This window comes from Lactobacillus laiwuensis (genome assembly GCF_019972835.1).
In the GTDB taxonomy this organism is placed as follows: Bacteria; Bacillota; Bacilli; order Lactobacillales; family Lactobacillaceae; genus Lactobacillus; species Lactobacillus laiwuensis.
The window spans coordinates 1-115,343 of record NZ_BPPB01000001.1 but is presented as its reverse complement, the minus strand read 5'-3'; the positions used below and the strand labels follow the sequence as shown (position 1 = coordinate 115,343).

Here is a 115,343-nt window from a genome sequence, read left to right as displayed (position 1 = left end):
GCTGCTTGTGTTACATCGCTTCCGGCCATCATTTCTGCAATCGCAGTCACTGTTTCCTCTTGAGTTAATGGACCTATTTGGGTGTATGTAGCACCATCTTCAACTTTTTTTGCTACTAAATATTTTTGATCACTAGCAGCAGCAACTTGTGGTGAGTGCGTTATGGCGATTACTTGCTTATTTTCACCGATTGAATGTAATTTTTGACCTATTGCTGCTGAGACACGGCCAGAAACCCCAGTATCAATTTCATCAAAAATCATTGTACCTACAGGTTCAACTTTACTGAAAATTGCTTTTAATGCCAGTATCAGCCGTGATTGCTCACCACCAGATACAATTTTGACTAATGGCATTAATTCCTCACCCGGATTTGGTGCAATTAAAAATACAATATTATCCGTACCTTTGTTGGTGAAAGTTTTTGTTGTCGAAAAATCAATCCTAAAACGAGCTTTTGCCATGTATAAATCTGATAGTTCCTGCTTGATTTTACTTTCAAGTGTTGCAGCTACTTTTTTTCTTGTCTCATGGAGATTTTGTGCTTCAGTTTTGAGTTTTTCTTCCAGAACTTTAAGCTGCTTTTGCAACTTTTCTTCATCGAGTCCACCTGTCTCGTATTGACTCAATTCTTTTTGAATTTTGGCATAAAAGGCAAAAACATCTTCTAACGAAGGACCATATTTTTTCTTCAATGAATTAAGCAAATCTAACCTGTTTGAAACGTATTGAAATCTTTCCTCATCAAAATCCATTTCATCAAGTACATTTGATAATTCACTCCGGGCATCACTTAAAGCAAAAACTCCATCGTCAATAGTTTTGGCAATATCTTTGAATTTAGCGCCATATTCCGTTAACTCGCTGGCTGCTCCTTGAGCATTACCCAACAGAGTTTCAATGCCATGGTCTTCATCGTCATATAATTGCATTAAATAGTTGGCAGTATCGACAATTTTTTGGTAGTTATTTAGTTCGTTATATTCTTCTTCAAGCTGATCATCTTCATGAGGATCTTTCAGGTCTGCTTTGGACAATTCATCATTTTGAAAGGATAATATATCTTGTTTTTGGGCTAATTCCTGGGCATCTTTATGCAAATGATTAATTTGAGAAGTTAATTTTTGCCATTTTTGAAAATTATCCTGATAAAGATTAAGTTCCTCTTTAAATTCTACTGGAGCATAATTATCGACCAGATCGATTTGTCGATCTTGATCCATCAATATTTGTTGATCATTTTGACCATGAATATCAACCAGAAAATTACCTAATTCTTTCAATACATTAATTGTAGTTAATTGTCCATTTATCCGAACAATATTTCTTCCCTTAGCAGCTATTTCCCGGCTGATAATTAATTGCTTATCTGCATCAGGTATACCGTACTTTTCGCAAATTGCAGCAATTTTTTTAGATTCATGATCAACGTCAAATAAGCCTGTAATGACAGCCTTTTTTTCACCGCTACGGATCATTTCTTTTTGACTGCGACTTCCCATTAATAATGAAACTGCATCGATAATAATTGATTTACCTGCCCCAGTTTCACCTATTAGCACGGTCATATTTTCTTGAAAGCGAACCTTCAATGCTTTAATAATTGCAAAATTTTTAATATCCAGTTCAACTAACATTTTTTTCTCCTAAAGATTGGCAACAGCCTGAGCAACTATATCTTCTGGGTTCCCAGACCATATTAATTTACCACCATCTTTTTCGTCTTTTTGTAGATGTATCAAAAACTCAATATTGCCTTTACCACCTTTTATTGGTGAATAATCAAGGCTGAGCACGTTAAAGCCATTAGCCCTTGCCTGATCAATGGTATGTCTGATAACGGCACAATGGACATCATGATCATGTACTATGCCATGTTTACCGACATGTTCTGGACCAGCTTCAAATTGAGGCTTTATCAGACAAACTGCTTCACATTTATCTTTTAGAATCTGAAACATTGGCGGCATAATTAAATCTAAAGAAATAAAGGAAACATCAGTCATTGCAAAATCAGGTTGACCATGAGTAAAATCTTCAGGCTTACTGTAACGAAAATTTTGCTTCTCCATTACTATAACGCGCGGATCATCACGCAATTGCCAAGCAAGTTGATTGTAGCCTACATCGAGGGCATAAACCATCTTAGCCTTATTTTGTAAAGCGACATCAGTAAATCCCCCAGTAGAAGCACCGATGTCTAAGCAAATTTTATTGGTCAAATCAATTTGAAAGGATTTTAAGGCCTTGGCCAGTTTAAAACCACCCCTTGATACGTACTTCTTATCCGATTTTTTTACAAAAAACTTTTCATCAACCGGTAAGTTAGTACCACTTTTATCAATTCTCTGATGATTATGATCTGATACTAACCCTGCCATGATCGCCCGTTGAGCCTGAGTTCGAGAATGAAACATGCCTTGTCTGACTAATAATACATCCGCTCTTTCTTTGACCATTTACAATACCTTTTTATATAAATCAAGAAATCCAGCTAAAACATTCGCATCAACAGATTTTAAGCACTTTTGAGCATCAATCATTAAATCAGTCAGCTCTTTACGACTTCTTGAAATACCAAGCAAAGTCAAGGTATTATTTTTGCCGCTTTCTAAATCTTTATGAGTTTTTTTACCCGCCTCTGCAGAAGTTTCAACCACATCTACTAAATCATCATAAATTTGATATGATCTTCCAAAATCTTCAGCAAACTGAATTAGCGTCTTTTTTTGAGAAGAATTAGCATCACCATATTCAACTGCCATTGCGACACACGCTTTAATTAAGCAACCTGTTTTTAACCACTCCATTTTATTAATAAATGCAGAATTGTTTGCGACACTATCATTATTGGTAGAATCAATGTCTAAATATTGTCCACCAACCATGCCGTTAGGACCAACAGCTTGGGTAATTATTTTAACTAATTTAGCTGAATTACTGCCCTCAGAAATCCATTCAATACCCATTGGTAATAAAGCATCTCCAGCAAGGATGGCTTCAGCTTCCCCCCATTTTTTGTGACTCGTTAATTTTCCTCTGCGATAATCGTCATTATCCATAGCCGGCAAGTCATCATGAATTAACGAATAAGTGTGAATCAGCTCAATTCCACTTGCAATCCTGACTTCTTCGTCATTTATTTTTACTTTAAGTGCGTCAAGCGTTGCTAAAAAAAGCAGGGGACGCAACCTTTTGCCTCCAGCCATTACTGAATAAGACATAATCTGACTTATTTTCTTGTCAGAAACTTCACTTGTCAAATGCTCTTTTAAGTAACTATCTACTATCGGAGTCCACTTTTCTTTAAATTCTTTAAAATTCATGTCAAATCTTCTCTATTTTTCAGGGGCAGCAGCATCATTAGGATCAAGCTTATGCTCTGTTCCATCACTATCAATTAATTTAGCTACTGTTTCTTCGGCTTCAGTTAATTTTTTATTTAAATCATTACTTAATTTTTTTCCAGCTTTGAACTGCTCAAGTGCATCCTCCAAAGGAATATCGCCTTTTTCTAAGTTATTAACAATTGTTTGTAATTCAGTCAATTCCTCTTCAAAATTATTTTTCTTGGTTGCCATTTTTTTCTCTCCTTATTGAACTGATAACTGCTGTTGCTAAACCATCTTTAAATTTGATGCTGATTTCATCTTTAACCGCAATTTGACTTACGGAATTGACAGTTTTATTCTTTTGGTCTTTAACATATGCATATCCTCTTCGTAAAATTCTGTCGGGATCATAATCGTTAAGTTGTTGTTCTGATTGGCCTAAAACATTACGTTTTCCCTGTAAAAAATGTTCTGTATTAACAACTAATCTCTGATAATAAAAATCTGTTTGCTGCAAAAAAGACTTGATTTTTTTAATGGGGCTGACTGTAACCAGGCTTTGTTTTGCCAACTGGTAATTTTGCCTTTTGCGTTCCAATTGCCGCACCATATCATTATGAAGTCTGTCTCGTAAAAGGTCTAAGGTTTGTGCCTGCTCATCATATAGTCTTACAGGTTCTCTCATGATAACAGAATTATTAATGCGACTTAAGGCATCACGACGTACCCTAATTATGTTTTGTATACTGGAAACAAGGCTGTTTTGCATTTGGCGAATATTTATCAATTCATCTGGTAAATTAGGAGTGGCGTATTCGGCTGCAGCAGTTGGAGTTGCTGCTCTTACATCAGCAACTAAATCACATAGTGTAGTGTCAGTTTCGTGACCAACAGAAGAAATGACCGGCATTTTCATATCAAATACTTGTCGTACTACGCTTTCCTCATTAAAGGGCCATAGATCTTCAAGCGACCCTCCACCTCTACCAATGATCATAACGTCATATTTATCTTTAAACTGAGCTATTTGCTTCATTGACGCTATTAATGAGTCAGCAGCAGAATCTCCCTGAACTTGAGCTGGAAACAAATCCACTTCTGCATGAGGAAATCTCCTATTAACAGTTACTAGGATATCATGGATTACTGCACCAGAAGCACTCGTTACAACAGCAATGTAATCTGGATAATGAGGAAGTGGTTTTTTAAATCTCTGATCGAAAAGCCCCTCACTAGCCAGCTTTTTTTGCAATTGCTGTAATTGTTCATATAATGCCCCTAATCCTGCAGGCTCCATAGATTCGGCATAAAATTGGTAAGAGCCCTGTGGCCCATATACGCTAACATAGCCAGTTACATATACTTTCATGCCTTCTTCAGGCTTAAATTTCACTTTATCAAAATATGAACGAAACATGACCACATTTATCTTCGATTTTTCATCTTTTAGTGAAAAATACTGATGTGAATTACGCCGATAACGAAAATTAGACAATTCACCTTGAAGAAAAACTTTGTGTAAATAAGGATCGTTTTTAAATTTTTGAGTTATATAGTAATTTAAGTCCGTAACTGTTAAGTACTTACTGCTTTCCATTATTTCTCCTCGTCAACTGAACAACTTGTTCCATAAGAGACTCAACCGTAAGAGGACCAATTCCACCTGGAACCGGAGTTATGAAACTCGCAATTGGAGCAACTTGCTCAAAATCAACGTCTCCAACTGTTTTGCCATTAAATCGACTTATCCCTACATCTATAATAACTGCATTTTTCTTAATCATATCAGCAGTTACTAAATTATGTTCTCCTGTTGCTGAAACCAAGATATCTGCTTTTTTGGTATACTCGGTCAAATTTTTTGTTTTTAAATGCAATATAGAAACAGTTGCATCCCTTTCAAGCATCAATGCAGCTAAAGGTTTACCCACAATGCTGCTTCTACCTATAATCACTGCATTTTTTCCTTTTAAACTAATATGATAGTGATCTAATAAAGCTAAAATACCATGTGCAGTTGCAGGTTCAACAAAATGATCTCCTTGCCATAAACGACCTACATTTGCTGGAGTAAGACAGTCAACGTCCTTATTTGGATCAATAGCAGCTAGTGCCTCATTTAAAATGATTTGTTTTGGTACTGGCAGCTGAATCATAATACCATTGACAGACTTTTCATTATTTAGGCGATCAATTAACTCTAACAAATTTTTTTGTGTCACAGTAGACGGTAATTGAAACAATTTTTGCTTAATACCAATTTGATCTGCTCTTCTTTTTTTAGTTTTTAAGTAGATTTTGCTACTGGGATCATTACCAATATTAATTACGCAAAATTGAGGTTGTATTCCTGCCTTCTTCAAAGTTAAAACTTGTTTTTGAAGAACTTCAGCGCGAATATTAGCTAACTGCTTGCCGTCTAAAAGTTGACCCATTTTTTATTTCCTTTTCTAAAAAAATAGTCGGCATAAAGCCGACTATAAGTTATTTTTAGATAAAATTTGCCAACATACCATTAATAAATGGCTTATCTTTAGGATCAGCAAACTCATCACATAAGTTCAAAGCTTCATTTACCGCAGCTTTTGGCTCAATTTCCTTACTGTATTTAATTTCATACAAAGCAACTTCCAAAATGGCCAACGAAATTTGATTAATACGGTTAATACGCCAGTTCTTTTTTAAATAGCTGGCGAGTTCACCCTTTAATTCATCCCGTTTTTCTATTACGCCTTCAATTAATTCTTTTGAATAGGCAGAAAGTACTTTTAAATCAAGCATTGCGACAGTTTTAGCTTCAACTTCATTAGCCGTATATTTTAAGTCTTGATTAGACAAATAAACAGCTTGCATTGCGACTCTACGACTCTCGTGTTGATTCATTTTTACCCTTTTCATCTATGTCGGAAAATAGCTGAGAGGTGCCGCTGCCATCTTCATTATCATCATCTGGAAATTCAAGTCCTGTAACATGCACATTAATTTCACTAAGAGTTAAATCGGTCATCTGTAAAACCTGTTGCTTTAAAGTCTTTTGCAAATTCATTGCTATTTCAGGCACATTTTTACCGGCTTCAATACTGACATAAACATCGGCAATCAAGTTATGCTCATCATCAATATTAACAGATACACCTCTGCCACGATCTTCTCTTCCTAATACGCGGTTAATTCCGGACTTGACGTCACCGTGCATTTCGGCAACTCCATCTACTTTTTCGGCAGCAATGCCCATAATAACTTCAAGAACACTAGGATCAATTTCAATTTCTTCGCCGTTATTTTGATCATCTAAGACAATTTTTGAACTATCTGCCATTTTTTTACCTCGAAAATTTATTTATTTGCGCGAGATACGTATGTACCATCGACAGTATTAATTACTAAAACGTCTCCCTCATTAATAAAGAAAGGTACGTTTACTACAAGGCCCGTTTCCATAGTTGCAGGCTTTCCACCACCTGATGAAGTATCACCCTTAATATTAGGCTCCGTTTTGGCAACCGTCAATTCAACAGTATTCGGTAATTGAATTCCTAAGGTTTTACCATCATGCATAATGACACTTACATTCATATTTTCCTTCAAGAACTTGGCTTCATCTTTTACTTGTTCGTTAGGAATTGCCAACTGGTCATAAGTGTTAGTATCCATAAAAACGTAACTGGCACCATCATTATATAGGTACTGCATAGATTTTGTTTCTATTTCTGCAGTTTCAACTTTTGCAGTAGAGCGGAAAGTATATTCCTGTACAGCACCTGTGTTCAAACTCTTTAGCTTTGAGCGAACAAATGCACTGCCCTTACCAGGTTTAACATGTTGAAATTCAACTATACGCCATAAGTCATTATTATACTTAATAGTCAAACCATTTTTAAATTCATTTACTGAAATCATTGTCATATTGAGTACCTCATCTCCATAATATTATCTTACCAATTAGTAAGCGATTTTACTATAATTATTATTTATCTTTTATAAAGAAATTAAGTTGTCTTTAGGTAAAGTAGATAGTGTCTCAGGGGTTTGATTATGAATTAAAATGTCGTCTTCAATTCTGACACCGCCTTTATTTGGCAAATAAATTCCCGGTTCAACAGTATGAACCATGTTATTAACAAGTTCTTGTTTACCAAAAGGCAAGGCAGGTTGACATAATTCATGTATTTCTAATCCGATGCCATGGCCAATGCCATGACCAAAATACTGTCCATATCCTTGCTCTGTAATGTAACTTCTGGCTGCTCGATCAACATCACTACCATGATTACCTGCAATAGCAGCTTCAATACCACGCCTCTGTGCTTCATGAACAATTTCATAAATTTTGTGCATTTCCTGGTCAACTTTGCCAACAGCAATAGTTCTGGTAATATCAGCAGCATAGCCATGGTAAAACGCACCAAAATCAATTACAACCATATCGCCATCTTCAATCATTTTATCGCTAGCAACACCATGAGCCCATGCAGAACGCACTCCTGAGGCAATAATAGTATCGAAACTAGGGCCATCACCGCCATTAATTTTAAAGTAGTAATCTAATTTTGCTCCGATTTTTCGTTCAACAGCACCTGGCTTAATCAAAGGCAATATTTCATTAAAGCTATCCATTGAAATGTTAATCGCTGTACGCAATGTTTCTAATTCAAGTGCGTCTTTAACATTACGTACTTGTTCGACTAGTTCCTCGCATATTTCGAAATCGATACTAGGATTTAATCTTTGCAAGTTTGCAAACTCAACTGCAGAAACGAATTCACCTTCAATTAAAACTTTTTTTAAATTTGCCTCTTTTAATTGTTTAGAAATTTCAAGGTCTTGACCTTCTTTTTTCATTACCACCCTAATTTCACCAGGGGCTTCGGCTTTAATCTGATCGTCAAACCGTGAGTCAGAAAGTAAAATTCGATCTCCTTTTGAAGTTAAAATCAATTGAGCTTCTTCACCAGTAAAATTAGTCAGGTAACGATAATTTGCTTGGTTAAAAATTAACAGTCCATCGGCATTACGTTTTTTAATTAGTTCGGTAACCTTATTTATTCGCCTGTTAAGCAGCGTTATTAGTTCTTCCTTTTCAGTCATACCCATAATCTCCTGTATATCAATCTTTACCTTAATTTTAACCCTAAAAAGAGATACATTACTAACTTATCTTTACAAATTAAAACAGAAAAAAGACGAGAAGCATATGCTTTTCGTCTTCTTGCTTAAGAACTAAATTACTTAGCTTCTTCTTCAACCGGAATAACAGAAACTTGTTTTCTGTATTTATCTTTCCGCTCAAATTTTACTACTCCATTTACTAAGGCAAATAAAGTATCGTCTCCACCTTGACCAACATTCTTACCAGGGTGAATCTTTGTACCACGTTGACGATAAATAATTGAACCAGCATGAATGGTTTGACCATCTGCAGCTTTAGCGCCTAAACGACGTCCAGCTGAATTACGACCATTGGCAGTAGAACCTCCACCCTTGTGGTGGGCTAATAATTTAAGATTTAAAATATTCATCATTACTTCACCTCTAGTTTAATTCAATTTTTTCAACTGTAACCTTAGTATAAGGTTGACGGTGACCATATTTTGAATGTGAGTGCTTCTTAGGCTTGTACTTGAAAGTAACTACCTTCTTTTCCTTACCTTGCTTTTCAACTTTAGCAACAACTTTAGCACCTTTAACTAACGGTGTACCAACTTTAACATCTTTGCCATCAGAAGTAAGAACTACTTCATCAAAAGTAACTTCTTTGCCTTCTGCAGCATCAAGCTTTTCAACAAAAACACTATCGCCTTCAGCAACTTTATATTGCTTGCCACCGGTTTTAATAATTGCGTACATTTACTACCCTCCAAAATTTACTTAGACTCGCCAATCGAGGTGCTCCGTAAAAGACTTATTACCCCGAAATGTGCGGTTGCAGATGTGGAGGAACCCACAAATACAACTACTACATAATACTACTCTTAAGTCTAGTTGGCAATAAAAAATACCCTTTTTATTGGGTAAATTGGCATTAAATCTGCCACTTACCACCGTGTACTTTAGCAATATTTTCGGTAACAATAAATGCTTCACTGTCAATTTCGCGGGCTTTGGCAACTAATTGACCATATTCATTAGTATCAACAATTATAACTAATTGTTGCTTATCTTGGTCACTGTATCCACCCACAACGTTATAAACAGTCAGGCCATCGTAATCCTGCTGGAGCATTTGCCTAATTTTATCTAATTTAGTGTTACTCATTATGCGCACTTGATATTTTTTATCAAAACCAGTTTCAGTATATCGCATAGTAATAGTAGTAATGACCTGAGAAAAAGCTGCCAGTAAAAATGCTTCAGTTCCATCAACAAAAATGTTCAGTACAATGACCGACATATCAATGACCATGAGCGATATAGCAGGGTCAACATAAAAATATTTTTTTATAATTAGTGGGGGAATTGTGGTTCCGCCAGATGAAGCATTAATCCGGTAGAGCATTGTAACACCAATGCCCATTAAAACCCCACCATAAATTACCGCCAGCATATTATTTGAAGTTAGTTTAAAGCTAGGGGTAATTGCCATTAAGACAGGTACTAAAAGACTGCCCAATGCAACTTTTTTTAAAGTTTGTTTGCCCAAAAAGACGGCAGCTAAAATTAGCATTAAGCCATTAACCACAAATACCGAAATTGAGCGGTTAATTCCCCAAACAGCATCAATCAATATTGAGATCCCGGTCGAGCCTCCAGCAGCAACATTTATTGGAGCATAAAAGAAGTTAATTGATATTGTTATTATTTCCAGACCAGCCAAGAAAAAGAGCCAGTATTGCCACGTATGGGTTTGCTTTTGTGAATCCATCTCATCTTCCTTCCATAAAATTGTTATTTTACATTTTACAGGAAAGTAGCTAAATTATGCAAGGAATATGGGTTTTGGTTATTCTTGATCATTCTTAAAATCGCTTAAACTATAACTCTGAGGAATTTTTCTTAAATTATTAAGAAATTATAAATATTACTGTTCAGCAAGTTCGTATCTAATAGTCTGATTGCCTTCGTATGCTGGTAGACCTTTTTCAGCCCGATATAATGCTCGCTCAAACGCTTGATAGCCTTTACTTGAACTAACGGCAAACTTGATATGGTATTTACTTGCAAATTCTCTGATATTCCAAGTACTGTCATGAGCTGCAAAAGCCGTAACCAAAATCACGATATCTAGATCTTTAATTTGGTTTTCAATAACTTTTTTTCTGCCCTGAAAAGCATCAATAGGAATTGGAATGCCGCCATAACGATTAACTATTCCTTCAAGCATAGCTTCATTTTGATTATTACCAATGGCAATTCCAACTCTTTGATAATGTAGGTCCATCGCTAGTTTAGGCAAATCAACTTTCTTTGATTCAGCAGTACTTTTTTTCTTTTTTGTGCCAATAGATTTCTGGGACTGTTCAATTTGATAAACCCAGCGAATTTGAATTGCCTCAGCCGGATTTTTTTTCAGACGCACGTCCCCATCATACCAAGCTAAGTCTACTATTGAACCATCAACTAACTTAATATTTTCATCCCAATATTTGCTCGAATCAACTGGTAAAAGAATTGCTTTACCATGAACCCGCAATTTCTTACCATGAGCGTTACGTGAAATAGCCAGATGTCCGGTTCGTCCTTGAACTACTGCATACTTAAAGGTTGAAATAGAATCAACTTCCATACTGGGCAAATCACGATAGCCAACAATCCTTAAAATAGTCGCTTCATAATGAGAACTTTTTTCTTCTGGTACAGCTTCAACGATATCTCCACTTTTCAAATTCAGGGAATGGATCTGTGATTCTTTTAACGTATAAACGGTCCTATTGCTATCATTAATCAAATCACAGCCTGACAATAAACGAACCACTGTATACCGCTTTCCTTTACGGTAATCCCTTGGAGGTTTTTTAGGTGTAGCAACTGCTTGCTCAAATACTTTTTTATTGATTAAATCTTTTGAAGTCCCAAGTGACTTTATTGCTTCTTTTAAATCAACTAAATTTTGACGGTATTCTTTATTGATACCTTGGGCAAGCGTTAATTTCTGCGTAGCCGAAAGCACTGTATTTTTAGCTGAAATGTTTGTCGGATTAGTAATTAGTCGCGTTAGACTTGTTAATAATAAATTAAGCTGCTGTAAATCAACTTCTACAGTATCTTTATCTTTTACGGTTGAATTGGTTTTTTCATCCCTATCGGTCATACCTAAGATCAGTTTTATTGCAGCCAAGCCATTCTTAAGGCTCTTCTCATCTCCGGCAGTCTGATTAAGAATCCTTATTAAATTATTGCGATAATCGAACATATTTTTACCTGTCTTTATATTATTTACTTAAGTATAGCAAAAGCAAAAAAGTCCAGCGTTATGCTAGACTTAAAATCAAAACTTATACTAGAAAGCTCCACCACCGGAACCTCCACCAAAGCCACCGGATGAACCACTGGAAAAGCTGCTTGAACCAGTAGATATACTGTCGTTAAAGCAAGAATCAAAGTTGGCAGAAAAGCTATCTTTGCCGGTATTAGAGGCAAAACCATAGTAAAAGTAATCACTCTTTGCCAATTCTTCTTGACTAAATTCGATTTTGAGCTGTTTCATTACTTTATTAGCTAAACCAAAAGCAACAGCATAAGGCATGATGTCTTCCCATAAAATGATGTCACCCACATCCTTCATCTTAAACTTACCGATATCTTTCAACATTTTCTTGAAACCACGTATCTTTTCGGTTTCAATTTTTCCTTTTTCAGAATATATACCGGTACGTTTGATATTAAAAATTAGAGCCAGTAAACTCAAAATCAGAATCAAAGCTTCGCCAAAAACTATTACTAAGATAAATTTAAGTGAGCTTATAAGAGCTACTACCGAAGCAGCGAAACTGATGACCATCATTAAAATTATGATAGCAATATTTTTATTTTTTCGATTTATCAATGAATCAGGCAAATAAATTTGCTTTTCTTTACTATCAAAATAATCTCCTGCCCAAAAATCAAAGTCGCGGCCTAGTTTTTTTCCATGATATTTTTTTAGGGCTTGTGTTGTAAAACTAGTTCCATCCCCAATCTTGTTAAAGAGTGTTTTCATTAATCGGCTTTCATCAACAATACTTTCGTCTATCGCGGTTATCCGATAATAAGTTTTAAGATGGGCTTTATAATCTTCAATCCTAATTTTTTTCTGCGCTGCCAGTTCCATCAAATAAGCGGTAAACGCGCGATTATCCGGTTGCTTTGCAGTATCCAAAATTTGCGCTAATATGGGATCCACATCAGGTATTTCATAGTTATGGGCTAATTCACGAATTTTGCGGGGCTTAAAACCAATCTTTTTGGCCCTAAAACCCTTAATGATACCTAAAAGTCCTGCTATTATACTCACAGCAATTAGCCAGAGACTTCTTCTTACCCCTCTTTTTTGCTTTAATTCCGTATTTCGCGCTAACTCTTTTTCTTGCTTTATCACTGCCTGCCTGTGATTCTTATTTTTGACATTTTGATTGTTGGCAGTAATTTTAGGAGGGAAAATAGTATGAACTTCAATACCCATGTCACCAGCAAGATTTTCAGCTGTCATGACAATTTTTCCTTTTTGAGGATTAACTTGCAGATGGCCATCAAGTGGTCCGTGGGCCCATGCTTTTAGACCTTTAACAGATCCTGGAAAAATCACGCTTGCTTTAACATAGTCTAAGCTGGTGTCCCAACCGTCGCCAATAATTTTAAAATTAAGTTCGGCTACATCACGGTAATTGGTAATGGCATTAGTGATACGGTAAAAATAAGTAACAGTAAAGCGACTATTACTCTTTATATTATGAAATACTTTAAAACGGTAGCCCTTTTTATTTCTTTTAAGATCATAATCATCAGTTTTGTGACCCTTGTCGTTGCCATCTGCCACTTTTACTGACGCATCATCGATTTTCTGATTCGATTGTAGATTTTGGCGATAAAAAACTCCATGTGCAGAGCTGTTGAATTTATACGTAATTGCCCTTTTCATCGTCAACGAGCCGTCTGAGTTAACTTTAGCTGTAGTGATGTTTTTAGCAATATCATAATCAACATCGGCTTTTACTTCTTGTCCAGAAACAAAACAAAATAATAGAACTCCCAGTAGAGATATCAATTTTATAATTTTATGTTTCATGTATTTTCCTGTCTTTCGTTCTTCGCTTTTCTTTATTATACAGATTATGAAATACAATTAACAAATCAATTTGTACTTCTTTATTATCTATTTGACTTTAAAAATAAGTTGGATAAAAAAGAAATTTCCGGTTGCAATTACAAAAACTTTTCTCTATAATAGTTAATGTTCTTGCGCGGGAATACGCAAAACTATCGGTCTGGTAGCTCAGCTGGATAGAGCAACGGTCTTCTAAACCGTGGGTCGTGGGTTCGAATCTCACCCGGATCATTTTTCAAAAAAAAGAGCTATAACAAAGCGTGTTATAGTTCTTTTTTTGATCGCTAATTCTTCTTGATTTTTGATATCAACACCCTTTGCCGTTTAGGATTTAACCGGTAATAACCTGAGAAAATTCCCAAAAAAGTTAAAACAACTGTTCCGATAACCAGCAATAAAATGCTGTCTTCATGAAGTTCTCCGATAAATTCATATAGAGAAGATACCATCTTCAACCAACCACCAAGTGAAACAAAGTACCAGGCAGTAGCCTTATCAATAAAACTCATAGCTGTACGCAAATCAGATTCATTTTTGATAATACTACCTAGAATTTTGACTGCACGCCGTTTTTCAAGATAAATTTTTACAATAGGTATAATCCAGTACAAAGGAGAAATTTTTGGTTGTGCTTTACTTGATTGGTTAAATTCCTTCAAAAACCATTCATAATCATAAAGCTCCATTAATCCTTGATAAAGAGGAAAGGCAAACAACAACCAATCTCCTAAAAAACTGATGCAATTAATAAACAGTGAGATAATAAACACTTCTTTCTATATTTTTTATTACAAAACTGAATTATTATTTTTACTTGTCATTATTTTAGTCGTTACCAACCAGTTATTCAAAAAAGTTATTCAAATTTTTGCAAGCTATTTTGCTAATTGAAAAAGAAAAAATATTTTTTTAATAATTAACTAACTTTTTCTTTCCCAACAAAAAGACTATTAGATGCTTAAAGCTTGATATACCAAAGAATTTTTTTCTTTAAAAATTCTCTTGCTTTTTTTATACTATTAAGTTATGATATTGCTTAAATATTTATGAGAGGTAAAGATTATGACGGCAATTAAAAAAATTAATCAACCGCAAGTTAAATATTATTTCTGGTACTTCAGCTATTTGATCTGAGTGCCTAGTTTGTCATTGTCTTAGACACACAGTTCAATCTTCATGACAATTGTGTGTTTTAAAGATTTAAGTACTTTCTTCTCTGAAGACTCACACAGTTGTCGTCATCTGTGTGAGTTTTTTTATTGGGAGAGTAAAATGAATACTTTAAAAAAGATTACGTTAGATACACTAAATGGCTTATCAACAGGTATTGTTGTTGCTTTAATTCCTGGAGCATTAATTAACCAACTGGTAAAAGCATTGCTGCCAAGCATGCCCCAATTAAGCTTTATTTTAGCTTTAACCACCTTTGCTTCGGCATTGTTGCCAGCAATCAGTGCTGTTTGTGTAGGTATGACTGGTAAATTAACACCAATCCAAACTTCATCTATTGCTTTAGCGGCAACAGCTGGAGCTGGCAACTTTGTGATGAACAAAGGCAAAGTCGCGGTTATGGGCAGTGGTGATGTTATTAATACTGCCATCACTATTATGATAGCTTACGGCTTAGTTTTGTTTTTTGGTAAGAAATTGAAAGCATACACAATTCTATTAGTTCCATTACTTGTTCTGCTAATAGCTGGAGGAATTGGCTGTCTTACCCGTATCCCTGTTGGCCAATTAACTAGTTTGATCGGTGTCGGAGTTGAAAAATTGACGGCATTGCAGCCAATTATTATGGGAATGCTAATGGGAATAGTTTTTGGGTTACTTATAGTTTCCCCTATTTCTTCAGTCGGTATTGCCACCGCGATAAGCATTTCTGGCATAGCTTCCGGTTCTGCCAATTTAGGTATCACAGCCGTTGCTTTCTCTTTAGCTGTTTTCGGTTGGAAATCAAATAGTTTTGGTACATCAATTGCCCACTTCTTAGGTTCTCCTAAAATGCAAATGGCTAATCTAATGACTAATCCCAAATTACTTATCCCGCTTTTAATTAATGCCGGTATAATGGGTGCCTTAGGTGCAGTATTTCAAATTCAGGGTACACCAATGAGTGCAGGATTTGGCTTTTCAGGTTTAATTGGCCCTATTGCCGCCATGGCAAATCGCCCAGCGAATTTTGTTAATATTATATTAATTGCTGTTCTTTTCTTCGTGTTACCAATTGCATTAGGCATCGCAATGAATTACCTTTTTAATAACAAAGTTCATCTTTTTACTAGTAAAGACTTTGAACTGGATTTTAGTTAGTTTAAAATACTCTACTCTTCTGGTTTATCAGTCTTATTGCTATAATTGAAGTAAAGGAGAGTATGAATATGATAAAATTCTATGGTTACAAGCGTTGCTCTACTTCAAGGGCTGCTCAAAAATGGCTGACAGAGCACAATGTTGAGTTCGATTTTCAAGATTTGGTCGAAGAACCGCCAAAAAAAGAAGATCTAGTAAAATGGCTGAGCCAGCATCAAGATCGTGGCTTAAAATATTTTTTCAACACTCACGGTCAAGACTATCGCAAATTACACCTTAAAGATCAAATTGCAGGTATGTCAATTGCAGATGCCGCTGACATGATGTCCAAAAATGGAAAACTAATAAAAAGGCCTCTGGTTGTTGAAGGTAAAAAACTGACTTGCGGTTTTAATGAAAAAATTTACGAAAAAGTTTGGTTATAAATTTAATATTTAAAAAGGAGGTATTGAAAACAGTACCTTCTTTTTTATTAATCAGCTTTCTAATATCATTGTTAACAGGTAAAATAATACAAAAAGGAGAATTTTATGAAGTATAACCAATACGCTTATGTGGAAACTGATTACAAAACAGAAGTTAAAGAATTATTGCAAATTAAATTTTTACCAATAGATTATGAAAAACGTTCTTTTTCCAATCTTTTAGGAGAGCTGATCGCAAATGCAGTGGCGGTGATTAGCCCTTGCGACGAAAGTGCTCGCAAAGCAAAATTAGCTGAGTTTGCAGTTTCAAGTGTCCAGCCTCTTAATGCTTTTTTAGATACCAATCCCGAGGAAATTGCTTCTAACCAATTTTATAATGTTGCATTGCAGCTTCTTGGCTATCATGTTGGCTACGATTATCAGCTAAATAACCCTTTGGCTTTTATGAAAAAGCAGGCATTACCTTACATTGAGAAAATTAACGACAAGAAATCTCTTATTCAAGCTTTTTATCGTTTGCTTAATACTCGTGCCAAAAATGGACAACTGCTAATAGATGTCATGGCTGGTCAAGGTTATTTTTACAATAGAAAAACGGAATTTGCGCAGAATAAGTTTCTCTTTTTTAATGGTAAAAGCATGCCTGTTTTTGATACCAGCAAAGTGATCCGAGAAGTCGTTTATGTTGAAAGTGATTTGGATACAGACGGTGACGGGAAGAGTGACCTTTTGCAAACGACAATTTTTCGTCCAATTGAAAGTGAAACTTTACCGGTTCCTGCTCTTTACACTGCTAGTCCCTATTTTGGCGGTATCATTGATAATGAAAAGCGCAACCACAACGTAGATGAAAATTTGACTGATGCAACTGAGTGGACTAATCCACAATATCAGGCTTCTGCAATAGTTAAAGCCAAAAAGCCACTGGATAGTGAAAACTCATCTAGGCCGGTAGAACAAGCTGTCGGCAAATCTTCCTACGGTCTGAATGAATATATGCTGGCTCGTGGCTTTGCCAGCGTGTTTGCTGGCGCTATCGGAACGCGAGGCAGCGACGGTCTCAGAATTACTGGTGCTCCGGAAGAAACCGAAAGCGCCAAAGAAATACTTGAATGGTTGCATGGAGATCGCATTGCTTATAAAGATAGAACGAGGCAGCACGAAACCAAAGCAACTTGGTGTAACAAAAAAATTGGGATGACAGGTCGTTCATATTTAGGCACTTTGCAAATAGCCATTGCTACTACGGGTGTACCTGGCCTAAAAACAGTTATTTCTGAGGCTGCCATTTCTTCTTGGTATGATTATTACCGCGAACATGGCTTGGTGATTGCACCAGAAGATTGCCAAGGTGAAGATCTGGATATGCTTGCAGAAACTTGTCAATCGAACTTGTGGGATGCTGGAGATTATTTAAAAATTAAACCTAAGTTTGACGAAATGCAGAAGATTTTATTAGAAAAGGCCGATCGCAAGACTGGTCAGTATTCTGATTTCTGGGAAAAGCGCAATTATCGCCACCATACTGATAATATTAAATGTTCCTGGATTAGCGTCCATGGTTTAAATGACTGGAATGTCAAGCCTAAGAACGTCTATAAAGTTTGGCAAAAGGTCAAAGACCTTCCTATTGCACATCACCTTTTCTTGCATCAGGGACCCCATTATAATATGAATAATTTGGTTTCAATTGATTTTACTGACCTAATGAACTTATGGCTGGTTCATGAACTCTTGGGAGTAGAAAATAACGCCTATAATCAGTGGCCAACTGTGCTTATTCAGGATAATCTAAAAGCAGATCAGTGGCACAAAGAAAAGGATTGGAGTAATGACATTGGCAGCGAAACTGTTTATTTCCCTAATTCCGATAATGAGTTAACCAAAGATACTAGCAGCAATCAAAAACTTTCCTTTACTGATACAGGCGGAACTGAATTTAAGAAGGCAAAAATTTCTGAGAATGACTGGCAATACCAATTTATTTGTGGTGAAGCAAAGTGGGCAAAAGCCAGCTTGCGTTTTACCAGCGACGAATTTATTCATCCAGTAACAATTGTGGGACGTCCAGCAATCCGGCTACGTGTTTCATCCAGTCTTAACAAAGGACAGATTTCTGTTGCTTTAGTAGAAATTGCTGATCGCAAGCGTTTGACTCCTACCCCTAAAATTTTAATGCCTGGTGGACAAGAACTGGGCTTCCATTTTCAACTTGACTCTTTACAAGAATTTATGCCTGACAAACTAACTCACGCCAAATTAATTACCAAGGCGCACATGAATCTGCAGAATTATGCAGATATGAAAAAGCCAAGTAGTATTAAAGCCGGTGAGTTTTATGACTTGCAATTTAAATTACAACCAACTTATTACACAATGCCGGCAGGCAGCAAACTTTGCTTAATTATTTATTCAACTGACCAGGGAATGACGAAAAGGCCTCTTGAAAATACAGACTACACAATTGATCTGGCTGAAACCGCCATTAAATTTAGTACTAAATAAATTAAATTTTATTTATGCCAGTACCTTTCAAAGTTAAACATAAAAAGCAGCTGTGTTAAAAACGCAGCTGCTTTTTAAATTTCAAAATTCTATTTTATGTTTATTGTAGCAAACGACCTGTTTTCTAAAGCAGTTAGCAATGCACGTGCAGTATCCAGGCTTGTAATTAACGGAATGTTTTGCTGAATAGCAGTCTGACGAATGACAAAGCCGTCAGATGTTTTAGCAAGATCATGGCCCATAGTATTAATTACCAAATCGATTTTGCCATTTTTCAATTCATTTAGGATATTTGTGTCAGTGTCTTCATGAATTTTATCTACCAAAGCAACATGTAAATGATTTTGTTTTAAAAATGTTGCTGTACCACTGGTAGCAAAAATACGGTAACCGATTTGGGCAAATCTTTTGGCAATAGGCAAAATTTTTTGTTTATCACGATCTTCGATTGTTAATAAAATATTGCCACTGTCCGGAATATGCATGTTTGCACCTGAGAAGGCTTTGTAAAGTGCCTTAGGAAAACTAAAATCACTACCCATGACCTCACCAGTTGACTTCATTTCCGGTCCTAAGTAGCTGTCAACATCAGAAAGCTTGCTAAATGAGAACACTGGGGCTTTAACACTAATCATTTTGGTTTCTGGTGCCAGGCCATCATCATAACCTTGCTCCTGTAAGCTTTCACCCATAATTACTCTTGTTGCCACCTGCGCCATTTCAATAGAAGTAATCTTACTTAAAAAAGGTACAGTACGACTAGCACGAGGATTGACCTCAATAATATAAATTTCACCATTGCGCTCAATTAACTGCAAATTCATTATTCCGCGACAATTAAGCTTTAACGCTAACTTCTTAGTAATGTCCGCTATTTTTTGTTTAATTGCGGGAGAAAATGTTTGAGCGGGATAAACAGCCATGGAATCTCCGGAGTGAACTCCAGCATGTTCAATATGTTCCATTATTCCGGGAATAAGGACCCTTTCGCCATCGCAAATTGCATCGACATCACACTCGCGCCCATCAAGATAATCATCAACTAAGATTGGATGACTGCTTGCAATATCCACATGATTTTGCAAATAGTCTTCAAGTTCTGGCTGATTATAAACAATTTCCATTGCTTTTCCACCCAAAACATAACTTGGTCTGACTAAAACCGGATACCCCAACTTGTCTGCTGCTTTGATAACACCATCATGTGTAGTAGTCGTAATTCCTTGCGGTTGCTTTAAGCCCAATTCTTTTACTACTTGATCAAATAATTCGCGATCTTCAGCTCTGTTCAAGTCTTCCACACTGGTACCCAAGATTTTAACACCATGCTTTTCTAGCCCAGCTGCCAAATTAATTGAAGTTTGACCACCAAACTGGATAATTACACCTTCAGGCTGCTCAAGATCACAGACATTTAAGACATCTTCTAAAGTGAGTGGCTCAAAATATAATTTATCAGAAACAGAAAAGTCGGTTGAAACGGTTTCTGGATTTGAATTAATTACAATGGCTTCATAACCCATTTTTTGTAATGCTTTGACACAATGAACAGTGGCATAGTCAAATTCTACACCCTGACCAATCCTGATAGGTCCTGAACCAACAACTAAAACTGATTTTTTACTATTCTTCCGACTCTCATTTTCCGTATCATAAGTAGAGTAAAAGTATGGTGTTTCTGAGACGAATTCCCCAGCACATGTATCAACCATTTTGTAAACGGGTAAAAGATGATTTCTCTTGCGTAAATTACGCACTTGGTCTTCATCCTCATTCCATAAATTGGCGATAGTATGGTCACTAAAGCCGTATTTCTTAGCATTTTTGAGCACAGCCAGATCATCTGGATTAGCCGCAATAGTTTTTTCTAAATCAACAATATGCTTAACAATATCTAGAAAATAGAAATTAATTTTGGTTAATTCATGTAAGTCTGACATTGCATAGTCTCTGCGAAAAGCCTCCGCTAAATAAAAGAGACGATCATCTTGAGCTTTAACAAGTTTATTTTCCAGTTCTTCATCACTTGCATCATGAGCTTCAGTTGAATAAAAATCTTTTTGGTCAATTTCTAAAGAGCGCACAGCTTTTTGAAACGCTTCTTCAGCTGTCCTGCCAATCGCCATGACTTCTCCAGTTGCTTTCATTTGGGTTCCCAGTTCACGATTTGCTTTGGCAAACTTATCAAAGGGCCAACGAGGGATCTTGCAGACCACATAGTCCAGTGCTGGTTCAAATTCAGCAAATGTAGTGCCTGTTACCGGATTTTTAATTTCATCTAAAGTCAGACCCACAGCGATTTTAGCAGCCATCTTGGCAATGGGATAGCCAGTAGCCTTTGACGCTAATGCAGAAGAACGCGAAACCCGGGGATTAACCTCAATGACATCATAATTAAAACTGTTTGGATCAAGGGCTAATTGAACATTGCAACCACCTTCAATTTTTAGTGCCCGAATAAGTTTTAAAGAACAGTCACGCAACATCTGATATTCTTTGTCAGATAATGTCTGAGACGGTGAAAAAACAATTGAGTCACCCGTATGGATACCAACAGGATCGAAGTTTTCCATACAACAAACAATCATGGCATTATCGTCATGATCTCTCATGACTTCAAATTCAATTTCTTTATATCCTGCAATTGAACGCTCAATTAAGCATTCGGTAACTGGTGACAATTCCAAACCGTTTTTAGCAATTTTAGCTAGTTCATCCCTGTCATTGCAAATACCGCCACCAGTTCCACCCATAGTGAATGCCGGGCGAACAATAATGGGGTAACCAATCTTGTCTCCAAAATCTAATGCTTCTTGCACTGTCTTGACACTAGTTGAAGGTGGCACTGGCTCTCCTAATTCTTGACACAATTCTTTAAATTTTTCTCTGTCTTCGGCTTGTTCAATTGAATTGAGCTTTGTTCCCAATAATTCAATGTTTAGTTCATCTAAAATACCACTTTTAGCTAATGATAAAGCCATATTTAAACCAACTTGACCACCTAAAGTCGGTAAAATAGCATCAGGAAATTCTTTGCGGATAATACGTGATACTGATTCTAAAGTTAATGGTTCTATATAAACTTTATCGGCTATTGTGGTATCAGTCATAATTGTGGCCGGATTAGAATTAACCAGAACCACTTCATAACCTTCTTCACGCAAAGCAAGGCATGCTTGAGTACCGGAATAATCAAATTCTGCAGCCTGACCAATAATAATTGGTCCTGAACCAATTACCATTATTTTTTTTATATCAGTTCTTTTAGGCATGATTTTTAACATCCTTTCTTTGGTCAATCATTTGCATAAAGTAATCAAAGATGCCTTCTTCATCGTGAGGGCCAGGCGTACTATCAGGGTGAAATTGGACGGAAAAAGCAGGATATTTCTTGTGCCGCAAACCTTCGATAGTACCGTCATTAACTTCAACATGAGTAACCATTAAAATATCAGGATCAATTGAATCTCGGCTAACAGCATAGCCATGATTCTGTGAGGTAAAGCCAATATTTCCAGTAGCTATTTCCCGTACAGGATGATTAAATCCCCGATGACCAAATTTCATTTTATAAGTTTTTGCACCATTAGCCAGAGCAAAAACCTGGTGACCCATGCAGATTCCCATTAATGGTACCTGCTTTTCTACTTCTTGAACCATTTTGACGGCACCCCGCATTTCTAAAGGATCTCCAGGTCCATTAGACAGCAAAACGCCATCCGGATGAAGAGATAATATTTTTTCAGCTGAAGTAATATAAGGCAAAACTATACAGTTGCAATCTCGTTTGCTTAATTCACGCAAAATACTATTTTTTAGTCCAAAATCTACTACAACAATATTGCGCTTTGAGCCTGGCACAGGATAAGCTTTTGTAGTCGCAACTCTTTTAACTACGTCCTTTGAAAGTTGACTTGCTTTTAATTGCTCTGCAATCGCAGCAGCATTCTCCTTAGAATCACAAATTTGACCCTTCATTGTACCGTAGGCACGTAATTTTTTAACCAATTTTCTGGTATCTATTCCTTGAATACCAGGTACATCTAGACTCTTTAAAAAATCTGGTAAAGTAGTTTGCATGCGCCAATTATCAGGGTGTCGTGCCACTTCATGGCAAATCACTCCTTTTATGCCCGGCTCAAGTGATTCATAATCTGCCAGCGTGATCCCATAATTGCCAATTAACGGATTAGTAAAAACTAAAATTTGATCAGCATACGATTGATCGGTAATTGCCTCTTGATAACCTGTCATTCCGGTTGTAAACACGACTTCACCTTTAGTCGCTTGACTTCCACCAAAGCCTTCGCCTGCAAATATACTGCCATCTTCTAAAATTAAATATCTCATTTACTTTCCTCACTTTGAAAAACAATCTGGCCGTCGACCATTGTTAAAACAGTTTGGCCATAAACTGCATCACTATTAAAAGGAGTATTCCTTCCCTTAGACTTAAAATTAGCTGCATTAATAGCTTCTTTTTTGTGAAGATCGAAAATTGCAATATCTGCCGGTTGACCTAAAGCTATTTTTCCAGCTTTTTCCAAACCAAAAGTTTTAGCGGGAGCCAAAGTGAGCCAATTTAATAACTGCTCCAGAGTAAAAATACCAGTTTTAACAAATTTAGTGTAGAGCTCACTAAAAGCCGTTTCACTGCCAACAATACCAAATGCAGCCGTGGCAAAACCATTTTGCTTATCACTTGCAGTATGAGGAGCATGATCAGTAGCTATCATGTCAATTGTGCCATCAAGTAATCCAGCTATAAGTGCTTCTTGATCTCCTTTGGTTCTCAAAGGCGGATTCATTTTAAAATTAGCATTATCACTGATAATATCTTCTTCTCCTAATAGAAGATGATGAGGAGCAACTTCGCTGGTAACATTAATACCTTTACTTTTAGCAATTCTGATCAATTCAACGCCTTTCTTAGTAGAAACATGGCAAACATGGTAATGAACGCCAGTCTTTTGAGCCAATAATAAATCTCGGGCAATTTGAGTAGTTTCAGCTAATTCAGTAATCGGAGCTAAATTAAATTCACTTGCTTTTCTACCTTCATTTATAACGCCATGATTGAACAATGAATCATCTTGAGCATGTTCGGCAATAATTAAATTATTAGCCTGAGCTTTTTGCATTGCTAAATACATAGTGCGAGCATTTTGCACACCTTTGCCATCATTGCTTAGTGCAATACAGCCGGCTTTTTTTAGAGCTGCATAATCAGGAATTTCGTTAGTATCTTCATTAACAGTAATTGGTGCATATTGCAAAACATGAATTACACCATTTTCACAGTTGTTTTTCACCATTTTACCCATCAGCTCTGGTGTATTGGGTACCGGTACTACATTCGGCATTGCAGAAACAGTAGTGAAACCACCATGTGCTGCTGCCAGCGAACCGGTTCTGACATTTTCTTTATCAGTTTGTCCAGGATCTCTGTAATGAACATGTACATCAACAAGTCCTGGGCTTACTAATTGCTTTTTGGCATCAATTATATTTTCTGCTTTTAAACCAATACCAATTGCAGAAATTAGGCCATTTTTAATTAAAAGGTCACCATGTACTATTTCTCCATCAGTATAAATATAGCCATTTTTAATCACAGTTGTCATCAAGACAAACCCCCTAATTTGCGACCACGCATAACTGCTTCAATCATTGCCATTCTCATAAAAACGCCATTTTCCATTTGCCTTACAAACCGACACTTTGGAGCTTCAACTAAGTCACCGCTAAGTTCAACATCATGGTTAATCGGACCCGGGTGCATGATAATAGCATCATCTTTCATTTGCTCATACCTTTTTTGATTAATACCAAATTTTTCATGGTAGCTTTTGGCGTCAAATTTTGCTTCGTTAGGATCTCCTGCGTGTCTTTCGTGTTGCACACGTAATAGCATCATCACATCCATTTGATTAATTAAATCATCAATTGGCATATATTCACCATACTTATCGTATTGTGTGTCATACCAATAATCAGGACCAGAGAAATAAACCTTGGCTCCCAGCCTGGTCAAAAGTTCCATATTACTTTTAGCAACTCGAGAATTAGTAATATCTCCTACGATAGCTACTTTAAGACCCTTAAAATGGCCAAAATGCTCATGAATTGTCATCATGTCAAGCATACATTGTGATGGGTGCTGACCGCTTCCATCTCCGGCATTTATCACGCCTATATCAAGGTGTTGGTTTTGTTTGGGATGTATCAGTTGGTTATAGTATTCATTTTCAGTATGCCTGATAACTTCAAGATCAATCCCAAGAGCTGCCATAATAAGCGAAGTATCATAAAGCGTTTCCCCTTTTTTGGTTGAACTGTGTGCAGGATCAAATGGTATTACACTTAAACCCAATTTTCTTTCTGCCATTTCAAAACTCGTGTGAGTTCTGCTAGAATTTTCAAAAAACATGTTTGTGACAAAAACTGGGTTTGTTAGGTGTGGACGGGCACCACCTTTTTTAAAGAACTCTGCTCTTTCAATAAGCGCCATTACTTCTTCAACTGTTAAGTTTTCGACACTTACAAATGATTTTAGGGTAATCAGATTAATATTTTTCATTTTTACTCTCTTCCAAAAAAATAAACCTAAAGCTTTTTCAGCTCCAGGTTTAGCAAAAGGGTTTTTAGTATAGTTAGAGACTCAATAAAATGAACTCAAACCCTTCTGACCCTCTCTGGAGCCAATTAAACGGTTGAATTAATTTTTTATTGTGGCAATGGCTTTAATTCCACATTGTCTTTATTATCAATTTCTTCTACATGAACAGCTATCTCTTCATGTGATGAAGTTGGAATGTTTTTACCAACAAAATCTGCTCGAATTGGAAGTTCGCGATGACCACGGTCAACCAAAGCAGCAACGGCAATTGAACTAGGTCTGCCTTTATCCATTAAAGCATCCATTGCCGCTCTGATTGTTCTACCAGTAAAAATCACATCGTCTACTAATATCACGTGTTTATTGTTAATTTCAACTCCCAGTTCACTTGAATTAACAACGGGATCTAATTTTAATGTTGCATCATGACGATCATCACGATATAAGGTAATATCAAGTTGGCCAAGTGGAACATCAACACCTTCAAGCTTCTGAATACGATCATGAATGCGTTGAGCTAAATATACACCACGAGTTTTTATTCCTACCAGAACCAAATTCTCCGTGCCCTTATTTCGTTCAATGATTTCATAAGTAATTCTTGTCAACGCTCTTTTCATTGCTGACGCGTCCCAAATTTCTTTTGTCATTTTTTTCTCCTGTAGTATATTGCCCATGAAAAAAGCACTTAATCTATTTGAGACTAAATGCTTTGTAAAAGTCAATACTTAATTGAGCTTTCCTTGCTAGCCTCACGGGACTAATTTTAAAGGACATCAGTTTAAATATACTGTTTCAAATTCAAATTGTCAATAGTAAAGTTGGATATTGCTGATGCTAGCTTTTTAATTATATTCAACCTGACCAACTAAATCTTTAATATCATTGACTCCTAAATTATTCAAAACCTGCGGTAAGTCATGGACAATATGAAGGCAAGCTAAAGGATCTTTAAAATGTGCACTACCTACTGCAACAGCGTTAGCACCAGCAAGCATAAATTCGACCACATCTTCAGCAGAGGCAATTCCCCCCATACCGATAATTGGTAAATTAGTAACCCGTCTTACCTGATTAATCTGATATAAGGCAATGGGCTTCACTGCAGAACCAGAGTATCCACCAAAATTATTTCCAAGCAGAGGTTTGCGAGTCTTTATGTTAATCCTCATACCAGTTACAGTATTTATTAAAGATAAGCCATCAGCACCACCTGTTTCAGCAGCCTGCGCTAATGCAACTATATCAGTTACATTAGGTGTCAACTTTACAAAAACGGGCAAATCAACTGTATTTTTTATTGCAGCAGTTAGCTTCTCCACCACTCTTGGGTGAACACCAAATGACATTCCACCTTTAGCCACATTGGGGCAAGAAACATTAATTTCAAGAGCAGTAACCATTTTTGAATCTGACAGTTTTTGGGCAACTTCAAGATAGCCATCTTCACTTTCACCACCAACACTGGCAATTATTGGTAGAGCTGGATATTGCTTTTTAATAGCAGGCAACTTATCGCTAATAACTTTATCAACCCCTGGATTGGTCAACCCAACTGAATTTAATACGCCATTATCTAAAACTGCAATTTGGGGTTGCGGATTTCCTAAACTTGGCTTAGGTGTAGTAGTTTTAATAACTAGTGCTCCCAGTTCATTCAAGTCAAATTTTTTTGCTGCTGGTACATCCCCGAAGCCGAAAGTACCACTAGCCGGCATCACCGGGTTTTTTAAAGTAAATCCAGGCAATTTTACACTTATATTTGTCATATTACCCTCCAAAAATGTAAGCTCACTGTCAGTACAATTATTTTTGGATATATTTTACACAATTTCTTTACTTTTTAAAAACAAAATTTTATTGTATTTTATAAATAAAAATGGTAATCTCATTATTGATAAACTTTAAACGGTACAGAGAGACCGCAAGTTAAAAACATGACTTAAATTAAATATAAAAGGTCTATTTTGATGCACTCTCGTACCAGAATAGACTTTTTTTGTGGAGGTTTTTAATGGAAAAAGCAGTGTTTGTAGCTTTGGACTTTGACAGCCAAAATAAGGTTCATGAATTACTAGCAAAATTGGGACAGCCCCAAGAAACATACTTAAAGATCGGCATGGAACTTTATTACCATTATGGATCCGATTTTGTAGAAAAATTAGTAAATCAAGGCTATCATATTTTTTTAGATCTTAAATTACACGATATTCCCAATACAGTTTATCGAGCTGCTAGGCAAATTGCTCATTTAGGTATTTTTTGCACGACTATTCATGCTCTAGGTGGCAGTGAAATGATTTCCGCCGCAAAAAAAGGCTTGATAGATGGCACACCAACTGGAAACAATACTCCTAAATTACTAGCAGTTACAGAATTGACCTCAATTTCAGAAAAAATTTTGGCAAATGAACAAAACTGTTCATTATCAATGGCAGAGCAAGTAGTTAGTCTGGCACAAACTGCAAAAAAAGCTGGAGCAGATGGTGTTATCTGCTCACCACTTGAGGTAAAAAAATTAAAAAAACAGGTTGGTTCTGACTTTTTATATGTAACACCGGGAATAAGATTGTCAAATAGCATCACTGATGATCAAAAGCGTATAGCCACGCCACAAAAGGCTAAAGAATTTGGTTCAAGTGCTCTTGTAGTGGGTCGACCAATTACGCAGGCTGAAGATCCTGCTTTAGTTTATCGAGAAATTAAAAAGGAGTTTGAGTAAAATGCATCAAGATCAAATTATTAATAAGTTAGTTGATAAAAAAATTATTACAATATCCCCTGACAAACCATTCACTTATGCAAGTGGCATGTTATCTCCCATTTATACTGATTTAAGATTAACTGTTTCCTATCCAGACTTGCGTGACTGGATTGCTTCAGATTTAGCAGGTCTTATTAAAGAAAAGTATCCAGATGTAAGCGTGATTGGGGGAGTTGCTACGGCGGGTATTCCCCATGCAGCATGGGTGGCTGACAAACTGAATTTGCCAATGATTTATGTACGCCCAAAACCAAAAGATCATGGAAAAGGTAAACAAATTGAAGGACTTTTTAATAGCCACGACAGAATTGTATTAATCGACGATTTAATTACCACTGGTGGGTCAGTTATTAATGCGGTAAAAGCAACTGAAAAAGAAGGCGGTAATGTAATCGGCGTGAGCTCAATATTTACCTATTATTTAAAAGATACTAAAGCTAACTTTGCTCAAGCTAAAGTTGATTACAGTCCTCTGTTAACATATCCTGAACTACTCCAAAAAGAAAAAGAGATGAAATATATAACTCCAACAGAATATGAAGCTTTGAAGACCTGGCACGAAGATCCTTGGGAATGGGGTAAAAAATTCCAATAAAAAGCAAAGCTAATTGTTTTATGAGATATTAAAAGCTGACTAATCTTTTGCTATAACAAGACTAGTCAGTTTTTCTTTTATTTGAAAAAAGGTTAATGATGTCTAATTGCACCATTCAGACGATCACGATAATGGAAATAGATCAATATCATGAAAGGTATTAAAATTAACTGCACTAAATAAAAGTATTTGACTGGTAATAAGTCATTTATAAATCCCATGATTATTGGACCAAACGCCATACCAATGTCAAGTCCTAAGTAAAACGTGCTACTTGCTAAACCTTGTTCGCTTATGGGAGCCAATAGCATTGCAGTTGACTGTAAAACTGAATACATTAAACCATAGCCAATAGCCATAAAAGCAGCTGCGAGAGCCATTATCCAGTTATTTTTCATTGTTGCCAGCAAAATTAGGTAAATAAGGGTGGCAGCAACACTAACCCAAAACCAAGTGCCAAATTTAACAGTATCAAAGAGATTTTTTAAAACTATTCGAATAAGCAATAGTACAACAGCATAAATTAAAAAATAGGAGCCTACATTTACACTCAAATGACGCTCTTCAACGTAAGTAACCAGATCGGCTTGTGTGGCAAAATAAGGAAATGCAAATAAAGTAGTGAGCATTGCTATAGGCAATACGTTTTTTTGAATAATTTTAAGATGCAAAAATGATTTTTTCTTTTCTAATTGTTTAACTTCTTTTGGTTTTGCCTTATTGCCAACAAATTGAATTATAATGACCATTAAAACGGCCGAAACAGCAGAAGCAATGATAGCAGTTCTGTATCCTGTTTTTTGATAAGTACTAATAGCAAGCGCTGGAGCAACAGCCATCGCAAGTGCATTCATCAGACCATAAAATCCCATTGCCTGACCAACGTGAGCACGTGGCACCAAAAAGGCAAGCCAAGTCGTCATGCAAACGGTGCAAAGAACATAACCTGAGCCGTTAATTAAACGAAAAAGGAGCAGCCAATTGCTTGCTGGTGCTATTACGTAGCCAGTTACACCGACCACTATGAGAATTCCTCCGATAAAAGATAAACGGTATTTCGAAAATTTATCCGTCAAATTACCTGCAATCGGTCGCAAAAACATTGCTGCTATACTCATAATTCCCACAATCAAGCCAGCAAAACCACTACTAGCTCCCAAACTTTTAGCATAGCCGTTAATCAGAGGGTTCACAAACATAGTACTAAACATAAAAAAGAATGAAGCTGCCATAACTAGTATCACATCTTTAGTATAAATTGCCTTTTCTTTTGTCATTTTTACCTCACTTACTCAAAACCTAACTTATTTATCATATCACTTAAAAGTTGACATATTCGAATAATAAAATTAACTAAAAAACATTTTAGTTGTCAACCATGCGATAGCATTTGAATAGGGGCTATACATAATGCTAGACATTCCTTCTAAAGTTATATAGTTTGACCAAAAAAGGTTGTATGAAATTTCCGTACAACCTTTAAGTTAGTGTATATGTGATTTTAAGATGTTTATTCATAGAAGAATTTTAATTAAATCTACATGCTTGTTTCTTTACTTCATTTAAGGTAAAAATTTCACAACAGTAAATTTCTTTCTTTAATATTATTAATTTTAGTAGTGAGTTGAATTTACCATATTTAATTTTTCTCGCTACTAATTTTCTGCGTTAAGAATAAATATAATCTTTAGCATGATGAAATACCTTGTAAATTTATTCATAACTTTGCATCGCGGAAAGCAAATTCAATTGATCACTACATTGAAGTAGCTTTTTTTATTATATAACATTTCCTTTCTTAAACTATTAATTAAATTTTTTAATTCAAATAACCTAAATTATTTAAAATAACACTACCTCTCTGAAACTATGTCTAATATATGGTTAAATTTATTAGATAATATAATCCTAATAAATGTAGTCATAAATGTCAATAAATTATTTAATTTTAAAAACAAGTTTTTATTGCAAAAGGTTATAAAAGCACTTACATTATATTTAAATAACAAATAATACTATTAATGTGAATAGTTATAAAAAAGCAAAGTATATTTTATAAAGTTTAATTGCACATATTTTTATTATAAATAACGTTAATAATATTATATGTAATTAAAACAATTTAAATATAGTTATTTATTTTTGAAAGTACACACAAAAAAAGCGTATATGTTATTAACTCATATTTTATTTATACTATTATAGCAATAAAATGAAAAAATAATTACATAGCAACACTTAATAAATATTTATAATTTGTTATCAAACAAAATGTAGTTAGTCCTTTTAAATAGCAAAATTAGTTCGTACGGTTAAAACTTTTCTAAAATAAAAAAAGTCAAGCTAATGTGTAGCTTGACATTATAATTATTGGTCACGGACAAGGAAAATAAATTAGTCCGCTCTTTATCAGACTTTACATTATTTCCTTATCAAAAATTTACAGTTTTTAAATTTTACTCTTATCATAAAACAAATTGTTTTAGTAGCCCATATAACGATTTCTTTCCCAAACAGAAACAGTTTGAGTGTATTGCGCCCATTCTAACTCTTTAGAATCAATAAAGCTCTGAGTTAAATGTTCTCCTAAAGCATTTTGAATTAATTTATCTTTCTTAAAAGCTTTTAATGCATTGTGCAATGTAGAAGGAAGAGGTTTGATTCCCATTTCATTAAGTTGTTCTTCACTTAAATCAAATAAGTTGCAGGTGACTGGGTCCATAGGCATCTTTTCTTCCTTAATTCCAGCCATTCCTGCACTTAAACATGCGGCTAAAAGTAAATAAGGGTTAGCTGTAGGATCAGCAGAACGCATTTCAAGACGAGTATTTAATTCCCCTGCAGAAGGTACCCTAACCATAGGTGAACGATTCTTTGAAGCCCAAGAAATATATACTGGTGCCTCAAAACCGGGGATTAAGCGCTTATATGAGTTAACAGTTGGATTTCCCACTGCCGTAATTGCTCGTGCATGCTCCAAAATGCCATTTAAAAAGTACAAAGCAGTCTTGGATAAATGATATTTATTATTTTTATCATAAAATGCATTTTTATTACCTTTGAATAAAGACATGTTGGTATGCATCCCGTTGCCAGCTTGACCTTGCAAGGGCTTAGCCATAAATGTAGCAAATAACCCATGTCTTTTAGCTATCTCACGCACAATCATCTTAAAAGTTTGCACACGATCGGCTGTTGACAAAGCGTCGTCAAATCTAAAGTCAATTTCTTGTTGGCCGTCACCAACTTCGTGGTGAGCAGCTTCCACTTCAAAGCCAATGCTTTCCAAAGTTTCAACAATATCTCGGCGGCAACTGGCACTTTCGTCATTAGAAGTGAGATCAAAATAAGATGCATGATCTGGAACTTGAGTTGTCCAATTTCCGTCACTATCAAGTTTGAGCAAATGAAATTCAGCCTCAAACCCAATATCAAATGCAGTGAAACCCATATCCTTCATTTGACCAATGATTCTTTCAAGATTATTACGAGGATCGCCTGCAAAAGGCTTGCCATCTGTAGTATGAACAGAACAGGTTAAGCAGCCGATTTTGCCCCCAGTCTTATCACTCCATGGCAAAACGGACCAAGTGGAAAAATCAGGATATAATACCATATCACTCTCTTCCAAACGCACGAATCCATCAATTGAAGAACCATCAAACCGGACATCATTGCTTAAGACTTTGTCTAACTGGCTATTAGGGACTTCAACTGCTTTCAATGTCCCATTAATGTCTGTAAAAGCCAGCCTAATAAATCTGACATCTTCTTCTTTGACACTTTTCCTTATGTCATCTGCTGAAATTTTCTTTGTCATGCTTCTCCACCTAAAAAATCATACAATAATTGGTACAGTCTAAACCAAATAATTTTTTCTGGTTTAAAACTAGACTTAAGATTAGCAAATGATTAAAACCTTGTAAAGTGGTCTAACAAAAAATAGCAAAACTTTACCAAACTTTTACTTTACATTTATAAATATCTTTGATTATTTCTGAAAAAATAATTCATTGACTGCATTTGTAATCGCTATTTTCACATGGGCATAAGTCAGACCGCCTTGCATATATAAAGCATACGGTGGTCTAATAGGACCATCTCCAGAAAATTCAATACTTGCACCTTCAATAAATGAACCATCAGCCATAATTACTTGATCTTCATATCCCGTATCATTACTTGGAATAGGATCGACAAATGAATTAATCGGTGAGTTTTTCTGTAAAGTTTTGGCAAATCTGATCATTTTGTCCTTGTCATGGAAAATTACTGTTTGAATTAAGTCAGTTCGCTCTTCATTCCATTTTGGTGAAACCTCTAAGCCCATCTTTTCTAATAATGCCGAGGCATAAACTGCACCTTTAATAGCATTACCAGTCACACTTGGTGATACAAAAAGTCCCTCAAAATAATCAAGATTATTGTTTAAGCTGGCTCCTTCTTCGCGACCTATGCCACCTGCCGTAAGCCTTGCCGCAGTATTTTCAATTAATTCATGTTTGCCAACAACATAGCCACCTATTTTTGCTAAGCCACCACCAGCATTCTTAATTAAAGAACCAGCCATTATGTCAGCACCATATTCAGTAGGTTCATGTTGCTCAGAAAATTCTCCATAGCAATTATCAACAAAAACTATACTTTTCGGTGAAACTTCCCTAATCATTGCAATCATTGGTTTGATTTTTGCCACTGTAAAGCTTGGTCTTGTATTATAGCCTCGTGAACGCTGGATAACTACCATTTTAGGCTGACGTTCTGCCAACAATTTTCGTGCAGAAGCAAAATCAACACTGCCGTCAGACAACAAATCAACGTGAGAAAACTTAACACCATATTGTTTTAAGCTACCACGACCGTTGCCGGCAATTCCAATCACCTGTTGCAAGGTATCATAAGGCATCCCAGTTAAATAGGTTAATTCATCACCCGGCAGCAAATTTCCTGCCATTGCAGTGGCTAAAGTATGGGTACCAGAAACAAACTGTGAACGGATTAAGGCATCTTCAGTGTTAAAAATTTGGGCGTAAATACGATCTAGCTTATCTCTACCACTGTCATCAGACCCGTAGCCAGTACTACCAATTAAATCAGATTCAGCAACGGCTTTATCTTTGAATGCCTGTAACACTTTATTTTGATTAAATAAGATATTTTGATCAATTTTTGCTAATTGGGGTGCTATTTGCTTGTCTGTTTCAGCTACTAATTTATTTAATTTTTCTGGCCAATCATTCATTTAACCATTCCTCAACTTTCTGTGTAATTTTATTTAAACAATTCGGATCTTTAAGCGGATCAAACCAAGTGACAGGTAATTGGTGGCGAAAATACGTCAGCTGCCTCTTAGCATATCTTCTTGAAGCTGTTTTTAAATTTGAAACGCAATTTTCAAGGTTATTTTGTTTTGCAAAATAGGGAAAAAACTCTTTATAACCAATAGCCTGCAGGATTGTATATTCTTGAGCACGATTTTGATAAATAAATTTTGCTTCTTCAAGCAAGCCTTGTTCCATCATTTGATCAACACGCTCATTGATCCTACGATAAATTATAGGACGGTCAGAATTGAGTCCAATGATAAGGTAATCATATCTTGCTTCAATGGTTTTTTGCTGTTGAGAAAACTTTTTCCCCGTACGCTCTATAACTGTTAGTGCCCTTAAAACGCGTCGGGTATTATTTAAAGGAATTTTTTGAGCAGCATCTGGATCTCGCTTAGCTAATTCTGCCCATAATTTATTTTTCCCCTGTTCCTGCAAAAATTTTTCCCATTTATCTGTAATCACTGATTCTTGGCGAGTTGGTTCTCCTAATTTCATTTTGTTTAAAAGTGCATTGACATAAAAACCGGTACCACCTACTAAAAGTGGCAGCTTACCTTTGGCAGCGATTTGCTCAATGGCTTTCTCAGCCTGATCAATAAAATCTATCACGGAATAGGGCTCAAAAACTGATTGAGTATCAACAAGGTAATGTCGAATCGTCTTTTGCTCGGCTGGAGTTGCTTTAGCTGTTCCAATAGCCACCTCTTTATAAACCTGCATTGAATCACCCGAAATAATTTCAGCATTTACTTTTTGAGCGAGCTGAATTGCCAAGGAAGTCTTTCCAATTGCGGTTGGGCCAACGATTGCCAGAACTTTCTGCATCTTTTTCCTCATTCAATTAATAATATAGAAAAAACACGTTTGAAAAATCAACAAACATGTTTTCTAATCAATATTTGGATTTTTTAGTACGTCCGTTCCATTCATCAAAGCCATTTTTTAACCATTTGATAGAAGAAAAGTTCTTTTTCTGTAAAAATCTGGCAGCACGTAAAGTAACTGATAAAGAATCGGAGTATAAATAAACCGGAAGATCAGACCTTAATTCAGTATATTGATACTTAAGCATTGTATAAGGTAAGTTTCTGGCGCCATCAATATGTTTTCTTTTGAAAGGTTCTTTTTCACGTAAATCTACTACCTGTGCTTTACGCATTCCCTTATTAAATTCATCGTTGGACAAGTCTCCACCGCCCAAGCGCTTAGTCTGTATTTTATTCCATAACCAGACTGCCACAAAAGCTAAAATTATTATAATTAAAACTGCATCTAGAATAAATAAAAAAGTTGACATAAATTATATTTCTCCTACTAAAAGTTTCTAAAAACAATATACTCTTAATATAGCTTAAGAGCCAGGCTTATTGCCATTTCTGCGTTCTTCATATTCGTATTCTCGCCGCAGTATTATTTTTGCAACTAAATAATCATGTTTATCGATTAAATGTGAACGGTTGATGTTATCTAGTTCAAGAGCCATCAGTTCAATGTCCCAAATTCTCTTGCCGACATGGACAAAAATGCCGTATTTTTCCAAAAGTTGTTGCACATCATACAAAGTTTTCATTATAAACTGATTACCATACCCATTCTGACAGCTGCCACACAATAAATTATTAGAGCACATACTGCAACAACACGCATTTTCATTGAATACTTTCTTAAGTTTCTTTCACCCAAAATCACAGCAATTAAAAATCCGGTTATAAAACCGCCAATATGGCCTGGAATATCGATATTAGGAGCAAAAAGGTCAAGGCCTATATTAATCAATGCCAGCCAAAATGATTGTCTGCCGAGATAAACAAGAATTGGATTCGCACGATTTTGCAATGCAATAGCTGTCATTGCTCCAAAAAGACCAAATAAAGCAGTTGAAGCACCAGCACTAATAGCGTTATCGTTTCCCCAAGCCAGGCTTAAGAGGTTTCCACCGATGCCTGAAAGCAAATAGATAGCTAAAAAGCGCCAATGACCTATTATTGTTTCCATATAAACTCCCAGATAATAGATCATCACTGCATTTGATATTAAGTGCATAATTCCAATATGCAAAAATTGTGCAGTAAACAGGCGCCACCACTGATTACCTATAACGATAGCATCATTTTTCATAGCTCCTAATTTCATTAGAACATAGATGTTTTCGGAGCCACCTATTGCAGTTTCAATTAAAAAGACCAAAAAAAGAACAACTAATATACTGACAGTTATATAACAATTTTTCAGGTTTTGTCGCTGGTTCATAATAGCCTCAGTTATTTCGATAAAATTGATTCAGGAGTGATAATTGTTTGAATTGGAACATCAGTAGATTCTATTTTCCAAGCTGCAGTTTCAAAAATCATCTTTGAATTGACCAAGGCTACTGTCTTTGAACTAGGATGTTTTGCCAAAAAACGATCATAATAGCCTCCGCCAAAGCCCAAACGTTGATGTGAGTCTAAAGCAAAAGCCAGTCCAGGCACAATAATTAAGTCCAGATCATTATTGATCTGAGCGTCAGGTTCACTTACTTCTTCAACACCAAATTTAGACTTAGTTAACTTGGTCATATAACTATAATAAATAAAATCTTGTGAACGTTCACTGTTATCATTAGCCCGTGCTAAAAAAACATCTTTTCCTTGATCCCATAGCTGAGCAATTAGGCCTGAGGTATCTACCTCATAAGTAAGAGAAGAAGTTATCCCAATACTTTGGCATTTGTCAAGGAGTTCAGAATTCATAATATTTTTGAGCAGAATTTGATCTTCAGTACTTTTTTGAGATGTTTCCGCAAAACTACTTAGTTTTTCTACTTGTTGTTTTCTAATTTCTTTTTTTGCTTTTGTCATGATTCTTCCATATAAAAAATAGCAGGAGCATAGGCTCCTGCCATATTGGTTAATTACTTAGTTTCACGATGAAGAGTAGTATGTCTTTCAACTGGGCAATACTTCTTCAAACTTAAACGTTCCGGATGCTTACGCTTGTTTTTCTTAGATAAGTAACTTCTATCGCCACATTCGGTGCATTCCAAAATGATGTTATCTGCCATTTCTTTCACCACCTACGCTTTTATTCTGACTGTATTATCTTAGCATTTTTCCATTATTATTACCAGTAATATTCACAAAATTCTATTTTTTATGTAATTTGAAGTAGTCCTGTACCATCGCTTTAGTCATTTGTAGAGTGTAGGAACCTTCGAGTTCGGGATCAAGTCCTGGGAATATTACCGCTGTCGCTATTTGAGGATTATTTGAGGGTGCATAGCCAACGAAAGTAGCATTGACCAGCTCAGGCGGATTTTTTTGCTTAGGATTATCTGGATCGTAATAAAATGTCTGGGCTGTTCCTGATTTGCCGGAAATAGAAGGCTTTACGTTTTTTAATTTATGCGCTGTTCCCCAAGAATTTGTACCATGAACAACACGCCAAAATCCTTGTCTAACAATATTCAGTTCATCTGAGGTCCAGGGTATGCGTAACTGAACTTCTGGTTTCTTATTGTAATCCACATAAATTTTTTTGCCATTATTTGAAGTTCGGCCAATTGATTGCACGACATAAGGCTGCATTCTATAACCGCCATTTGCAATAGTAGAAACATACTGAGCCATTTGAATCAGGGTATAAGCATCATAGTTGCCGTAAGACAAGTCTAACACAGAACCCGAAAGAACCAATCCTTGATCATTAAATGATTTGCCTTGAATTCCTGAAATTTCGCCCGGCAAGTCAATACCAGTCTTTTGTCCCAAACCAAACATATTAAAATTATGTCGTAAAGGTTCGAACGCTGTTTGTGGCATGTAGATTTTTGTTTTAGGAACATATGAAGCTTTAACCCATTTCATTGCTAGGTGCATCATGTAAATATTACTGGAAACTTCAAGTGCAGTTTCTGCATCAAGAGCCCCAAAAGTACCTATTGGATAAACGGACTTTTTAACTGGAGTACTTGGCAAGTAAACTGGTGTATCAGGCATTACATTATTTGTTGGTGTAATTACCTTATTAATTAGACCTCCACCTACCATTGCGCCTTTAACAGCTGAACCCATTACAAAAGACTGATTAATTACGCCTAATGCATTATTAGTGGTTTTATTCTTTTTGGGATCACGACTAATACCAGCCATAGCTAAAATGGCACCGGTTTTGGGGTTCATGGCAACAGCATAGGCACCATTTGAATAGTGAGCAGCACCGGAGCCAACAGCCGCAGCATAAATTTTTTCTAATGAACTTTGAACTTCTTTTTGATACTTAGCATCAAGAGTCAAGACCAAGCTTGCACCGGCTTGACCAGAATATACCGCTTTCGATTGTTCGATATCACCTGAATTTTTAGTCCAAACTTTACTTGTGGCTTTCGTTCCTTTTAGCAATGGTTCATATTTTTCTTCCAAATATGATGTACCTACTCTGTCATTTCTAGAATAGCCGTTAGTTAAATAATATTGTAAATTATCACTAGGTAAACCAGCCTTCTCCGTTGATACTGATCCAATAATACTGCGAATAGAAGAACCGTTGGGATATGATCTTTGCCAGTCGGTACCAATGCCTACGCCGGGCAAATCTGAAAGATGCTCACCCACTTCTGCGATTTCTTTGTCTGTCAGATGATTATTTTTTATATAAATTGTAGAAAGAGTATAGGCTCCAGAAATCTTGTTGTAAATTAAAGCCGCTGTTTTCTCACGTGCACTTAATTTAACATGTTCAGAACCAACCTGCTCTTGGATTCTTTTATTAATTAAATTATCATCCTGAGTTTCTCTGACAGATTTAGGAACTTTAGCAGCTTCTTTAGCACTATTTTTTTTATTAGCCAAATAGTAATCAATTACTTGCTGCTGAGTCGGCTTTTCGTCTTTAATTGAAATATATTGACTAAGAGAATTTGAAATTGCATAAATATCTTCACTCGTAGTAGAAACACTTTTGGTATAGGTAATAGCATTCTTAGCTCTATTTCCTACCAATACGCGTCCCTTGCTGTCATACATCACTCCGCGAGGAACTTGACTGGAAACTACAGCAGAATTAGATTTTTGCACTTCAGCCTTGAAGCGTGAACCATAGCCTATTTGCAAATATGCCAGTTGTCCAATTAACGTAGCAAAAAGGACAAAAATAATTCCCAAAATTATCTTCATCCTAATTGGAGTAGAAGCCTGTTTTTTGGAATTATTATTTTTCGTCTTCAGTTTTTTCTTAAAAAAATTCAATTAGACTCATCCTCACTAAACTAGTGTAATTTTAGCAAAAACTAGATGACAAATCTATCGAGATGTTAACGTTTTGAAAAAACTTTAATAGATAACGTGTAAATGACAAGCAATAAACTAGTTATAAACACTTTATGAAAAAATCTTCTGTTAGTTATTCATTTGTAATAAAATATTGGTGGGAGAAAAATTATAGAAAGAAGACAAAACTATGACACTTAAATTTCAAATTGGGGTTGACGCTGGCGGAACCCATACTATAGCAATTGCTTATGACTTAAAAGGTCAGGAACTGGCACGTGCTAAAGCTGGACCAGGTCAGGTAAATACAAATTATGACAATGCAATAACCAATATTACCAATGCTATTAACAAGTTAATTGATGAAATCGATGGTGATTGCCAACGTATTTTATGCGGAATAGCTGGCTTATCTGTGGTTGGTCATGCTCCGGAAATAGCAGCTGAAATTTCGGCAAAAGCTAATAACTTACCGACTAGAGCAATTACTGATTCCCTTCTAGCTCTTTATAATGGTCTTGAAGGTGAAGATGGTGGTTTAGTAATTGCAGGGACTGGTTCTGTTTTTAATGGTTTGCAAAATGGCAGAATTATCACAACGGGTGGATATGGCTCCATTTTAGGTGATGAAGGATCCGGATATGCCATTGCTCTGTCTGCCTTGAAATCAGCTCTGCTTAGTTGGGACAAACGAGAAGAAAATGAACTAATTCCTATGTTCAATAAATTGTTCAATGTTGACAACCTCAACGACGCTACTGCTAAATTTTATAAAACAGCAAACGCTGACTTTGCTTCTATGGCAGTGAATGTAGCTCAATTAGCCGATAACGGCAATCCTTTTGCATTAAAGGTAATTAAGGAACAAGCAGAACTTCTTGCGCGTGATATTATTATTGGCATGAATCGTTATGAAAACCCTAAACCAATGAAAATTGCATTAACCGGATCTGTACTAGCTAACAATCACATGCTGCGAGATTTTCTTGAAGATAAAGTTCGGGAAAAATATCCAGAGGCACAATTTTCAATTTCTAACGGTGAGAATGCACGCGGAGTAATCTTTGATAGAAGCAAAGATTACCGCTATTTCACCAGTCACTAAATCTGCCACAAAAAAGACCAGAACTTTACGTTTTTCATTTTAAGAAAACGTATATGCTCTGGTCTTTTTTATCGAAAATAGTAAAACATTTTTGTAAAGACTGCTAACTATTCCTCTACTTTATTGATCACTACATCAAATTTACCACCAGGTGTTGATATAGTTACTGTTTCGCCTTTTTTCTTGCCTAAAATTGCTTGGGCTATTGGCGAATCGTTAGAAATCTTACCATTCATCGGATCAGATTCATCACTACCAACGATGGTATATGTTTCTGGTTCATCTTCACCAACTTCCGTATAAGTTACTGTTTTACCCACTGCAACTTCATCTGGATCACTAGAGTTAGCGTCAACCACATGTGCATACTTAAGCATTTCTTCAACAACGCTAATACGATCTTCTAAATGGCTCTGTTCGTCTTTGGCAGCGTCATATTCAGAGTTTTCGGACAAGTCACCATAAGAACGAGCAACTTTAATTCTTTCAATCACTTCAGGGCGCTTCACGACTTTTAGATTTTTTAATTCTGCTTCCAGTTTTTCTTTTCCTTCAGCAGTCATCGGATAAGATTTTTCAGGCATTAAATTTCCACTCCTTAAAGTTAAATTTCTTTTTGCAAAGATCTATGATATTACTTTAACGATTAATGTCAACCATTAGCGTATTTCTGCTTTAAGCTGCTTTTCGAGACTTGAATCAATAGAATTCACCGCCTCGTTAACAACTGAATCAGTTAATGTATCATTTTCATTTAAAAACGTTAGACGATATGCGAAGCTCTTTTTATCATCAGCAATATGAGACCCACGATATACATCAATGATACGCAAATCATGAAGGTACTTGCCGCCATTTGCTTTGATAACATCTTCAACTGTTTGATTAGCAACATCTTGATCTACTAGGATAGAAAGATCACGCTCAATCGCAGGGAATTTTGGTGCAGTTTGTGCAGTTGTTTGCGGGTTCAATATTAGTGGCACGATAATATCAAGATCTAATTCATAGCCGTAGATCTCATTTCCTTTCATTGTTTTGCTGGTTTCAGTTACTGGTCGACCAATCATTCCAATCATACCCACATAATTGCCTTTAATATAAATACCAGCTGTTCTTGTAGGGTGCATAGCCATTATTATTTCAGCTTTATATTCAACATCATTTAAATCAATGCCCATTGCTAAAAATAAATTTGTCAGTTGACCTTTAACAAAGAAGAAATCAATTTTTTCATTATCGTGTTGCCAATTTTCAAAGAAAGCGTTACCGGTATAAAGTGTAGCCAAATGCTCATGTTCATTATAGGTATTATTGTCGAAATCATAGACGCGTCCTTGCTCAAAAATTGCCAGTTGATTTTGTTTACGAGCCATATTGTAACCAACAGCATCAACCAAGCCTGTCATTAAATTTTGCCTTAGAGTTGATCGACTTGAATTCAAAGGCATTTGCACTTTAACAAGTTTCTTAGGTTCTTTTGTAAAAGCAATTGCTTTTTCAGGTGATGTTAATGAATATGAAATTGCTTCTATTAGTCCTTGACCACGAACAATATCTTTAATATGCCTGATTGTTTCTTCAGTCTTGGAATAGCCTCCATGGGTCTCAGCTAAAACTGGTTGTGTAGACTTGATATTGTCATAGCCATATAAGCGCCCAACTTCTTCAACCAAATCAGCCGGAATAGAAATATCCCAACGCCTTGCAGGAACATCAACAGTTAACTCATCACTATTAATTTCTGCCTTGAAATTCAAGCGGGAAAAAATAGCAGCTATCTCTGTTGGAGAAATCGCAGTACCCAAAACTTTATTAATGTAAGAAATAGTTGTTTTAATTTGTACTGGTTGCCTTTTCTCAGCACTACCCGTAATCACGCCTTGATCAATCTTTCCTGAAGCATCGTTACGTAATAAAAAGGCAGCCATATCTAATGCTTTTGTCGTCGCATCCCAGTTAACGCCTTTTTCATAACGACTAGAAGCTTCTGTTCGATTAGCGTGACGCAGAGCCGCTTTTCTAATTAAGGTTGGATCAAAAATAGCAGACTCTAACAAAACATCAGTAGTATCAGCTTCAATTTCAGAATTAAGACCGCCCATAACTCCTGCCATCATCACAACTTCTTCACCATTCGTGATAACAATGTCATTAGGATCAAGATCAACTTCTTTATTGTTTAAAAGTGTCAATTTTTCGTTCTTTTCAGCTTTTCTGACCACTAACTTATTTGTTTTAAAAGCACGAGCATCATAACTGTGCATCGGCTGGCCTGTTAAAAGCATAATATAATTTGTTACGTCAACAACATTATTAATGGGTCTAATGCCGGCATTCCAAAGCCGTCTTTGAAGCCAAAGTGGACTGTCCCCTATTTTCACATTACTGATTTTGCGTAAATAGAACTTAGGTGCAAGCTCAGGATCAACATCTACTGTAAAATCTTGGGTCCAGTCCGGACCATCTTCTTTGAGAGTTATGTCTTCAACTCTGACAGGTGTGTCAATAATAGCACCAACCTCATAAGCTGACCCTTCCATTGATAACGTATCAGCGCGATTAGGAGTAATGTCAAAGTCAAAAATATAGTCATCCATTCCTAGAGGTTCAAAGGCTGATTGCCCCGGTTTTAAGTCTGCATCTTGCGGAAAAACATAAATACCATTGGCATATTTTTCAGGGACGACATTATCAGGAAATCCTATTTCCTGTAAACCGCAAATCATTCCATTTGATTCGATTCCACGTAATTTACTTTTTTTAATTTTTACATTATTGGCAATCCTGGCTCCAGGTAAAGCCACCACTACATCTTCTCCTGCGGCAACATTTGGTGCACCACAAACAATTTGATGAGTCTCACTTTCACCAACATCAACATGAGTTAAATTTAGATGAGTACCAGCAACAGGTTCACAGTCAATAATATGGCCCACAACCATTTTTTTCATACCTTCTTCAGGATGTTTGACTTCAGCTATTTCAACACCTGTACGTGTTATCTTTTCAGCTAAATCCTTGGGATCTTGGTCTAACTCAATAAAATCTTTTAACCAATTGTATGAAACTAGCATTTATCTTTCCTCCCTGCTGAATTGTTCTAAGAAACGGACATCATTAGTATAGAAATCACGGATATCATCTATACCATATTTAAGAATGGCAAAACGATCTAATCCCACGCCAAAGGCAAAGCCGCCATAAACATTAGGATCAACTCCAGCATTTTGCAAAACGTTGGGGTGAACCATTCCAGCACCTAAAACTTCTATCCAACCAGTATATTTACAAATGGAGCAGCCTTTGCCATTGCAATTAAAGCAGGAAACATCCATTTCAACTGATGGCTCAGTAAAAGGAAAGTAGCTGGGACGCAATCGGGTTTCACGATCTTGACCGAAAATATGCTTAGCCATTAACTCTAAAGTTCCCTTTAAATCACCCATTGTAATATTTTTATCAACTACCAGACCTTCCATTTGCATAAACTGATGTGAGTGAGTAGCATCATCGTCATCACGGCGATATACTTTACCCGGTCCTACCATCTTTAAAGGACCCTTGGCAAAATCATGTTTTTCTAATACTCGTGCCTGGTCACCAGAAGTCTGAGAACGTAATAAGTCTTCAGCATCTATATAAAAGGTTTCTTGCATGTCTCTTGCCGGGTGATCTTTTGGCAAATTCATCATTTCAAAACAATAATGATCAGTTTCAATCTCTGGTCCTTGCACAACTTTATAACCCATGCCAATAAAATATTTTTCGAGATCATCCAAAATGATATTGATTGGATGCTTTGTACCAAGATGCATTTCCCTTCCAGGTAAAGTGACATCTATTTTTTCTTTTTCCAGCTGCTCTTCGACTAAGGCCTCTACTATCTCAGTTTTAGCATCATCAAGCTTACTGTTAAAAAGATCACGCAGTTTATTAACTCTTTGTCCAACTTCACGGCGATCACTGGGATCAATATCTTTCATGGAATGAAGAATGGTTGTCAATTCACTTTTACGACCAGTTAATTTAACGCGAACGTCATTTAACTTTTCTTCATTTTTAGCCTTATCGATCTCATCAAGACCTTTTTCACGCAGTTCTTTTAACCTGTCAAATAAGTCCATAAAACTTTTCCTTTCAAATCAAACAAAAAAGCTTCATCCCTAAAGGGACGAAGCTTCGCGGTACCACCCTAGTTTGGACTCAGAAAGCCCACACTCATGTTTCGATAACGGTGAATACCGGAATGGATTAGATTCTACTAGTAAGATGAAATTCACAGTTCCGTTTAAACCTTTCTTTCAGCTCAATAAAAAGGTCTCTCTGACTAAATGATCGCTGCTACTAGTCTTACTCTTTGTAATTAGTTAATAGAATATATCTTTTTTAAAAAACATGCAAGAGGATTAGACAAATTAGACCCATTTATCGGCCCAACCATGAATTTGATCAAAAACGGGCTTTAATTCTTCACCCTTTTGTGTCAGACTGTAAGAAATAATCTTTGTTTTACCATCAACTGAACGGTTAACAATATCTTCTTTTTCTAATTCTTTTAATCTTTCAACTAAAACACGGTCAGAGCAAGGCAACACGCATTGTGCTAAGTCTTTAAAGCGCATATAATCTCCGGCACAGAGTGAACTAATAATTAAACCGTTCCACTTTTTACCAATAATTTTAAATGCGTTAATAAAATGTTTACAGTACTCATAATTAGGAGCACCACAACCAGCACAATTTTTGTCCTTAATACCTTGAGGCATGATACTGTCCCTCCCACAAGAAAGTGTCTGTTTCGCCTTTTATTATATTAAATATACTTACTAAAAACAAGCATTAAGAGTTAAGAGAAATAGTAAATGATGATGCCGGCAGCCACAGCAGCGTTTAAAGATTCGGCTTGACCTTTGATAGGAATATATAGTTTCTGATCACAGATTTCTGCTACCTCTGAAGTAACGCCATGTGCTTCGTTACCAATAACAATACCAACTTGCTGTACTTTTTTAAATTCTGGTAATTCCTTGGCGTTTTTATCTAACATACTTGAATAAATTGGTATGGTATTATCTTGCATTTCTTTTATAACTGTTAATAAGTTTTCCGTAATTACATTGATATGGAATTGACTGCCCTGCATTGCGCGCTGAGTCTTGGGATTATAGATGTCAACACTTTCAGGGGATAAAACGACACCATTAAATCCCGCTGCATCTGCAGTTCTGATAATTGTTCCCACATTGCCAGGATCTGCCAGATGATCTAGCAATACCCACTTACCAAAATTTAAATGATAGTTTTGAGGTTGACCAATCTTTAAAACCATAAAAATATTTTGAGAATTTTTTGTACTTGCAAGATGGTGAGCAACGGATAAATTGATTATGACAGTTTTTTGGCTTGCCACTAGTTGGGGAAAAATATCTTTGATCTCCGCTAAAGCTTCCTCAGTCCCTAAAAGATACTCGTAGCTTTTTTTGGCCTTAAAAGCCTCTGTAACCAGGTGAAAACCTTCAATCATATATAAGCCATTTTCTTGTCGATATTTTTTTTGTTTTAATTTAGTTAAATTTTTTATTAGCTTATTATTTACGGAAGTTATCTGTTCTGACATCTAAATCTCTTCTTTCATCTTCATCAATATATTATTTTAATTTCAAGCTGATAAAATGTTAAAATCAAGAAAGCAGGACTAGGAAGGATTATTATGGGATTTTTTAACAAGCACAAGAATAAAAGAAAAAGCAATCCGACCAATGATTCAAAAGAAACTTGGCAATTAACCGTTTCAGGTATCGTTCAAGGTGTAGGTTTTCGCTGGAGCGTATTAAATCTTGCGCAAAAAATGGGGATGACTGGCAATGTTCGCAATAACAGTGATGAAACTGTCACAATTACTTTACAAGCTGAATTAAGCCGAGTCAATCAATTTTGTGCTGAATTGCCTAAGAATATTTCGCAATTTGCGCGTATTTCAAATATCAAAAAAGAAAAACTAACAAAAGTAAGCAAAATGAGTGGTTTTCATGTATTATATTAGTTATTGGCAAAAAATAATAATTGGGTGAATTGAATGAAAAAATTTCGCAGATATATCGGATTAATTAGTGTTTGTCTGGCAGTCATGCTGTTTGTGACTGCTTGTGCACAAAATGGTGGGGTTAACAAGCCTCCAACAGGCTTTATATACGGGTCAATCTATAAATTTATCGGTAAACCCATGCAAAACATCATGCTCTACTTCTCAAATATCATAGGTGGAGCTAATGGGGCTGGCTGGGCCATTATCATAATGACATTTGTAGTGAGAATGATTCTCTTGCCTTTAATGCTTAATCAGCAAAAGAAATCAACTACCCAGCAAGAAAAAATGGCGCGCTTGCAACCGCAGATGAAGCTAATCCAGGATACTATGAAGCGCAAAGATCTCAACCAGGACCAACAAATGACATTGGCTGGCTGGCAACGTGAACTATATTCCAGTAATCACTTGTCATTAACAGGTGGAATGGGGTGTTTGCCATTAATTATCCAGTTTCCAATTATGATTGGAATTTATGATGCAGTGATGTACTCACAAAGCTTAGCTAGTTCTTCATTCTTTGGCATTTCATTAAGTAGCAGATCCATCTCGGTGACTGTTATCGCAACTATTTTTGCATTCTTACAAGGTTACCTTTCACTTATTGGCATACCGCAGGAGCAAAAAAAGCAAATGCAGTCAATGATGCTCATGAATCCTATTATGACGCTCTTTATTTGCCTCTCGGTTTCTGGATCCGTTGCTTTATATTGGGCAGCTGGTAACGTGTTCTCTGTCATCCAGCAACTGATTGTATCCTTTATCATTATGCCTAAAGTTAAAAAAGAAGTTGATGAGGAATTAAAACGTGAACCTATCAAGGAAGTAGTAACAAAAGAAAAAGTAGACGAGCTTCTTAATGTTAAAACGGCTTCTCCGGTTCAGTCTGAGCAAACAAAAGAATTACACAAGAACTTGCGTAATCGCAACAAAGGAAAGCAGCAAAGACGGCCCTAGTTGTTTTATTGGGTTCCAAAAGCGATCCAACTTTCAGGCTCATATATAAATTAAGAAGTAAAAAGACCTTTTAAGTCTATATTTGATTACAATGAACAAATAATCAATAGACTTAAAAAGGTCTTTTTACTTAGTTTCTTTTTTATCTTCCTTTGCTTTTTCAGCTTGTTCACGGTTATGAAGTTTTTTGGATTGAGCTTTTGTAAGTGCCGGAAATTCCATTATAAACTGACTGCCTTGACCCTCTACGGACTCAACACTGATTTTTCCATGATAACTGGTAACCAATTTTTGAGCAATTGATAAACCTAAACCATTGCCACCTTTTTCTCTTGTTCTGGCTTTATCAACTCTGTAAAATCTGTTGAAGATTTTGCTTTGCTCCTTTTCAGAAATACCTTCACCAAAATCTTGGACTATAATATGTACATCATCTTGTGATAATCCAGCCGAAACGTTCATTTCCTTGCGGTCTGTGGAATATTTAACACCATTATCAATTAAAATAACAAGTAATTGCTCCAGGTGTCCTTGATAAATCTGGATTTCCGTGTCGAGAGGTAAATCGTCCATGTCCAGTCTGATAATAAAATCCTTGTGAACAAGTGACATATCACCGACAACCCGCTTAAGAACATCAGAAACCTTGGTAACAGCATTAGGATACTGCACATTGATTTGTTCTGCACGCGTTAAATCCAGCATTTCTTGAATTAAATGTTGCATTCTTTTAGCTTCTTGTAAAGAGGCATCTATTGATTCTTCCAAAATCTCCGGATCATCTTTACCCCAACGTTTGAGCATGTTTAAATGACCTTCAATTACTGCAACAGGAGTGCGGAGCTCATGAGAAACATCACCCACGAATTCTTTTTGCTGATCAATATAACGTTGCATTCGATCTAACATTTGGTTAAAAGAAACTGCTAATTCTTGCAATTCATCATGACGGTGAAAATCCTTGATTCTCACTGTACTATTGGGATCATCATTAACTTCCATAGCAACTCGTGACATTTCTTTCACAGGCTTAACAATGTCCCTAACAATTATATAAGCTACCAAGGTAAAAAATACAATGGCGATTAAAGAAATTCTCACCATCCACTTTAAAAGGTCTTTCATTAACCCATTGTAGTAGGTCATTTTATTAGCAACAACAATATATCCTGTCACTTTTCCTGAATGAGCAGCCCTAACCTTTTGATAAGTGATTAATTCTTGTTTATGATTTTTATTAACGCGCGTCATCTCATAGTCACTTTTTATTTTTTTAAAAGGTAAAAGTTTGCCACCATTATCAAAGACATCCTCTTGTCTAAGATTATAAACGACTACGCTCAAATCGGGGTTTGTTAGTGATGACAACAAATCGTCATTAAAAGCACTGCTTTTGCGTTCGTCAGAACCTATCGGAGGATTGCCTTTTAATACTTCTCTGGTCGATGGTGTTAATGCAGGAACAACGTTTGCAATTTCTAATTGATTTGGAATTCTGTTCAAACTACTATTGAGTTTGCTTACCATCTCATTTGATGTTTCCTTTTGCTGGACCATCGATTGCTGACCAACAAATGAATATATTATTACGGAAAATACAATAAAAGAGACCATAATCGTCAAAGCGACGATGCTTACCCACCGTAAGATAAGCGATGAGTGCTTGGTCTCTTTTTGTGATCTCTTTTTACTTCTTTTCATCATCCTCATCTCTTACCATGTAGCCAGTTCCACGAACCGTCTTGATATATGATTGTCTACCAGGAACGTCTATTTTATTGCGTAAATAACGTACATAAACTTCGACAACGTTAGTTTCGATATTTGAACCGGGTCCCCAAATTTTTGCGAGCAACTGATCACGGCTAACAACGTTGTTCTTATTCTTAATCAAGGTCATGAGCAAGTTATATTCACGCTTAGTTAAATCAACGGCTTTACCATCGCCACGGCGAACAATTCTATTTGCAGTTTCAATAGTAAGATCCTTGAATTTAACTACTTTCTTCTCAACGGAATCGTCTGAAGCGTCTTTTTCAATTTTTACTCTGCGTAAAACTGCGCGTAAGCGCGCCAAAAGTTCTTCAATAGCAAATGGCTTAACAATATAATCGTCAGCTCCATGATCAAGACCAGAGACACGGTCAATGACAGAATCGCGTGCAGTCATCATAATGATCGGTGTACTCTTAACTTGACGAACTCGACGGGCAATTTCTAAACCGTTAAGATCAGGAAGCATAAGATCTAGCAGAATAGCATCAAAATCTTCTTTCAAAGCTAAATCTAAGGCCTTGCGACCATTACTTTCAACCACAGTATCATATTTTTCATGTTTTAATTCCAATTCCACAAAACGCGCCAAATTTTTTTCATCTTCAACAATTAATATTCTTGCCATTTTTCGTCATCCTTTTAAAACTTAATTTTGATTAATTTAATTTTATTCTTGTCAACAAGTAAAGCATACTTTAAAAATGCTTTTAAAACAAGATTAAAAACCAGCATTTCAACAATACTGATTTCTAATTATATTCAATTATTCTTATTTAACTAATTGTGGTTCTCATTATTTTCTTTAAATAAATCTTTTAATTTAGCAAAGGCAGGATTTATTTGTTCCTTTTCTTTCTTATCAAATTCGTCCTCTGAAATCACAGCCCAACCCTTTCCTTCAGGATAAATATTTTGTTCTCTTTCTTCTGCAGTCAAAATTGTAGTTGGGATATGCAGTAAAATATTGTCTTCAACTGCTTTTTGCAAGTTAATAACTTCATTTTTTACTTTTACGATCGGGATGTCACTTTCATCAATTTCTTCTTTAGCCACATCTATATCAGTATAATTTTCACTAAAGTGAAAATTTTCTGTATATTCAACGGGATTCAAACTGCGGCTAGAAGGAACAATCAAACTGGCTTGCACTTGAAAGTCTCCGGTAACATATGGTTGATTGTAAAACGCATCACCTGAGGCTATTACATTATCAACTTGATAAACTAAACCGTGACTTCGCTTAATAAATTCCTCTGTTAATTTAAGCTCGCATTCAATATGAGTCAGAGGTTCATTACTATTTTTTATTTGAGTAAAATTTAAAGTTAACATTTAAACCTCCAGCGGACGTTGTCCAAAGTTTTGATCAACCGCCATAAGTTGTTCAAAAAAGCGATCAACACGTAATTGTAATTTCATCGAACCATTTTTAGTATTTTTTTGATCAACCTTCGAAATAATATTTGCGGAAGTCTTTTTTCTGATTTCTTTAAGATATTTTCTCCCGAGTCTGCTGTAGCCTAGAAGTAAAAGCGATTCATGGTTAAAGCTGTCAATCATGTCTTCCTGAGTTACATTTAAAAGCGTATACAGGCTAAGACGACGCAAGCGAGAATAAGTATAACGCTTTGACTTTACTCTTCGTAAAAATTCTGTAAAAGTTTGTGCTGCATGAATTTCATGTTTCATTTTATACTCAAGGCCTTCACTCATTTGGTATATTTTTCTCAATTCTGAAACTGAAGAAGATTCCAACTTATACTTCAAGAATGGAAACAACAGATTCCAATTTGGATAATTTTTCTGCTGAAATAAAAGCTGTACCTCTTTTTTAGGCAGCCATTGTTCTAAAGTATAATTAGTTTCATTATGGAGAATCATATTGCGAATTGCACTGGCGCTTTGAACAACTTTATTGCTCTGCAAGACATCATCATGACCGGCACCAATCCGATTAACTGGATGCAAAACTATGGGCGTACCCAAATTATGATTAGCAACAGCATAAGCCAAAGCAAGAATCGCATTGGGCTCACTAACTTCATGACCAACTTCTCTTGCTACCATTTGATTATATTGGGTTGAATACGTTTGACTGTAATCATTAAAGTCCATGTGACTTTGTGGAATTTCAGCAATCTTACTACCTAAATAAGCATAATTTTGTGTAGCGTCTTCAACACCAAAAATTAAGTCAGTGACGCCGACTTTGACTAATTGGTCGATACTGCCAAGTGCAAACAAATCAGCTGGTTCAACCGAAGTGGAAAATGGCAGTTCAAGTACTACATCAGCACCACTTTCAAGCGCTGCCTGCGCACGAGACCATTTATCCATAATTGCCATTTCTCCACGCTGAACATAATTGCCTGACATGACAACAATGATCGGGTCTTTACTGCCTGCAATATAGCGAGCCTGATTCATTAAAAATTCATGCCCACTATGGAAGGGATTGTATTCCGCAATGATCCCTACTACACTCATGGTTAGCTAATCTTCCTTTAATTCTAATTTTTTGCCGTTAACCCACAGTTTTTCAACATTGTAAAAATCACGTGCATCTTCAGTAAAAACATTTACAACTACATCGCCTAAATCGAGCAGAAGCCAATTTGATTCACTCGTGCCTTCAACGCGATAATCGTAATAATTAACCTTGTGGGCTTCATCAATGATAGCATTAGCTATAGCATGTAATTGTCTGTTTGAACCAGCACTGGTCACAACATAATAATCAGCTAAAATACTATGTCCTTGCATATCGTAAGCTGCAGTATCTTCTCCATGCCGATCACTAATTGCCTTTAGAGTAAAAGCCAATATTTCTTTACTAGTCAATTTTTCTCCTTATTCTTTAATACCCCAAACATTATAAGCGTCTAAAGTACGTGGATAAATTTTATTTCTTTTCTCAATTAAAAATTCAAGAGTATGTGCTAATTGATAGCCGACTCCCTTGTCAATATTAGCATAAGTTATTTTACGCGCTTCTTCAACTCCTGGAAACGACCTGCCAGGTTCAATATAATCAGCCATAAAAACAATTTTATCTAAAGTCGTCATTTCAACATCAGCTGTTGTATGTCTGCGTACTGCCGTTAAAATTTCTGTATCAGTAATTTTCAGATCTCTCTGGATAAAATATGTACCCACAATACCATGCCAAATGCTTCGATTCCAATTTAACAGGTCCTGATCAAAGCCCTTGGTTTTAATAACTTCACGATATTCCTCAACTGAAACTTGTTTTGCATAATCATGTATAAATCCAGCTAATGCGGCTTTATCTTCATCATATTGGTTTAACTCTGCTAATTTTTTAGCAGTTTTGCTAACTCCAATACAATGTTCAAAACGGTCTTCAGTCATATTACTTTTTTCTTTAGCCACAATTTCAGCACTAGATAGAACTGAATAAGTCTTTTTGAAAAATAAATTATTCATGATATAAACCTTTTTTCTGAATATAATTTCTTACTGTATCAGGTACAAGGTATCTAATTGAGCCCCCAATCGCAATAGTTTGTCTCACAAGGGTAGAACTAATTGCAATGGCAGGAACATCAACCCAAATCATTGGTAATTCAGCTTTTTGGGGGTATCCAGCTCTTTGAACTCCTACAAGAGTTGCCAGTTGAGCCAATTTAGTAGGCTCTTTCCATTCACCTAAATTATTAACTTGATCGCTGCCTATAATCAAGTAATAATGATTTTCAGGTTGAGATTCACGTAAATATCTTAAGGTATCGACAGTATATGAAACTCCACCACGATATAATTCAAATAATTTTACTTGGAACCGAGGATTATCTTGAGTACCCAACTCAAGCATATTTGCACGATCTTGTGCAGAAACTACTGGCTGATCCTTTAATGGAGGAATATTGGTCGGAATAAACCAAATTTCATCAAGATGGAGTTTAGTCATTACTTGCTCCGCTACTATTAAATGACCTAAATGAATTGGATTAAATGTTCCACCCAAAATACCGATTTGACGTCCTTTTTTAGACTCTATTTTTTCTTCGGCTACTTCAACAGTTGGCGTTTTTTGATAATTTTTAGCAATAGCAATCATTATATCCTCTAAATTAATGCACGTCTAATACCTAAACCAATTTTATCTGGTGTGTATATTCTAACCAAGCAATTTGCCGGGACGGTAACAAAACCTATCCCACCAAAGAGCAAATCACTTTTTTCTTTAGTATGATATTCCTGTCCTTTTAAAGGCGGCAACTCATCACTTTGTGATGGTGGAGTAAGTAATTCACCAAGGTGTTTGGCATAAAAACTATCAGCATTTTCCGTTTTAGTCCTGTGAATATATAATCCCCGTGCTGCATAAACCGTAAAACTTGCTTTCCCACCTTTTAAAAAGTCTACTCTGCCCAATCCAGCTAAAAATAAAGTGTTACCTGGATTAAGCTGAAAAGTTACAGGCTTAAGCTGCTTTTGCGGTGAAATCAAACTCAATTCCTGAGCATTCAAACGCGTAGCCAGTTGATTTTCCGTTATTATACCCGGTGTGTCAACTAGAAAATGACCATTTGCCAGAGGAATTTCAATCTTATCAAGTGTTGTACCCGGAAAGCGGGAAGTGGTGATTAAATTTTGGATGTCACCCATCTGGTCAATAACTGCATTAAGAAGGGTGGATTTGCCTACATTAGTCGTTCCTACAAAATAAACATCTTGATCATGTGAGTTTTGATCTAAATACGCTATCAGTTCTGGCAAATTAGTCTTGCTTTTTGCACTTACCAGAAATATTTTTTTAGGATATAACCCAATTCGATTGGCTTCTTGTCGCATCCAATCCTTTATTTTGCTTTGACGCGAATTTTGCGGGAAAAGATCGAATTTATTGCCAACAAGAATAAAATCATTCTTTCCAATAAAGCGTTTAATTGCTGAAAGCAAGGAGTTGGTGAAATCAAATAGGTCTACAATATTTACAATTAAGGCTTTCTTCTCTGACAAGGAATTTAATAATTTTAAAAAGTCATCATTGTCAGACTCGACTGGCATAATTTCATTATAATGGCGCAGCCGAAAACAACGCTGACAATAAATATCGTTGCCGTCAGCTTCACTTTCTTGCGTCTGTTTTAAACGCGAGGCAGGCAAATAGCCTGCTTCTTCTGCATTATCAGCCTGAAGAACTGCTCCGCAACCAATACAAATAATTTGGTCATCCATTTTTTAATGTCTCCTTAAATGTAACCGGGTGTGAAAGATTTAAAAAGAAAAAAATAATTTTCTCAAAAAAGCGATTAATACGTGTATTCCACTTATCAGTTTGAATAAGCGGTTTTACTAATACGGATTCTACACCAGCCAAGTTTCCTGCCTGTATATCTGTGATTAACTGATCACCAACCATCATAACCTGGTCTTTTTTTAACCCCATACTCTTTCTTTTTTTAGTTATGGCAAAGGGCAACGGCTTTTTAGACTTGGCTACAAAGTCAATGTGATAAGGATTTAAAACTTTGCCTACTCTTTTAGCATTATTATTAGAAATCACAACTAACTTAATACTAGCTTGAGCTAATTCCTTATTGAGATTATTCATTTTGGCAGCAGTCTCAAATTCATTCCAAGCTAAAAGAGTATTGTCCAAATCTGAAAATACAGCTTTGATGCCTATTTGCTTTAGCACTTTAATATCTAAATGATAAATCGTGTCAATTGTATAGTGTGGTCTGAATAACATTCAATTTCCTTCTTATCTATCATTGCACTAGTTTAATATACCAAATTATCTACTGCAAGTGCTAAATTTCGACATAAAAAAACGGCGCCATAAGCGCCATTTTTGGTTAATTTAAAGCCTTTTTAGCAGTTTCTGCTAATTTTGCAAAAGTCTTTGAATCGTTATAAGCAATATCAGCTAACATCTTACGGTTAATATCAACACCAGCTAATTTCAAGCCGTGCATTAACTTAGAATATGAAATATCATTTTGTCTTGCTGCAGCATTGATTCTGGCAATCCATAACTTTCTGAAGTCACTCTTGCGTTTTCTTCTGTCACGAAACGCATATCTGTAAGATACAAATAATTGTGTACTTGCAGCTTTAAATTGCATATGCTTTGCGCCACGGTAACCCTTGGCAAGCTTCATAATCTTTTTACGACGTTTACGTGTAACTGTTCCACCCTTAACTCTTGGCATCTAAAATTCCTCCTAAATATCGTTTTATATATTTGATTAACGCATTTGAGAGAGCATCTGTTTGATGCGCTTCAAGTCACTGCGTGAAACCATTGCAGCCTTTCTCAAATGACGACGTTGTTTCTTAGTCTTGCCGTGGAAACGGTGGCCGGTAAAAGCGTGATGACGCTTTAATTGACCAGAAGCAGTTCTCTTAAAACGCTTAGCAGAAGCGCGGTGGGTTTTCATTTTTGGCATTTTCTAATTCCTCCAAATTAACTAATTATTTTTGTCACTCTTCGGAGCGAGCATTAAGAACATTGAACGGCCTTCCATCTTGGGTTTGCTAATTACAGTAGCAATATCAGATGTGGCTTCAGCCATTTTTTCCAACACTTCACGACCTAGTTCCTTATGAGTGATTGCTCGACCTCTGAACCTGATCGAAACGCGGACTTTAGCACCCTCCTTGGTGATAAACTTACGCGCATGTTTTAACTTGGTGTTAAAATCGTTACCCTCAATCGTTGGACTTAAACGGATTTCTTTTACACTAACCGTTTTAGACTTTTTCCGGGATTCTTTAACCTTCTTTTGTTGCTGGAAACGGTATTTACCATAGTCCATGATACGAGCAACAGGTGGCTTGGCATTAGGCGAAATTAGAACTAAATCTAAATTTGCAACATTTGCTTGGCGTAAAGCCTCAGTTTTAGTAACAACACCAACTTGTTCACCATCTTCATTAATTAAACGAACTTCGCGAGCGCGAATTTGATCGTTCAATATCAAATTCCTTGGAATAATTCTTCACCTCCGTGTTAATCTGAGGACAAGAAAAAGACGGGTAAACTTTACCCGCCCTTAATCAACAGAAAATATCGATCAGCCTAGAGGTCAACTTAACTTAGGCGAGAAGCGGGAAGCTTCTTCTTGTTCTCAACTTTCGTAATTATACTCGTCTTTTGCGAATGTGTCAATAAGATAAGTTTTCATACTTTGCTTTATGCTAAACGTTTATTGAGTCTATTACCGATAACGGATAGGGAAAAGCAAACAATAAAGTACAAAAGTGTTAAAGCAGCAAACATTGGTACGATGTAATTGGCATTTTGACCATAAATAACCTGTGCGTGTTGCATTAATTCAGGTACGACAATGATAGTTGCTAATGACGTATCCTTAACCAAAGATACAAACTGACCAATAATAGTAGGTATCATGTGCCGATATGCCTGTGGCAAAACAACGTGCCACAGAGCTTGCACAAATGTCATTCCTGTAGACCTTGCCCCTTCAATTTGACCTACAGCAACTGACTGAATACCTGAACGCACAATTTCAGCGATCATACTGGATTCAAAGATTGTCATTGCAATAATCGCTGACAAAATTGCTCCAGGTCTCAGACCAATATTGGGCAACCCAAAATAGGTAAAGAAGATAATTAATAATAAGGGTAAGTTTCTAACAATATCTATAAGGAAACCAACAATTGCAGAAATAAATTTAATTTTGGCATAGCGAATTATTCCCAGCACTGATCCGAAAATAAAACTTAATACAATGGCGAAAACTGAAATAAATAATGTGACTGCTAGCCCCTTTAACAGAAAACCGAAGTTTAACCATGATAGGGCATTAATCCATGTTTGCATTTTAATCGCCTCCCTATGCCATTTTCTTTTCTAGGTATTGCATGTAATAACTTAACGGCATAGTAATTATTATATACAGCACACCAATTACGAAATAACTGTTAATAGTATCAAAAGTCACAGAAGCAATTGCATTAGCTTGATACATTAGATCAAAACCCGCAACAAAAGCTAAAATTGACGAATCTTTGATTAAATTGACAAATTGATTACCTAATGGTGGAATAACAATCTTAAAAGCCTGGGGAAGAACTACATAGCGCATAGCTTGCTTATAAGTCATCCCCGTAGATCTGGCACCTTCCATTTGGCCTTGGGAAACAGACTGAATACCAGAACGAATTATTTCTGCAATAAATGCTGAGGTATACAAGAATAAGCCAATTGTACCTGCAGTAAAGCCGTCTATTTTGACAAAATATTTTGGAACTATTAAGTAAAAGAACATTACAATAATCAATAATGGAATATTACGAAAAATTTCAACGTAAATTCTACCGATTTTATTTGCCGCTTTATTAGGAATAACCTCTAAAAGGGCTATTAAAACTCCAAAAATCAGGCTAAATATTAATGTTAAGAGGCTTGATAAAATAGTCCAGCCAAAACCTGAAACTAGTTGACTACTAAAATTATTAAAGATACGAATCATTTAATATACATCTCCTTATAGTTAAAACCAGGAACTTGACCGAACCATTTTTTAATTAAGCGATTGTATTCTCCACTCTTTTGAATTTTATCAATCGCTCGATTTATAGCTCTATGAAAAGGTTCTTGATTTTTATTTACTGCGATACCATAAGGTTCTTTAGTATAAGTTCCTCCAGTTACTTCAAGGCTACCGGGACTCTGTGCGGCTAAACCATATAAAATACCATTATCACTAGTCAAAGCATCACCTTGATGCGATTTCAAAGCTGAGACTGCTTGACCATAGTCCTGCATTGCAACAACTTTTGCTCTGGGGGCAACTTTCTTTACTGCCTCAACAGAATTATCGCCAACAATCCCAATCACAGTTTTGCCATTAAGATCGCTGGGCTTTTTAATTTTTGATCCTTTAGGGACAAGAAATGATTTACCAGCCTGAAAATATGGTTTAGAAAAACTGATTACTTGTGCTCTTTCAGGAGTAATTGTCAGAGTGGCAATTACCGCATCAACGTTACCATTTTTCAATAAAGGTATTCTCGACTGTGAAGTGGCAAGCGTAAAGCGAGCCTGCCCTTTAGGACCTAAAATTTCTCTGGTAATGGCTTTGGCCATATCAATATCAAAGCCCTTTTCTTTATCATCTCTAATATCGATTAGACTAAAAAGTTTTTTGTCACCTTCAACTGCCCAAGTAATGGTATTGGACGAGCGCACATTTTTCAAAGCTGACTGGTCAGTGACACTATTGCCACAAGCAGATAAAAGGAGCATTCCTAAAAACAGCGAGATTGAGCAAATTAATTTTTTCATGATATTGCCCCCTCTTAATGCGCTATTATCTTGCTTAAAAATTGTTGCGCCCGCTCTGTTTGCGGCTGTTTAAAGAAGGATGAACTGTCATCATCTTCAACAATTTGACCCTGATCCATAAAGATGACCCGGTTGGCAACTTCTTTGGCAAAGCCCATTTCATGGGTCACGATCAAGGAGGTCATATCGCTAGACGAAGTAATCTTTTTGATTACTTGTAAAACTTCATCAATCATCTCTGGATCAAGCGCTGAAGTTGGTTCATCAAAAAGCAATAATTTAGGATGCATTGCTAAAGATCGAGCAATTGCTACACGTTGCTTTTGTCCACCAGATATCTGTGCTGGCATATTTTGGGCTTTATCAGCCACACCAACCATATCAAGCAAATTCATTGCCTGTCTTTTATTTTCATCCTCAGGTATATGACTGACAATTCTTGGTGCCAGCATCACATTTTCCAAAACATTTTTGTTTTTATAAAGATTAAAGTGTTGGAAAACCATACCGACATCCTGGCGCAACCTATTTGAGTCAGTCTTGGGATTGGATAAATCCTGATTATTAACTATCAGCTTTCCGCCCTGAATTGACTCTAAGCGATTTATTGTTCTAATAAGCGTACTCTTGCCGGAACCAGAAGGTCCGATTAAAACAACAGTTTCGCCTTTATCGATTTGTAAATTAATACTATGCAACGCGTGAAATTTGCCATAAAATTTCTGCACGTCATGAAATTCTACCATTGACATAATATTGCTCCTTTTTAGCAGTCGTAATTTAACTATCCAACTCAATTTTTAGCAATTGATTAATTAATCAAAAGTGCATCCCGTCAACACTACATTTTGTTACTCGACGTGCAAATTTTAGCGGTTTTTATATTTAAGGTCTAAGTTATCAAATTATTCCTGCAATCTATTAAATTAAACTTATCTTTACTATCTTTTACTCTATTATTCTTCACGTGAATATGATTTAACATCCTGCTTAATTTCACTGATAAATTCATCAAAGCTCTTGGCTACTTCTTCTTCAGTGCCGTAGCGACGAACATTAACACCATTGTCCTTTAATTCCTTGTCACCTAAAACAAGAGTATATGGTACTTTTTGTGTTTGCGACTCACGAATCTTGTAACCTAATTTTTCATTACGCAGATCTGCTTCGGCTCTAAAACCACGTTTATTAAGTTCATCGCGAACTTTCTTAGCATAATCAGAATGAGCATCAAGGTTAACCGGGATCACTTCTACTTGAACTGGAGCCAGCCAAGTTGGAAAGGCGCCCTTGTAAATCTCAATCAGATAAGCAATAAAACGCTCCATAGTACCAACAATTCCGCGGTGAATCATAACTGGTCGGTGTTCTTCGCCATCTTGACCAACATAGGTTAAATTAAATCTTTCAGGCAGCATGAAGTCTAGTTGAATTGTGGACATTGTTTCATCTGCACCTAAAGCAGTCTTAGTTTGAATATCAAGTTTAGGGCCGTAAAAAGCAGCTTCACCTTCTGCTTCAACATAGTCAAGTCCCATGTCATCCATTGCCTTTTTCAGCATTGACTGACTTCTCTCCCACATTTCATCATTGGCAAAATACTTTTTAGTATTCTTCGGATCACGATAGGAAAGTCTGAAGTAGTAATCAGTGATGTCAAAGTCTTTGTAAACATCTAAAATTAGAGTCAAGATTTTTGAGAATTCACTTTGAACTTGATCTAAAGTCACAAATGTATGACCGTCATTTAAAGTCATTTCTCGTACACGTTGCAGTCCTGACAGAGCACCAGATTTTTCATATCTATGCATCATACCCAGTTCTGCAATTCTAATTGGCAGTTCACGGTATGAACGAATGTGATGCTTGTAAATTTGAATATGGGACGGACAATTCATTGGCCGCAGTTCAAGCATTTCACCGTCACCCATATCCATTGGTGGGAACATGTCATCACGATAGTGTGCCCAGTGGCCTGATGTTTTATAAGCATCAACGTTCATTAAAACTGGAGTATAAACGTGTTGGTAGCCGTCAGCGACTTCCTTGTCGATAATGTATCGTTCAACTACACGGCGAATTGTGGCACCTTTTGGCATCCAGTAGGGCAATCCAGCACCAACTTTTGGATCAACAAAGAATAAATCAAGATCACGGCCAATTGTTCTATGATCACGTTCTTTAATTTCTTCACGCCGTTTAATATCTGCATCCAAATCTGCTTTTTTAAAGAAAGCAGTACCTGAAATTCTCTGAAGCATAGGATTAGAAGATTGCCCTTTCCAGTAGGCACCGGCAACTGACAATAATTTAAATTGCTTAATTTTTCCTGTGTTAGGCAGTAATGCATCAAAGCCAAAATCGATAAAGTCTCCCAATTTGTATACTTGAACTTGGTCACCTTTTTCAGCCTTAAGCATTTCACTCTTATAAGGATCATCATTGAATATATCGGCCAATTCGTCTTTAGACATCATGCAGGATGCAATTTTTTCTCCCGCTTTAATTACTTTTTTGACCGCTTTTTCCAAGTCAGGTAATTCATTGATTTTTATTTGATTTTCTTTATCAGTGTCAACGTAAAAACCTTCGTCATCAGTTCCATGTTCACCAAAATGAATCTCAGGATAGGCCTTCTTGGCAACAGCTTCAAGAACAAATGCAACAGTATCACGCAGAATTGCTAAGCCCTCTTCATCTCTGTCAGTAATAATTGCAACTTCTGCATTTTTGCTTAACTTGTAATCTAAAGCAACAATTTGACCATTTACTTTTGCACCAAGAGCTGCTTTACCTAAAGATGTACCAATATCATGTGCTAAATCAGATATTGAAACAGCGTCTGTAAAATCTTTTTTTGAGCCGTCAGGCAAAGTAATCGAAAAACTCATTATTTCCTCCAAAATTTTTATAACAAAAAATCCCAGTGCAATTAAGCACTGGGACGTTAATTAACGTGGTTCCACCCAAAATTTAGTTCAAAAAATGAACTATCTCGTTATAGATTGTTAACGGAATCTAACCCATTATCAAAATTTAGGTATGAATGAGTGGATTGCAAACGCTAATGAAAGCTTTCAGAATAATGCTTTCTCTCTGAGTTGCGTTGCAACATGTTCATTCATTGGAGTTAATTATAACCCAATAATTTTTTAATGCAAGTATATTTTCATTAAAAAATTAAATCATCCTGCATCTTTTATAATTTAGTGACGCCGGTTAGGCCCAGATATTACTATTTCCGTTGCTAAAGAATGTATTCTCTCCATTATTCTAGCAGCCTTTACTGGTTCAATTGCATTTTTAGTTTCCTTGAAATGGTCCTCCAGATCAGCCATGACAAAGTTGGACGAGAAAAAGGTGGGCAAAATATTGTCCATTCGAGCCTGCAAAATTACTGCTAAGACTTCGTCTCGCGACCATTGACTTAAATTTTCCGCACCAATATCATCCAATATTAACAAGTCAGAATTAGCTATTTTTTGTACTTCAGTTTGTAAACTATTGTCATTAAAATGACTGGACAAACTGGCAATGAATGTAGGAACATGCAGAAACACAACATATTTTTCCATTGCAGCTACTTGATTTGCCAGTCCTGCTAAAATATACGTTTTACCAATACCAAAATTACCAGATAAATAAAGACCCTTTTGGTGAATATCTTGAGAATATCGATATAAAAAGCGCTGAATAGCAGTCATTACCTCGGCTCTTTCTGGTGTCATTTCAATTTTACTTAAACGAACATCATGCAACCCCTCTGGTAAATTAATTAAACGCAAGTGCTTTTTGATATTAATCTCCTGATCATGTATCAGTTTACTGTCTTCAGGAACAAATTTAAGACTAATGGCATTTTTATTCATTATCAAATCCGGATAATATCCTTTGGTCACAGGATCTTTTTTATGTTGGCTGAGATAAAATTCAAAAAGACTGGGAAGGCTTTTATCAATTATACTGTCATTAAGTTGTGCTCGGTGCTGACTGATAAATTGTTGCACTTTGGGCTCAGCCAAAACTTTTTGCTTAATTTTAGCGGTGCTCTGGTCTTCTGCTTTAGCTGTTTGTCCTTTAACCATAAATTTTTTAATGGGTTGCATTTTTTCACCTACTTCATACCGTTTTTATCTTCAAAATTTTTGAAAAATTCTTTTAGCTCCGCACTTGAGACATTAGATTTTACTTTCGGCTGTTGCTTGTTCCAATCAGTGCCCTTTTCAACTATTTTTCTAGGAGCAAACCGGCTATACCGCTTACTCTGCCTTTGTTCTTGTGCCTTTTTTCTTTTGTGCATGTAATCCAAGGCCTCACTACCAGTTTTAACACCGTGTTGCAGCCAATCATGCAAAATTTTATTTGCTAAACGAAATGAAATATTGGGGCCACTTTTTAAACAAGCATATGTCAGAATATTAAGTAATTCCGCTGATATTCCCTTATCGTTATATAGGCTATCCAACACTTGATATTCACTAGCATCAACATAATCGTTTTTCTCAGTTTTTAAATGATATAAAAACTGTGCTGGAGTATCAGTCTGCGCTTTTTGCAATAATTTTTGTTCTTCCTGATTTAATTGGCCATTATTATCAAATTTGTCAGGTATTTTAGCCTTGTTTTGCAAATGCCTGCGAGTATCGCTACCATGAATGCTGTTAGCAATAGTTTGCTTGATTTCCCTCATATTTAAATGATAGTCACCATGCAAGCAAGGTATTGCCTCGTCAACAAATTCTTGTTCTGAAAGCCCATATATGCGCATAACTGCCCGAATAGCCTCTTTGTTCTGGTCAATTTCATTGCCAGCTATTTGATAAATTTCGAATTGCTGTTTCATAAAATCCCAGTCAATCTTATCTTGGTCATTGACAGTAGCAAAATTGTTTGAAGGATAATTATTTTCCTGAGCTGCTTCTTTGACTTCAACTGAAGGATCTATCGCCTCTTGGTCAGATATATGGAAAACATCCATAAAAGAAGCAGAAATGTTAGGTGCCTCTTTGATACCACTTAATTCAATCTTGTTTTGTTTAGTTTCTCTGGCAAACTCGTGACTCAATTTGTTAAAAGCAGTTACTCCAACTTTTTCTTTTAATAAACTAGCTAAAAGTGCAGTTGTAAAAAATTCACTGCTTGCTGGAACTCTCTTAAGTTCGAAGCACAAAACCTGGCCCATAATTTGGTTATCAAGCAGTCTCGTTTGAATCAAACCAACGGCTTCAAGCTTATGCAACGCACCAAATAACTTTTTTATATCACAATCGGTCTGCTCTTGCAGTGTATAAATTCCTTTAGCATCAGAAAGCATTGCCTGTCCATTATAATCTTCATTCAAACTCAAATAGACTGCCAAAGCAAGAGAACCAATAAGAGGTTGATACAGTTTAATTAATATGCGCAAATCTTTAGGAAAAATATCCACCCGATTGGTAATGAAAAACGGCTGTTTGGGATCATTTGTCTCAAACATAATTAATTACCCTTTTCCCTTTTTGCAATCATATCTTCCATTGTTTTCATAAAGCTGGACATGTCTTTAAATTCACGATAGATGGAAGCAAAACGAATATAGGCAACATCATCAATTTTTGCCAGCTCATCCATTACCAGTTGACCAATCTTTTTCGAAGAAATCTCGCTAATCCCTTGTTGTCTAATTTTGTTTTCTACATGGTCAACTAGTTCTTCAAATTGTGTACTTGATATTGGCCGCTTTTGACCAGCTGCCATCACGCCATGCAAAATTTTTTTACGATTAAAAGGTTCACGAGTACCGTCATTCTTAATCACTAGTAAAGGAGTAGTTTCAACTCGTTCAAACGTGGTAAAACGAAAGCCGCAGTTTTCGCATTCACGCCGACGTCTAATTGCGCGATTTTCATCACTTGGACGTGAATCAATGACTTTTGATGCATTTTTATGACAATTAGGACATTCCATATAAGTCCTCCCCTTTTATTTCAAGAAGCAACTGTTCTAATTTGAATTTCAGATCTTGCTTTGTACCAGTATTATTAATCACAAAATCAGCTAATTTCTCTTTCTGGGACAAGGGCATCTGACTACGAATGCGCTTCAAAGCAGCACCTTTACTTAAATTATCCCTTAACATTAACCGCTTCATTTGCAGAGATTCAGGTATTGCAATTAATAAGGTAAAGTCGCAATATTTTTGACCATTTGCTTCAAACAAAACTGGTGCATCCACAACAACCAAAGAATTTTTGCTCGGGTTGTTTAGCGCAATTTTAGCCTGTATTTCTTGAAAAATCAACGGATGGGTAATTCTATTTAAGGTCTTAAGCTGTTTTTCATCATCAAAAACTATCTGTCCTAACGCTGAACGATTAATAGTTTGGTCCGACTTAAGTATGCTCTTTCCAAACTGCTTTAATACTAGTTCATAACCTTTTTCGCCATTATTTAAGATATCGTGAGCAATTTGATCGCAGTCTATAACCGGTATTTGTTTTTCTCTAAAAAAAACATCCGCAGTGCTTTTACCACTGGCTATTCCACCGGTTAAGCCTAAAATTTTTGTCATTTATAAATCACCTGACACTTAGGACAAAATGTCGTACCTCGTCCATTTACTTTAATTTTCTCAAGAGGGGTACCACACCGTACACATGGCTCACCTTTATGACCATAAACCTGCAACATTTTTTGAAAACCACCTGTCTTACCGTTTGCATCCAGGTAAGTATGAACCGTAGTACCTCTTTCAGCAATTGCCAATTCTATTAACGAATTAATATTATCGTGCAATTGTGCCACTTTTTTTGTCGGAATGGTATTGGCTTGACTTAACGGGTGAATTTTTGTTTCCCACAAAACCTCGTCAACATAGATATTGCCCAAACCTGCAACAATAGATTGGTCAAGAAGTGTGTTTTTAATATTTTTCTTTTTGCGAGCTAAACCAGTTTGTAAATAAGAAACAGTAAAAGCTGCTGAGTTGGGTTCAGCACCTAATTTGCCAATACCAGTTTTTTCTTTTTCGGTTCCCGTTTTAATCAACTGCATGCGCCCGAACTTACGCACATCATTGTAGCGCAAAGCAGAATTATCGCTAAAAATGATCTGCACGTGGTCGTGTTTATCCTTTTTTGTATTTATTTTGACTAAACGATATTTACCTTCCATGCGTAAATGCGACACTATTGTTAAATTGTCACTGAGTCGAATTAGCAAATATTTAGCATAGCGCTCTATATTTTCAATCTTTTTTCCGGTTAACTGCTTTGCAAATTCTTTAGCATCTCCGGTGATAATCTTGGGGTACCATACAGTTACTTCTTTAATTGTTTTCCCTTTGATAAGAGGAAGAAGAGTCCGCCTGACAGTTTCAACTTCCGGCATTTCGGGCATTAAAATTACTCCTTACTTCGCATCAAACCAGTTATGACCATATCCAGAGTCAGCTACAAGAGGTATATCAAGTCTTACAGCGGATTGCATAACTTCCGGCACAATTTTTTTAATTGTTTCTAATTCATCCTTTGGTACATCAAAAATTAATTCATCATGCACCTGAACCACCATTTTAGTCTTTAAATGCAATTCATCCAACTTTTTCTGCATGTTAATCATCGCAATTTTGATTATATCTGCAGCTGAACCTTGAATAGGAGAATTGATGGCTGTCCTTTCGGCAAATGAACGGACGTTATAATTTTTAGCATGAATGTCTGGTAAATAACGTCTTCTATGCATTATTGTCTCGGCATAACCTTTTTCACGTGCCACTTGCACAGCTTTATTCATATATTCTTTAACTTGCGGATACTGCTCAAAGTAATTATCAATAAACTCCTTAGCCTTTTTACGGCTAATATTAAGATTCTTAGACAAGCCATAATCAGAGATACCGTATACAATACCGAAATTAACTGCTTTAGCTCTACGCCGCATTAGCGGTGTCACATCATCGGTTGATTTGAGATGAAAAATGCGCATTGCCGTATGAGCGTGGATATCATAACCCGTTCTAAAAGCTTCCTGCATCTGTTCATCACCGGAAACTTGTGCCAAAACTCGCAATTCAATTTGAGAATAATCACATGAGAAAATATAACCGTCTGGTTCACTAGGCACAAAAGCTTTTCTAATTTGCTTTCCTTCTTCCGTTCTGGTAGGAATATTTTGTAAATTAGGGTCAACTGAGGACAAGCGACCAGTAGCGGTCAAGGTTTGTAAATACCTGGTGTGAACGCGACCATCTTTTTGGATAACATCTAGCAAGCCATTAACATAGGTAGATTGAATTTTAGCAATTTGTCTGTAAGTCAAAATTTGCTCAATGATAGGATTCTCATCCTTTAACTGGTTTAAAACATCAACAGAAGTTGAATAGCCAGTTTTGGTCTTTTTAATTGGCTTCAAGCCCATCTTTTCAAACAAAATATGACCCAATTGCTTAGGAGAATTAATATTAAATTCTTCACCAGCTTCATCATAAATTTGTTGTTCCATTTTCTTGAGGTCAACCGCAAATTCATCTTGCAGCTCAGTCAAAGTATTAGCTTGGACCTTAATACCATTTATTTCCATGACTGACAAAACTCTTGCAACTGGTATTTCAATGTTGGCATAAAGATCATCCTGCTCATGCTCTTTTAATTTTGCCAGTAATGTCTCTTTTAGATTTTCAATAGCTGCTATTTTACCAGCTAAATGGTTAAACAAAACTTGATCATCTTCCGGAATATGAACGCTCTTACCTTTGCCATAAACATCATAATCGCTTTTAACCGAATTATCGCCGTACATACGACAGATTTCACCCATATCGTCAGAATTGTTTTCATTATTAATCAAATATGAAGCAAGTAGCATATCATAATCAATGTTGCGAGCTTGAATACCCAATCGGTTCAAACCTACAGTTGTTCTTTTTAGGTCAAACACGTTTTTAGAAACTTTATCACTCTCAAGTAAGTTTTTAAGTTTATTTTCCTTTAAAAGCTCGACGTTGCGGCTAACAAATATTTTTTGATCAATTTTTAAAGCAAAGCCAACAAACTTGGCTAAATGATAGTTAGCACCAAGCATTCCCAGATAAAAAGTAATAGTTTGACCATCAGTAACAGCAAAATTATTGATATCATTTTCTTTAAGTTCGGTAAAAGCAACTGCTTTAGCATTTGCCTTTTCAGACTGACCTTGTGGTTGACTTTCTCCATCCGGATTTAGTTCACTCAAAAACTTCCGGAAATTCATTCTTTCATAGAATCTACGCAATTTTTGATAATCTACTTCACGCCTTTTAACATCATCAATCCCAATGGTTAAAGGAGCATGACGATCAATAGTAGCTAATTTTTTTCCTAAAAGAGCCTTGTCTTTATCATTAATCAAATTTTCCTTCATTTTAGAAGGTTTCATTTCATCTACATGATCATAAAGGTTTTCTACAGAACCATATTCCTGGATAAGTTGTGAAGCCTTTTTGGGCCCAATTTTAGTCACACCAGGGTAATTATCAGAATTATCACCCATTAATGCTTTCATATCAATAAATTCTGTTGGAGTAACACCGTTAACTTCTTTCATGTGCTCTGGTGTGTATGACTCTAAATTAAGGACACCAGACTTAGTAACCATAACTGTTGTTTGAGGTGAAGCTAGTTGTGTTAAATCTTTGTCTCCTGTGACCACAGTAATTTTAAAGCCTGCCTTTTCTCCTTTAGTGACAAAAGTGCCAATAATATCATCGGCTTCATAGTTATCAAGTTCATATGTGGACAAGCCCAAATCATGCAAAAGCTCCTGAATATATGGCAGTTGTTCAGATAATTCTGATGGAGTCTTTTGTCTACCGCCTTTATAATCCGCATACATCTTGTTTCTAAAAGTAGTTTTGCCCGCATCAAAAGCAACCAAAACATAGTCAGGCTCGACATCGTTTAATACAACATCAAGCATGTTTTTAAACGTATAAATGGCGTTAGTATGCAATCCTTCAGGATTTCTGAAATTTTCAAGTTGGCGGTATAGTGCATAGAAAGCACGAAAGGCAACTGAATTACCATCAATTAAAAGTAATTTTTTATCAGCCATTTGATCTCCTTACAATTAAACCAAGTTTCTTTATTCAACTACCATTTTAACAGTTTTTCCATGGATCTTGCATAATACTGATTTTTTAACAAAATGGTTAAATTTCGTTTATCAACTTTAAATTAACAACTTACTTTTTGCTTATTACCCTTTTTTGTATAGGTTTTTTAGAACTTTTTTAAACAAAAACATCAAACTCCTATTGGGTTTGATGTTTCTACTAAATATAATCTTAATTAACTTTTATGTTTTAGTTACGGACAAATAATCTTTGTTTCTTTAGCAATTTGAGAGTCATTATCATTAGAAATTAGGATTGCGTCTTTTAATTCTAAAGCCTGAACATTTGAAGATACGCCAAACTTGCTAGAATCAGCCAATATAAAAGATTGTGAAGTTCTTTTTGCGATCAGTTGCTTCATCAAATTGTGGTGTGGTGTATCTAGCTTTACTAGAATTCTAGTAAAGCTATAAAGTTAAATTACAGTAACTTTTCTAAAGCATCTTCATATTTCTGAATGTCGCCAGCCCCCATAAAGACGATCACACTATTTCTGTTTTGAGCAAGATCTGCAATGTTATCAAGATCTATCACTTCAGAACCAGGGATTTTAGCAACTAAATCACTACTTGAAATATCTCCATTGGCCTCTCTTGCTGAAGCATAAATCGGAGTCACATAAGCCTTGTCTACATCACGCAATATTTCTACAAAATCTTGCGCATATTTCTTCGTTCTGGAAAAAGTATGTGGTTGGAATACGACAACTAATTTCTTTTGTGGGAACTTTTGTCGTGCAGCCTGAATTGTTGCTCTCATTTCAGTTGGATGGTGAGCATAATCATCAATAATATTGATATCACCGAAATCTTTTTCAGAAAAACGACGTTTTGCACCTTGATAAGTAAGTAGACCTTTTTGAATATCAGCTACAGGAATCTTTTCGGTGTAGGCAACAGCAATCACAGCTGTGGTATTTAAAATATTGTGATCACCAAAAAGATGTATTTCAAACTCACCAACTTTTTTGCCATGAGTCATAACCGTAAAGGTCGATCCTTCAGTTGTTCTTCTAATATTGACAGCTTGAAAATCGTCATTATCTTCAAAACCATAAGTATATTTGAGAACATCAGAATGCAAGTCTCTCAATCTTTCATTACCACCCCAGACAAATAGTCCTTTTTTAGTCTGATCTGCTGCAGTTTGAAAAGCTGAAGTATAATCAGCCTGATCCTTAAAATAATCCGGATGATCAAAATCAATGTTAGTCATAATTTGATAATCTGGATGATAGGCTAAGAAATGACGTCGATATTCATCTGCTTCATAGACAAAGAAACGAGAATCCTTAACACCCTTGCCCTCACCGTCACCTATTAAATAGGAAGTGGGTGCAGCTTCACCCAATACATGAGCTAAAAGGCCTGTAGTAGAAGTTTTACCATGAGTTCCCGAAACACCAATGCTTGTATGCATTTTGATAATTTCTTCGACTGTATCAGGATAACTTTGCCAGGTAATGTTCTTATTTTCACAAGTTTTTACTTCTACATTGTCATCTTTAAACGCATTTCCTTTAACGATAATTTGTCCTGAATTTTTAATATTATTCGCGCTAAATTCTTTAACTTCAATACCAGCTTTTTTTAGCGGTTCTTGGGTAAAAGTATACTTTTTAATATCGCTGCCAGCTACGTTAAAACCTAAATCATTTAACACTAAAGCTAAAGAAGCCATTCCAGTTCCTTTAATTCCGATAAACCAAATTTGCTTATTTTTATCTAACATTTACTGAACTCCAAAATTTTATCATTGCAGTTTATTTTACCATTACTGAGTCCAAAAAGCAGGATCATCAAAAAATTGCAATCAAATTTTAGCAATATGACGATAAAACAACTAATGCAATTGACATTCTTTTTGCAACAAAAAAGACCTTACCAAAACCTGATAAAGTCCTCAGTGTTATAAAGTAATCTGACCGCTTGCTAAAAGTTCATCACACTTTTCGGAATCAAAGGCCTCTCCAACAGTAAATTCATTAGGAACTACTATAATTCCGCGCTTTTGCGGTGCATGAGCTAAACCCAATTCGCGAGCAGAACAAATCATACCATAGGAATCCACATGACGGAGTTGACCTGGCCAAATCACTTGGCCATTAGGCATCAAAGTACCTGGCAAGGCAACAACCACTTTTTGTCCCTGCGCAATATTAGGTGCACCACAGACAATTTGATGTTCTTCACCATTGCCCACATCAACTTGTGTAACATGTAAATGATCAGAATCGGGATGTTTCTCACAACTTTTGACATAGCCATAAACAAGTGTTGGCTTGCCATAGACAAGTTTATCAGTAAAACCAACTTCTGCCAGTTTTTCATTTAAAGCAGTTAAATCATCATTTGACAACTTAACTTGTCCATCTGGTAACTTATCATAGTCAATTAGTTGATCAACGTTAAAAAAGTTATAACCGGTAACATTACCCTTTTCATCAGTAATGCGTGTAACATCACCTTTTTCGTCATATGCACTTTTACCCTTGTCTTGACCTAAAATTACAATCAAGGTATTAGGATAACTTCTTTTATTAATACTAGTAATCATGAATCAATAATCCTCTTTCACTTAGTCAAGTGACCGTAAAAAGCTTTCAACCTCATCTTTAGTTTTACGATCCTTATTAACTAGTCTACCAATTTCTTCACCATCTTGGTAGACCACAAAGGAAGGAATACCCATGATATTCATTTCCTTAGCTAGGTCAACTGAGCCATCACGATCAATTTGATAAAATTTGCTATCGGAAAAATCTTTTTCGATTTCTGGCATGAACGGATCTAAAAAACGACAGTCAGGGCACCAACCTGCTGAAAATTCCAAAACTACGCGACCATTTTTGGTAATAGAGTCTAATTTATCTTTATTCAATTCTTTTATTTGTTCCATTTTGAAAAAACCTCTCAATCCTTACTCTTATTTAATTATTTTACCCCAAAATCTGCATGCAGAGCATAAATTGGATTACCCTGAGCCGCAAATTTGTGTTCATATTCAGTTTCAATATTGGCACTGACTATTTCATCTTTTTCATGATGAAGATCGACCGAGACAAAATCAAAGTGCATCCCAAAATTATTCATACTTTCAAGTGAATAGGCAAAAAGTCCAGCATTATCAGTTTTAAATTCTAATTGACCATTTTCTTGCAAGACGGTCTGATATTTTTGTAAAAAAGTCTTGTAAGTTAACCGCCTTTTTTCATGTCTAGTTTTAGGCCAAGGATCACTAAAATTCAAATATATTTTACTTGCTCTGTGAGCATCAAAAAAAGTGTCAATATTAGCAGCATCAGCACATAAAATTTGTAAATTAGACAAATCTTTTGCTAATTTCGTCCGTAAAATCATGCCAGCTGCTGTCATTTGCAATTCCAGAGCAACAAAATTCTTTTCGGGATGCTCTTCTGCCATTGTGGTAATAAATTTTCCTTTTCCAGGACCTACTTCAATTTCTAGTGGTCTTGAAGTATCTGCAAACCGTTTTGACCAATCAATTCTTTGACTTGGATCTGGTCGATCAATCACACTTTCCGGATGATCTTGTACCAGCTTTACAGCCCACGGCTTGTTACGTAATCTCATCTATTTTGCTACTTCCTTTTCTTTACTTTTGCAGGTAAGTATAACCTTAATACGCCCCAGCTGAAAACAACTAAACATCCCATTGCCACAAATAAGTGTAAATTAATTGGTAAAGTAATCAGCCAGGAAATACTGATTATAAGCCATTGAGCTAATAATATTCCTGCTAATGCGGATACTAAATCTAATCCCCGATCGGTACGCTCAATTGGATAAACACGATACATGATATTGTTATCGAATTCATCAACCATTGGTATTAACTGGTAAATAGTTAAAAAGACTACTAAGCATGATAAACATAATGCCCAAACCCAATTTTGTACCAGCCAGGAAATTAAAACTGCAAAAGCAGTCATCCGCACTATTAAATTGATATTTTCGGGGTTTCTAAGCACTGAACGGCGATACAAAAATTTATGCGGATTTTCTGACGCTAAATTTTTAGGCAATAAAAAATCCAAATATTTCCGTCTTTTAATGTTGGTCTGTCTTTCTTTAACGTCTGTGAACATACTAAAAGCGTTGTAAACAACATTTTTGCGCTTTTCTTCTTGCCCCACAGCATATTGCCAGTCAAAAAGAGCTGCATGCAGCGGCTTCAAAACTAAAATAAAAACAGCAGCAGCTAGCAAAATTGCGATTATGATCATGCTCTGTGGTTTAAACATTCCCCAACCCAGCAAAAGCAGGAAAAGGATATTTAAAATTAAGATGGAAATCTTACGGTTAAAGTATAAATTATATTCCATAACTTTAAGCTGCAGCACTTTGGATAAAAACACAGCAAAAACAGCGAAAATATAATCTAACAGTCCAATCTTTGCCTTGATCGTGGCAAAAGGAAATATAATCCCTGCCATTAAAACCAAGCAGATTGTAGGTACAATCAAGCTGTAAATTAACATTGGTTGCAAATATGATGCTAAGTTTTCATCTTCGGGCAGTAAAAATTGTAAATCAGCTGGTTTTAGCAAAGTTACCAGTTTGCCTATTAATAGTGGCAGCCATAGCAAAATGCCAACTAGTGGACGGTAGTACCACAAACTTTCAGGCATGCTTTTCATTGCCTGTGCGTACCAGAACATGAGCGCTCCAAAAAGAAAAATCAGAGCCAAGATAAAGAAATCATTAAAAACCAAAACTAGATATTTTAAAGATTGGCTTAAATTTTCCTGCAGTCTTCTTTTAGCCAAATCACGCATTTTGTTGCTCCTGACTTAAAATCTGGTAAATTTGGTCAAATGAATCTGTTTCCTTTAAAGCATAGTGCATGCGAATTTCAGCCAAAGTGCCAGCAGCCGCAATTTTGCCATTGTTTAAGACCGCGTATCGTGAAACTGCTTGGACACTGTTAGCTAAAATATGTGTTGACATTAACACCATTTTGCCTTGATCAGCAGCATTTTTGATCAATTGCACTAAATTGGCTACTGCTAAAGGATCTAGTCCAGTGAACGGCTCGTCTATTACAAGGAGTTCTGTATTTGCCAAAAAGGCACACACAATCATTACTTTTTGTTTCATACCCTTTGAAAAATGAATCGGCAACCAATCCAGTTTATCATCCAGCCTAAACATCTGCAGCAACTCATGAGCTTTTGCCCAAGCCTGCTTTTCATCTAACTGATAGCTGAGAATAGTTAATTGCAGATGTTCCTTCAAAGTCAGTTCTGAATACAAAACCGGTGTTTCGGGAATATATGCGACTTGTCTTTTAAATTTAGTAGGTTGAGCAGCTAAATCAATGCCATTGAGAGTAATTTTTCCTTTTTGGGGTCGTAATAACCCCAAGATATGTTTAATTGTTGTCGATTTGCCAGCACCATTTAGCCCAATAACTCCTAAAACTTCCCCTGGTTTAATTTCCAAGTTAATATCTTTAATGACTGGCACACCAATGTATCCACCAGTCAAATGTTCAATTTTTAAAGTCATAATTCCTATCTTTCTTTTAATGAATTTACTCATTTAATATGATAGCATGATATTAAAAGAAACTAAATTTTGAAATGAAGAGGTTTTAAAATGGAAGAATTAGATAAAGATTGCTTATTTTGTAAAATTATCACAGGTGAAGCCAACAGCTACACAGTTTTCGAGAATGATGACGTCAAAGCCTTCTTAGACTTATCTCAAGTTAATCCCGGCCATACTCTGATGGTTCCTAAAAAACACATCACTAACTTTTTTGATTATACGCCTGAAGATGCTCAAAGATACTTGCAGTATATTCCAACAATTGCCAATGCAATTAAAAAGTTTGACCCAAGAATTACTGGTATGAACATTAGTAGCAATAATGGCGCTAGTGCTAGCCAAGTAGTAATGCATTCACACATTCACTTTATACCACGCTTTGAAGGAGACGGTTTAAAGATTGCAACGCGCAATAATGCTGAAAAATATACTGAGGAAGATTACCAAAAAGTTGCAGCTGCAATTAGAGCCGAGTTCTAAGGTGACATGATGAAACATTTTAGTTTAGGTTTAGCAGTGGGAGCGGGTTTTGGCGTTGTTCTTTCACTATTTAAAGACCAAAATGGTAATCGTTTATTCCCATCGGTGCAAAAACCAATTAATTCAGTCAAAGAAGACATTAGTGATCTTGCCATATCTAACAAAAAATTAAAGACTGCCAAGCAGGAGTTAAAAGAGTCTTTGCCAGAAGCAAAAAGAGCTATTTCTGAATTACAAAATGAGGTGGAATATTATCAAATAGGCATTAATCGAGTTATTGCCAGACTAAAAGGCAAAGCTTCAGCAATTAATCGTAATATTGAAAATGAAGCTGATAATTCTAAAAATTAGTAAAGAAACTGGCAATTTTAGCAAAAAACTTAAAAATAAAAACTAGATTTGCCAGTTTATGTTATATTAGTTGTCGGTGACTTAATTTATTAAGGATGTGGAGAATTTATTTTATGAAAAAATATATCAGAAAAGCAGCAGCTGTGATTGCCGTAGCAAGTATGGCCTTATCAACAGCGGCCTGTTCCAATGGCGGTAAAACCGTTGCTTCTTATAAAGGCGGCAAGATTACTCAGCAAGAATACTATGACGAAATGAAAAAGTCTCAGTCTGGTAAAACCGCCCTGGCAAACATGATTATCAATCGTGTTCTAGAGCAACAATATGGCAACAAGGTTTCAAAGAAGCAAGTTGATAAACAATACAATAATTACAAAAAGCAATACGGTAGTCAATTTGATGCCGTTTTGCAACAAAATGGCATGACTGCTTCAAGTTTCAAGCAAAACTTGAAAACAAACCTGCTTACTGAAGCTGCTTTAAAGGACATTAAGAAGATCTCAAAGAGTCAAGAAGATAAAGTTTGGAAAGATTATCAACCAAAGGTTAAAGTACAACATATTTTAGTTTCCAAAAAATCTAAAGCAGAAGAAATTACTAATGAACTAAAAAATGGTAAAAGTTTTAAGAGTTTAGTGAAAAAGTATTCTTTAGATACAGGAACTAAAAACAATGAAGGAAAGTTGCCTGCTTTTGATTCTACTGATTCCAGTTTAGACCCTGCGTTTAAGAAAGCCGCTTTTAAATTAAAGACTGGCGAAACAACAAAGAGCCCAGTTAAATCTCAATCAGGTTATCACGTAATCAGAATGATTAAGCACCCTGCTAAAGGAACTTTTGCTTCACACAAAAAAGAGATTGATGACCAGATCTATCAGACGATGTCACAAGACCAACAAACTATGCATGATGTTCTAGCCAAAGTTATTAAAAAGGCTGGAGTTGACATAAAAGATAAAGATCTAAAAGATGTCTTAGCTTCTTATGTTTCTACATCTACTGATAAAAAATAATTATATTAAAGTATATTAAAAGAGTTCAAGCATGCTTGAACTCTTTTTTTACTCTAATTTATGAGCCTTTCCTAGTGATTCATCTGTTTTGGGTCTGTAAAATTTACGACCACCTTGACTCATTATATTATCGGTAAAGTTACCAGGACGAGTGTGCTGTAAGGCATTGGTGATAGCATAAACGGATGCGTCCAAATCATCTATGCGGTGCAATAACTCGGCTTCAAGTAAAGCAGGTAACTTAGGTGAGCCATATTCAAATTTACCATGATGAGATAAAACCATATGCCGTAGGAGCAACAAGTCCTCAGATTCTAAATCAATTTTAAGCTGTTGAGCCGCGAGCATGATTTGTTCATCAATTAAAACCAAATGTCCAATCAGGTTACCTTCAGTTGTATATTGAGTCGCAGCCGGACCGGTTAATTCGAGTACTTTGCCCATATCATGGAGAATACAGCCGGCATATAACAAAGAACGGTTAATTTGCGAATAATTATCAGCTAAACCTTTTGCATCACGCAGCATCGATACAGTATGGTAGGCTAATCCACCACGCACTGCATGGTGGTTACTCTTACCAGCAGGAAATTCAAAAAAACGTTTATCCCATTTTTTTAATAAGAATCGTACGATTCTGTTCCAAGTAGGATTCAGTATCTCAAAGACATATTGGTTTATTTCTTCTTTCATATCAGCTATTTTTTCAGGAGCTGATTTGATAAATTGCCTAAGATCATACCCTTCTTCGGGGCCCACAACACGCAAACTATAAATCTTTATTTGTGGTTGTCCCTGATATTCTTCGCGCTTGCCATCAAGCTCAACAATAGTCCCTGCATTAAATGTTGCAGCATCTTGATCATTTGCATCCCAAAAATTGCCGCGAATCTCACCAGATGAGTCACTAAATGACATTGCTAAATATAGTTTGCCTTTTTTTGTATGTCTTAATTGAGAATTCTTAATTAGCACAACCAACTCTAGTTCTTCGCCATCATTATAATCCAGCAAACGTTTATACATTTTTAGTTCCTCTCTTAAAAGTTAGCGGTTGTATTCGCAATTTATCAACAAGACTTGTTTGCGCAGTAAAAATTAATACCTGATTGTTTCTAGCAATTGCTTGAAGCAGCTTTTCAATTTCATCAACTCTGTGATCATCAAAATTAACAAAAGAGTCGTCTATTAAAATAGGTAAATTTATTTCATCTCGTATTTGTTGAATAAAAGCCAGTTTTAACGCAAAGTATAATTGTTCAGAAGTTCCTCGTGAAAGATATTGCACTTCTATTTTTTTACCATCAAAACGAATAACCGTTATTTTTTTATCAATTTCAATATTATTATACCGGTTATCCGTTAATAGTCGCAAATATTCTTTAGCAGTAACCAGCATTTTGGGAAAGCGTTCATTCGAAGCTAAATCAAGAGCACGACTAATCCATTTGGCGGTAAATAGGTCAGCCAAATATTCAACGCTCAAATTTTTCAATCTTGCCTTTAAGTTAGCCAGCTTTTGCTTTTCCACGAAAACAGCTGTTGAGTTTGCCAAGTTTTCCATTTTGACTTTTATTTCAGCTGCTTTTCCCTGTAAGTGATTAATATTTTCATGAACTGCAGAAATTTTTGACCTTAAATTTGCGAGTTCAGTTTGATTTTCCGTTTTATTTTTAGCATAACTTTTTAATTCACTCAAATCATTTTGCAAATTTGTCTTAAGAGCTTCGATCTGGTTTTGTATTTCATCCTGCTTTAACTTTTGTTTTTGTATTTGCTCATACTCAGCTAAACTAGTAACTTGAGCCTTTGCCAAAATCATTTTTAGCTTAGTTTCATTTTCAGTTAGTTCATCTTTATTTTCAGCTAAACTGTTTTCCAAGCTAGTTTGCTTTTCTCGACGTAAACGTTCTAAACTTATTTTCTTGGTCAGTTGATCCAGTCCATTCAAAATATCTGCAAAAGTATTTACAGTTTGCTTTAGTTCATGCCCTAATTGAACTGCTATCGGCTTGACTAATCCTATTAATTCAGTTTTTCGCTGATCATTTCTTTTTAGATTTTGAATTAATACTTGATATTGTCGCCATTCATTAATTAAATTATTTATATCTAAATTGATGGGCTTAATTCCATAGCGTTTTTCAAAGGTTTGTCTTTGTTGCCTTATTTTTTCATTTTGCTCTGTGGCAATTTTTACTGCTTTTTGCGTTTGCTTTTGCTGGTAAGAACCAAATACTACTAGAGCCAATCCCATACCAACAGCTAAAAAACCAAAAGCTCGTGCAATAAACAATAAAATTAAACCGACTACAAAAATAACGCCACCAAAAAGAAGGAATTGCTTAAAATTATCACTCTTACTCTGCCCAATCTTCAATTCCTTTTGGGGTAGTTTTTGATAGTCTTCTTGCAGTTTAATAATTTCTTCTTGCTCCATTCCCACAATCTTATTCAGATTTGAATCAAGTGCAATAAGTTGATTTTGCTCATCTTTAATTTGTTCATCTTTTTGCAAGCAGTTACTATATTCTGATTGCCATTGCAATATTTCCGGCTTTTTTTGAATAAGCTTTGAAACTGCTGTATTTTCTTCAGGATCATCAGAATATTCATTTAACTTTGCTATGATTTTTTGTTGTTTTTTATGCAAAGATTCAGCCTGCATTGTTAAAGTTTGTGCAGATTGAAACTGCTCTGAATCAAAGTTGATTGTTTTAACTTGATTTTGTAAATCTTGTAATTTTTCGTAGCTGGGAACAAGTTTTTGAATCTTTTCTAACTTGTCATACTCTTTTTGTAATTCAAGTTCTTTTTGCTCTTCTTGATGTTGCAAAACTTTTTGTTTTTTAAAATTGTCATTAAGTTCTTGGTAAACAGAAAATTCATTTTCAGAGTTACTAACTTTACTTTCTTCAGCTTTAACTTCCAGCAGCAATTGGTTAATAAGCGGCTTTCTACCAGTCTTTTTGAACAAGGCGTCAGCACTTTTAGCAAAATCATCACGTAAAGTTATCAGACTGTCGCTATTAGCTGCACCCAAATAATAGATGCGTTCCAGTAAATCTTTCTGTTTGATTTGATCAACTTTTGCCAGCATATCCTGATTAAAAATAAAACTGTCAGTGTAAAAATTACCATCAATATTTTTTATTTGATCGAAAAAAACGCTTTCTGGTACTACTTGATTATCGCATTTAACAGTCAGTGTACCGGTTTTTGACCCTTTACCATGCGCGTAAAGTCTTTCTAATTGATAATGCTGACCATTTTCATTTTCAAAAAATAAAGACCCACCCATTGGACTAACTTGTGCTAAAGGCTTGTAGTCTTCAAAAAAATCTGAACTATGGTTAGCAAGGTGAAAGCCAAATAAAATCTGTTTTATAAAGGCAACGACGGTACTCTTTCCCGCTTCATTAGCCCCGTAAAAAACATCAATGTTTGAATTTGATAAATCAAAAGTAAAGTTTGAAAATTGACCAAAATTAACTATTTGAATTCTAATTAATTTCACCATTAACTCCTTTCAATTTACTATTCAATTTGACTTCAGCAAGTTGTTTTACTTCCTGAGCGAATTCAGGGTCTTGGGCTAAAGTATCAGTATAATCAGATTTTAAAGCCCAACTTTTACTGATTTGAGCAAATTGATCAGAACTAAAAACTTCTTTTTCAGCCTGTTTAAAGTATTTTTGATCATTAAAGGCAATTTCTAAATTATCCCCATTAATAAACCTCACATCTACCAATTGTGAATCGTGAGTCAGTTTTCTGGAAATCATTTGCCAAAAATCACTGTCTTGAACCAATTCTTTTTCTTTTTCATTCAAAAAATCAGCACCCTTAATTTGCAGACAAAAATAAGTAGTTGATATTGCGGACAAACAATTAATAATCATATTTTCCAGTTCTGTTTTTGTCATTGGCTTTGTTAATTCAATTTCTTTTTTACTCCATGTAATAGAATTAGTCTGCACAAAATGAATCTTAGTTTGTTTTGTTTGTTCATCAATAGTTCCTAAATAGCAACCTTTGGTACCGGTTTCATTAATGTGACGCCCTTGGATATTTCCCGGGTATACAATTAATGGCGTTTCGGACAAGACTTGTCTTAAATGAATATGACCCAATGCAAAATAATTGTAATTGAGATTTTGTAACTCACTCAAACTAAAAGGAGCATAAACATTTTGTGCACTTGTACCAGCTCTTTCCTGTGCGTGCATGATCCCAAAGGTATAACGATTGCTTTTAGCAGGAAATTGCACTGCCATGTCTTCATTAATATGATTGGCTAAATATGAAAAACCGGTCACGTCATACTCAAAACCGTTTTTTGTTTTATAAGAGACAGTTTCTACTTTTTCACCATTACCCAATAATTTGAAATAGGGACTTTCAGCGACCAGCAAGTCTTCTTTTGCCATATGATCATGATTACCAAAAATCATAATTACCTGAATCTGCGCATTGACTAGTCGCTCAATTTCATGGGCAAAAAAAATTTGTGCACTGGGAGTTGGCTTGAAACTATCAAAAGTATCCCCAGCAATTAATACTAAATCTACCTTTTCTTTCAGAGCCAGATCAACAATTTTAGTTAAAGATTGCATTGGAGCATTTTGAATCTGCTTAAAACTCTCAGATGGTAAAAAAGATAGCCCCAAAAATGGACTATCTAAATGTGCGTCAGCAAAATGGATAAATTTCATTATTATTTATTCCTAAGACCGTCATAAAGGTCATTAATTGGCTTAGCAATTGCTTTTTGAACATCATCAATAGTTTTATACATACTTTGTTCAGCCTGCAAGAGCTTTAATATTTGGGCATCTTTTTGCACCTTTTCATTTAATTTTTTATAATCCTCTTCTAAGTCCTTAGGAAAATCTCTTCCTTCAGACTGTGAATTAATAATCTTTGCCTGCATCTTATCCATCTGTTTGAACAAAGCTGTACTTTCTTCATTGTTTTTAACCGCAGCAATAGCATCACTTAAAGCCTTAAATTCGTCAAGCTTTTGCAGATCAGTTGCTACTTGATTTGCTGAATCATAAATATTAATCATCTTTTTCCTCCTAATTAATGACCGAAAAGTCCTTTAATGTCATTATACCATTCATTAATTTTTTCTCCTGCTGAACCTATGCCTTTTTCGATTTTATCACCAAAGCCCTTTGTCCAATCAGAACCTGCACCGTTATTTTGAATAATTTGCTTTGGAGCCTGTTCTTTAAATTGATTTTGAGCTGTATATGGCAAAATACTTTCCATTTCAGCCTTATATAGCCTGGTAATACCAGTTTCCGAAACGCCATGCATGAAGTGCTGCTGATTAGTACGGTCAAAGCCAACCCAAGTTGCTACCACAACGTCCGGTGTATAGCCAACAATCCACTGGTCTTTAGTACCAAAGCCATAAGAGTTTGGTACTTCCGTTGACCCAGTTTTACCTGCAACTCGATAGCCGGCTGGTTGAGCGGATGTTCCAGTTCCTCCTGCAAACACTCCTAATAGCATGGTAGTCATTTCTTTAGCAGTATTTTCCGAAATAATGCGGTGTGTGCCAGTATCATGATTTTCAGCAATTACATTCCCACTAGCATCGGTAATCTTAGTGATGAAATAAGAATTATTAGGCAAATTACCTTTATTGGCAAAAGCCGAATATGCTCGCGCCATTTGAATAGGCGAAACACCTGTTGACAGTCCACCTAAAGCTAAAGCAAGATTTTGGTCTTCTTTGGGCACCTTGATACCAAAATTATTAGCAGATTGAACTCCTTTAGATACCCCAATTCGATCTAATAACCAAACCGCGGGAACATTTTTACTTTGCGCCAAGGCAGAATACATTGGGATTTTATCAGAATAACCGTTGTCAACGTTATGCGGCTGATAACCATTCTTACCAAAACGCTGCAGTTTGTTAGAAAGCTGTGAATCATAGTGATAACCTTGTTGCAGCGCTGGAGCATAAGAAACTAGCGGTTTAATCGAAGAGCCCGGCTGTCTCTTCATTTGAGTAGCACGGTTATAACCACGGAAAACATGTTTGCCTCGGCCACCGACTACAGCTCTAACTGCACCAGTTGTGGGATCCATTACCACTGTTGCACCCTGAGGTTTCGTACCATCAGTCGCGTTTTGTGGGAACAGATAGCCTTGGTCAAATTTTTGTTGCAGCTGACTTTGATAATTTTGATTAAGGGTTGTATATATTTTCAACCCTTTATTCATTACATCTTCTTCTTTTAGCCCATAGCGGTTAATTGCCTCGTCCACCACTGCATCAAAGAAATAAGGGTAACGATAGCCATCTTTATTATGATAAGTATCGTGTAAAGTTAAACCAATTTTTTGTTCACTTTTCGCCCTGGAACTTGATAATTTTTTATTATCAACCATTAAATTTAAAATCAGGTTCCTCCGAGACAAAGCGTAGGACATATGATCAATTGGGTTATATTTACTTGGATTACGTAAAATACCGGCTAATGTTGCTCCTTCTCCGATTGTCAACTGACTGGCATTTTTGCCAAAATATTTTTTACTGGCATCTTCAACTCCCCATACACCATTGCCAAAATATGCTTTATTAAGGTACATAGTTAATATGTCTTTTTTGGAATAAACATGATTTATCTCAACAGCAAAAAAAAGTTCCTCAACTTTACGAGAGAATGTTTGTTTTTGCGTTAATAAAGCATTTTTAGCTAATTGTTGCGTAATAGTCGAGCCACCACCAGATATTTGACCACGATTAAGAATCAAACCTAAAGCGGCTCTGCCCATGCCTTTGATGCTAAAGCCCGGGTTCGTCCAGAAAGTACGATCTTCCGTAGAAATAACGGCATTTTTTACATTAGGTGAAATTTTGTTATAACCAACATACGTACCTTTTTGTGAGTATAGTGAACCAGATTTTTGGCTTCTATAATCGTAAATACCAGTTGTAGCTGATAATGATGCCTTTAAATTTGAAATATTTGAAGTTTTAACTTTAACGGTATAATAAGTACAAACCAATAACATCACGGTAAGCAAAATCAAAATGATCCAGCGACCGATAAAAAAACGGTTATCAAAACGGTGCCATAGGCCACCTATCCCGTTTTTCTTTGGTTCATTGTTTTCCATTTTATCTGCTCCTTTAGAAACAACTAAAATTGTATCATATTAAAGGAAATTACCTTTATTTTCAAAAAGATTTAACAAATATTTATGAGCTATTATTTTACCTTTACCTTTCCCCAAAATCTCAATCCGTGTTCTGTAAATAATTTATTACGTCTATTACTCATTCCGAGAAAATGGCGTCATTTTTTACGCGTTGAACGAAAAGTACTGATTAATGGCAGATACTATCATTTTAATCAAAAAGTAAAACCAAAGGATAAAGTCGAACTCTGGCTCAATCACGTTGAAAGTAAGCAACATACTTATCCAGCAAGTGGTAAAAATCCTGAAGTGATTTATGAAGATGACAATCTCTTAATTATAAATAAACCTGCAGGACAAAAGACGCATCCTAATTCAAATGAAACTAATACAGCTTTGAATGATTGTACCACCTATTTAGGATTTTCCCCTTTTATTGTACATCGGTTAGACATGTTAACCAGTGGTCTGCTACTGGTTGCCAAAACCCCAGCTGTTGTTCCTATTTTGAATCGCGAATTAACCAGTAAACTTTTTCACCGAGAATATTTAGCTGTGATCAATGTTAATGAACCGATAGCTAGCAGAGGAACAATCGATTTAGCAATCGGTCATGATCCACTTGATCAGCGCAAACGCAAGATAATAAGCAATGGTCTAAAGTCAATCACACATTATCAGATTTTAAAGTATTTAGACAACAATACTGCTTTAGTTAAATTAGAATTAGAAACAGGAAGAACACACCAAATTAGGGTTCATTTGGCTGCGATTGACTGCCCAATTGTGGGAGATCCACTGTATAACCCCGACTTTAAAAATGAACAATTTTTGCATTTAACTGCGTATCAAATTTCGCTACAAAAACCTTTTACATTAGATAAACTGAAAGTGAAATTACCAGATGAAAATATACCTTTAATTAAAAAAGAGTCTGGGAAAAAACTCTAACCTAACTAAAAAGGCTGACAAATCACGTCAATAAAACGTTAATTTGTCGGTCTTTTTAAATTGTAAATTTTTTAATTTAACTTCAAAGAGCACTTTTTTCCCAGACACTTTTTTTAATTGACCTAGTGTTAACTTACTGACGGTAGGCAGTTGCTGTTGCCTCATAACCCCAATATTCAGGTAGCTTATAGCTAATTGCATATTCTAGTAATTCACCAGAAACTAATGGTAAATAAGTCTCACGTTCCTGATAAATAAAAAGCTGAGTTGGCTTTTGGGTAAAATATTTCAAAATTTCTTTATTTGCAACAGTTTTAGCCCAGTTTTTTTGCCTAAATGGTAATTCAAAGGGATCAATTTTTGAATCATCTCTAACTTTTTGGTAGATTGAATTAAATGATGATAAATTGTCCACATCGTCCGTATTTAAATAATTAGGATTTAGGTAGCTAATTGAATATTGACTTATCTTTTTTCCAATATACCGCAAACGCCTTACTTCAAGATAATTGTTAATTGCTTTAAGATGAAGTTTACGTAACACTTCTTTTTCGCTACCTATTTTAGCTGAAAGGACCTTAACACTTTCAGTTTGCCCCTCAGCCAAGTTCAAATCCGTGAGCATTGCAACCTGCTTATGTGCTTCTTTTGCTACAAAAGTACCACTCCCTTGGACTCGAGTTACCTTATTTTGTTGTTCCAAGGTATTTAGAACTTTTACTGCAGTCGTAGAGCTAACATGATAAATTCGACTAATTTCTGCTTCACTATAGAAACGATCACCAGGATTTAACCATCCATTATCTAACTTTTCAACCAATTTTAAAACTATATCTTGATATTTTGACATCAATTTCACCGACTTTATTTAAAGGAAACCTTGGCTATTCTTACACACCAATCTGTCCCATAAGTGTATCCACCTATGTCCACCGTAAGCGCTCCTCTATCAACATCTTGCATAAAAGGAAGTTCTTTTTGATCATCTAGCCAAGTTATTTTTTCTATCTGTTTGAATATACCACTAAATGAACGTAAATTAATACCTTCTCCGCCTAAAACTACATTATCATCGCCAACAATTTCTAAATCATGTAAAAATAAATATAGAATATTTTCATCTATCAGGGCGATATCTTTATCATTTCCACTCGCCTTGATTTCGGAAGAAGGCCGTGAAGTATAAATACTTTGCCCCGCCATCTTTGTCCATTTACCGATTTGCTCCATAACCGCTTGATTCATTAGCGGAATTTGTCCAGTTCCCGTTAAGCCAATGTTAAGTAAAATGTTAGCCCCGATGCCACGAGCATGAACAATATTTTCAATTAGCTCTTTTGTAGATTTGAAGTTTAAGTCATCTCTGGCATAGCCCCAGTGTCTATTCATTGTTACTGAGGCTTCTCCTGCGACATATTTATCTTGGAAACCATGATTAACTTGATCTGGTGTTTTCCGCTCATATGTCACAACATCAATTTCTGGATTACTTATCTTTCCTCTGTTTTTTAAGCCTGTATTGTTAACAATTATTGCGTTAGGCTGATATTTTCTGATTGTTCCGTATAAACGGTCTAATTTCCAATCAGCCTTTTTTTTATTCCAATCACCATCAAACCAAAATCCTCCAATTGAACCGTAATTCTTGCACAAAATTTCAACAGATTTTAATAGATAATCTAAATACTTATTGAAGTCAGTTTCATACAGTTCATTATGCCAATCATATGTCGCCATGTATAAAAAAGGTTGAACATTATATTTATGGCAGGCATCAATAAATTCTTGAATCAAATCTCTATGGGCAGGACTGTGCTTTGCATCAAACTCAGATAACCCCTGGGTATCATACAAGAAAAAACCTTCGTGGTGCTTGGTTGTCAAAACAATATACTTAGCACCCATTTTTTTAGCAGACAGAACAATTTGCTCGGCATTAAAATCTTTAGCAGAAAAGTTGTTAATTAAGTGTTCATACGCTGCTTTATCTCGATGATGGATATATTCTGTCCACTCTCCGACTTCTAATTGCGAATATAATCCCCAATGAATGAATAAGCCTAACCCCAAATCTTCATATTGTTTGATTCTAGCCAAAGCTTCTACCATTTTTATTCCTCCCAATCTATTTCAGTATTTAACACATTAAGTTAAACACTAAGAAATATAAAAGTCCATAGCTTCTTTTAATAAAATATTGTTATTAAGCTATTGCAATTGCTTTCATTTAGAATTAACATTTATCTTGTAACCAAATTAACACATTAAGTTGAAGGAGAGTGATTTTTATATGTATATCTTAGCAAGTCATGGTGACTATGCAAAACAAACGCTTAAGAGCTGTGAAATGATTACAGGAGAATTAACTAATTTCGCAACAGTTTCTTTTAAAGATCCGATGGGCATTGATGATGTTATCAAATGCTATGAAGATATTTATCAGAAAAGACAAGATTCTGCTGAGGAAGTCGTAATTTTGGTTGATATTCCAAATGGGACACCAGCAAACGCAGCAAATACTTTTATTGCAGAACATCCTGACGTCAAACTATATTCCGGTCTTTCCCTTATGTTGACCTTATCACTTGCAACAGGAACTCCTGCTGAAGAGGCACTCAGTCAAACAATTGAATTAATGGAAGAAAATATCAAAAAGAAACCTAAAAAGCAGTCCGCAGCGCCAAATAAAGAAACTGTTCCTGTAAACACTAGTAATCCTCTAGTCAATGTAAGAATTGATTCGCGCTTAATTCATGGTCAAGTTGCTACCATGTGGACTAGAAGCCTTAATACGTCGAGAATTATGGTAGTTGACGATCAAATCGTTACCAGTAAGGTACAAAAGGCAACATTAAAAACAGCTGTTCCAGCAGGGATTCACTTAAGTATTCTTACAGCTAAGGGAGCTGCAGAACGAATCAATAGTGGACAATACAATGGTCAAAGAGTTCTTTTACTCGTTAAAAAGCCGCAAATCCTGGAACAGCTAGTATCTGCTGGTGTTAAGCTTCCGGCAGTAAATGTTGGTAACATGTCAATGTCTCAGGGAGCGCGTCAAGTTGCTAAAAGTGTTGCTGTTACTGACGAGGACACTGCTACCTTTAATCAGATGGCAGAAAAAGGAATTGAATTTTATCATCAAATGGTTCCAAACGAAAAAAAAGAGCCATTTATTTCAATGTTAAATAAGAAGGAGAACTAAAATGGCAATCACATGGTGGCAAATTTTACTATTAACAGCACTTGCTTTTTGGATGATCATTGACCAACTGACAGTTGCAATACTATGTAATTATCCACTCTTAATAGGTCTTGTAGCTGGACTTATTATGGGTGATATAAAAACAGGCTTAGTTGTGGGCGCAACGCTTCAATTAATGGTGTTGGGTGTCGGTACTTATGGCGGTGCTAGTATGCCAGACTTCATGACTGGAGCTATTGTCGGCACTGCCTATGCAGTTATGAGTAACAAAGGTGTTAGCTTTGCAATTGGTCTAGCAGTTCCTGTCGGCCTTTTAATGGTTCAATTAGATGTTCTGGCCCGTTTCACTAATACATTCTTTTTACATCGAGTAGATAAGATGATTGAAGAAGATAACGAAAAAGGCGTTGCCCATAATATTATCTACGGGATGTTTCCTTGGGGATTATCACGTGCACTACCTGTACTTTTGATGTTATTAGTTGGTAAAAACACAATTCAGGTTGTAGTTAACTCTATGCCTCAATGGCTAACTAATGGCTTATCCGCAGCCGGTGGAATTTTACCAGTAGTCGGAATTGCAATTTTACTTAGATTCTTACCTACTAAACGTTTTATCGCTTACCTATTAATTGGTTTCTTTTTAGCAGCATATATCAAGGTGCCAATACTGGGTGTGGCAATTATCGGTGTCGCTATGGCAATAATCTATTACAAGCAAAGTAAAACTAAAGAAGAACCAATTAATCAAACTGAAGGAGGACATGAAAATGAACTCGGTGAATACGAAGACTAATTTTCAAAAATTAACTAAGAAAGATTTATTCCGCGCAAACTGGCGTTGGTTGTGGAGTAGTCAAATCTGTTGGAACTATGAGCGAATGATGTCGACTGGATATCTTTACACAATGTTACCAACAATTCAAAAACTATATCCTGAAAAAAATGATCGTGTTTCAATTATGAAACTTCATAACCAGTTCTTTAACACAAATGCATATGTTGGTGGCTTTATAATTGGTATGGACATGGCCATTGAAGAAAAAGAAGGTCGAAAAGCTGAAGAAGCAATTGCTGGTTTGAAAGCTGGTTTAATGGGTTCATTTGCTGGTGTTGGCGATACAATTTTTGGCGTTATTCTACCAACAATTTTCGGTTCAATTGGGGCATATATGGGGCTAAAAGGGAATCCAATTGGTGCAATTATTTGGCTAATAGTAAACTTTATTGTTCTTTTTTTACGCTTTACATTCCTTCCTTTAGGGTATTCGCAAGGTGAAAAATTAATTTATGCAGCAGGTAATAAATTAAACAGACTAACTGATGCAGCCATTTTGCTTGGAGTAACAGTTGTGGGCGCCTTAATTCCAACAGTTGTTAATGCAAATGTACCAATAGTCTTTAAAACAGGAAAGGTCATTTTAAAAGCACAAACAATTTTAGACCAGATTATGCCATCCCTTGTTCCAGTGTTATTAGTTGCTGTATGTTATTGGCTTCTAGGCAAGAAGAAAATGAATTCAACCAAACTAATTATTACTGTTTTAATTGTCGGAATTATTTTAGGTGGCTTCGGAATAATTGGTAAATAAAAATGAGTCAAAATAGGTAGAAGTTAAACAAAAAGTTAAAAACGTGAATCAATCGACTCACGTTTTCTTTTGTTTTAACTACATTTATTTCATCGTTTGTACAAGCGAATTTAATCACCCACGAAAGTACCAGCTTCTACTTCACGAATAAAATCTGCTACATGCTTATAGTAAACATCAGGATTATCAACCATGTGATGATGTCCTGCATTCGGTGTAGTAACTAAGCGTGAATTAGGAATTTCACGTTGCATAATCTTTGCGGTCTCTAGAGGCATAGTATCTTCTTCACCAAAAGTCAAAAGAGTTGGCATCTTGATTTCCTTTAAGTACTTTCTAAAATGCCAATCTTTTAATTTACCAGTTACCACAAATTCATTATCACCTTGAAAGGCATGGTATACAGGCAAACCACCGATACGCTTAATATGATATAGCTTACATGGCTGTCGCCGATCAAGAAAGTTAATATTTAATATTTGAATATCCTCTTGGTAGCGTTTATTGTCATAGTCATTGTTTGCTTCACATTCACGCATAAAGTCAATTTCTGATTGTGAGAAAATTTCTTGTCTACGACGGTTAATTGACTCAATATAGTCATCAGTATCATCAACCATGGAAGAAATAATAGTCCCTTTTAAATGTTGACCATATTTCACTGCATATTCTTGTGCAAGCAAGCCACCCCAACTTTGTCCAATCAAGTAGCAATTATCAAGACCAAGCTTAGCGCGAACTTCATCCACTTCATCAAGGAAGTATTCATAAGTTAAATATTTGGCTGCAATTTCAGGATCATCATAATCCGGTTGATCTGAATAAAGAGAGCCTAATTGATCATACATAGTAACTTGAACATGTAGTCCCTGCTTTGCTAATTGATCAGCAGCGTCTTCCCAATATTCATGATTTCCTCCAGGACCTCCATGAAGTGCCAATAAATGAATATCACCTTCACCTTGGGTACTTGTCCACAAATGATAGCCATTATCTAAAGTTATAATTTTTGTTCCAGTTCTCATTAAAATTTACAGCTTCTTTCTATTTAGTAAAACCTACTTCATTCCACAAAGGATGGTTATTATTTTGTTTTGACGGCTTAAGCGAATAACCAGAAATCTTGTCATTAACTGCAAAGATCTGATAGGAATTATCAACTGGGATAACATAAGCTTCCTCATTCATATATCTTTGCCATTCATGAAACTTTTTAACCCGATAATCATGATTAAAAGCCTTTTGTGAATTTATTTCATTCAAAAGCTGATTATTTTTTGCTGTTACAAATCTAGTCATGTTAAAAGGTGCTGATTCACTGTAGTATGGGTGCGGCGAAGGCTCAGTAGGTGTTGACCAACCAGCCAGATACATATCGACACCCTTATTATCATGTTGCAATTTATCGTAGAAAGAATTGTGTTCAATCAAACGACCCGTGGACAATTGCACATTAAGTCCGACTTTATGCCATTGTTGCAAGTAGTTTTGAACTATTGGCTCCTGTGTGGTATCTCCACTCATAGCTGCAAAATGAATTACCAAAGGTTTGCCATTCGGCTGAACGCGCCACTTTCCTTTCTTCTTGTAACCCGCTTTATCCAGAATTTGATTTGCCTTTTTTAAATCGTAATTATATCCTTTCTCAGTTTTATCAAAGTAGTCACCAAACTTTTCGGGAACCAAAGTTTTTACCCTAAATGTTAAACCATATGTATAACGCTTATTAACCGCATCAACATTCATGGCATAACCTATTGCCTGTCTTAAAGCCTTATTATTCATCTTAGCTTTAGGATTCATGACATTCTTGCTCTTTTCAGCATCCCATTTTCCTACTTTAAAGCCTAAATAATGATAAGCAATTGGGATTTGGGCAATGAAGTTCACGTTTTTGGTATTTTTAACTTGTGGCCACTGGGTATTAATTACAGGAATAATATCAAATTTATGACTTTTAATTGCTTGAGAAGCAGAATTAGGAGATACCACTGAAATAACAACTTTATCTAATTTTGGTTTCCCTCTCCAGTAATATTTGTTCGGTACCCAGGTTGCAGATTGCCCTCTAACTAGTTTTTCAATCTTAAACGGTCCGAAAAATAAGGGATTCTTCCTGATCCTATCTGAAGACTTTAATTTAGCAAAAGGAATATCTTTTAAATAATGATAAGGTTCAACTGCTTCCCAAAGCGAACGACTGCCAGCATTTGACATACTTGGATTTAAAGCTGAGCAGTGTAAAACAATTTTACGGCCATTTTCCCCGTCAGGCATTTCAATACCAGAAATAGTTTTTGCTTTACCTTCGTGATATTCTTTTAAGCCCTTTAAGACTTCAAACTGGCTGCTATATCGCGGACAAGCTGTATCTTTGTTAGCTAAAATCTCATACGCATATTCAAAATCTTTAGCTACTACCTGTTTACCATCAGACCATTTGACGCCCTTTTTAATATTGATTGTGATTGTCTTTTTCTTAGGGTCTAATTTACGTGTAGCTGGGCCTTTGTCAGTGACACCATATTGATCATCACTATCGAATAAAGTCTCTTGACCGGGAGCTGCAACCATTGAGTCTACATCTTCAGAGGAAAGTTCTTGTGAAAAAATACCTGAAAAAGGTGTATCTGTAACAACTGCAACTTTCACAGTTCCACCATCTTTAACATTCTTTTTAGGAGTTTCAACAGGAAATTTTTTCACTGTCTTAGTGTCATCACTATTGTTAGCACTTTTATTACAGGCTGCCAATATTATGGCGGCTAGACTCAAAATGCCAGCAGAAGCAAGCTTACTTCTTTTCTTCATAAAAATCACTCATTTCATTATGTTTTACTCATATTATTAATAAATTTGTCATTTATGTCAAATTGTATCATCATATATTTTAAAGGAGCATTTAAAATAATTTTTATTTAGTGTAAAATAACAAATGCTTCTGTATAATTTATTAAGGAAAAAATATAGAAAGAGTTAGAAATTGAATATGAACAAGCAAAAAATTGCCGATTTAGCTCAAAAAGCTATTGTTACTTTTAATTTACCAAGTTTAGGAATTGGTGTTTATCACAAAGGTGAAAGCTATAGTCATGTATATGGTCAAGCTGAACAAGACAGTCTTTATCCTTTAGCATCAATTTCCAAAACATTTTTTGCTACTGCAGTTTGTCAATTAGCTGATGCAGGAAAAATCGATTTAGACGATCCTTTGAAAAAATACTGGCCTGAGCTTAAGCTTGAAGATAAATACGCCGAAGACCATTTAACCTGGAGGGATGCACTTAGTCATCAGAGTGGCTTGCCAGCTCACGATCTAATGCGTTTTACTAATATGAACAAGCATGATCTTTCTTTAAAAGAAAAAGCTGAACATGTTGGTCATTTAAAGCCTAACCATGAATTACGTTATAAAATGCAATACAGCAACCTGGTCTTTGCTTTAGCCACTTATGCTTTTGAGCAAGTAATTGGCGAAGATTACGGTACTTATGAGTACCAGCATTTACTCGAACCCCTTAATTTAACCAGAACTTATATTAACCATCATGAAGCACCAAGAGAAGATATAATTAAGCCCTATATCAGGGACAATGAAGTCACTAAAGAAGTGCCTTTTATTGCACCAGGCAAGGTTGGCGGAGCCAGCAGTATGCTCTCATCTATTTCGGATTTACTTACCTGGGCTGAATACCAGTTAAAATTGCAAAAAGAAAACAAAGGCAATGCTATGGCTGAACACTTTTTGCCTCAATCAATTATGGCTCCAAGTCGTGCTTACGGCGGTGCTAATTTTGGTGCTTATGGTTTAGGCATGATGATGGAAGATTACCGCGGACACAAATATTTCTACCACAGTGGTTCATACATTGGCTACTGCTCTTTCATGGGCTTTGTTCCAGATCTTGATCTAGCTTTTGTTTCGACCACAAATATGGATTCAACAGATGCAATATTTGCTTTAGCCTACCAGACTATTGATGAAGCTATGGGCATTTCAGATATTGATTGGACCAGCAAAATCAAACAGATTGTTGATCAAAAATTAGCAACACGAGAAGCAAATATTACCGAACTTAAAGGAAATTCACCCCAAAATGTTGTGGCTAAGGATGACCTTTTAGGTGACTACCAAAACCCAGGCTACGGTTTAATCACTCTAAATGAAAAAGATGGTAATCTAACAGTTACAATTGGCAAGTGGGATTATCCTGTTATCGTTAATGAAAAAGGTAGTATGTTTGTGGAAGAAAGATTATATCAGCATGAGCTTTTACCAATTGAAATTCATCAAAATCAAGTTTTACTTTGGACAGAGCGTGCACTCGAGGAACCAACCATATTTAAAAAGTTATAACAAAAAAGCTTAACTTTAATGACTAAAGCTAAGCTCAAAATAGTGTTTATAAAACCAGCTTTAACTAAAAAGCTGGTTTTTATTTGATATGTGAACTAATCCATGGCACGACCTTATCAATAACTTCATTAAGTTTGGTAAAATCACCAGTTTCAACATTGTAAGTATGATTTGCATCTTCAACAGTGAATGAATCCACATTATCCATGTGACATTTTTTAATAAAATTGAGACTGATATTCGGATCCAAAGTAGGATCACTAGTACACACTTCAACTAAAATCGGATTTTTAAAGTTTTTAATGTTGTCATTCAAAGTTGTCTTCAACTCATCAAAAAACCTGCGGTAAACCAGTTCCACTCCACCACTACTGGTATGAACAATGCAGTAACCTAAATTATCCATTTCCAATTTATCGTATGCCATTACAAGAGGCTCAGAAGTATTGATAGCACCATTTAAAGAAACTATGACTTTTGCTGGTAACGTCGAACAAGTAAATACTAAGCGACCACCAAGGCTGTGACCCAAAAGGCCAACGTTATTTTCTTCAACATATGGTAAAGACTGCAAATATTTGAAACTTGCTTTAACCTCATCAGTCATCACTTTCATGCCATAATTTTCTCTTGAATAAAGGTTCTCTCCCATGCTGCACAAGTCAATTCTTGCAGCAACGATTCCGGCTTCAACAATTTTTTTGCTAATTCTTGCTAACATGTGATTATCATTATTCCTGGAAGACATGAAACCATGAATCATCAATACAGCAGGAAATTTTTCTCCTTCATTTGGAATATCTATTTGCATTGGTACCTCATGGTCGATGCAACTCAAAAATCTTAGTTCTTCGCGCAATTTTATATCACCTCAAAAAATATATTATTATTCATTCGTTACAAGATACATTATACTGTTAACTCTAAATTTGTACACCAATACAATATATTGAGTGTTGAATTGTATATAAAAAGTCTACAACCACTTTTAAAAAGCTGTAGACTTTTTAAGTAACAATTTAGTTTTGGTTAGATTTTATCTGCTCGCCAAGGATCTATACCCTCATATAATTTGGCTTTGCCAACAGAATTAAATAGGTCATTTTTATGGTGTATAACCTTTTTCCCTGCTTCAATTGCTTCTGGCAACAAATGATTGGGATCCCAGCCATCATTTTCGGATAAGATTTCACGAGTCTTTTCGAAGAAAGCATGTTTATAATCCGATGAAATATTTACTTTGCTAATTCCATTCTTCACTGCTTCAGCAATCTGTTCGTCTGGATTTGAAGAACCACCATGCAAGACTAGAGGTGTGTCAGGAACTGCCTGAACTATTTTTTGTAAAATATCAATTCTAATTTTAGGAGTAACATCAGCAGGGTAAATGCCGTGACTGGTACCTATTCCTACTGCTAGAGTATCAACACCTGTTTCTTCGACAAATTTTTGAGCTTCTTCTGGTGTGGTATAAATACCCTCTTTTTTATGTCCCTCTACATGAACTCCAGTCTGACCAATGGTACCAACTTCACCTTCAACAGAAACACCAACTCTGTGAGCCATTGTTACTGTTTCTTTAGTTAGAGCAACATTTGTATCCCAATCTTCAGCCGACATATCAATCATTACTGAACTAAAGCCATCATGAATTGCTCTAGCTGCACTATCCACTGAATCACCATGGTCAAGATGAAGTGCCACAGGAATTTTACTGTCACGAATACGAGTTAAAACATAGCTGATAAAGTCATCTTTGCAATATCTTAACTCTGTTGGGTGGATCATAATAATTGCAGGTGCATAATCAGCTTCACATTGTTCAATTGACGTTCTCATTAATTCCAAGTTTGAAACATTATATGCTCCTACTGCAAAATTGTTTTTTCTTGCTACCTCAAGCAGCTGATTCATATTTACTAAGGTCATTTTTTCTCCTCATCTACTAAATACATTAAATTAAATGATATTAACTTTTTTAGATTAAATTTGGCATCACTTCCTCTAAATTTTTATTGCAAGTTCACACCTGAAAGGTCAACATCTTTTTCATCATCTTGACTTTCGTCTGGTGTTTCATTTACCTCTTTATCAGTCAATGGCTTTTTAATAATTGCCAATAATATTCCTGTTACTAATGATCCTGCTAATAAAGCAATTACGGCAATCATAGGCTTAGACATAGCCGGAATGACAAAGATTCCGCCAGAAGGAACTGAACTCTCATTGCCCCAGCCATAACTAATCATTCCTGTAATGCCACACCCAATCCAAGTACAAGGTAAAGTACGTAACAAGTCATTCATCGCAATTGGAATGACGCCTTCGGTTATCATGCAGCATCCCATCGGAAAAGCTACTTCAATATTTTCAACTTCTCTTTTGGTATAAATATTTTTATGAAATAGTTTGGCTAAAAAGTAAGACATAGTGATTCCAAATGGTGGCACCATGGCAGCTAAAACTTTAATTCCTTCTGGTCCTTTGATCCCATCAAGCAGCAAACCATCACAAATCAAATTTGGAATTTTACTAATAGCGCCTCCAAAATCAGCACAGCCAATCCAACCAATTCAAAAGCCGTACAATGCTCTTTGGGACCGATCTAAGCCAGTAATGAAGTGATTAAGAGCGGTCGTGGCAGCTGTTAGTGGTCGACCTAATAGGAAGAACATAATCAGAGCTGTAAAAATTGCAGTAACAGTCGGTACTATTAACATAGGCATCAGTCCGTTGGCCCACCGAGGGACTTTTATTTTTCTAATACCTAGTGCAATATAACCAGCAATAAAACCCCCGATGATACCGCCAAGAAAACCTGCTCCCAAAAAAGAAGCTATCTGTCCTGCAAGAAATCCAGGTGCAATACCAGGTCTATCGGCAATTGAATAACCAATATAGCCGGCGATGAACGATGGTAGTAATCCCATTCCCAATACACCCAAAGTGGTAATGCTATTGGGAAAGTTCATTTGTGCAAGGCTTGTTACCTGCTTACCACCCATCAGATTACCTATAGCTATCAATAATCCCGAGGCCACAACTAATGGCAACATGTATGAAATGGAAGTTAACAGATGCTTTTTGACAGCTGATCCAGCTTTTTTAGCACCTGTGACAAATGTATTCATTTAAATCACTCCTTTTGATTCTTTTTTTCTTTCACTTCTTCTTCAATTTTTTCCAACAATTGTTTGGGGGCTTTTACCACCAGAGAAGTACCTACTTTTACTGTCGGCATATTTTTAAAACGCTCATTGCCAGTAGTTGCAATATCAACAGCTAACAATGCCACATCTGCCTCAGCAATTTGCTCTGGAGTTAGTGCATTTTCTGTACCGATTGTACCTTGAGTTTCAATGTGAATTTCATCCCCCAATTCTTTGGCTGCCTTTTCCAGCTTTGCCTTTGCTAGATAAGTATGGGCAATACCAGATGTGCAAGCACAAACACAAACTATTTTCATAATTAATCATCTCCCTTTGTTTCCACACAAAAGATCAATAACATTTTTCTTATTTTTGGCGGCATGTAGCTTATTAATGAAATCATCATCAGACAGTAAAATTGCCACTCTTTGTAAAAGCTTTAGGTGCAACGTATCCGCATCTTGATCCCTAACTGCAAATAAAATTACGGCTGTAACTGGTTTATCATCTAAAGTTTCCCATGGTATAGGATGATCACTTAGACCAATCGCTATCATAGTATTTTTGACGGCTTTTGATTTGCCGTGTGGGATTGCCACTCCTTGACCAATTCCAGTTTCCCCTTCTTCTTCACGTAGAAATACGTCATCAATGAAGTCCTGGGTATTTGTAATATCGTCATCCTCTTTCAAAAGAGTACTGAGCTCTTTAATTACATCTTTTTTAGTTTTTCCATTTAAATGAAGGTCAATCAAGTTTAAATTAATGACTTTCGCAATATTAATTTCTTTATCAGCCAAATTTTTTGACCTCCTATCTTTTTAAAATCTGAACAATTTCAGTTGCACTTTCAGCTTTGTTTATTTCTGCAATGACATTGTCGTTAGCCAACTTGTCTATGATCTGAATTATTTTTTTAAAGCTTTTGTTGGATTTTTTTATTATTTTTGGAACTACTAAACAGATAAGCGTATTAACCTTGGAATCATCAAGACAATCCCAATCAGCTATTAAAGTTTTTGATTTTAGAATCAATAACCAAGGAGTAAAATCGGATTCTAAAATTACGTGAGGAATGGCAATTCCCTTTACCAAAGCCGTGTTAGCGATTTTTTCTCTCGTTGACAAACTTTTTAAAACTGTTACTTTGCTCACATCCATTTTTGAAGCGACTATATCAGCTACAATTTGAAAAGCCGCTTTTTGATCTGTTACATCAAAATCACAACTTTCAAGCAAAATTTCGTTCATTAATGATGTTCCTTACTACTTTTCTGACTTTCTGTTCATCCTTTTTCGTAAAAAAGGCACTTACTAATTCAACAGGAATCTTTCCGTGATAATTAATCGGAACTGTACTAATTAGCAATTCAATTTCAGGCTTATTTTTGATAATATTTTCAATATTGTAATTAGAAGCTAACCCAACAATTTCAATCTCAGGGATTGAGTTTTTTATCTTGGTAGAAATAATTCCGGAAGTTCCAATACCTGTTGTGCAAATTACATAGGCCTTAATCTTCTTATTTGATTTGTTATTTTCTTCATAATATTTGGCAAAGTACAAACAGATAAAGCCAGTTTCATCGTCCGGGATTACCGGTAAATTAAATTTTTGACTTGCTAAGGTTGCAGCTTTTTTGGTAGCGGTGAAAACTTGCGGATATTCTAGTTTGATATCTTTTAAAAGGGCATTTGGTAAGGATATCTTCATTTTCAACCTGCTAATCATGGCCAAAACATGATTTTTAATTTCATCTTTTATAGAAGGTGAAAAGCTGCAATGTAAATAAGCGGAAACTTTGGAAATAAAAAAGTCGGTAACCTGATCTGCCAAATCGCGATCATCTAGAACAATGCCATCAAATGAATTAAAGCGAGAAGTTAGCAGATACTTAAATAAGTAATAAACTTCGGAATCTAATTCTTCTCCTTTAAAGCCTAGATACTTTTTCATGTTTGATACAATACTTTTGCAAATGCTAAAAATTTCAGGATTCATTTTAATTTCTGTTTGCAAACTGGTATCTAGAGAAATTGACTTATCCATTGCCTTAAATTTTTTTGCCCTAATCAAAAGAACATAAATATGAGCAAAAAAATTTATATTATACGGATAAGGTAAAGAGCCATTTAAAACTCGCAGTGCCATTTCGACCTGGCTTAAAGCAAAATTAAAATCCTTTTGATCTAATTGAGAAGTATTTTTTCGCAAAGTTTCAATGTCCGTAGACTTATTAATGTGAAGTACTACCTCCATCAAAGCACTTCTGATGTCTTTCTCATTGCCAGTAATCTTTACTGATCTTTGTTTGCTTTCAAGTTTTAAATTCCACTTACATATTCTTTTACTGATTTGCTTTTCATCATTTCTCAAGACAGGTTCGCTGATATATAAACTGTTAACTAAGTCATAAATTTTAACATCATTGGGGGATGCAAAAAGCAACTTTGCCAGCATATTCTCCTGTCTGAGCTGTGTTGATGAATCATTATGGACACTGCTATTTGCCACATTAAGATAATTCGAATAATTTAGCTCATAGCCCCGCCCCCTTTGGGAAACAATTATTGGTTGAGAATATTTTTTGTTGATACTATTGATATGGCGAGCAATTGTTTTTTTCGAAACATTTAAACCATTTGATAGTTCTTCAGAAGTAATGAACTTATTGTGAAGCTTGAGATAATCAATAATTTCTTGACTAATTTCTTTATGCACTGGTCATACCTCCTGATATTTTTATTTTGCTACTTATGTAAACGCTTAATTAATTAAAAAGTGTCCGTTGTTTGCTTCAACAACGGACATTTATCTTAATTGTAAGTAAAAATAAGCTTATCAAGAAGTTACCTTATTAAGTAAAAATTGGCTTAATTTAATTTTTTTAACAAAAAAACCTTCTAAACTGAGAAATCAGCTTAGAAGGTAAGTTAGGTATTTGATTGTTTTTATTATCAAATTAAATCAATAAATTAACTTTATATTCTGATAACTTATTCGAAAAATTTAAGCTCAAGATCACTTTAAAAGATTCGAAGCACTCTTTTTTATCTTTTTCCACCAAATACTGGAAAATGACTCGAAGAGCCATAATCAAAATTATGAATATTCTCCAAAGTTTTCATGTCTACATCACTTATTTCAAAGTTCAATTCTGCATTCTGCTTCATATGCTCTGGATTAACAGACTTTGGCAAAACTACTGTATTGAGCTGCCAATCATAACGAATACATAACTGGGCAACTGAAACTTGATATTTTTCTGCCATACTTTTAATAGTAGTATTCGTCAGAGCCTCACCATGAGCAACTGGCGAAAATGACTCCACAACAATGTCATGTTCTTGACAGAAATCAATTAGTTTTTTAGGTGTTGCTCCAATATGACACAAAATTTGATTTACCATTGGTTTAACATCACTGTTGTCAATTAAATTCTGCAAGTCTTCCGGCTGAAAACTAGAAACACCAATTGCGCGTAATTTTCCTTCTTTCATAGCATCTTCTAATGCTCGCCAAGTTTCAAGATTGCCTTCAAAATGGCGATCATCTGACTGGTTAACTTCCTTCCAAGGTTGAGGATTGTGAATAATCATCATATCTAAATAGTCAAGATTCATACGATCAAGGGTTTCATCAATTGACTTTTTAGCTTCTTGATAATTTTTGATTTCAGCTTCTACTTTAGAATTAACAAAGATTTGGTCACGGCTAATACCTGAATCTTTGATACCTTGACCCACTCCTTTTTCATTATGATAGGCCTGAGCAGTATCAAGATGCCGGTAACCCATCTTTAGGGCAGCTTGCACAGGTGCAGCTACTTCATCATCAGGAATTTCCCACGTTCCCAAAGCTAGTTTAGGAATTTTTACTTCATTATTAAGTGTAAATGTTTCTTCAAAAATCATGTTTATCCCTCCATACTTCTTTTCTTGAGTATAACGCTTAAATTGGACTTTAAGTCAATTTATTTCATTTAGATTTTTATGATCTTTTTGTTTACAATTAAATGGAATATATCAAAGAAGGTAAAAATATAAAATATATTTATCTATTGCGTCACGGACAAACTTTGTTTAATGTCCAACATAAGATCCAGGGATTTTGTGAATCACTTTTAACTTCATTAGGAATTAAACAAGCAAAAGCAACGAAAAAAGAATATTTTGAGCATGAGAAAATCAATCTAGAAGTGGCACATTGTTCAACTTCTGAAAGGGCAATAGATGCTTTAAAAATAGTGACCGATCTACCTTTTGAAACGCATAAAGATTTACGTGAGTGGAATTTCGGCGCATACGAAGGAGAAGGTGAACACTTAAATCCGCCACTACCTGATAACGACTTTTTTGTTCAATTTGGTGGTGAATCCCAAAAACAGGTAGTCGCAAGAATCAATAAAGCGATCACCAGTATTGCAGAACCATCCCCTTGTCAACATATTCTGATTGTATCACATGCCGGTGCTATAGCGAATTTTTATAGAAAGTGGGAAAAATATAATACTTTTGAACGCAAATATCACTTTAAAAAACTGCTCAGTTTTAAAATATGAATATGAAGATGGTATTTTTCGTTTGCAGTCAATATTTAATCCTAGCTGCTAAAAAATCAAAAAAAGGAAGATCAACCTAAACAATTGATCTCCCTTTACTTAAATATCAAATTATTCTAAGTTCAATGAACTCTTGTCAAAACCAGCTGACTTAATCTTGTCATCAATTGATGGAGTACCAAGCCAAGTGATCATTTCCTTCATTGAAGCTGTAATTGCTTCAGTACCAGGAAGAAGAAGCTTACGAGGGTCATAACCCTTGTTGTCTTTATCTTCATCCTTATGTGCTTCAAAGTACTTACGAGTAGCAGCTTGGAAAGCTAATTGGAACTCAGTATTAATGTTAACTTTAGAAATTCCAAGAGAGATAGCCTTCTTAACTTGGTCTTCAGGAATACCTGAACCACCATGTAATACCAATGGAACAGAAACTGCATCTGCGATTTCCTTCAAGCGATCAAAGTTTAAGCCTTTCCAGCCTTCTGGGTAAACACCATGGATATTACCAATACCACAAGCAAGTTTATCAACACCTGCAGCTACGAAAGTTTTTGCGTCTTCAACAGATGCAAGTTCACCACCATCGGCTCCTTGGTTTTCACCAATTTTACCGATTTCGGCCTCAACTGAAATACCACGTTCATGAGCCAACTTAACAATTTCTTTGGTTTGAGCTAAGTTCTCTTCAGTTGGTAAAGCATGTCCATCAAACATAACTGATGAGTAGCCAAGAGCAATACATTCTTTAGCAGCTTCAAAGCTACCGTGATCTAAGTTCAATACAACTGGAACAGAGATGTCCATTGCATCAATTTCGTCTTCAACTAAGTCCTTAGCAACTTTATAGCCACCCATGTACTTAGCAGCACCCATTGATACCTGAATTAAAACTGGGGTTCTTGTTTCCTCAGCAGCTTGCAAAATTGCACGTGTCCATTCCAAGTTGTTAGTGTTATAAGCACCTACTGCATAATGGTTTTTACGAGCATCCTTAAAGATTTGATTACCATTATCTAAATATGCCATTAAATATACCTCCTATTAAACTTACAGTCATATTGTATCGTATTAATTAATCGTTGAACAATCTTTTATTTGATGTAAACGTTATTATTTAAAATTTTTACATTTCTTTAGGAGCATTCACCCCTAATAGTCGCAAAGCTTCGGTTAAAACAATTGAAGTTGCTTGAACTAGTGCCAGCCGCCCACCAATTTGAGCGTCATCAACTAAAACTTTGACATTAGCATAATATTTATTAAACTTCTTGGCTAAATCAAGCGCATATTTAGCAATAATTGACGGTTCAAACTTAGCACTGCTGCGAGCAATGATACGGGGGAAGTCGGCTAAAGACTTGGCAACGCCAAAAGACCAGTTATCATCTATCTTTATATTAGAAAGACTAGGTTTGTGACCTTGCGCCAAAGCTTTGCGTAAAACGCTTTGTGCACGCGCATTTGTGTATTGCACGTAAGGACCGGTATCCCCTTCAAAACGGACAACTTCATCTAGATCAAAATCAAAGTTTTCAGTTCTTTCATTCTTTAAATCATGAAAAATAACTGCGCCAACTCCAACATCATGAGCTACCTGCTCTTTGTTGGTCAAATCAGGATTTTTCTGCTCAATTTGTTTTTGAGCTAGTTTAACGGCGTCTTGTAACACTTGATCAAGAAAAACCACATTGCCTTTTCTAGTAGATAACTTTTTACCATTTTGAGTAATCAAGCCAAAAGGAACATGATAAATTTCGTCAGCCCAATCATAACCCATTTTCTTCAGAACAGTTTTTAGCTCTACAAAATGCTGAGCCTGTTCATTACCGACTACGTAAAGCATTTTAACAAAATGATAAGTCTTCATTCGATAAATTGCAGCTGCCAAATCACGTGTTAAATAGATACTCGTACCATCAGATTTAACAATCAAAGCAGGATTTTCATCTTCACCCATGTCAACCACTTGTGCACCCCGAGATTCATGTAAAAGACCCTTCTCTTTCAGTTCATCAATCACAGGTTGCATTTTATCATTAAAGAAAGCTTCGCCTTTATATGAATCAAAAGTAACTCCGAGTTCTTTATAAATGCGATTAAAATCAGCTAAAGATACGTCACGGAACCATTGCCACAATTTAACTGCTTCCGGATCGCCCTCTTCTAGTTTTTTAAACCACGCACGTCCTTCATCATCCAGTTCCGGATGTTTTTCAGCCTCTTTGTGAAATTTTACGTAGTATTTAAATAAATTCATGATGGGGTCTTTTTTCACATCTTCTTCAACGCCCCAATGCTTATAAGCAGCAATTAATTTACCAAATTGAGTGCCGTAGTCACCTAAATAATTAATTTTGATAGGTGAATACCCCACCTTTTCCAAAGTCTTGGCAATTGAATTGCCAATTACTGTTGACCTTAAGTGCCCCATCGACATTGGCTTGGCAATATTAGGGCTAGACATATCAATTGGGACGTTACCCTCTCCTAACTTTTGATCCCCAAAGTGCTCTTTTTGCTGCAAAATTTCTGCAAGAGTTTGCGAGATCAATCTGCCATGATCTATTGAAAAGTTAACGTATGGACCTACAGCCGTGATAGATGCAAAATCAGTGCTCTTTAGCTCACTTGCAATATTTTGTGCAATAACTGCAGGATTTTTGTGTTCCACTTTTGCCAAAGCAAAGGTTGGAAATGCATAGTCACCCATGTTTTCATTTTTGGGCCTTTCAATTAACGAATTGATTTGCTCTTTGGAAAGGTCAACCTGTCCAGCAACTAACTCGACAACCTTGTTCTTAAAATCCATTTTTCCCTCCTAAATGCCAAAAAAAGTCTCTCCTTCACTAACTTGAAGAAGAGACGAGTATAACCCGCGGTACCACTCTTTTTGATACAAAGTATCCGCTTATTAAATTTTCTATTTGGTCGGTTAGACACGCCTTCAGTCATTTTTCCAGCTTGACTTTCACCAACTCAAGCTCGCTTTTCTAGAAAAATACATACTACTTCTAACCACTTTCATCTCATGATTATAACAGGAAATAATGCGTGCGCCAAATTTTTTAGTTATTTTTGATAATTACTTTTGTTCCGGCAGGAATGTTTTCAACTAGCCAGCGAGAATCAGGGACACTTAACCTGATACAACCGTGAGAAGCAGGCTTAACTCCCAACTTTTCAGCCTCTTTAATGTTGTATTTGCCATTGCCTTTCGTTGGAACCGAATGAAAAAGATAAACATTTTCTTTATCCCAGCTAGTCCAATTATTGGCTCCCTCGTTCAATTCAGGATTATAAAAGGAGTCACCACGATCGTTTTTAATCTTGAATTTACCAGTGGGCGTCAAAGACTTGCCCTTTTTAAATAGACCAGCACTAGATATCATGGTATAAATTCTCTTGTTTTCACGTAGAATATATACGCGATTGCCTTTAAGTGAAACTCTAATACTCAAATCATTTTCAAGGTGCTTAATTTTAGGATAGTGTTTTGCTTCACTAGACTTTTTCCAGTTAAAAGGAGCGCGCAAATCTTTTGGATCTTGATATGGACGATATGAAGCAGCAGTCTTAATAACAGCAGTTTTTCGAGCATCTTTTGTTTTATTTACTTCTTTTTGCTGAGAAGGCATAGAAACCCGGGCTAAGCTGATTGCACAAATTAATAAAACACAAAAAGCAGTAAGGGTTTTTAACAGACTATTTTTCATAAAATTATTCTTCTCCAAAAAGATCTAAATTCGACTAAAAATTATCAACTGGCATATTCTTCCATCAACTGCGGTAGTAAAGCACTAATTGTTGTCGGTCGCACCACATAATTATTTTCAGCAATTTTATCGCCTGCCAATGAATGAATAAAAACTGCAGCCAGAACAGAATCTAAATTATTGCCAAATTGAGCTGTAAAGCCACCAATAATACCTGCTAATGTATCTCCCATTCCACCCGTGGCCATGCCAGGGTTGCCTAACGGATTCACAAAAATCTGATCGGTTTTGGTATAAATGTGAGTGTGATTTGATTTTAAAACTAAAATAGCATTTTGTGTAGGGAAAATCTTTTTTAAAGCACTTAGATTTGCACTGTCAGTCTGAAATGGGATTCTAATCTGACTCAAACGCTGCCACTCCATTTGATGCGGAGTTAAAATAACTAAACTGGCTTGTTTTGGAATTAAATTTTTATCTTGAGCAATCATGTCCAAAGCACTTGCATCTAATACTAAGATTTGATTTTGAGAAACATTTTGACATATTGTTGACATTAATTGCCAAGCAAATGTTCCCGTACCCAAACCTGGGCCACAAACAATAACATCCATTTTTTTCATTAAATTTACCAAATTCCGGTCACGCCAGTCAATAAACATGACCTCAGGATTACGTGCATGCAGTGCATCCAGGTTCACTGCATGGGTAGCCACAGAAATTAGTCCAGTACCACTATTAAGTGCAGCCTCGGCTGCCATGATGATTGCACCACCATAGTTTTCACTGCCACCTATTAATAAGATCCTGCCGTAATTACCCTTATGAGAGTCACTTGGTCTTTTTTTTATTACTTTAGTCAAAATATCTTCTGTAATTTCTGCCATATTAGCCTCCAAATAGCCAGCGCCAAAACCTTACAAAAATGTTTACTCTATTAGTTGATTCTAAAGCATGGGCGGGCAACAATAGTCCATTGGGACTTTGCAGTGAAATAATTTTGTTTTTGCCAATCTTAAAGTAATAAGCGTTGATTTTTTGCCCTTTTTCTACTGGAGCTTCAACAGTTTTGGATGTTAAACCCACCTGAAATTTAGAGCCATTTCGTGCTATCCAGATCAGTGCTTTATTTTTGATACCAATATTTATCTGCCTAGCTTGTCCATTGTGAACTGCCATATTAGTGTGACCAATAATTACCTCATTACGCTGAAAAACTAAGGGCTCGTATTTTTGATAAACATAATTGAGCAGTTTAGCTGTTTGAATAAAACGGGCGGGATCAGTGTTAGTAACATGTTTCGCTCCCATGATTACAGTAATGATTCTTCCAGCACGATGAGGTGCAGTCGCAATGAAACAAGCACCTGCAGCGTCAGTAGTTCCTGTTTTCAAACCATCGATTTTTAGATTTTTATGATATTGCGGCATCCCTTTTAACATCCAGTTAAAATTGCTCATTGGCGTTGCCATATTTTGGTCAATAAAGTCCATTTTAGCAATTTTAGTAGTCTTAAGTACTTCAGGATAATCCTGTATTAATTTCTGACCTACAATAGCCATATCCTTGGCAGACAACATGTTCTCATCATTTTTACCTGCCCCAGGATAAGCATCATTACCAACGCTTTTGTTGGGCAAGCCGCAGGTTGTATAAATACGAGCATCTCTGATGCCCCATTTTTGCAACTGCTGTCTCATTTGCTTAACGAACGCAACCTGAGAACCACTAATTGCTTCTGCTAACATCATTGCAGCTCCGTTAGCGGATTCAATTAAAGTTGCTTGATACAATTGTCTAATCGTATACGTGTGCTTCATACGCAAGGGAACGTTTGAATACTCTCTGTTACTGGCAACGGCAAAAATTTGCCGAGTAGGCGTAACCTTAGTGTTCCAATTGATTTTTTCCTGATCAATTGCCTTTAGGGTTAAATATGCGGTTACCAGTTTTGTCATTGAAGCTATGGGCAATGGCTGATTAATATTTTTGCCATACAATAATTGGCCAGTCATACTGTCAATTGCTATAGCTGCTTTAGCATCGATAGCTACTTTATCTTGATCATAATTATCAGGCAATTTTGAAGCAGCATTCACGTCAACTGGAAGTGCCAATAATAAAAAGCTGATAAAAAATAGAATGATGGTTTTTGCTTTCTTTTTCAAGTATGATTCTCCCTTCCCTGATATTTTTTGGATTATTTTACGTTTTATGCTTACATTTTACCAAATTTTTGGTATGATTATTACTGTGCTAAAAATAATAAGCCCCGATGGCGGAATTGGCAGACGCGCAGCGTTCAGGTCGCTGTTTAGGTAACTAAGTGAAAGTTCGAATCTTTTTCGGGGCATCACGTTAAGATAGTAAGAGCTGGTCCATTGTGGAACTAGCTCTTTTGCTTTTTCCTAAATATTTATTTAATTCCTCTTGTTCAATTATTTTATTATTTTTCCTTGTTTCTAGCGTATTATTCAGAACTTGCTAATTGACAGTCACAATAGTTACTTGAAGCAACAACGATTTAACTAAAAATAAGCAAAAGATAAATGCTTATATGCTTATATAAGTATAAAAATTGCTATACCTGTAAATAGTATCAATGGTATTTTGCAGAGTTTCTGCTAGGCACTTTAATATTTCGCAAGTGATTTTTCAAAAACTTAAACTTGGCTACTTTTATTTTTAAAAATATGTTTTCAATTGTACTTAAATGATTTTTTTGTATTAAAATTATAGTAAAAGGAGGTATTGTCATGCAAAAACGTTTAACAAAATCTGAGGATAAGATTGTCTCCGGTGTCTTTGGTGGAGTCGCAGAATACTTTGGCTGGGATAAAGCGTGGACCAGGATTGGAGGCGGAGCCTTAATATTGTTTTCATTCTTTACAGGATTGCTTTTATATATTATTGCTGCAATTGTTATGCCTGAAAAGGATCACGGTAATGACACTCCTGACGGTGAATTTCATAAGTACTAAATTCTTAAAAATAAATTTATTTGTCTTACTCAAAAATTCAAGTTTAATTCAAGTTCGATTATGTGAAAAATTAGACCTGAATTTATTTTTGTGCAATTTGACCTTTTTCGAATTAAATAATATGATTTATACAATAATTTACTTAAAGAAAGGTTAATATATTATGAGCTTAGACGTTAATATACTACCATCGGATTACATTGACTTATCTATTGGGGATTTTCGTTCTGGAATAAACAAAAGAATAATTGACAAACTTGTGAAACGAGTTGAAAAAGAAGGCAACGGATACACTCCAGGTATGGGTCTGCCAAAACTCAGAAAAGAGATTGTGACATATTACAAAGAAAAATATGGCATAAAAGATATTGATGTAGATAACATCCAAATCACAGTGTCATGCTTACATGGTGCATTTTTATCCTTAAAGTCAATCATCAAATCTCAAAGTGATGAAATTATAGTTATTGCTCCCTTTTTCCCTTCGTACTTAAATTTAATTGCAGGAGTAGGCGCAAAGCCAGTGATAGTCAAATCAGAGGCTCCCGATTTTGCATTACCAAAAGACCAAATCAAAAACGCAGTAAATCGAAATACCAAGGCTATTATCATTAACTATCCTAATAACCCTACTGGTGCGACTATTTCAAAAACAGACCGTAACTTCTTGAATAAACTTTGTGAGGAAAACAATATTTTTATAGTTGATGATCATGTTTATAGTGACTATCCGAGCACCTATAAGTATCAACCAGTCTCAACTGACATTTCTCATCAAATATTAGTCAGCAGTTTTTCCAAGACTTTTGCTATCCCAGGAATACGTCTAGGCTATGTGATTGCTCCTGCCGGTATTATTGAACGGGACGGTTATTATAATGAGGGGATCACTTTTAGTGCCCCAACTATTAGTCAATTCATTGGTGAAATAATTTTAGAAGAACCAGATCAATATACCCATCATATTGAAGAGATTGGACAAAGAGGTAAAAAACTAACTAATTTGCTTTCTACAAGTAAATATTTTGCTTCCTCAAAGTATCTAGGAGGCCTATATATGTTTATTAAAATTCCTGATGAAATCAAAGATGTTGATTTGTACTATAAACTCTTAGAAGACCACTTTCATGTAATTGTTGCCAAGGGTAGTGATTTCGAGTATTCTGACAGATACTTTAGAATTTCCTTATCTACCGAAAAAGATGCTTTATTTAAAGGTATGCATAAGATTATTGCCTGTGTAGACTATACTTTAAATTATAAATAAAATGATATTTTTAAGAGATTTGCCTTCTATTCTCTTAATATATTAACCTTTTTAGATGCTTTAATATTCAATCAATATTAAGGCATTTTTTTAGGAATATTTTTAAGAGATATTACTTATAACATGAGATTTGTGCAAATTTATCAATTCTTTGATTTAAGTTATTTGTAGTATAATTTTTAAATAAAGGTGAATTAAATTTGATCAGTTTCATTTAGAGGAAAAAATGGCTACCCTAAACAAAATAGAAAACGTAAAAAATGATATTAAATGGAGAATATTTGCAGGTGAATTTTTGCCGGGAGATCTTATTTATGAAAGAAAAATAGCCCAATTATATAATATTTCAAGAGGTACTGCCCGAAAAGCTCTTATTGAATTACAAAAGCAGAATATGTTAACAATAATTCCATCAGTCGGGTATAAAATTAGTAAACGTAAGATTGATCCTATTTTGATAGAAAATGGCTTTAAAAAAGATTTAAAATCTGTTTATGGTGAGAATTTTGAAAAAAATAGAAAAGCAAACTTTGTATGTTCAAAACAAAAAGCTAATCAATATCTAGGTTCAATTTTAGGAATTTCAAATGAAACTCCTATTATTTGTGTCAAATATTCCAGACTTTCTGATGATAGCGATATTAAATCTGTTGTATTTTATTATTTCCCATACCAATTATTAGAAAACTTTTTACCTATCAATAATGAAATTTTTGACATGGTTTTAGATGATTTAAATTTACAAGTTAATAAAATAAGAGCAACTGTAAAATTGATTTCACCTGAAGAAGAAACTAAGAATTTCTTGAAATTGGAACAAAATATTAATAAAGTTGTAAAAAGAGAATGTCGTTTTATTACTAATGATAAAAAAGTACTTTTTTATTCTTTAGAATATACAAAAGCTGATAAGTCAGTTAATGTTTTGCCAGCTGATCAAATTTTTAGAAAGGTTGAAGGCTTTCTTGAATAAAAGCAAGATTCTTTATAAAGAGTTAGAGTCCAAACTTATAAATTTAATAAAAACTGAAAACTACTTACCCGGACAAAAGTTTTTAAGTGCCAGAAATATTGCTCATAAATTCAAAGTCAGCAAAAGTACAGCAAACCGGGCTATTTCTGATATGGTTAATCATGATTTGTTATTCAGAGTTCAGGGAAAAGGAACATTTATTGTTGCTAGAAAAAGTAAATATTCCGAGTTTGCTTTTTCTGGTTCAAATTCTTTAACAGATGCCTTAAAAGATAGCGGAAAACAAGTGTCGACTAAAATAATTCATTTTTATGAAGATTGCAGTACAAACTTTTTTTTAAAGAAATTAAACCTTAATGATCGAGAAAAAGTTGTGGGCGTCCAAAGAGAGCGTTTTGCTGATCTTGCTCCTTTTGCAGTTGAAAATACTTACGTTCCCGAAAAATTTTTTTCTGACTTCTTAATAACTGATTTTAATTACATTAGTTTGTATGATTATATGGAAAGTAAGGGACACAAACCGATTTCGTTTCAACAATATATTACGACCATTGAACCTAATAAAAAAATACAAAAGCTTTTAAACCTTGAAGATGATCAATATATCTTTAAGATTAATTTTACAACTGCGGATGCCATGGGAAACATAGTAGAATATACCGAAAGCTATATGAATTTATACGATATGGAAATGACTTACGAGGTCAAGTTTAACCATTAAGAGTGTATTCGCTTTTTCTTGTAATCCATAATGCCAAAAGAACTGCAAAAATTGCACTAACTAATTTACCTATAACCATGGGCAAGATCATATTACTTGCTGCTACCGCAGTAAATCCCAAGTGATCACCAAAAATAAAAGAACCCGACACACAAAAGGCAAAATTTATTATTTTTCCCCGCTTATTCATTTTTGGTGATAATGTAAACATCGCAATATTGTTAGCTAAAGAAGAAATTAATCCTTCAATTGAAGTAAAATTGATTTTCATTATTTTCCCAATTTTCCGTAATGGCTTTTCCAGACAACGTGTTAAAATTGACAATAAGCAAAACGCTCCAGAAAGAGTAAAAGCTATATTAAAAACGGTAATCATACTGTCATTAACTGAAGATAACCCTCTTAAAAAAACTATATTTGTTTTTTCCTGAAAAATTCCAATTACAAGCCCGAAAATTGCTAGGATAACAATCAATTTACTAATTACTTTAAATAGTAAAATTGAACAGTTAGGAAAATATTTAAGACCTATAATTATTAATATAGAAAATATCATTATTGGTAATAAATTATTATAAAGAGTTTTCAAAGGCAGTCCCATTATCAATCCACTTATAAAACAGCCTGAAGGAATTGTTATTATACCGCATAAGATACCCTTAGCAAATAAAATATTATCTTCTTTGTTAATAATTCCTAAACCAATTGGTAGGGTATAAACTAACGTTGCACCTAACATGGATGATAAAATTATCCCTGAAAAAAGACCTACTTGTCTGTTTAATGCTAAATTTTGTGCCAGTTGAAACCCTCCCATATCTATAGCAAAAAGCGAGCCAGCAAAAAGTGAAGGATCTGCTCCCAAAAATTTAAAAAAGGGTAACATGACCGGTTCGAAAAGTTTAGCAATTACTGGAGTGAAAATTATTATTCCTGCCATTGATAAGGTTAACTGACCCATAGTCATCATTCCTCTTTTAAACTGATCACCTAACTTAAATTTATTATTAAAACAGTAGTCTACTGCGCCAATAACCATTGAAATTAGCATTAAAAATATAATTAGTTTGTTGATATTCATTGATATTTTCCTTAAAAAGCAAAAAATTAAGACTAACTACAGCACTTAAACAAATCATAGTGTTTCATTAGTCTTAATTTTTATTAATTACTAAAAAATATTTACCCAGCTACCTAATATTGCAAAAGCAAAAATTCCTAAAATGATATATATCATCTTGACATTCTTTTTCAGCAGAAACAGACAAAAGAATGTTACTCCTAAAGGTAGAAGACCTGGAAAAATTTGATCAAAAATACTTTGCAGTTTGGTAACTGTACCACTCAGATTGAATTGTAATTTAGCATTAAGTGTTACCATAGTTCCAATCATAGCCCCAATAACAGTTAGTCCTAAAATTGAAGCACCATAAGATAATTTTTCAATAGAATGGTTTCCTTCAGCTTGATTTAAAAATTTGGTACCTAAAGAATAACCATACTTTGCTGATAACCATTTTGCAATAAAATGAATTGATGTATAAATTAAGAAATATAAAATTGAGCCTAAAATATTGCCTTGCTTAGCTATGCCTATGCCAATACCGGCGGCTATAACTCTAAAGGTTCCCCAAAAGAATGAATCTCCAATTCCTGAAAGTGGCCCCATTAGGCCAATTTTGACCTTATTTATTGAAGAAGTATCAAATTCTGGATCCTGAGCATTTTTTTCTTCCATTGCAACTGAAATTGCCATTATGAAAGGAGAAATATGAGGTGTGACATTAAAGGTTTCACAATGCCTCTTTAATGCATCATAATAGTCATCATCATTAGGATAAATTTTTCGAAGAGATCTCTCAATTCCGTACATTTGACCGTAGGCCATCATCTTGTCAAATGACCATGACGATTGTATTAGAAAAGAGCGCCAAAACATGCTACGTAACTCTTTATTACCTATTAATGGTTTAGTATTTTGTTCCTTCTTTAAACTTTTATCCATTAAAAGTCACCGCCTTCGTCAAATTTCATATTGTTAACAGCTATTAGAGCCACACACAAAGCTGCGACTGCTACACCAATTATATCCATCTTCAAATATTCGACTGCTATGAAACCTAAGAACAAGTACGGCATTAACTTCTTGTTTCCCATCATCTTGATCAACAAAGCAATACCCACAGCAGATAATACTCCTGCAGCCACGTCGAATCCGTGTGTGACAAATTTAGGAATTAAGTCAATTACCTTGTTAATTGGTCCAGCACCAAAATAAGTTGAGAGGAAAACTAAGAGTCCTGATGGAATCGCTATCCAAGCTGGCATCCAAAAAATATGCCATCTTTTAGCCGTTTTTATGTCATGATGATCAATTGCAGCTTCTATTTTCTTTCCCCCATAACTTGCGGGTACGGCATATACAAAATTCCGCCACATTTGCAAAAAGACAGAAACAGGTAAAGCAAGAGCTACTGCTGTACCCACACCAGCATGGTTCATAATAGCTATTGCAATTCCGAGAACACTTGAAGAATATACTTCAGGTGGTGTAGCACTACCTACCATAATAGAGCCCATAAACATCAATTCCAAAACTGCACCGAAAATGATACCACTTTTTACGTCTCCTAGTATTAGGCCCACAAAAGGTCCTGTAAATAAGGGTCTCATCATCATTGAAGCACCAAAGGTGCACTCTTCAAGTGATGCAATGGCAGCTAATAAGCCGATTAAAATGCATTTAAGCATTCTCCTTACCTCCTAAAGGATCTACCTTACTATCTTCTGGTATTGCGCGGCATTCAACTTCAACTCCCAGCTTGATTAAAGATTTAATATATTCAAATTCTTCATCAGATAAAAAAACTGAATTAGTAACTTGCTTTTTATTCTCTGCCATTTTGATATTGCCAAGATTAATATGTTTAATTTTATCTGATGACTGTGCTAAATCTAAGGCATCCTTGATATTATCAACTAGTAAAAAAATGTTATATTTATCAATTGCTGTTCCAGACAAAGCCTTTTTAGCATCATTAACGTTTTTTATAACCAACTTCACTCCAGGGGGAGATGCAAGTTTTAATGATGCAATTCTAAAAGGACTGTTTGCTGCATCATCATTAACTACGAAAATACAATTGGCGCCAATAGCATTTGTCCAAGCAAAAGCTATTTGACCATGGATCAGTCTTTCATCAACTCTCATAAGTTTTATCATGTCTATACCCTCCAATCTTTATTTTATTTAATAAATTAATAGTTTGCTTTTCTATAATATCTCCTTATTTCAAGTGAATGACCTGTCACTTCTTCCATATGGGTACTAATACGCTCTAAAGCAGCTGACAAGACAATTGGAGCAACGAATTCTCTTGTTTCAGCTTTTATCCCTTCCAACTTGAAATCTTTTGAATCTAGAACCGTTACGTAGTTGCTATGTTGTCTTACAAATTTTTCAACCCTGTCTACTAACTGTCTAGAATTATCTTCACCCTTAAGTAGAACAAAGCTCATGTTCTTATCAGTCATTTCAACAGTTCCGTGGAAGAATTCTGCAGCATTTATTGATTTAGTTGCTATCCATTGCATTTCTTCCAAAACACACATTGCATATTCATATGTTTGCCACCAAGTGTTACCTGCCCCAACAAACATATGGAATTTAGTATCTTTATGCTTTTCTGCAAATTCTTTACTTTTTGCATCAGCGTCTTTTCTTACTTGTAATAAAGTATCTGGCATTTTTTTAAGTGTATCAAGTAAAATATCATACTCAGGAAATTCGCCATTATTTTTCATAAAGCGAGCACCCAAGGCGAAGAACTGTATTTCAAGTACTTCCACCAAGTTGTCATTACTTGCTTCTCCTGCAAACGCATAATCTACAGTTTTTGCAAATTCTGAGTCTTCATCACCCGTAAATCCAATCGTCTTTGCACCAACACTATTAGCATATTTGACTGCATCGATTGTCTCCTTTGTTGTACCGGTGAGTGAAGCTGAAACTAGTATCGAATCTTTATCTAAATTTTTGGGATGTAATTTAACAACTTCTGCAGCAATTTCATGATGAACTGAAAGTTTAGAATTTTCTTTAAACATGTAAGAAAGTGAACCAATTGTTGCAAAAGTTCCACCTGAACCTACTAAGTAAATATTTGAAAAACCATTGCTAGAAAGTTTATCAACAACATTATTAATTTTAGGAATCTGATTTACAGCTCCTGTCAAAACACGCTTATAAGTTTCTTCACTATAACCTTTCATTAATTTTCTCCTCGTTAAAAAATATTATCTAAAAAGTATCCGGACCACTTTTCGATTTTAGTGTACCGCGTATAAATGTAATATGTCAACGCTTTCTTTTACAATTTTTTACAATTATTGTTTTTGTAATATACAAACTTGTTGTAAAAAAGGTCTTACAATTCAAAATTAAAGTTTGAAAAATTATGGATGCTTAATATTAATCGATTAGACAAACAAAAAACCTGTTATCAATGAAGTTAACCCCCGGAATTGGACAAAGATTCCAATTCGGGGGTTTTCTTATGTCTAAATATTTACTAAAAACAAAA

General features: G+C 35.5%; 114 protein-coding genes, 2 tRNA genes, 1 pseudogene and 3 other annotated features (1 of these 120 running past the window's edge). Of the genes and pseudogenes, 23 read left to right on the top strand and 94 right to left on the bottom strand.

Annotated features, from left to right (window positions below):
* The 15 genes from recN to LDM92_RS00515 form a co-directional block, all read right to left on the bottom strand.
* A protein-coding gene (gene recN, locus LDM92_RS00585) for a DNA repair protein RecN (protein WP_223901594.1) crosses the window boundary here: on the bottom strand, positions 1-1,637 show its 5' portion. The gene continues 52 nt to the left of window position 1, outside the view; only the first 1,637 of its 1,689 coding nucleotides appear in the window; the start codon lies at positions 1,635-1,637; the stop codon falls past the left edge of the window.
* 9 nt (positions 1,638-1,646) lie between these two features.
* Complete coding sequence (locus LDM92_RS00580; protein WP_223901593.1) at positions 1,647-2,459, bottom strand: TlyA family RNA methyltransferase; 813 nt, start codon at positions 2,457-2,459, stop codon at positions 1,647-1,649.
* Entirely contained in the window at positions 2,460-3,326 is an 867-nt protein-coding gene (locus tag LDM92_RS00575; RefSeq protein ID WP_223901592.1) for a polyprenyl synthetase family protein, read from the bottom strand.
* A gap of 12 nt (positions 3,327-3,338) precedes the next feature.
* On the bottom strand, positions 3,339-3,581 hold the full coding sequence (locus LDM92_RS00570; RefSeq protein ID WP_046332283.1) for an exodeoxyribonuclease VII small subunit: 243 nt from the start codon (positions 3,579-3,581) through the stop codon (positions 3,339-3,341).
* A complete protein-coding gene (xseA, locus tag LDM92_RS00565) occupies positions 3,562-4,929 on the bottom strand; it encodes an exodeoxyribonuclease VII large subunit (RefSeq protein WP_223901591.1) in 1,368 nt (455 codons plus the stop codon). The genes LDM92_RS00570 and xseA overlap by 20 nt, the downstream gene beginning before the upstream one ends.
* Positions 4,916-5,767, bottom strand: a complete 852-nt coding sequence (locus LDM92_RS00560) for a tetrahydrofolate dehydrogenase/cyclohydrolase catalytic domain-containing protein (RefSeq protein ID WP_223901590.1) — start codon at positions 5,765-5,767, stop codon at positions 4,916-4,918. Before LDM92_RS00560 ends, xseA begins: the two co-directional genes overlap by 14 nt.
* Before the next feature lie 55 nt (positions 5,768-5,822).
* Positions 5,823-6,215, bottom strand: a complete 393-nt coding sequence (gene nusB, locus LDM92_RS00555) for a transcription antitermination factor NusB (protein ID WP_046332286.1) — start codon at positions 6,213-6,215, stop codon at positions 5,823-5,825.
* A complete protein-coding gene (locus LDM92_RS00550) occupies positions 6,193-6,651 on the bottom strand; it encodes an Asp23/Gls24 family envelope stress response protein (protein ID WP_046332287.1) in 459 nt (152 codons plus the stop codon). Before LDM92_RS00550 ends, nusB begins: the two co-directional genes overlap by 23 nt.
* Before the next feature lie 17 nt (positions 6,652-6,668).
* Positions 6,669-7,238: an elongation factor P gene (gene efp, locus LDM92_RS00545; RefSeq protein ID WP_045928273.1), complete on the bottom strand. Its 570-nt coding sequence runs from the start codon at positions 7,236-7,238 to the stop codon at positions 6,669-6,671.
* A 72-nt stretch (positions 7,239-7,310) separates the two neighbouring features.
* Positions 7,311-8,420, bottom strand: coding sequence for a M24 family metallopeptidase (locus LDM92_RS00540; protein WP_223901589.1), 1,110 nt, complete (start codon positions 8,418-8,420; stop codon positions 7,311-7,313).
* A 137-nt stretch (positions 8,421-8,557) separates the two neighbouring features.
* Positions 8,558-8,851, bottom strand: a complete 294-nt coding sequence (gene rpmA / locus LDM92_RS00535; RefSeq protein WP_034981396.1) for a 50S ribosomal protein L27 — start codon at positions 8,849-8,851, stop codon at positions 8,558-8,560.
* A gap of 13 nt (positions 8,852-8,864) precedes the next feature.
* Positions 8,865-9,179: a 50S ribosomal protein L21 gene (gene rplU / locus LDM92_RS00530; protein WP_046332289.1), complete on the bottom strand. Its 315-nt coding sequence runs from the start codon at positions 9,177-9,179 to the stop codon at positions 8,865-8,867.
* A gap of 13 nt (positions 9,180-9,192) precedes the next feature.
* Positions 9,193-9,267 (bottom strand) — a sequence feature (ribosomal protein L21 leader region).
* 87 nt (positions 9,268-9,354) lie between these two features.
* Positions 9,355-10,194 carry a YitT family protein gene (locus LDM92_RS00525; protein WP_045928275.1) on the bottom strand — a complete coding sequence of 280 codons (840 nt, stop codon included), beginning with the start codon at positions 10,192-10,194 and terminating at the stop codon, positions 9,355-9,357.
* Positions 10,195-10,350: 156 nt separating this feature from the next.
* Positions 10,351-11,682: a DUF2325 domain-containing protein gene (locus tag LDM92_RS00520; protein WP_223901588.1), complete on the bottom strand. Its 1,332-nt coding sequence runs from the start codon at positions 11,680-11,682 to the stop codon at positions 10,351-10,353.
* Between the two features lie 87 nt (positions 11,683-11,769).
* On the bottom strand, positions 11,770-13,533 hold the full coding sequence (locus LDM92_RS00515; RefSeq protein ID WP_223901587.1) for a DUF2207 domain-containing protein: 1,764 nt from the start codon (positions 13,531-13,533) through the stop codon (positions 11,770-11,772).
* 196 nt (positions 13,534-13,729) lie between these two features.
* On the opposite strand from LDM92_RS00515, the gene LDM92_RS00510 reads away from it, so the two are divergent.
* Positions 13,730-13,803 (top strand) — tRNA-Arg (locus LDM92_RS00510).
* 53 nt (positions 13,804-13,856) lie between these two features.
* Here the strand turns inward: LDM92_RS00510 and LDM92_RS00505 are convergent.
* Positions 13,857-14,288, bottom strand: a complete 432-nt coding sequence (locus tag LDM92_RS00505) for a hypothetical protein (protein ID WP_052060376.1) — start codon at positions 14,286-14,288, stop codon at positions 13,857-13,859.
* Positions 14,289-14,844: 556 nt separating this feature from the next.
* Between LDM92_RS00505 and LDM92_RS00500 the strand changes: the two genes are divergently transcribed.
* From LDM92_RS00500 to LDM92_RS00490, 3 genes are all read left to right on the top strand, one after another.
* The gene (locus LDM92_RS00500; RefSeq protein ID WP_223901586.1) at positions 14,845-15,882 is read left to right on the top strand and encodes a PTS sugar transporter subunit IIC; all 1,038 of its coding nucleotides are present in this window, start codon (positions 14,845-14,847) and stop codon (positions 15,880-15,882) included.
* Between the two features lie 68 nt (positions 15,883-15,950).
* On the top strand, positions 15,951-16,307 hold the full coding sequence (locus tag LDM92_RS00495; protein WP_223901585.1) for an arsenate reductase family protein: 357 nt from the start codon (positions 15,951-15,953) through the stop codon (positions 16,305-16,307).
* Between the two features lie 105 nt (positions 16,308-16,412).
* On the top strand, positions 16,413-18,812 hold the full coding sequence (locus LDM92_RS00490) for a Xaa-Pro dipeptidyl-peptidase (RefSeq protein WP_223901584.1): 2,400 nt from the start codon (positions 16,413-16,415) through the stop codon (positions 18,810-18,812).
* An 89-nt stretch (positions 18,813-18,901) separates the two neighbouring features.
* On the opposite strand, the gene carB is transcribed toward LDM92_RS00490, so the two are convergent.
* The 6 genes from carB to LDM92_RS00460 form a co-directional block, all read right to left on the bottom strand.
* Positions 18,902-22,084: a carbamoyl-phosphate synthase large subunit gene (carB, locus tag LDM92_RS00485; protein WP_223901583.1), complete on the bottom strand. Its 3,183-nt coding sequence runs from the start codon at positions 22,082-22,084 to the stop codon at positions 18,902-18,904.
* Entirely contained in the window at positions 22,077-23,162 is a 1,086-nt protein-coding gene (locus LDM92_RS00480) for a carbamoyl phosphate synthase small subunit (RefSeq protein WP_223901582.1), read from the bottom strand. Before LDM92_RS00480 ends, carB begins: the two co-directional genes overlap by 8 nt.
* Positions 23,159-24,436: a dihydroorotase gene (gene pyrC, locus LDM92_RS00475; RefSeq protein ID WP_223901581.1), complete on the bottom strand. Its 1,278-nt coding sequence runs from the start codon at positions 24,434-24,436 to the stop codon at positions 23,159-23,161. The genes LDM92_RS00480 and pyrC overlap by 4 nt, the downstream gene beginning before the upstream one ends.
* The gene (locus LDM92_RS00470; RefSeq protein ID WP_223901580.1) at positions 24,436-25,392 is read right to left on the bottom strand and encodes an aspartate carbamoyltransferase catalytic subunit; all 957 of its coding nucleotides are present in this window, start codon (positions 25,390-25,392) and stop codon (positions 24,436-24,438) included. The genes pyrC and LDM92_RS00470 overlap by 1 nt, the downstream gene beginning before the upstream one ends.
* A gap of 146 nt (positions 25,393-25,538) precedes the next feature.
* A complete protein-coding gene (gene pyrR, locus LDM92_RS00465) occupies positions 25,539-26,081 on the bottom strand; it encodes a bifunctional pyr operon transcriptional regulator/uracil phosphoribosyltransferase PyrR (protein WP_034981376.1) in 543 nt (180 codons plus the stop codon).
* A gap of 195 nt (positions 26,082-26,276) precedes the next feature.
* Positions 26,277-27,200, bottom strand: a complete 924-nt coding sequence (locus LDM92_RS00460) for a dihydroorotate dehydrogenase (RefSeq protein WP_223901579.1) — start codon at positions 27,198-27,200, stop codon at positions 26,277-26,279.
* Between the two features lie 245 nt (positions 27,201-27,445).
* Here LDM92_RS00460 and pyrF point away from each other — a divergent pair, with 245 nt between their 5' ends.
* Together pyrF and pyrE are read left to right on the top strand one after the other, a co-directional pair.
* Entirely contained in the window at positions 27,446-28,153 is a 708-nt protein-coding gene (gene pyrF, locus LDM92_RS00455) for an orotidine-5'-phosphate decarboxylase (RefSeq protein ID WP_223901578.1), read from the top strand.
* A 1-nt stretch (position 28,154) separates the two neighbouring features.
* Entirely contained in the window at positions 28,155-28,790 is a 636-nt protein-coding gene (gene pyrE / locus LDM92_RS00450) for an orotate phosphoribosyltransferase (RefSeq protein WP_223901577.1), read from the top strand.
* A gap of 92 nt (positions 28,791-28,882) precedes the next feature.
* Here pyrE and LDM92_RS00445 read toward each other — a convergent pair whose 3' ends face one another.
* From LDM92_RS00445 to LDM92_RS00400, 10 genes are all read right to left on the bottom strand, one after another.
* Positions 28,883-30,067 carry an MFS transporter gene (locus LDM92_RS00445; RefSeq protein WP_122052612.1) on the bottom strand — a complete coding sequence of 395 codons (1,185 nt, stop codon included), beginning with the start codon at positions 30,065-30,067 and terminating at the stop codon, positions 28,883-28,885.
* 1,205 nt (positions 30,068-31,272) lie between these two features.
* Positions 31,273-32,610, bottom strand: coding sequence for a type I glutamate--ammonia ligase (gene glnA / locus LDM92_RS00440; RefSeq protein ID WP_223901576.1), 1,338 nt, complete (start codon positions 32,608-32,610; stop codon positions 31,273-31,275).
* A gap of 171 nt (positions 32,611-32,781) precedes the next feature.
* Positions 32,782-34,032, bottom strand: a complete 1,251-nt coding sequence (locus LDM92_RS00435) for a methionine gamma-lyase family protein (RefSeq protein WP_223901575.1) — start codon at positions 34,030-34,032, stop codon at positions 32,782-32,784.
* Positions 34,025-34,945 carry a tRNA (adenosine(37)-N6)-dimethylallyltransferase MiaA gene (miaA, locus tag LDM92_RS00430; RefSeq protein WP_223901574.1) on the bottom strand — a complete coding sequence of 307 codons (921 nt, stop codon included), beginning with the start codon at positions 34,943-34,945 and terminating at the stop codon, positions 34,025-34,027. Before miaA ends, LDM92_RS00435 begins: the two co-directional genes overlap by 8 nt.
* Positions 34,946-35,012: 67 nt before the next feature.
* The gene (locus tag LDM92_RS00425) at positions 35,013-35,417 is read right to left on the bottom strand and encodes a rhodanese-like domain-containing protein (RefSeq protein ID WP_187154968.1); all 405 of its coding nucleotides are present in this window, start codon (positions 35,415-35,417) and stop codon (positions 35,013-35,015) included.
* Between the two features lie 54 nt (positions 35,418-35,471).
* Positions 35,472-35,690: a YqgQ family protein gene (locus LDM92_RS00420; RefSeq protein ID WP_187154969.1), complete on the bottom strand. Its 219-nt coding sequence runs from the start codon at positions 35,688-35,690 to the stop codon at positions 35,472-35,474.
* Complete coding sequence (locus tag LDM92_RS00415) at positions 35,690-36,370, bottom strand: rhomboid family intramembrane serine protease (protein WP_187154970.1); 681 nt, start codon at positions 36,368-36,370, stop codon at positions 35,690-35,692. The genes LDM92_RS00420 and LDM92_RS00415 overlap by 1 nt, the downstream gene beginning before the upstream one ends.
* A gap of 11 nt (positions 36,371-36,381) precedes the next feature.
* The gene (locus tag LDM92_RS00410) at positions 36,382-36,960 is read right to left on the bottom strand and encodes a 5-formyltetrahydrofolate cyclo-ligase (protein ID WP_187154971.1); all 579 of its coding nucleotides are present in this window, start codon (positions 36,958-36,960) and stop codon (positions 36,382-36,384) included.
* Between the two features lie 53 nt (positions 36,961-37,013).
* Positions 37,014-37,163, bottom strand: coding sequence for a 50S ribosomal protein L33 (gene rpmG / locus LDM92_RS00405; RefSeq protein ID WP_081945351.1), 150 nt, complete (start codon positions 37,161-37,163; stop codon positions 37,014-37,016).
* 82 nt (positions 37,164-37,245) lie between these two features.
* Positions 37,246-39,273, bottom strand: coding sequence for a peptidoglycan D,D-transpeptidase FtsI family protein (locus LDM92_RS00400; RefSeq protein WP_373868637.1), 2,028 nt, complete (start codon positions 39,271-39,273; stop codon positions 37,246-37,248).
* A 283-nt stretch (positions 39,274-39,556) separates the two neighbouring features.
* On the opposite strand from LDM92_RS00400, the gene LDM92_RS00395 reads away from it, so the two are divergent.
* Positions 39,557-40,471: an N-acetylglucosamine kinase gene (locus tag LDM92_RS00395; RefSeq protein ID WP_223901572.1), complete on the top strand. Its 915-nt coding sequence runs from the start codon at positions 39,557-39,559 to the stop codon at positions 40,469-40,471.
* A gap of 107 nt (positions 40,472-40,578) precedes the next feature.
* Here the strand turns inward: LDM92_RS00395 and greA are convergent, their stop codons facing one another.
* The 5 genes from greA to LDM92_RS00370 all read right to left on the bottom strand — a co-directional run bounded on the left by greA (position 40,579) and on the right by LDM92_RS00370 (position 46,091).
* Positions 40,579-41,055, bottom strand: a complete 477-nt coding sequence (gene greA, locus LDM92_RS00390) for a transcription elongation factor GreA (protein WP_034980198.1) — start codon at positions 41,053-41,055, stop codon at positions 40,579-40,581.
* A 75-nt stretch (positions 41,056-41,130) separates the two neighbouring features.
* Positions 41,131-43,548 carry a phenylalanine--tRNA ligase subunit beta gene (pheT, locus tag LDM92_RS00385; RefSeq protein WP_223901571.1) on the bottom strand — a complete coding sequence of 806 codons (2,418 nt, stop codon included), beginning with the start codon at positions 43,546-43,548 and terminating at the stop codon, positions 41,131-41,133.
* Positions 43,549-44,598: a phenylalanine--tRNA ligase subunit alpha gene (pheS, locus tag LDM92_RS00380; RefSeq protein WP_223901570.1), complete on the bottom strand. Its 1,050-nt coding sequence runs from the start codon at positions 44,596-44,598 to the stop codon at positions 43,549-43,551.
* 40 nt (positions 44,599-44,638) lie between these two features.
* Positions 44,639-44,841 (bottom strand) — a binding site (T-box leader).
* Between the two features lie 48 nt (positions 44,842-44,889).
* On the bottom strand, positions 44,890-45,240 hold the full coding sequence (locus LDM92_RS00375) for a winged helix-turn-helix transcriptional regulator (protein WP_046332312.1): 351 nt from the start codon (positions 45,238-45,240) through the stop codon (positions 44,890-44,892).
* A gap of 80 nt (positions 45,241-45,320) precedes the next feature.
* Positions 45,321-46,091 (bottom strand): TrmH family RNA methyltransferase, encoded by a 771-nt coding sequence (locus LDM92_RS00370; RefSeq protein ID WP_223901569.1) that lies wholly within the window; start codon positions 46,089-46,091, stop codon positions 45,321-45,323.
* A 93-nt stretch (positions 46,092-46,184) separates the two neighbouring features.
* On the opposite strand from LDM92_RS00370, the gene LDM92_RS00365 reads away from it, so the two are divergent.
* Entirely contained in the window at positions 46,185-46,517 is a 333-nt protein-coding gene (locus LDM92_RS00365; RefSeq protein WP_223901568.1) for an acylphosphatase, read from the top strand.
* Positions 46,518-46,550: 33 nt separating this feature from the next.
* The gene (gene yidC / locus LDM92_RS00360; protein WP_223901567.1) at positions 46,551-47,516 is read left to right on the top strand and encodes a membrane protein insertase YidC; all 966 of its coding nucleotides are present in this window, start codon (positions 46,551-46,553) and stop codon (positions 47,514-47,516) included.
* 126 nt (positions 47,517-47,642) lie between these two features.
* On the opposite strand, the gene LDM92_RS00355 is transcribed toward yidC, so the two are convergent.
* The 30 genes from LDM92_RS00355 to LDM92_RS00210 all read right to left on the bottom strand — a co-directional run bounded on the left by LDM92_RS00355 (position 47,643) and on the right by LDM92_RS00210 (position 74,241).
* The gene (locus LDM92_RS00355) at positions 47,643-49,226 is read right to left on the bottom strand and encodes a HAMP domain-containing sensor histidine kinase (protein ID WP_223901566.1); all 1,584 of its coding nucleotides are present in this window, start codon (positions 49,224-49,226) and stop codon (positions 47,643-47,645) included.
* Positions 49,204-49,917 (bottom strand): response regulator transcription factor, encoded by a 714-nt coding sequence (locus LDM92_RS00350; protein WP_045928304.1) that lies wholly within the window; start codon positions 49,915-49,917, stop codon positions 49,204-49,206. Before LDM92_RS00350 ends, LDM92_RS00355 begins: the two co-directional genes overlap by 23 nt.
* Before the next feature lie 152 nt (positions 49,918-50,069).
* The gene (locus LDM92_RS00345; protein WP_223901565.1) at positions 50,070-50,624 is read right to left on the bottom strand and encodes a DUF177 domain-containing protein; all 555 of its coding nucleotides are present in this window, start codon (positions 50,622-50,624) and stop codon (positions 50,070-50,072) included.
* Positions 50,625-51,779: a nucleotidyltransferase gene (locus LDM92_RS00340; RefSeq protein ID WP_187154981.1), complete on the bottom strand. Its 1,155-nt coding sequence runs from the start codon at positions 51,777-51,779 to the stop codon at positions 50,625-50,627.
* Positions 51,780-51,785: 6 nt separating this feature from the next.
* Entirely contained in the window at positions 51,786-52,133 is a 348-nt protein-coding gene (rsfS, locus tag LDM92_RS00335) for a ribosome silencing factor (protein WP_045928307.1), read from the bottom strand.
* A 9-nt stretch (positions 52,134-52,142) separates the two neighbouring features.
* Positions 52,143-52,739 carry a bis(5'-nucleosyl)-tetraphosphatase (symmetrical) YqeK gene (gene yqeK / locus LDM92_RS00330; protein ID WP_223901564.1) on the bottom strand — a complete coding sequence of 199 codons (597 nt, stop codon included), beginning with the start codon at positions 52,737-52,739 and terminating at the stop codon, positions 52,143-52,145.
* Positions 52,732-53,373, bottom strand: coding sequence for a nicotinate-nucleotide adenylyltransferase (locus LDM92_RS00325; RefSeq protein WP_223901563.1), 642 nt, complete (start codon positions 53,371-53,373; stop codon positions 52,732-52,734). Before LDM92_RS00325 ends, yqeK begins: the two co-directional genes overlap by 8 nt.
* 8 nt (positions 53,374-53,381) lie before the next feature.
* Positions 53,382-54,497: a ribosome biogenesis GTPase YqeH gene (gene yqeH / locus LDM92_RS00320; protein WP_223901562.1), complete on the bottom strand. Its 1,116-nt coding sequence runs from the start codon at positions 54,495-54,497 to the stop codon at positions 53,382-53,384.
* Positions 54,490-55,014 (bottom strand): YqeG family HAD IIIA-type phosphatase, encoded by a 525-nt coding sequence (locus LDM92_RS00315; protein WP_223901561.1) that lies wholly within the window; start codon positions 55,012-55,014, stop codon positions 54,490-54,492. The genes yqeH and LDM92_RS00315 overlap by 8 nt, the downstream gene beginning before the upstream one ends.
* Positions 55,015-55,120: 106 nt before the next feature.
* A complete protein-coding gene (gene rplT / locus LDM92_RS00310; protein WP_187154985.1) occupies positions 55,121-55,477 on the bottom strand; it encodes a 50S ribosomal protein L20 in 357 nt (118 codons plus the stop codon).
* Positions 55,478-55,513: 36 nt separating this feature from the next.
* Positions 55,514-55,714, bottom strand: coding sequence for a 50S ribosomal protein L35 (gene rpmI / locus LDM92_RS00305; protein ID WP_034980158.1), 201 nt, complete (start codon positions 55,712-55,714; stop codon positions 55,514-55,516).
* 21 nt (positions 55,715-55,735) lie between these two features.
* Positions 55,736-56,248 (bottom strand): translation initiation factor IF-3, encoded by a 513-nt coding sequence (gene infC / locus LDM92_RS00300; protein WP_045928312.1) that lies wholly within the window; start codon positions 56,246-56,248, stop codon positions 55,736-55,738.
* Positions 56,249-56,285: 37 nt separating this feature from the next.
* Positions 56,286-56,397 (bottom strand) — a sequence feature (ribosomal protein L20 leader region).
* Between the two features lie 63 nt (positions 56,398-56,460).
* Positions 56,461-57,114 (bottom strand): amino acid ABC transporter permease, encoded by a 654-nt coding sequence (locus tag LDM92_RS00295; RefSeq protein WP_187154986.1) that lies wholly within the window; start codon positions 57,112-57,114, stop codon positions 56,461-56,463.
* Between the two features lie 13 nt (positions 57,115-57,127).
* Entirely contained in the window at positions 57,128-57,766 is a 639-nt protein-coding gene (locus LDM92_RS00290; protein WP_223901560.1) for an amino acid ABC transporter permease, read from the bottom strand.
* Positions 57,763-58,581: a transporter substrate-binding domain-containing protein gene (locus LDM92_RS00285; RefSeq protein WP_223901559.1), complete on the bottom strand. Its 819-nt coding sequence runs from the start codon at positions 58,579-58,581 to the stop codon at positions 57,763-57,765. Before LDM92_RS00285 ends, LDM92_RS00290 begins: the two co-directional genes overlap by 4 nt.
* Before the next feature lie 14 nt (positions 58,582-58,595).
* Positions 58,596-59,333: an amino acid ABC transporter ATP-binding protein gene (locus LDM92_RS00280; protein ID WP_274383934.1), complete on the bottom strand. Its 738-nt coding sequence runs from the start codon at positions 59,331-59,333 to the stop codon at positions 58,596-58,598.
* A 204-nt stretch (positions 59,334-59,537) separates the two neighbouring features.
* Entirely contained in the window at positions 59,538-61,472 is a 1,935-nt protein-coding gene (gene thrS / locus LDM92_RS00275) for a threonine--tRNA ligase (RefSeq protein WP_223901558.1), read from the bottom strand.
* A 315-nt stretch (positions 61,473-61,787) separates the two neighbouring features.
* Positions 61,788-62,687: a primosomal protein DnaI gene (dnaI, locus tag LDM92_RS00270; protein ID WP_223901557.1), complete on the bottom strand. Its 900-nt coding sequence runs from the start codon at positions 62,685-62,687 to the stop codon at positions 61,788-61,790.
* An 8-nt stretch (positions 62,688-62,695) separates the two neighbouring features.
* The gene (locus LDM92_RS00265) at positions 62,696-64,057 is read right to left on the bottom strand and encodes a DnaD domain protein (RefSeq protein WP_223901556.1); all 1,362 of its coding nucleotides are present in this window, start codon (positions 64,055-64,057) and stop codon (positions 62,696-62,698) included.
* Between the two features lie 2 nt (positions 64,058-64,059).
* Positions 64,060-64,527: a transcriptional regulator NrdR gene (nrdR, locus tag LDM92_RS00260; protein ID WP_187154992.1), complete on the bottom strand. Its 468-nt coding sequence runs from the start codon at positions 64,525-64,527 to the stop codon at positions 64,060-64,062.
* Positions 64,514-65,131, bottom strand: a complete 618-nt coding sequence (coaE, locus tag LDM92_RS00255) for a dephospho-CoA kinase (protein ID WP_223901555.1) — start codon at positions 65,129-65,131, stop codon at positions 64,514-64,516. The genes nrdR and coaE overlap by 14 nt, the downstream gene beginning before the upstream one ends.
* Complete coding sequence (gene mutM / locus LDM92_RS00250) at positions 65,128-65,958, bottom strand: bifunctional DNA-formamidopyrimidine glycosylase/DNA-(apurinic or apyrimidinic site) lyase (RefSeq protein WP_223901554.1); 831 nt, start codon at positions 65,956-65,958, stop codon at positions 65,128-65,130. Before mutM ends, coaE begins: the two co-directional genes overlap by 4 nt.
* Positions 65,959-65,970: 12 nt before the next feature.
* A complete protein-coding gene (polA, locus tag LDM92_RS00245) occupies positions 65,971-68,649 on the bottom strand; it encodes a DNA polymerase I (protein WP_223901553.1) in 2,679 nt (892 codons plus the stop codon).
* A gap of 254 nt (positions 68,650-68,903) precedes the next feature.
* Positions 68,904-69,071: a hypothetical protein gene (locus LDM92_RS00240; RefSeq protein WP_223901552.1), complete on the bottom strand. Its 168-nt coding sequence runs from the start codon at positions 69,069-69,071 to the stop codon at positions 68,904-68,906.
* A gap of 59 nt (positions 69,072-69,130) precedes the next feature.
* Complete coding sequence (murC, locus tag LDM92_RS00235; RefSeq protein WP_223901551.1) at positions 69,131-70,441, bottom strand: UDP-N-acetylmuramate--L-alanine ligase; 1,311 nt, start codon at positions 70,439-70,441, stop codon at positions 69,131-69,133.
* Between the two features lie 177 nt (positions 70,442-70,618).
* Complete coding sequence (gene ytpR, locus LDM92_RS00230) at positions 70,619-71,266, bottom strand: YtpR family tRNA-binding protein (protein WP_223901550.1); 648 nt, start codon at positions 71,264-71,266, stop codon at positions 70,619-70,621.
* Positions 71,267-71,287: 21 nt separating this feature from the next.
* Positions 71,288-71,608, bottom strand: a complete 321-nt coding sequence (locus LDM92_RS00225) for a thioredoxin family protein (protein WP_223901549.1) — start codon at positions 71,606-71,608, stop codon at positions 71,288-71,290.
* 35 nt (positions 71,609-71,643) lie between these two features.
* Positions 71,644-72,303 (bottom strand): tRNA (guanosine(46)-N7)-methyltransferase TrmB, encoded by a 660-nt coding sequence (gene trmB / locus LDM92_RS00220; protein WP_223901548.1) that lies wholly within the window; start codon positions 72,301-72,303, stop codon positions 71,644-71,646.
* 8 nt (positions 72,304-72,311) lie between these two features.
* Positions 72,312-73,508 (bottom strand): ABC transporter permease, encoded by a 1,197-nt coding sequence (locus LDM92_RS00215; RefSeq protein ID WP_223901547.1) that lies wholly within the window; start codon positions 73,506-73,508, stop codon positions 72,312-72,314.
* Positions 73,501-74,241: an ABC transporter ATP-binding protein gene (locus LDM92_RS00210; RefSeq protein ID WP_187160052.1), complete on the bottom strand. Its 741-nt coding sequence runs from the start codon at positions 74,239-74,241 to the stop codon at positions 73,501-73,503. The genes LDM92_RS00215 and LDM92_RS00210 overlap by 8 nt, the downstream gene beginning before the upstream one ends.
* Before the next feature lie 90 nt (positions 74,242-74,331).
* Between LDM92_RS00210 and LDM92_RS00205 the strand changes: the two genes are divergently transcribed.
* From LDM92_RS00205 to LDM92_RS00195, 3 genes are all read left to right on the top strand, one after another.
* Entirely contained in the window at positions 74,332-74,763 is a 432-nt protein-coding gene (locus LDM92_RS00205) for an HIT family protein (protein WP_046332337.1), read from the top strand.
* Positions 74,764-74,769: 6 nt separating this feature from the next.
* Positions 74,770-75,114: a hypothetical protein gene (locus LDM92_RS00200; protein ID WP_223901546.1), complete on the top strand. Its 345-nt coding sequence runs from the start codon at positions 74,770-74,772 to the stop codon at positions 75,112-75,114.
* 113 nt (positions 75,115-75,227) lie between these two features.
* Positions 75,228-76,127 (top strand): peptidylprolyl isomerase PrsA, encoded by a 900-nt coding sequence (locus LDM92_RS00195; RefSeq protein WP_223901545.1) that lies wholly within the window; start codon positions 75,228-75,230, stop codon positions 76,125-76,127.
* 48 nt (positions 76,128-76,175) lie between these two features.
* Here LDM92_RS00195 and LDM92_RS00190 read toward each other — a convergent pair whose 3' ends face one another.
* From LDM92_RS00190 to LDM92_RS00170, 5 genes are read right to left on the bottom strand one after another with little or no spacing between them, the layout of a single operon-like run.
* A complete protein-coding gene (locus tag LDM92_RS00190) occupies positions 76,176-77,153 on the bottom strand; it encodes a 3'-5' exoribonuclease YhaM family protein (RefSeq protein WP_045928335.1) in 978 nt (325 codons plus the stop codon).
* Positions 77,146-79,647, bottom strand: a complete 2,502-nt coding sequence (locus LDM92_RS00185) for an AAA family ATPase (protein WP_223901544.1) — start codon at positions 79,645-79,647, stop codon at positions 77,146-77,148. The genes LDM92_RS00190 and LDM92_RS00185 overlap by 8 nt, the downstream gene beginning before the upstream one ends.
* Positions 79,631-80,842, bottom strand: a complete 1,212-nt coding sequence (locus tag LDM92_RS00180) for a metallophosphoesterase family protein (protein ID WP_223901543.1) — start codon at positions 80,840-80,842, stop codon at positions 79,631-79,633. The genes LDM92_RS00185 and LDM92_RS00180 overlap by 17 nt, the downstream gene beginning before the upstream one ends.
* A 2-nt stretch (positions 80,843-80,844) precedes the next feature.
* Positions 80,845-81,198, bottom strand: a complete 354-nt coding sequence (locus tag LDM92_RS00175) for a YlbF family regulator (RefSeq protein ID WP_187155009.1) — start codon at positions 81,196-81,198, stop codon at positions 80,845-80,847.
* Positions 81,199-81,212: 14 nt separating this feature from the next.
* On the bottom strand, positions 81,213-83,270 hold the full coding sequence (locus LDM92_RS00170; RefSeq protein ID WP_223901542.1) for a PBP1A family penicillin-binding protein: 2,058 nt from the start codon (positions 83,268-83,270) through the stop codon (positions 81,213-81,215).
* An 84-nt stretch (positions 83,271-83,354) separates the two neighbouring features.
* Here LDM92_RS00170 and LDM92_RS00165 point away from each other — a divergent pair, with 84 nt between their 5' ends.
* A complete protein-coding gene (locus LDM92_RS00165) occupies positions 83,355-84,242 on the top strand; it encodes an RluA family pseudouridine synthase (protein ID WP_223901541.1) in 888 nt (295 codons plus the stop codon).
* Positions 84,243-84,375: 133 nt separating this feature from the next.
* On the opposite strand, the gene LDM92_RS00160 is transcribed toward LDM92_RS00165, so the two are convergent.
* A complete protein-coding gene (locus LDM92_RS00160) occupies positions 84,376-85,092 on the bottom strand; it encodes a GntR family transcriptional regulator (protein WP_223901540.1) in 717 nt (238 codons plus the stop codon).
* Positions 85,093-85,106: 14 nt separating this feature from the next.
* Positions 85,107-86,351 (bottom strand): alpha-L-fucosidase, encoded by a 1,245-nt coding sequence (locus LDM92_RS00155; RefSeq protein WP_223901539.1) that lies wholly within the window; start codon positions 86,349-86,351, stop codon positions 85,107-85,109.
* A gap of 181 nt (positions 86,352-86,532) precedes the next feature.
* Here LDM92_RS00155 and LDM92_RS00150 point away from each other — a divergent pair, with 181 nt between their 5' ends.
* From LDM92_RS00150 to LDM92_RS00140, 3 genes are read left to right on the top strand one after another with little or no spacing between them, the layout of a single operon-like run.
* Complete coding sequence (locus LDM92_RS00150; protein WP_223901538.1) at positions 86,533-87,444, top strand: PTS sugar transporter subunit IIAB; 912 nt, start codon at positions 86,533-86,535, stop codon at positions 87,442-87,444.
* Position 87,445: 1 nt separating this feature from the next.
* Positions 87,446-88,240 (top strand): PTS mannose/fructose/sorbose/N-acetylgalactosamine transporter subunit IIC, encoded by a 795-nt coding sequence (locus LDM92_RS00145; RefSeq protein ID WP_223901537.1) that lies wholly within the window; start codon positions 87,446-87,448, stop codon positions 88,238-88,240.
* Complete coding sequence (locus tag LDM92_RS00140; protein WP_223901536.1) at positions 88,215-89,036, top strand: PTS system mannose/fructose/sorbose family transporter subunit IID; 822 nt, start codon at positions 88,215-88,217, stop codon at positions 89,034-89,036. The genes LDM92_RS00145 and LDM92_RS00140 overlap by 26 nt, the downstream gene beginning before the upstream one ends.
* A gap of 110 nt (positions 89,037-89,146) precedes the next feature.
* Here the strand turns inward: LDM92_RS00140 and LDM92_RS00135 are convergent, their stop codons facing one another.
* Together LDM92_RS00135 and LDM92_RS00130 are read right to left on the bottom strand one after the other, a co-directional pair.
* A complete protein-coding gene (locus tag LDM92_RS00135; protein WP_223901535.1) occupies positions 89,147-90,061 on the bottom strand; it encodes a proline-specific peptidase family protein in 915 nt (304 codons plus the stop codon).
* 19 nt (positions 90,062-90,080) lie between these two features.
* Complete coding sequence (locus LDM92_RS00130; protein WP_223901534.1) at positions 90,081-91,847, bottom strand: oligopeptide ABC transporter substrate-binding protein; 1,767 nt, start codon at positions 91,845-91,847, stop codon at positions 90,081-90,083.
* A 178-nt stretch (positions 91,848-92,025) separates the two neighbouring features.
* Between LDM92_RS00130 and LDM92_RS00125 the strand changes: the two genes are divergently transcribed.
* Positions 92,026-93,393, top strand: a complete 1,368-nt coding sequence (locus LDM92_RS00125) for a serine hydrolase domain-containing protein (RefSeq protein WP_223901533.1) — start codon at positions 92,026-92,028, stop codon at positions 93,391-93,393.
* 79 nt (positions 93,394-93,472) lie between these two features.
* Here the strand turns inward: LDM92_RS00125 and LDM92_RS00120 are convergent, their stop codons facing one another.
* The 8 genes and pseudogenes from LDM92_RS00120 to LDM92_RS00085 form a co-directional block, all read right to left on the bottom strand.
* Entirely contained in the window at positions 93,473-94,204 is a 732-nt protein-coding gene (locus tag LDM92_RS00120; RefSeq protein WP_223901532.1) for an alpha/beta hydrolase family protein, read from the bottom strand.
* A 218-nt stretch (positions 94,205-94,422) separates the two neighbouring features.
* On the bottom strand, positions 94,423-95,322 hold the full coding sequence (locus LDM92_RS00115; protein ID WP_223901531.1) for a ketose-bisphosphate aldolase: 900 nt from the start codon (positions 95,320-95,322) through the stop codon (positions 94,423-94,425).
* A gap of 83 nt (positions 95,323-95,405) precedes the next feature.
* Positions 95,406-96,449, bottom strand: a pseudogene (locus LDM92_RS00110) (PTS fructose transporter subunit IIC).
* Between the two features lie 80 nt (positions 96,450-96,529).
* Positions 96,530-96,859: a PTS fructose transporter subunit IIB gene (locus tag LDM92_RS00105; protein ID WP_223901530.1), complete on the bottom strand. Its 330-nt coding sequence runs from the start codon at positions 96,857-96,859 to the stop codon at positions 96,530-96,532.
* 6 nt (positions 96,860-96,865) lie between these two features.
* Positions 96,866-97,342, bottom strand: coding sequence for a PTS sugar transporter subunit IIA (locus LDM92_RS00100; RefSeq protein ID WP_223901529.1), 477 nt, complete (start codon positions 97,340-97,342; stop codon positions 96,866-96,868).
* A 13-nt stretch (positions 97,343-97,355) separates the two neighbouring features.
* Positions 97,356-97,793 (bottom strand): PTS sugar transporter subunit IIA, encoded by a 438-nt coding sequence (locus LDM92_RS00095; RefSeq protein WP_223901528.1) that lies wholly within the window; start codon positions 97,791-97,793, stop codon positions 97,356-97,358.
* Positions 97,774-99,264, bottom strand: coding sequence for a BglG family transcription antiterminator (locus LDM92_RS00090; protein ID WP_223901527.1), 1,491 nt, complete (start codon positions 99,262-99,264; stop codon positions 97,774-97,776). The genes LDM92_RS00095 and LDM92_RS00090 overlap by 20 nt, the downstream gene beginning before the upstream one ends.
* Positions 99,265-99,593: 329 nt before the next feature.
* Positions 99,594-100,457, bottom strand: coding sequence for an aldo/keto reductase (locus LDM92_RS00085; RefSeq protein ID WP_223901526.1), 864 nt, complete (start codon positions 100,455-100,457; stop codon positions 99,594-99,596).
* 101 nt (positions 100,458-100,558) lie between these two features.
* Between LDM92_RS00085 and LDM92_RS00080 the strand changes: the two genes are divergently transcribed.
* Positions 100,559-101,104: a histidine phosphatase family protein gene (locus LDM92_RS00080; protein ID WP_223901525.1), complete on the top strand. Its 546-nt coding sequence runs from the start codon at positions 100,559-100,561 to the stop codon at positions 101,102-101,104.
* A 111-nt stretch (positions 101,105-101,215) separates the two neighbouring features.
* On the opposite strand, the gene fba is transcribed toward LDM92_RS00080, so the two are convergent.
* The 5 genes from fba to LDM92_RS00055 all read right to left on the bottom strand — a co-directional run bounded on the left by fba (position 101,216) and on the right by LDM92_RS00055 (position 106,986).
* The gene (gene fba / locus LDM92_RS00075; protein ID WP_187160029.1) at positions 101,216-102,130 is read right to left on the bottom strand and encodes a class II fructose-1,6-bisphosphate aldolase; all 915 of its coding nucleotides are present in this window, start codon (positions 102,128-102,130) and stop codon (positions 101,216-101,218) included.
* 97 nt (positions 102,131-102,227) lie between these two features.
* Entirely contained in the window at positions 102,228-103,913 is a 1,686-nt protein-coding gene (gene argS / locus LDM92_RS00070; protein WP_223901524.1) for an arginine--tRNA ligase, read from the bottom strand.
* Positions 103,914-104,169: 256 nt separating this feature from the next.
* The gene (locus LDM92_RS00065; RefSeq protein ID WP_223901523.1) at positions 104,170-104,817 is read right to left on the bottom strand and encodes a L,D-transpeptidase; all 648 of its coding nucleotides are present in this window, start codon (positions 104,815-104,817) and stop codon (positions 104,170-104,172) included.
* 44 nt (positions 104,818-104,861) lie between these two features.
* Entirely contained in the window at positions 104,862-105,704 is an 843-nt protein-coding gene (locus LDM92_RS00060; RefSeq protein ID WP_223901522.1) for an NAD(P)H-hydrate dehydratase, read from the bottom strand.
* Between the two features lies 1 nt (position 105,705).
* A complete protein-coding gene (locus LDM92_RS00055; RefSeq protein ID WP_223901521.1) occupies positions 105,706-106,986 on the bottom strand; it encodes a serine hydrolase in 1,281 nt (426 codons plus the stop codon).
* A gap of 101 nt (positions 106,987-107,087) precedes the next feature.
* Here LDM92_RS00055 and LDM92_RS00050 point away from each other — a divergent pair.
* The 5 genes from LDM92_RS00050 to LDM92_RS00030 all read left to right on the top strand — a co-directional run bounded on the left by LDM92_RS00050 (position 107,088) and on the right by LDM92_RS00030 (position 110,760).
* A tRNA-Leu gene (locus LDM92_RS00050) sits at positions 107,088-107,171 on the top strand.
* Between the two features lie 403 nt (positions 107,172-107,574).
* Positions 107,575-107,799, top strand: a complete 225-nt coding sequence (locus LDM92_RS00045) for a PspC domain-containing protein (protein WP_045928355.1) — start codon at positions 107,575-107,577, stop codon at positions 107,797-107,799.
* 163 nt (positions 107,800-107,962) lie between these two features.
* Positions 107,963-109,066 carry a pyridoxal phosphate-dependent aminotransferase gene (locus tag LDM92_RS00040; RefSeq protein ID WP_223901520.1) on the top strand — a complete coding sequence of 368 codons (1,104 nt, stop codon included), beginning with the start codon at positions 107,963-107,965 and terminating at the stop codon, positions 109,064-109,066.
* A gap of 226 nt (positions 109,067-109,292) precedes the next feature.
* Positions 109,293-110,039, top strand: coding sequence for a GntR family transcriptional regulator (locus LDM92_RS00035; RefSeq protein ID WP_223901519.1), 747 nt, complete (start codon positions 109,293-109,295; stop codon positions 110,037-110,039).
* Positions 110,032-110,760 (top strand): GntR family transcriptional regulator, encoded by a 729-nt coding sequence (locus tag LDM92_RS00030; RefSeq protein WP_223901518.1) that lies wholly within the window; start codon positions 110,032-110,034, stop codon positions 110,758-110,760. The genes LDM92_RS00035 and LDM92_RS00030 overlap by 8 nt, the downstream gene beginning before the upstream one ends.
* Here LDM92_RS00030 and LDM92_RS00025 read toward each other — a convergent pair.
* From LDM92_RS00025 to LDM92_RS00005, 5 genes are all read right to left on the bottom strand, one after another.
* Positions 110,750-111,841 (bottom strand): ethanolamine utilization protein EutH, encoded by a 1,092-nt coding sequence (locus LDM92_RS00025; protein ID WP_223901517.1) that lies wholly within the window; start codon positions 111,839-111,841, stop codon positions 110,750-110,752. The genes LDM92_RS00030 and LDM92_RS00025 overlap by 11 nt on opposite strands.
* Positions 111,842-111,931: 90 nt before the next feature.
* On the bottom strand, positions 111,932-112,765 hold the full coding sequence (locus tag LDM92_RS00020; RefSeq protein WP_223901516.1) for a PTS system mannose/fructose/sorbose family transporter subunit IID: 834 nt from the start codon (positions 112,763-112,765) through the stop codon (positions 111,932-111,934).
* Entirely contained in the window at positions 112,765-113,511 is a 747-nt protein-coding gene (locus LDM92_RS00015; RefSeq protein WP_223901515.1) for a PTS mannose/fructose/sorbose/N-acetylgalactosamine transporter subunit IIC, read from the bottom strand. Before LDM92_RS00015 ends, LDM92_RS00020 begins: the two co-directional genes overlap by 1 nt.
* Positions 113,504-113,983, bottom strand: coding sequence for a PTS sugar transporter subunit IIB (locus tag LDM92_RS00010; protein WP_223901514.1), 480 nt, complete (start codon positions 113,981-113,983; stop codon positions 113,504-113,506). The genes LDM92_RS00015 and LDM92_RS00010 overlap by 8 nt, the downstream gene beginning before the upstream one ends.
* Positions 113,984-114,018: 35 nt before the next feature.
* Positions 114,019-115,032, bottom strand: coding sequence for an SIS domain-containing protein (locus LDM92_RS00005; protein WP_223901513.1), 1,014 nt, complete (start codon positions 115,030-115,032; stop codon positions 114,019-114,021).
* Between the last annotated feature and the right edge of the window lie 311 nt (positions 115,033-115,343).

What these genes read in the sequence shown, in the direction of transcription:
- LDM92_RS00040 (WP_223901520.1), top strand. Translation starts at nt 107,963, where the DNA reads ATGAGCTTAGACGTTAATATACTACCATCGGATTACATTGACTTATCT.
- LDM92_RS00410 (WP_187154971.1), bottom strand. Translation starts at nt 36,960, where the DNA reads ATGACAAAAGCAAAAAAAGAAATTAGAAAACAACAAGTAGAAAAACTA.
- LDM92_RS00495 (WP_223901585.1), top strand. Translation starts at nt 15,951, where the DNA reads ATGATAAAATTCTATGGTTACAAGCGTTGCTCTACTTCAAGGGCTGCT.
- LDM92_RS00365 (WP_223901568.1), top strand. Translation starts at nt 46,185, where the DNA reads ATGGGATTTTTTAACAAGCACAAGAATAAAAGAAAAAGCAATCCGACC.
- LDM92_RS00395 (WP_223901572.1), top strand. Translation starts at nt 39,557, where the DNA reads ATGACACTTAAATTTCAAATTGGGGTTGACGCTGGCGGAACCCATACT.
- LDM92_RS00195 (WP_223901545.1), top strand. Translation starts at nt 75,228, where the DNA reads ATGAAAAAATATATCAGAAAAGCAGCAGCTGTGATTGCCGTAGCAAGT.
- LDM92_RS00165 (WP_223901541.1), top strand. Translation starts at nt 83,355, where the DNA reads ATGAGCTATTATTTTACCTTTACCTTTCCCCAAAATCTCAATCCGTGT.
- LDM92_RS00145 (WP_223901537.1), top strand. Translation starts at nt 87,446, where the DNA reads ATGGCAATCACATGGTGGCAAATTTTACTATTAACAGCACTTGCTTTT.
- LDM92_RS00085 (WP_223901526.1), bottom strand. Translation starts at nt 100,457, where the DNA reads ATGATTTTTGAAGAAACATTTACACTTAATAATGAAGTAAAAATTCCT.
- LDM92_RS00200 (WP_223901546.1), top strand. Translation starts at nt 74,770, where the DNA reads ATGATGAAACATTTTAGTTTAGGTTTAGCAGTGGGAGCGGGTTTTGGC.
- yqeH (WP_223901562.1), bottom strand. Translation starts at nt 54,497, where the DNA reads ATGGATGACCAAATTATTTGTATTGGTTGCGGAGCAGTTCTTCAGGCT.
- yqeK (WP_223901564.1), bottom strand. Translation starts at nt 52,739, where the DNA reads ATGAATAATTTATTTTTCAAAAAGACTTATTCAGTTCTATCTAGTGCT.
- LDM92_RS00210 (WP_187160052.1), bottom strand. Translation starts at nt 74,241, where the DNA reads ATGACTTTAAAAATTGAACATTTGACTGGTGGATACATTGGTGTGCCA.
- coaE (WP_223901555.1), bottom strand. Translation starts at nt 65,131, where the DNA reads ATGACAAAAATTTTAGGCTTAACCGGTGGAATAGCCAGTGGTAAAAGC.
- LDM92_RS00115 (WP_223901531.1), bottom strand. Translation starts at nt 95,322, where the DNA reads ATGACCTTAGTAAATATGAATCAGCTGCTTGAGGTAGCAAGAAAAAAC.
- LDM92_RS00560 (WP_223901590.1), bottom strand. Translation starts at nt 5,767, where the DNA reads ATGGGTCAACTTTTAGACGGCAAGCAGTTAGCTAATATTCGCGCTGAA.
- LDM92_RS00285 (WP_223901559.1), bottom strand. Translation starts at nt 58,581, where the DNA reads ATGAAAAAATTAATTTGCTCAATCTCGCTGTTTTTAGGAATGCTCCTT.
- fba (WP_187160029.1), bottom strand. Translation starts at nt 102,130, where the DNA reads ATGGCATATTTAGATAATGGTAATCAAATCTTTAAGGATGCTCGTAAA.
- pheS (WP_223901570.1), bottom strand. Translation starts at nt 44,598, where the DNA reads ATGGACTTATTTGACAGGTTAAAAGAACTGCGTGAAAAAGGTCTTGAT.
- pyrE (WP_223901577.1), top strand. Translation starts at nt 28,155, where the DNA reads ATGCATCAAGATCAAATTATTAATAAGTTAGTTGATAAAAAAATTATT.
- LDM92_RS00190 (WP_045928335.1), bottom strand. Translation starts at nt 77,153, where the DNA reads ATGTATAAACGTTTGCTGGATTATAATGATGGCGAAGAACTAGAGTTG.
- LDM92_RS00420 (WP_187154969.1), bottom strand. Translation starts at nt 35,690, where the DNA reads ATGAAAACTTTGTATGATGTGCAACAACTTTTGGAAAAATACGGCATT.
- pyrR (WP_034981376.1), bottom strand. Translation starts at nt 26,081, where the DNA reads ATGACAAAAGAAATTTGGGACGCGTCAGCAATGAAAAGAGCGTTGACA.
- rpmA (WP_034981396.1), bottom strand. Translation starts at nt 8,851, where the DNA reads ATGAATATTTTAAATCTTAAATTATTAGCCCACCACAAGGGTGGAGGT.
- rplU (WP_046332289.1), bottom strand. Translation starts at nt 9,179, where the DNA reads ATGTACGCAATTATTAAAACCGGTGGCAAGCAATATAAAGTTGCTGAA.
- LDM92_RS00540 (WP_223901589.1), bottom strand. Translation starts at nt 8,420, where the DNA reads ATGACTGAAAAGGAAGAACTAATAACGCTGCTTAACAGGCGAATAAAT.
- LDM92_RS00425 (WP_187154968.1), bottom strand. Translation starts at nt 35,417, where the DNA reads ATGTCAACTTTTTTATTTATTCTAGATGCAGTTTTAATTATAATAATT.
- LDM92_RS00325 (WP_223901563.1), bottom strand. Translation starts at nt 53,373, where the DNA reads ATGATTGCTATTGCTAAAAATTATCAAAAAACGCCAACTGTTGAAGTA.
- LDM92_RS00265 (WP_223901556.1), bottom strand. Translation starts at nt 64,057, where the DNA reads ATGTTTGAGACAAATGATCCCAAACAGCCGTTTTTCATTACCAATCGG.
- pyrC (WP_223901581.1), bottom strand. Translation starts at nt 24,436, where the DNA reads ATGACAACTGTGATTAAAAATGGCTATATTTATACTGATGGAGAAATA.
- LDM92_RS00130 (WP_223901534.1), bottom strand. Translation starts at nt 91,847, where the DNA reads ATGAAGAAAAGAAGTAAGCTTGCTTCTGCTGGCATTTTGAGTCTAGCC.
- LDM92_RS00160 (WP_223901540.1), bottom strand. Translation starts at nt 85,092, where the DNA reads ATGTCAAAATATCAAGATATAGTTTTAAAATTGGTTGAAAAGTTAGAT.
- argS (WP_223901524.1), bottom strand. Translation starts at nt 103,913, where the DNA reads ATGGATTTTAAGAACAAGGTTGTCGAGTTAGTTGCTGGACAGGTTGAC.
- LDM92_RS00520 (WP_223901588.1), bottom strand. Translation starts at nt 11,682, where the DNA reads ATGTTCGATTATCGCAATAATTTAATAAGGATTCTTAATCAGACTGCC.
- LDM92_RS00415 (WP_187154970.1), bottom strand. Translation starts at nt 36,370, where the DNA reads ATGAACCAGCGACAAAACCTGAAAAATTGTTATATAACTGTCAGTATA.
- LDM92_RS00015 (WP_223901515.1), bottom strand. Translation starts at nt 113,511, where the DNA reads ATGCTTAAATGCATTTTAATCGGCTTATTAGCTGCCATTGCATCACTT.
- dnaI (WP_223901557.1), bottom strand. Translation starts at nt 62,687, where the DNA reads ATGCAACCCATTAAAAAATTTATGGTTAAAGGACAAACAGCTAAAGCA.
- LDM92_RS00215 (WP_223901547.1), bottom strand. Translation starts at nt 73,508, where the DNA reads ATGCGTGATTTGGCTAAAAGAAGACTGCAGGAAAATTTAAGCCAATCT.
- LDM92_RS00290 (WP_223901560.1), bottom strand. Translation starts at nt 57,766, where the DNA reads ATGATTCGTATCTTTAATAATTTTAGTAGTCAACTAGTTTCAGGTTTT.
- LDM92_RS00345 (WP_223901565.1), bottom strand. Translation starts at nt 50,624, where the DNA reads ATGTTAACTTTAAATTTTACTCAAATAAAAAATAGTAATGAACCTCTG.
- thrS (WP_223901558.1), bottom strand. Translation starts at nt 61,472, where the DNA reads ATGAGTTTTTCGATTACTTTGCCTGACGGCTCAAAAAAAGATTTTACA.
- ytpR (WP_223901550.1), bottom strand. Translation starts at nt 71,266, where the DNA reads ATGATTACTAGTATTAATAAAAGAAGTTATCCTAATACCTTGATTGTA.
- LDM92_RS00205 (WP_046332337.1), top strand. Translation starts at nt 74,332, where the DNA reads ATGGAAGAATTAGATAAAGATTGCTTATTTTGTAAAATTATCACAGGT.
- pheT (WP_223901571.1), bottom strand. Translation starts at nt 43,548, where the DNA reads ATGCTAGTTTCATACAATTGGTTAAAAGATTTTATTGAGTTAGACCAA.
- LDM92_RS00065 (WP_223901523.1), bottom strand. Translation starts at nt 104,817, where the DNA reads ATGAAAAATAGTCTGTTAAAAACCCTTACTGCTTTTTGTGTTTTATTA.
- rpmG (WP_081945351.1), bottom strand. Translation starts at nt 37,163, where the DNA reads ATGGCAGATAACATCATTTTGGAATGCACCGAATGTGGCGATAGAAGT.
- efp (WP_045928273.1), bottom strand. Translation starts at nt 7,238, where the DNA reads ATGACAATGATTTCAGTAAATGAATTTAAAAATGGTTTGACTATTAAG.
- LDM92_RS00355 (WP_223901566.1), bottom strand. Translation starts at nt 49,226, where the DNA reads ATGAGGATGATGAAAAGAAGTAAAAAGAGATCACAAAAAGAGACCAAG.
- LDM92_RS00315 (WP_223901561.1), bottom strand. Translation starts at nt 55,014, where the DNA reads ATGTTATTCAGACCACACTATACAATTGACACGATTTATCATTTAGAT.
- LDM92_RS00570 (WP_046332283.1), bottom strand. Translation starts at nt 3,581, where the DNA reads ATGGCAACCAAGAAAAATAATTTTGAAGAGGAATTGACTGAATTACAA.
- LDM92_RS00005 (WP_223901513.1), bottom strand. Translation starts at nt 115,032, where the DNA reads ATGAAAGGTTATAGTGAAGAAACTTATAAGCGTGTTTTGACAGGAGCT.
- LDM92_RS00095 (WP_223901528.1), bottom strand. Translation starts at nt 97,793, where the DNA reads ATGAACGAAATTTTGCTTGAAAGTTGTGATTTTGATGTAACAGATCAA.
- LDM92_RS00490 (WP_223901584.1), top strand. Translation starts at nt 16,413, where the DNA reads ATGAAGTATAACCAATACGCTTATGTGGAAACTGATTACAAAACAGAA.
- polA (WP_223901553.1), bottom strand. Translation starts at nt 68,649, where the DNA reads ATGGCTGATAAAAAATTACTTTTAATTGATGGTAATTCAGTTGCCTTT.
- LDM92_RS00175 (WP_187155009.1), bottom strand. Translation starts at nt 81,198, where the DNA reads ATGATTAATATTTATGATTCAGCAAATCAAGTAGCAACTGATCTGCAA.
- LDM92_RS00350 (WP_045928304.1), bottom strand. Translation starts at nt 49,917, where the DNA reads ATGGCAAGAATATTAATTGTTGAAGATGAAAAAAATTTGGCGCGTTTT.
- trmB (WP_223901548.1), bottom strand. Translation starts at nt 72,303, where the DNA reads ATGAGATTACGTAACAAGCCGTGGGCTGTAAAGCTGGTACAAGATCAT.
- LDM92_RS00150 (WP_223901538.1), top strand. Translation starts at nt 86,533, where the DNA reads ATGTATATCTTAGCAAGTCATGGTGACTATGCAAAACAAACGCTTAAG.
- pyrF (WP_223901578.1), top strand. Translation starts at nt 27,446, where the DNA reads ATGGAAAAAGCAGTGTTTGTAGCTTTGGACTTTGACAGCCAAAATAAG.
- LDM92_RS00460 (WP_223901579.1), bottom strand. Translation starts at nt 27,200, where the DNA reads ATGACAAATATAAGTGTAAAATTGCCTGGATTTACTTTAAAAAACCCG.
- LDM92_RS00400 (WP_373868637.1), bottom strand. Translation starts at nt 39,273, where the DNA reads ATGAAGATAATTTTGGGAATTATTTTTGTCCTTTTTGCTACGTTAATT.
- LDM92_RS00125 (WP_223901533.1), top strand. Translation starts at nt 92,026, where the DNA reads ATGAACAAGCAAAAAATTGCCGATTTAGCTCAAAAAGCTATTGTTACT.
- xseA (WP_223901591.1), bottom strand. Translation starts at nt 4,929, where the DNA reads ATGGAAAGCAGTAAGTACTTAACAGTTACGGACTTAAATTACTATATA.
- LDM92_RS00240 (WP_223901552.1), bottom strand. Translation starts at nt 69,071, where the DNA reads ATGAAGCAACTGATCGCAAAAAGAACTTCACAATCTTTTATATTGGCT.
- LDM92_RS00525 (WP_045928275.1), bottom strand. Translation starts at nt 10,194, where the DNA reads ATGGATTCACAAAAGCAAACCCATACGTGGCAATACTGGCTCTTTTTC.
- LDM92_RS00480 (WP_223901582.1), bottom strand. Translation starts at nt 23,162, where the DNA reads ATGAGATATTTAATTTTAGAAGATGGCAGTATATTTGCAGGCGAAGGC.
- LDM92_RS00375 (WP_046332312.1), bottom strand. Translation starts at nt 45,240, where the DNA reads ATGCCTCAAGGTATTAAGGACAAAAATTGTGCTGGTTGTGGTGCTCCT.
- rpmI (WP_034980158.1), bottom strand. Translation starts at nt 55,714, where the DNA reads ATGCCAAAAATGAAAACCCACCGCGCTTCTGCTAAGCGTTTTAAGAGA.
- LDM92_RS00140 (WP_223901536.1), top strand. Translation starts at nt 88,215, where the DNA reads ATGAACTCGGTGAATACGAAGACTAATTTTCAAAAATTAACTAAGAAA.
- LDM92_RS00020 (WP_223901516.1), bottom strand. Translation starts at nt 112,765, where the DNA reads ATGGATAAAAGTTTAAAGAAGGAACAAAATACTAAACCATTAATAGGT.
- LDM92_RS00120 (WP_223901532.1), bottom strand. Translation starts at nt 94,204, where the DNA reads ATGCAAATAGATATTCCAAATGAAGGAGAAAAATTTCCTGCTGTATTG.
- LDM92_RS00370 (WP_223901569.1), bottom strand. Translation starts at nt 46,091, where the DNA reads ATGTCAGAACAGATAACTTCCGTAAATAATAAGCTAATAAAAAATTTA.
- LDM92_RS00280 (WP_274383934.1), bottom strand. Translation starts at nt 59,333, where the DNA reads ATGTCAATGGTAGAATTTCATGACGTGCAGAAATTTTATGGCAAATTT.
- nusB (WP_046332286.1), bottom strand. Translation starts at nt 6,215, where the DNA reads ATGAATCAACACGAGAGTCGTAGAGTCGCAATGCAAGCTGTTTATTTG.
- LDM92_RS00515 (WP_223901587.1), bottom strand. Translation starts at nt 13,533, where the DNA reads ATGAAACATAAAATTATAAAATTGATATCTCTACTGGGAGTTCTATTA.
- LDM92_RS00435 (WP_223901575.1), bottom strand. Translation starts at nt 34,032, where the DNA reads ATGAATGATTGGCCAGAAAAATTAAATAAATTAGTAGCTGAAACAGAC.
- LDM92_RS00155 (WP_223901539.1), bottom strand. Translation starts at nt 86,351, where the DNA reads ATGGTAGAAGCTTTGGCTAGAATCAAACAATATGAAGATTTGGGGTTA.
- LDM92_RS00340 (WP_187154981.1), bottom strand. Translation starts at nt 51,779, where the DNA reads ATGAGTGTAGTAGGGATCATTGCGGAATACAATCCCTTCCATAGTGGG.
- LDM92_RS00060 (WP_223901522.1), bottom strand. Translation starts at nt 105,704, where the DNA reads ATGGCAGAAATTACAGAAGATATTTTGACTAAAGTAATAAAAAAAAGA.
- LDM92_RS00180 (WP_223901543.1), bottom strand. Translation starts at nt 80,842, where the DNA reads ATGAAATTTATCCATTTTGCTGACGCACATTTAGATAGTCCATTTTTG.
- LDM92_RS00295 (WP_187154986.1), bottom strand. Translation starts at nt 57,114, where the DNA reads ATGCAAACATGGATTAATGCCCTATCATGGTTAAACTTCGGTTTTCTG.
- LDM92_RS00575 (WP_223901592.1), bottom strand. Translation starts at nt 3,326, where the DNA reads ATGAATTTTAAAGAATTTAAAGAAAAGTGGACTCCGATAGTAGATAGT.
- LDM92_RS00500 (WP_223901586.1), top strand. Translation starts at nt 14,845, where the DNA reads ATGAATACTTTAAAAAAGATTACGTTAGATACACTAAATGGCTTATCA.
- LDM92_RS00185 (WP_223901544.1), bottom strand. Translation starts at nt 79,647, where the DNA reads ATGGTGAAATTAATTAGAATTCAAATAGTTAATTTTGGTCAATTTTCA.
- LDM92_RS00010 (WP_223901514.1), bottom strand. Translation starts at nt 113,983, where the DNA reads ATGATAAAACTTATGAGAGTTGATGAAAGACTGATCCATGGTCAAATA.
- LDM92_RS00080 (WP_223901525.1), top strand. Translation starts at nt 100,559, where the DNA reads ATGGAATATATCAAAGAAGGTAAAAATATAAAATATATTTATCTATTG.
- rplT (WP_187154985.1), bottom strand. Translation starts at nt 55,477, where the DNA reads ATGCCAAGAGTTAAGGGTGGAACAGTTACACGTAAACGTCGTAAAAAG.
- nrdR (WP_187154992.1), bottom strand. Translation starts at nt 64,527, where the DNA reads ATGGAATGTCCTAATTGTCATAAAAATGCATCAAAAGTCATTGATTCA.
- LDM92_RS00045 (WP_045928355.1), top strand. Translation starts at nt 107,575, where the DNA reads ATGCAAAAACGTTTAACAAAATCTGAGGATAAGATTGTCTCCGGTGTC.
- yidC (WP_223901567.1), top strand. Translation starts at nt 46,551, where the DNA reads ATGAAAAAATTTCGCAGATATATCGGATTAATTAGTGTTTGTCTGGCA.
- LDM92_RS00445 (WP_122052612.1), bottom strand. Translation starts at nt 30,067, where the DNA reads ATGACAAAAGAAAAGGCAATTTATACTAAAGATGTGATACTAGTTATG.
- LDM92_RS00035 (WP_223901519.1), top strand. Translation starts at nt 109,293, where the DNA reads ATGGCTACCCTAAACAAAATAGAAAACGTAAAAAATGATATTAAATGG.
- LDM92_RS00025 (WP_223901517.1), bottom strand. Translation starts at nt 111,841, where the DNA reads ATGAATATCAACAAACTAATTATATTTTTAATGCTAATTTCAATGGTT.
- LDM92_RS00550 (WP_046332287.1), bottom strand. Translation starts at nt 6,651, where the DNA reads ATGGCAGATAGTTCAAAAATTGTCTTAGATGATCAAAATAACGGCGAA.
- murC (WP_223901551.1), bottom strand. Translation starts at nt 70,441, where the DNA reads ATGTTAGATAAAAATAAGCAAATTTGGTTTATCGGAATTAAAGGAACT.
- glnA (WP_223901576.1), bottom strand. Translation starts at nt 32,610, where the DNA reads ATGACAAAGAAAATTTCAGCAGATGACATAAGGAAAAGTGTCAAAGAA.
- mutM (WP_223901554.1), bottom strand. Translation starts at nt 65,958, where the DNA reads ATGCCCGAAATGCCGGAAGTTGAAACTGTCAGGCGGACTCTTCTTCCT.
- LDM92_RS00170 (WP_223901542.1), bottom strand. Translation starts at nt 83,270, where the DNA reads ATGGAAAACAATGAACCAAAGAAAAACGGGATAGGTGGCCTATGGCAC.
- LDM92_RS00580 (WP_223901593.1), bottom strand. Translation starts at nt 2,459, where the DNA reads ATGGTCAAAGAAAGAGCGGATGTATTATTAGTCAGACAAGGCATGTTT.
- greA (WP_034980198.1), bottom strand. Translation starts at nt 41,055, where the DNA reads ATGCCTGAAAAATCTTATCCGATGACTGCTGAAGGAAAAGAAAAACTG.
- LDM92_RS00225 (WP_223901549.1), bottom strand. Translation starts at nt 71,608, where the DNA reads ATGGAACAAATAAAAGAATTGAATAAAGATAAATTAGACTCTATTACC.
- miaA (WP_223901574.1), bottom strand. Translation starts at nt 34,945, where the DNA reads ATGCAGAAAGTTCTGGCAATCGTTGGCCCAACCGCAATTGGAAAGACT.
- carB (WP_223901583.1), bottom strand. Translation starts at nt 22,084, where the DNA reads ATGCCTAAAAGAACTGATATAAAAAAAATAATGGTAATTGGTTCAGGA.
- LDM92_RS00470 (WP_223901580.1), bottom strand. Translation starts at nt 25,392, where the DNA reads ATGAAAAATATTAATCTGATTACCCTAAAATCATTTGTAAGTGTCGAA.
- LDM92_RS00105 (WP_223901530.1), bottom strand. Translation starts at nt 96,859, where the DNA reads ATGAAAATAGTTTGTGTTTGTGCTTGCACATCTGGTATTGCCCATACT.
- LDM92_RS00135 (WP_223901535.1), bottom strand. Translation starts at nt 90,061, where the DNA reads ATGAGAACTGGAACAAAAATTATAACTTTAGATAATGGCTATCATTTG.